This is a genomic window from Methanosarcina baikalica, assembly GCF_031461075.1.
In the GTDB taxonomy this organism is placed as follows: Archaea; Halobacteriota; Methanosarcinia; order Methanosarcinales; family Methanosarcinaceae; genus Methanosarcina; species Methanosarcina baikalica.
Genome location: NZ_JAVKPK010000004.1, coordinates 1 through 90,488, shown reverse-complemented (window position 1 = coordinate 90,488; position 90,488 = coordinate 1). Strand labels below are relative to the sequence as shown.

80 protein-coding genes, 1 tRNA gene and 1 pseudogene are annotated in these 90,488 nt (G+C 41.7%); 37 read left to right on the top strand and 45 right to left on the bottom strand.

The features are described from left to right. Window positions 1–1,774 (top strand): disaggregatase related repeat-containing protein (locus tag RG963_RS02090; protein ID WP_310574612.1); only part of this gene is annotated, 1,774 nt, incomplete at its 5' end. A gap of 1,165 nt (window positions 1,775–2,939) precedes the next feature. Further along, window positions 2,940–4,409 (top strand): flippase, encoded by a 1,470-nt coding sequence (locus RG963_RS02085; RefSeq protein WP_310574611.1) that lies wholly within the window; start codon window positions 2,940–2,942, stop codon window positions 4,407–4,409. A gap of 444 nt (window positions 4,410–4,853) precedes the next feature. On the opposite strand, the gene RG963_RS02080 is transcribed toward RG963_RS02085, so the two are convergent. Next, window positions 4,854–5,804, bottom strand: coding sequence for an NAD-dependent epimerase/dehydratase family protein (locus tag RG963_RS02080; RefSeq protein WP_310574610.1), 951 nt, complete (start codon window positions 5,802–5,804; stop codon window positions 4,854–4,856). Window positions 5,805–6,005: 201 nt separating this feature from the next. On the opposite strand from RG963_RS02080, the gene galU reads away from it, so the two are divergent. After that, window positions 6,006–6,893 carry a UTP--glucose-1-phosphate uridylyltransferase GalU gene (gene galU, locus RG963_RS02075; RefSeq protein ID WP_310574609.1) on the top strand — a complete coding sequence of 296 codons (888 nt, stop codon included), beginning with the start codon at window positions 6,006–6,008 and terminating at the stop codon, window positions 6,891–6,893. 83 nt (window positions 6,894–6,976) lie between these two features. Here the strand turns inward: galU and RG963_RS02070 are convergent, their stop codons facing one another. Then, a complete protein-coding gene (locus RG963_RS02070) occupies window positions 6,977–8,260 on the bottom strand; it encodes a UDP-glucose dehydrogenase family protein (RefSeq protein ID WP_310574608.1) in 1,284 nt (427 codons plus the stop codon). Window positions 8,261–8,500: 240 nt separating this feature from the next. On the opposite strand from RG963_RS02070, the gene RG963_RS02065 reads away from it, so the two are divergent. The 6 genes from RG963_RS02065 to RG963_RS02040 all read left to right on the top strand — a co-directional run bounded on the left by RG963_RS02065 (window position 8,501) and on the right by RG963_RS02040 (window position 14,756). Continuing rightward, window positions 8,501–8,773: a hypothetical protein gene (locus RG963_RS02065; RefSeq protein ID WP_310574607.1), complete on the top strand. Its 273-nt coding sequence runs from the start codon at window positions 8,501–8,503 to the stop codon at window positions 8,771–8,773. A gap of 581 nt (window positions 8,774–9,354) precedes the next feature. Further along, window positions 9,355–10,428: a DUF354 domain-containing protein gene (locus RG963_RS02060; RefSeq protein WP_310574621.1), complete on the top strand. Its 1,074-nt coding sequence runs from the start codon at window positions 9,355–9,357 to the stop codon at window positions 10,426–10,428. Next, entirely contained in the window at window positions 10,412–11,461 is a 1,050-nt protein-coding gene (locus tag RG963_RS02055; RefSeq protein WP_310574606.1) for a polysaccharide deacetylase family protein, read from the top strand. Before RG963_RS02060 ends, RG963_RS02055 begins: the two co-directional genes overlap by 17 nt. Before the next feature lie 16 nt (window positions 11,462–11,477). Next, the gene (locus RG963_RS02050; protein WP_310574620.1) at window positions 11,478–12,377 is read left to right on the top strand and encodes a glycosyltransferase family 2 protein; all 900 of its coding nucleotides are present in this window, start codon (window positions 11,478–11,480) and stop codon (window positions 12,375–12,377) included. Window positions 12,378–12,429: 52 nt separating this feature from the next. Then, on the top strand, window positions 12,430–13,644 hold the full coding sequence (locus RG963_RS02045) for a glycosyltransferase family 4 protein (protein ID WP_310574619.1): 1,215 nt from the start codon (window positions 12,430–12,432) through the stop codon (window positions 13,642–13,644). Window positions 13,645–13,748: 104 nt separating this feature from the next. Continuing rightward, a complete protein-coding gene (locus RG963_RS02040) occupies window positions 13,749–14,756 on the top strand; it encodes a GNAT family N-acetyltransferase (RefSeq protein ID WP_310574605.1) in 1,008 nt (335 codons plus the stop codon). Between the two features lie 471 nt (window positions 14,757–15,227). Here RG963_RS02040 and RG963_RS02035 read toward each other — a convergent pair whose 3' ends face one another. The 3 genes from RG963_RS02035 to RG963_RS02025 form a co-directional block, all read right to left on the bottom strand. Continuing rightward, window positions 15,228–16,700, bottom strand: coding sequence for a lipopolysaccharide biosynthesis protein (locus RG963_RS02035; RefSeq protein ID WP_310574604.1), 1,473 nt, complete (start codon window positions 16,698–16,700; stop codon window positions 15,228–15,230). A gap of 86 nt (window positions 16,701–16,786) precedes the next feature. Next, window positions 16,787–18,439 carry a hypothetical protein gene (locus tag RG963_RS02030; RefSeq protein WP_310574603.1) on the bottom strand — a complete coding sequence of 551 codons (1,653 nt, stop codon included), beginning with the start codon at window positions 18,437–18,439 and terminating at the stop codon, window positions 16,787–16,789. 526 nt (window positions 18,440–18,965) lie between these two features. After that, window positions 18,966–19,235, bottom strand: coding sequence for a hypothetical protein (locus RG963_RS02025; protein ID WP_310574602.1), 270 nt, complete (start codon window positions 19,233–19,235; stop codon window positions 18,966–18,968). A gap of 1,105 nt (window positions 19,236–20,340) precedes the next feature. On the opposite strand from RG963_RS02025, the gene RG963_RS02020 reads away from it, so the two are divergent. Then, a complete protein-coding gene (locus tag RG963_RS02020) occupies window positions 20,341–21,936 on the top strand; it encodes a glycosyltransferase family 2 protein (RefSeq protein WP_310574601.1) in 1,596 nt (531 codons plus the stop codon). A gap of 166 nt (window positions 21,937–22,102) precedes the next feature. On the opposite strand, the gene RG963_RS02015 is transcribed toward RG963_RS02020, so the two are convergent. Both RG963_RS02015 and RG963_RS02010 read right to left on the bottom strand, forming a co-directional pair. Next, window positions 22,103–22,291 carry a hypothetical protein gene (locus RG963_RS02015; protein WP_310574600.1) on the bottom strand — a complete coding sequence of 63 codons (189 nt, stop codon included), beginning with the start codon at window positions 22,289–22,291 and terminating at the stop codon, window positions 22,103–22,105. Window positions 22,292–22,607: 316 nt separating this feature from the next. Then, window positions 22,608–24,698: a disaggregatase related repeat-containing protein gene (locus RG963_RS02010; protein WP_310574599.1), complete on the bottom strand. Its 2,091-nt coding sequence runs from the start codon at window positions 24,696–24,698 to the stop codon at window positions 22,608–22,610. A 67-nt stretch (window positions 24,699–24,765) separates the two neighbouring features. Between RG963_RS02010 and RG963_RS02005 the strand changes: the two genes are divergently transcribed. Next, window positions 24,766–24,942, top strand: coding sequence for an LbetaH domain-containing protein (locus RG963_RS02005; RefSeq protein ID WP_310574598.1), 177 nt, complete (start codon window positions 24,766–24,768; stop codon window positions 24,940–24,942). 302 nt (window positions 24,943–25,244) lie between these two features. On the opposite strand, the gene RG963_RS02000 is transcribed toward RG963_RS02005, so the two are convergent. Continuing rightward, a complete protein-coding gene (locus tag RG963_RS02000; protein ID WP_310574597.1) occupies window positions 25,245–26,858 on the bottom strand; it encodes a right-handed parallel beta-helix repeat-containing protein in 1,614 nt (537 codons plus the stop codon). Between the two features lie 1,106 nt (window positions 26,859–27,964). Between RG963_RS02000 and RG963_RS01995 the strand changes: the two genes are divergently transcribed. The 3 genes from RG963_RS01995 (at window position 27,965) to RG963_RS01985 (ending at window position 31,442) form a co-directional block, all read left to right on the top strand. Continuing rightward, a complete protein-coding gene (locus RG963_RS01995; protein ID WP_310574596.1) occupies window positions 27,965–28,861 on the top strand; it encodes a polysaccharide deacetylase family protein in 897 nt (298 codons plus the stop codon). Between the two features lie 239 nt (window positions 28,862–29,100). Beyond that, complete coding sequence (locus tag RG963_RS01990) at window positions 29,101–29,226, top strand: hypothetical protein (RefSeq protein ID WP_310574595.1); 126 nt, start codon at window positions 29,101–29,103, stop codon at window positions 29,224–29,226. A gap of 434 nt (window positions 29,227–29,660) precedes the next feature. Further along, window positions 29,661–31,442, top strand: a complete 1,782-nt coding sequence (locus tag RG963_RS01985; RefSeq protein ID WP_310574594.1) for a hypothetical protein — start codon at window positions 29,661–29,663, stop codon at window positions 31,440–31,442. A 91-nt stretch (window positions 31,443–31,533) separates the two neighbouring features. On the opposite strand, the gene RG963_RS01980 is transcribed toward RG963_RS01985, so the two are convergent. Both RG963_RS01980 and RG963_RS01975 read right to left on the bottom strand, forming a co-directional pair. Then, the gene (locus RG963_RS01980; protein ID WP_310574593.1) at window positions 31,534–32,067 is read right to left on the bottom strand and encodes a metal-dependent hydrolase; all 534 of its coding nucleotides are present in this window, start codon (window positions 32,065–32,067) and stop codon (window positions 31,534–31,536) included. Window positions 32,068–32,169: 102 nt separating this feature from the next. Then, window positions 32,170–32,874, bottom strand: a complete 705-nt coding sequence (locus RG963_RS01975; RefSeq protein ID WP_310574592.1) for a (5-formylfuran-3-yl)methyl phosphate synthase — start codon at window positions 32,872–32,874, stop codon at window positions 32,170–32,172. 111 nt (window positions 32,875–32,985) lie between these two features. Between RG963_RS01975 and RG963_RS01970 the strand changes: the two genes are divergently transcribed. Together RG963_RS01970 and RG963_RS01965 are read left to right on the top strand one after the other, a co-directional pair. Beyond that, window positions 32,986–33,720: a HisA/HisF-related TIM barrel protein gene (locus tag RG963_RS01970; protein ID WP_310574591.1), complete on the top strand. Its 735-nt coding sequence runs from the start codon at window positions 32,986–32,988 to the stop codon at window positions 33,718–33,720. A gap of 120 nt (window positions 33,721–33,840) precedes the next feature. After that, window positions 33,841–34,101 (top strand): hypothetical protein, encoded by a 261-nt coding sequence (locus tag RG963_RS01965; protein ID WP_310574590.1) that lies wholly within the window; start codon window positions 33,841–33,843, stop codon window positions 34,099–34,101. Between the two features lie 54 nt (window positions 34,102–34,155). On the opposite strand, the gene tmk is transcribed toward RG963_RS01965, so the two are convergent. After that, window positions 34,156–34,773 carry a dTMP kinase gene (gene tmk / locus RG963_RS01960; protein WP_310574589.1) on the bottom strand — a complete coding sequence of 206 codons (618 nt, stop codon included), beginning with the start codon at window positions 34,771–34,773 and terminating at the stop codon, window positions 34,156–34,158. A gap of 150 nt (window positions 34,774–34,923) precedes the next feature. Between tmk and RG963_RS01955 the strand changes: the two genes are divergently transcribed. Beyond that, window positions 34,924–35,586: a DUF166 domain-containing protein gene (locus tag RG963_RS01955; protein ID WP_310574588.1), complete on the top strand. Its 663-nt coding sequence runs from the start codon at window positions 34,924–34,926 to the stop codon at window positions 35,584–35,586. Between the two features lie 72 nt (window positions 35,587–35,658). Beyond that, complete coding sequence (locus RG963_RS01950; RefSeq protein ID WP_310574587.1) at window positions 35,659–36,090, top strand: DUF2111 domain-containing protein; 432 nt, start codon at window positions 35,659–35,661, stop codon at window positions 36,088–36,090. A 150-nt stretch (window positions 36,091–36,240) separates the two neighbouring features. Here the strand turns inward: RG963_RS01950 and RG963_RS01945 are convergent, their stop codons facing one another. Next, complete coding sequence (locus tag RG963_RS01945) at window positions 36,241–37,071, bottom strand: F420-dependent methylenetetrahydromethanopterin dehydrogenase (RefSeq protein ID WP_310574618.1); 831 nt, start codon at window positions 37,069–37,071, stop codon at window positions 36,241–36,243. 417 nt (window positions 37,072–37,488) lie between these two features. Here RG963_RS01945 and serB point away from each other — a divergent pair, with 417 nt between their 5' ends. Then, window positions 37,489–38,181, top strand: coding sequence for a phosphoserine phosphatase SerB (serB, locus tag RG963_RS01940; protein ID WP_310574586.1), 693 nt, complete (start codon window positions 37,489–37,491; stop codon window positions 38,179–38,181). Between the two features lie 49 nt (window positions 38,182–38,230). Next, the gene (locus tag RG963_RS01935; protein ID WP_310574585.1) at window positions 38,231–39,088 is read left to right on the top strand and encodes a coiled-coil protein; all 858 of its coding nucleotides are present in this window, start codon (window positions 38,231–38,233) and stop codon (window positions 39,086–39,088) included. Window positions 39,089–39,536: 448 nt separating this feature from the next. On the opposite strand, the gene RG963_RS01930 is transcribed toward RG963_RS01935, so the two are convergent. The 5 genes from RG963_RS01930 to RG963_RS01910 all read right to left on the bottom strand — a co-directional run bounded on the left by RG963_RS01930 (window position 39,537) and on the right by RG963_RS01910 (window position 45,352). After that, window positions 39,537–40,676 (bottom strand): radical SAM protein, encoded by a 1,140-nt coding sequence (locus tag RG963_RS01930; RefSeq protein ID WP_310574584.1) that lies wholly within the window; start codon window positions 40,674–40,676, stop codon window positions 39,537–39,539. A gap of 78 nt (window positions 40,677–40,754) precedes the next feature. Next, on the bottom strand, window positions 40,755–41,912 hold the full coding sequence (locus RG963_RS01925) for an NAD(P)/FAD-dependent oxidoreductase (RefSeq protein WP_310574583.1): 1,158 nt from the start codon (window positions 41,910–41,912) through the stop codon (window positions 40,755–40,757). Between the two features lie 14 nt (window positions 41,913–41,926). Continuing rightward, complete coding sequence (locus RG963_RS01920) at window positions 41,927–42,898, bottom strand: UbiA prenyltransferase family protein (protein WP_310574582.1); 972 nt, start codon at window positions 42,896–42,898, stop codon at window positions 41,927–41,929. A 189-nt stretch (window positions 42,899–43,087) separates the two neighbouring features. Further along, window positions 43,088–44,560 (bottom strand): tRNA guanosine(15) transglycosylase TgtA, encoded by a 1,473-nt coding sequence (gene tgtA, locus RG963_RS01915; protein ID WP_310574581.1) that lies wholly within the window; start codon window positions 44,558–44,560, stop codon window positions 43,088–43,090. A gap of 204 nt (window positions 44,561–44,764) precedes the next feature. Continuing rightward, window positions 44,765–45,352 (bottom strand): pyruvate kinase alpha/beta domain-containing protein, encoded by a 588-nt coding sequence (locus tag RG963_RS01910; RefSeq protein WP_310574580.1) that lies wholly within the window; start codon window positions 45,350–45,352, stop codon window positions 44,765–44,767. A gap of 373 nt (window positions 45,353–45,725) precedes the next feature. Between RG963_RS01910 and RG963_RS01905 the strand changes: the two genes are divergently transcribed. Both RG963_RS01905 and RG963_RS01900 read left to right on the top strand, forming a co-directional pair. Further along, window positions 45,726–46,472 (top strand): proteasome assembly chaperone family protein, encoded by a 747-nt coding sequence (locus tag RG963_RS01905; RefSeq protein ID WP_310574579.1) that lies wholly within the window; start codon window positions 45,726–45,728, stop codon window positions 46,470–46,472. Between the two features lie 4 nt (window positions 46,473–46,476). Next, window positions 46,477–46,866, top strand: a complete 390-nt coding sequence (locus RG963_RS01900; protein ID WP_310574578.1) for a DUF473 domain-containing protein — start codon at window positions 46,477–46,479, stop codon at window positions 46,864–46,866. A gap of 265 nt (window positions 46,867–47,131) precedes the next feature. Here RG963_RS01900 and thsB read toward each other — a convergent pair whose 3' ends face one another. The 6 genes from thsB to RG963_RS01870 all read right to left on the bottom strand — a co-directional run bounded on the left by thsB (window position 47,132) and on the right by RG963_RS01870 (window position 55,516). Next, window positions 47,132–48,757, bottom strand: a complete 1,626-nt coding sequence (gene thsB, locus RG963_RS01895) for a thermosome subunit beta (RefSeq protein ID WP_310574577.1) — start codon at window positions 48,755–48,757, stop codon at window positions 47,132–47,134. Between the two features lie 404 nt (window positions 48,758–49,161). Further along, the gene (locus RG963_RS01890) at window positions 49,162–52,212 is read right to left on the bottom strand and encodes an FAD-binding and (Fe-S)-binding domain-containing protein (RefSeq protein WP_310574576.1); all 3,051 of its coding nucleotides are present in this window, start codon (window positions 52,210–52,212) and stop codon (window positions 49,162–49,164) included. 240 nt (window positions 52,213–52,452) lie between these two features. Further along, window positions 52,453–53,070, bottom strand: coding sequence for a 4Fe-4S binding protein (locus tag RG963_RS01885; RefSeq protein ID WP_310574575.1), 618 nt, complete (start codon window positions 53,068–53,070; stop codon window positions 52,453–52,455). Window positions 53,071–53,076: 6 nt separating this feature from the next. Continuing rightward, window positions 53,077–53,436 (bottom strand): MarR family transcriptional regulator, encoded by a 360-nt coding sequence (locus RG963_RS01880; protein WP_310574617.1) that lies wholly within the window; start codon window positions 53,434–53,436, stop codon window positions 53,077–53,079. A gap of 464 nt (window positions 53,437–53,900) precedes the next feature. Next, on the bottom strand, window positions 53,901–54,689 hold the full coding sequence (locus RG963_RS01875; protein WP_310574574.1) for a right-handed parallel beta-helix repeat-containing protein: 789 nt from the start codon (window positions 54,687–54,689) through the stop codon (window positions 53,901–53,903). Between the two features lie 753 nt (window positions 54,690–55,442). Then, window positions 55,443–55,516, bottom strand: a tRNA-Thr gene (locus RG963_RS01870). Window positions 55,517–55,695: 179 nt separating this feature from the next. Between RG963_RS01870 and RG963_RS01865 the strand changes: the two genes are divergently transcribed. From RG963_RS01865 to RG963_RS01850, 4 genes are all read left to right on the top strand, one after another. Beyond that, window positions 55,696–56,265: an aldolase gene (locus RG963_RS01865; RefSeq protein ID WP_310574573.1), complete on the top strand. Its 570-nt coding sequence runs from the start codon at window positions 55,696–55,698 to the stop codon at window positions 56,263–56,265. A 176-nt stretch (window positions 56,266–56,441) separates the two neighbouring features. Next, complete coding sequence (locus RG963_RS01860) at window positions 56,442–57,053, top strand: CDP-alcohol phosphatidyltransferase family protein (protein ID WP_310574572.1); 612 nt, start codon at window positions 56,442–56,444, stop codon at window positions 57,051–57,053. A 126-nt stretch (window positions 57,054–57,179) separates the two neighbouring features. Next, window positions 57,180–57,620 (top strand): archease, encoded by a 441-nt coding sequence (locus RG963_RS01855; protein WP_310574571.1) that lies wholly within the window; start codon window positions 57,180–57,182, stop codon window positions 57,618–57,620. A gap of 345 nt (window positions 57,621–57,965) precedes the next feature. Next, a complete protein-coding gene (locus RG963_RS01850; protein ID WP_396654680.1) occupies window positions 57,966–59,468 on the top strand; it encodes an RtcB family protein in 1,503 nt (500 codons plus the stop codon). 144 nt (window positions 59,469–59,612) lie between these two features. Here RG963_RS01850 and RG963_RS01845 read toward each other — a convergent pair whose 3' ends face one another. The 9 genes from RG963_RS01845 to mtrE form a co-directional block, all read right to left on the bottom strand. Then, entirely contained in the window at window positions 59,613–60,740 is a 1,128-nt protein-coding gene (locus RG963_RS01845) for a hypothetical protein (RefSeq protein WP_310574570.1), read from the bottom strand. Between the two features lie 1,029 nt (window positions 60,741–61,769). Further along, the gene (gene mtrH, locus RG963_RS01840) at window positions 61,770–62,720 is read right to left on the bottom strand and encodes a tetrahydromethanopterin S-methyltransferase subunit H (RefSeq protein ID WP_310574569.1); all 951 of its coding nucleotides are present in this window, start codon (window positions 62,718–62,720) and stop codon (window positions 61,770–61,772) included. A gap of 13 nt (window positions 62,721–62,733) precedes the next feature. After that, window positions 62,734–62,949 carry a tetrahydromethanopterin S-methyltransferase subunit MtrG gene (mtrG, locus tag RG963_RS01835; RefSeq protein ID WP_310574568.1) on the bottom strand — a complete coding sequence of 72 codons (216 nt, stop codon included), beginning with the start codon at window positions 62,947–62,949 and terminating at the stop codon, window positions 62,734–62,736. Window positions 62,950–62,967: 18 nt separating this feature from the next. Then, complete coding sequence (locus tag RG963_RS01830) at window positions 62,968–63,192, bottom strand: tetrahydromethanopterin S-methyltransferase subunit F (protein ID WP_310574567.1); 225 nt, start codon at window positions 63,190–63,192, stop codon at window positions 62,968–62,970. Beyond that, entirely contained in the window at window positions 63,192–63,914 is a 723-nt protein-coding gene (gene mtrA / locus RG963_RS01825; protein WP_310574566.1) for a tetrahydromethanopterin S-methyltransferase subunit A, read from the bottom strand. The genes RG963_RS01830 and mtrA overlap by 1 nt, the downstream gene beginning before the upstream one ends. Before the next feature lies 1 nt (window position 63,915). Beyond that, complete coding sequence (locus RG963_RS01820) at window positions 63,916–64,239, bottom strand: tetrahydromethanopterin S-methyltransferase subunit B (protein ID WP_310574565.1); 324 nt, start codon at window positions 64,237–64,239, stop codon at window positions 63,916–63,918. Next, the gene (mtrC, locus tag RG963_RS01815) at window positions 64,236–65,039 is read right to left on the bottom strand and encodes a tetrahydromethanopterin S-methyltransferase subunit MtrC (protein ID WP_310574564.1); all 804 of its coding nucleotides are present in this window, start codon (window positions 65,037–65,039) and stop codon (window positions 64,236–64,238) included. The genes RG963_RS01820 and mtrC overlap by 4 nt, the downstream gene beginning before the upstream one ends. A gap of 1 nt (window position 65,040) precedes the next feature. Beyond that, entirely contained in the window at window positions 65,041–65,793 is a 753-nt protein-coding gene (mtrD, locus tag RG963_RS01810) for a tetrahydromethanopterin S-methyltransferase subunit D (protein ID WP_310574563.1), read from the bottom strand. Further along, window positions 65,790–66,704, bottom strand: coding sequence for a tetrahydromethanopterin S-methyltransferase subunit E (gene mtrE / locus RG963_RS01805; protein ID WP_310574562.1), 915 nt, complete (start codon window positions 66,702–66,704; stop codon window positions 65,790–65,792). Before mtrE ends, mtrD begins: the two co-directional genes overlap by 4 nt. A gap of 982 nt (window positions 66,705–67,686) precedes the next feature. Here mtrE and RG963_RS01800 point away from each other — a divergent pair. Beyond that, window positions 67,687–68,496 (top strand): sugar phosphate isomerase/epimerase family protein, encoded by an 810-nt coding sequence (locus tag RG963_RS01800; protein WP_310574561.1) that lies wholly within the window; start codon window positions 67,687–67,689, stop codon window positions 68,494–68,496. Between the two features lie 62 nt (window positions 68,497–68,558). On the opposite strand, the gene RG963_RS01795 is transcribed toward RG963_RS01800, so the two are convergent. Beyond that, window positions 68,559–70,478, bottom strand: a complete 1,920-nt coding sequence (locus RG963_RS01795; RefSeq protein WP_310574560.1) for a sodium:solute symporter family protein — start codon at window positions 70,476–70,478, stop codon at window positions 68,559–68,561. 995 nt (window positions 70,479–71,473) lie between these two features. On the opposite strand from RG963_RS01795, the gene RG963_RS01790 reads away from it, so the two are divergent. The 3 genes and pseudogenes from RG963_RS01790 (at window position 71,474) to RG963_RS01780 (ending at window position 72,529) form a co-directional block, all read left to right on the top strand. After that, the gene (locus RG963_RS01790; protein WP_396654681.1) at window positions 71,474–71,647 is read left to right on the top strand and encodes an ATP-binding cassette domain-containing protein; all 174 of its coding nucleotides are present in this window, start codon (window positions 71,474–71,476) and stop codon (window positions 71,645–71,647) included. A gap of 57 nt (window positions 71,648–71,704) precedes the next feature. After that, window positions 71,705–71,929: pseudogene (locus RG963_RS01785) on the top strand (TOBE domain-containing protein); the annotation flags it as partial. 12 nt (window positions 71,930–71,941) lie between these two features. After that, window positions 71,942–72,529: a molybdenum-dependent transcriptional regulator gene (locus RG963_RS01780; RefSeq protein ID WP_310574558.1), complete on the top strand. Its 588-nt coding sequence runs from the start codon at window positions 71,942–71,944 to the stop codon at window positions 72,527–72,529. A 255-nt stretch (window positions 72,530–72,784) separates the two neighbouring features. On the opposite strand, the gene RG963_RS01775 is transcribed toward RG963_RS01780, so the two are convergent. The 4 genes from RG963_RS01775 to RG963_RS01760 all read right to left on the bottom strand — a co-directional run bounded on the left by RG963_RS01775 (window position 72,785) and on the right by RG963_RS01760 (window position 78,321). Beyond that, the gene (locus tag RG963_RS01775) at window positions 72,785–73,222 is read right to left on the bottom strand and encodes a universal stress protein (RefSeq protein ID WP_310574557.1); all 438 of its coding nucleotides are present in this window, start codon (window positions 73,220–73,222) and stop codon (window positions 72,785–72,787) included. A 545-nt stretch (window positions 73,223–73,767) separates the two neighbouring features. Next, window positions 73,768–74,823 (bottom strand): COG1361 S-layer family protein, encoded by a 1,056-nt coding sequence (locus RG963_RS01770; protein ID WP_310574556.1) that lies wholly within the window; start codon window positions 74,821–74,823, stop codon window positions 73,768–73,770. Further along, window positions 74,816–75,934: a COG1361 S-layer family protein gene (locus RG963_RS01765; protein WP_310574555.1), complete on the bottom strand. Its 1,119-nt coding sequence runs from the start codon at window positions 75,932–75,934 to the stop codon at window positions 74,816–74,818. The genes RG963_RS01770 and RG963_RS01765 overlap by 8 nt, the downstream gene beginning before the upstream one ends. A 32-nt stretch (window positions 75,935–75,966) precedes the next feature. Then, on the bottom strand, window positions 75,967–78,321 hold the full coding sequence (locus tag RG963_RS01760) for an RND family transporter (RefSeq protein ID WP_310574614.1): 2,355 nt from the start codon (window positions 78,319–78,321) through the stop codon (window positions 75,967–75,969). Window positions 78,322–78,547: 226 nt separating this feature from the next. Between RG963_RS01760 and RG963_RS01755 the strand changes: the two genes are divergently transcribed. The 3 genes from RG963_RS01755 to RG963_RS01745 all read left to right on the top strand — a co-directional run bounded on the left by RG963_RS01755 (window position 78,548) and on the right by RG963_RS01745 (window position 80,578). Then, a complete protein-coding gene (locus tag RG963_RS01755) occupies window positions 78,548–79,402 on the top strand; it encodes a TrmB family transcriptional regulator (RefSeq protein WP_310574554.1) in 855 nt (284 codons plus the stop codon). 121 nt (window positions 79,403–79,523) lie between these two features. Then, window positions 79,524–80,186 carry an MBL fold metallo-hydrolase gene (locus RG963_RS01750; RefSeq protein WP_310574553.1) on the top strand — a complete coding sequence of 221 codons (663 nt, stop codon included), beginning with the start codon at window positions 79,524–79,526 and terminating at the stop codon, window positions 80,184–80,186. Window positions 80,187–80,254: 68 nt separating this feature from the next. After that, on the top strand, window positions 80,255–80,578 hold the full coding sequence (locus tag RG963_RS01745) for a ribonuclease P protein component 4 (protein WP_310574552.1): 324 nt from the start codon (window positions 80,255–80,257) through the stop codon (window positions 80,576–80,578). Between the two features lie 125 nt (window positions 80,579–80,703). Here the strand turns inward: RG963_RS01745 and RG963_RS01740 are convergent, their stop codons facing one another. After that, window positions 80,704–81,009 carry a signal recognition particle protein Srp19 gene (locus tag RG963_RS01740; protein ID WP_310574613.1) on the bottom strand — a complete coding sequence of 102 codons (306 nt, stop codon included), beginning with the start codon at window positions 81,007–81,009 and terminating at the stop codon, window positions 80,704–80,706. A gap of 161 nt (window positions 81,010–81,170) precedes the next feature. Between RG963_RS01740 and RG963_RS01735 the strand changes: the two genes are divergently transcribed. From RG963_RS01735 to RG963_RS01720, 4 genes are all read left to right on the top strand, one after another. Then, entirely contained in the window at window positions 81,171–81,428 is a 258-nt protein-coding gene (locus RG963_RS01735; RefSeq protein WP_310574551.1) for a hypothetical protein, read from the top strand. Beyond that, window positions 81,418–81,657 (top strand): hypothetical protein, encoded by a 240-nt coding sequence (locus RG963_RS01730; RefSeq protein WP_310574550.1) that lies wholly within the window; start codon window positions 81,418–81,420, stop codon window positions 81,655–81,657. The genes RG963_RS01735 and RG963_RS01730 overlap by 11 nt, the downstream gene beginning before the upstream one ends. After that, window positions 81,641–82,504 (top strand): DUF5803 family protein, encoded by an 864-nt coding sequence (locus RG963_RS01725; protein ID WP_310574549.1) that lies wholly within the window; start codon window positions 81,641–81,643, stop codon window positions 82,502–82,504. Before RG963_RS01730 ends, RG963_RS01725 begins: the two co-directional genes overlap by 17 nt. Window positions 82,505–82,605: 101 nt before the next feature. Continuing rightward, complete coding sequence (locus RG963_RS01720) at window positions 82,606–83,286, top strand: type IV pilin N-terminal domain-containing protein (protein ID WP_310574548.1); 681 nt, start codon at window positions 82,606–82,608, stop codon at window positions 83,284–83,286. A gap of 236 nt (window positions 83,287–83,522) precedes the next feature. Here RG963_RS01720 and RG963_RS01715 read toward each other — a convergent pair whose 3' ends face one another. The 7 genes from RG963_RS01715 to RG963_RS01685 all read right to left on the bottom strand — a co-directional run bounded on the left by RG963_RS01715 (window position 83,523) and on the right by RG963_RS01685 (window position 90,267). Next, window positions 83,523–84,287: a class I SAM-dependent methyltransferase gene (locus tag RG963_RS01715; RefSeq protein ID WP_310574547.1), complete on the bottom strand. Its 765-nt coding sequence runs from the start codon at window positions 84,285–84,287 to the stop codon at window positions 83,523–83,525. Further along, window positions 84,284–84,991 carry an ABC transporter ATP-binding protein gene (locus RG963_RS01710; protein WP_310574546.1) on the bottom strand — a complete coding sequence of 236 codons (708 nt, stop codon included), beginning with the start codon at window positions 84,989–84,991 and terminating at the stop codon, window positions 84,284–84,286. The genes RG963_RS01715 and RG963_RS01710 overlap by 4 nt, the downstream gene beginning before the upstream one ends. Next, window positions 84,967–85,908: an ABC transporter ATP-binding protein gene (locus RG963_RS01705; RefSeq protein ID WP_310574545.1), complete on the bottom strand. Its 942-nt coding sequence runs from the start codon at window positions 85,906–85,908 to the stop codon at window positions 84,967–84,969. The genes RG963_RS01710 and RG963_RS01705 overlap by 25 nt, the downstream gene beginning before the upstream one ends. Further along, the gene (locus RG963_RS01700; RefSeq protein ID WP_310574544.1) at window positions 85,905–86,807 is read right to left on the bottom strand and encodes an ABC transporter permease; all 903 of its coding nucleotides are present in this window, start codon (window positions 86,805–86,807) and stop codon (window positions 85,905–85,907) included. Before RG963_RS01700 ends, RG963_RS01705 begins: the two co-directional genes overlap by 4 nt. Before the next feature lie 5 nt (window positions 86,808–86,812). Beyond that, the gene (locus RG963_RS01695) at window positions 86,813–87,754 is read right to left on the bottom strand and encodes an ABC transporter permease (RefSeq protein ID WP_310574543.1); all 942 of its coding nucleotides are present in this window, start codon (window positions 87,752–87,754) and stop codon (window positions 86,813–86,815) included. A gap of 119 nt (window positions 87,755–87,873) precedes the next feature. Next, window positions 87,874–89,460, bottom strand: a complete 1,587-nt coding sequence (locus RG963_RS01690) for an ABC transporter substrate-binding protein (protein ID WP_310574542.1) — start codon at window positions 89,458–89,460, stop codon at window positions 87,874–87,876. A 39-nt stretch (window positions 89,461–89,499) separates the two neighbouring features. Beyond that, window positions 89,500–90,267: a class I SAM-dependent methyltransferase gene (locus RG963_RS01685; RefSeq protein WP_310574541.1), complete on the bottom strand. Its 768-nt coding sequence runs from the start codon at window positions 90,265–90,267 to the stop codon at window positions 89,500–89,502. Window positions 90,268–90,488: the final 221 nt, after the last annotated feature.

Here is a 90,488-nt window from a genome sequence, read left to right as displayed (position 1 = left end):
TTACTTACCTTCAACACATAAATTTGTGCTTCAAAATAACTGTCTTTACAATAATTCAGCAGGCAACTATAAAAACTGCACATCGAAAGGCGATATTTACGTAAACCCACTATTTGCAGACCAGAAAAAACATGATTATCACCTGAAATCAACAAGTGGAAGATGGAATGGAAAAACCTGGGTTAAAGACAAAGTGAGTTCTCCTTGCATTGATGCAGGATATCCGTCCTCTGACTATTCTAATGAACCTGAAAATAATGGAAACAGGATCAACATAGGGAGATATGGGAACACAGTCTATGCATCAAAATCAGGGACCTCTAAACTGGATGATAATCAAGCTCCCGTAATTGAATCCATTTCCAATATTACCGTTAAGATCAGAGAAAATCTGAGCTTTACAGTGAAGGCTTCTGATGCAGATGGAGACAAACTTTCCTATTCATCACCATACCTTCCTTCTGGTGCAAACCTCAACGAGAATTCAGGATTTTTCAACTGGATTCCTGCAGGTGGGCAGGATGGGTCGTACAATATTCTCTTTAAAGCGAGCGATGGTAATCTCAATGACTCTGATACTACAAAAATAAATGTAATCGAAAAAGAACTCCCCTGGAATTTCTCTGGAAAGGCATACGATAACCGCCTCCGCGAGGTTTCTCCTGAAGATGTCTTTTCGGATAAATCGTTTCTTGATGTTGGAGGAATGAGCAACTTCGGTAGCTACAGGGATGTTATATGGTTTAACGTAAGCGAATACACCAATGCTACTGAAATTAGCAGCGTAACCCTTTCCCTCTTCTGGTATTATCCGCCCATTCCACGGCCAAATGACACTGTTATTGAAGTCTACAGGCCTATTGCATGGAATCCCAACTATGTGAGCTGGAATAAACAAAATAAAGGCGTTACCTGGGTTAATTCCGGAGGAGACTGGTATGACAAGAATGATGTTTTACAGGGCAGCGTTCCATATGCTACATTAACCCTGAAAACCAGCAGTTTACCCGATAACAGATACTGTGAGATCAACGTAACTGATCTTGTAAAAGATTATGTAAGCGGCAAATACTCAAACACAGGTTTCCTTATAAAAGCCCGCAATGAAAGTAACAATTATATTGCTTTCTACAGTTTCGAATGTGGAAACGTGAGCCATGTACCTAAGCTTACTATTACAAAAAGAGTACCTTTAAATGCAACTATTACTGGCTCAAAGGACAACCGCCTTCGTGAAGCTTCTCCTGAGGATGTCTTTTCGGATAAATCATTTATCGATGTTGGAGAAATGAGCGGTGTTGGCAGGTACAGAAGCGTTATGTTATTTAACCTGAGCGAATACCCCAGTGCCACGACGGTGAAAAATGCAACTCTTTCCCTTTTCTGGTATTATCCTCTCAGCTCACGTTCGAAAGATACTGTCATTGAGGTCTACAGGCCTGCCTCTGCCTGGAACTCCAGTTATGTGAGCTGGAATAAAAAAGACATCGGCACTGCCTGGAATAACGCAGGCGGGGACTGGTATGACAAGAAAGGTGTCTTACAGGGTAGCACTCCATATGCTACATTAACTCTGAGAGCCGACGACTTACCATATAATAGTTACTGTGAGCTCAATGTAACTGACCTTGTAAAAGAGTATGTTAGCGGCAAGTACGCAAACACTGGTTTCCTGATAAAAGTCAGCAATGAAAGTGATAATTATATCGCATTCTACAGTGCTGACTGCGGAAACGTGAGCCAGGTTCCAAAACTGAATCTAGCTTACAGCTAAAGTTTGTGTCCTTAAAGGAGATTTCCATGACTTCCGGTCCAGTGGTAAGTTTTTGAGTGCCGGATGGGAGACATCTCCTTTTACCAGGTAAAAAATATGAGTTTTAAGAATTCTCTAATAAGAAGAATCCTTTTGACCTGAGTTCCCAAATTTTAGGCGCATATGCCTAATTCCACCAGTCTGATAAGTCAGATAATGTGAGTTTGAAATTAGAAGCTGCAATTCCTGTGCTTATGTTTATGCATACAATTCGATATCATGAGAAGGTTATGCACCTAAAAAAGCGGAACTTAGTTTTTATGTGAAAACATATTAGTTTCTTGATTCCCTTTGGGGATTAATTTAATTTATTTCTGGATTTTAAGAGTGTTTTTTATTGGGGAACTCTGGTCATTATCTATTTCCTAAAATGAGCATTTTTATTCTCAGTTTACACGCTGATTTTGGAGAACCCTATAGTAAAAAGTAAACTTTTATAATCTTTTCAAGGCTAATTCGAAGACAGATTTATCTTTGCCTAAATTATATATAAGTATTTAGACGATCATTATAATAATCTGCAGCAAATGCGGCAGAGATATTTTCAAACTCTCCCGTTGTTGATCTCATATGTTTCATTATTTACCATCTTTCCTTGTCCAGAACCACCATGAAATTTACAGGCCTTGTTGGGACACGCAATATCAGTAAACTTTGGTTTTGCCTTCCTTTTCTCCATAAATCTAAATTATTGCTACATATATACTATCGACTGAATATTATAGAGACGACTACATGCCTCCAAACTTTTATAAAAATTTATCTAAACACAAAGGCTTTTATCTTTTATAGAAATCCCTTATTGGGTTCGTTGGAGTCTGGTTTTTGTTGAAAAGAATGCTGTCGAAATAAACTTAAAGTTAACGCTGAATATAAGTATGATATCTCCAACTTTCTGATTCGAAATTAAGGTATTTTGTATGAAAAAAACTTATTGTGCTATGGTTATAAATATAACTTCTACGGAGAGATTGGAACCTGAGAAATATAATCAGCGTCCAAAAGGATTTAAATATCAGGTTTTGAATAATGAGTTGGTCAAATCATAAGAGAAATCTTCGTTAAGACTATTTTCGTAACTTTCTTCAATCATAAATCGTTAAAAAAGGATTCCTTTTAAGGTGATATGTTGTCATATCAAAAGTTTGCAAAGGATGTTGGCTTTATCGGGACAGTTCAGATACTTACAAGCCTGGGCACTTTTTTCCTACTCCCGATAATCACAAAAACCCTTGGAACATATGACTACGGACTCTGGGCCCAGATCAATATCACAGTATCCCTTATCTCCCCACTTGCACTTATGGGTCTTTCTATGGGGCTTGTCAGGTTTTTATCTTCTGAAACAGAAACGAGAATAATAAAAGAAGCTGTCTACTCCATTCTTTTTTTCGTGACTATGTCTGGTCTTCTTGCCTCTTTTTTGCTGTATACGTTTGCAGAACCTCTTGCAACATTCGGTTTCAAGGATCCCGGGGCAACCTATTTCATCCAGGCAGGTTCTCTTTTGATTCTCTTGAATGTAATCGAGCCTGTATCTCTTTTTTATTTCAGGGTCTTCAGGCAGATCCAGAAATTTTCTTATCTTACCCTTTTTGAAACATTTGGGAAATTATTTTTTATTCTCGTTCTTCTCAAAATGGGGTATGGGCTTCTTGGTGTAATAGCGGCTACTTTATTGGTACAGGGTCTCATTTTCTTGATTGCTCTTCTAACTATAATATCTCAGATAGGATTCATTATCCCCCGGTTTACTTATATAAAGGAGTATCTGCAATTTTCTCTACCGCTAACTCCCAATGCGCTTATAAGATGGGTTACTGAATCAAGTGACAGATATCTGGTTACCTATTTTCTCGGTCTTAGAAGCGTGGGCGTATATTCGGCTGCCTGTTCAATCGGTAACCTTATACAACTTTTTGTAAGCCCTCTTCAACTCATTCTTCTTCCTGAACTATCAAAGCTATTTGATGAAAATAAAATGGATGAAGTACGAATTTACATGTCTCATTCTTTGAGATATTTCCTTCTTATTTCCATCCCTGCGGTCTTTGGGCTTTCAGCTCTTGCAAAACCTTTGCTTGGAATCCTTACCACTGAGGATTTTATTTCGGGCTGGGTTGTAATCCCGATTACCGCCCTTTCCGGTCTTCTGGCAGGAATCTTCCAGATCTTCGTCAATACAATGTTCCTTGTCAAAAAAACGAAAGCTACGACTTACATCAATATTATTGCAGCGGTTTCGAACGTATTGATCAACCTTCTTCTGATACCTTCTGTCGGGATTGTCGGTGCTTCACTCTCAACCTTAATTTCCTACTTTTTACTGGCTGTGCTTTGTATGCGTATCTCCTTAAAACATTTTAAACTCGATTTTTATTTTCATGACATTGCGAAAAGCATCTTGTCCTCTATGGCGATGTATATCTTTGTTTCCCATTTCGTTATCTCAAGCATTTTTGAGCTTTTTGAGATTGCAGGTATGGGTTTACTTATCTATCTGGTTGTGATGTTTTTGGTCGGCGGCTTCAGCGACCATGAGATCTATTTAATACGAAGATATTTATTTAGAGTCGAAAATGAAGCCAGGCAATAATTTACCTTTTATTCTCAAGATTTTAAGAATTTTTTTCCAGCAATTACTGTGTATATCTACCCTGCCCTTCAAAAACGATTTTATATTTTCTTCTATCGTAGACTGCAAAATCAATTCCACTGGGATCTCTAAGATTTATATAAAACTCCTTTGTTATTTCTCGTGACCTCTAATATTTGTGATTTCATTTTTCATCTACAGGGAGAATCTCAAAAAAAGGTATGCCGGCCGTAAAAGCCCTGATATCTCGATTTTTACGTTTGGCCAACAAAAACTTAATTTGGAAAAACTGGAATGGGAATCATTCCACTTAGAGCCTATCCGAAAAGTCATTAACGCATGTTGAAAAGTTACGATAGGCCTATAATATCGGCATCCTTTCCGGTTGTACATATTGTCAATTGTAAAAGTTACAGTAGGTAACAACACTTTTCGGATAGGCTCTTAGTTAACTCTAAGTAATGCCCTTGCCGTTTCCCTCACGCTTCTCTCCGATGTATATCCAGGCTTCCACCCCAAATTTTTCATTTTTTCGATCCCCAGCCTCATCCTTGGCACATCACCTTTCCAGCCGCGGCTTCCTCCAGTATATATAAATTCAACATCAGAAAACCCCATCTCTTCTGTAACAGCTTTTCCGATTTCTGTGGCACTGATGGTATCTTCGGAGCCAACATTGAAGATATTTACCTTTTCTTTACTTTCCTCTATTAAATACAATATCGCATCGACGCATTCCGATACATGAAGGTAGGACTTTTCCTGTTTGCCATCACCTAGGATCTCCAGTAGATTGGGGTTTTCCTGTAGCTTTCTTATAAAGTCAACAGTAATTCCATGTGTGCTGCGTGGACCAACAATATTTGCAAAACGAAAGATCCAGGCCTGCATGTCGAAAGTATGGGAGTATGAGGTAATAAGGGCCTCACAGGCCATTTTGGAAGCACCGTAAAGGGATATGGGGATAAGAGGGCCATAATCTTCCGGAGTGGGTATAATGTTCGCTTCCCCATAAACTGTAGATGTGGAAGTAAATGCAATTTTTTTAATATTGTTTTTCCTCATAGCTTCCAAAAGATTGTAGGTTGCCAGAATATTCTGATCTAAATGGACTTTAGTATTTGAAGCCCCGAGCCTGACATCAGGATTTGCAGCCACATGGCAAACGAGATCGATATCTTTACAGGCCTTTTCTATCGCTTCCTGGTTAAGAAGATCTCCTTTTATCAGAGTGAAGTCCTGGTTTTCAAGATGGTGCTCTATAAATTCCATTTTTCCTGAGCTCAGGTTATCAAACACGATAATCCGATTTCCTTTTTCTATAAGGCGGTCTACCAGGTGGCTCCCTATAAAGCCGGCTCCCCCTGTCACAAGTATTTTATTCTTTGCGGGCATGGAAAATCCTCCAAATAATCTTTCTTTCCCTATTAATATTTTGTACTTTGTTCAGGTAATCCGAAAACATTTTTACCTCATTCTCCCTATTAGGCTGTGTAAACGATGAGGGAAAAATTAAATATGTCATAGATAAAAAGTACTTAAACTCAACTGTAATAATAACCTTTTCACCGAATTTCCTTTACCGGAGAGTTTATTTTGACTGTAAAAAAAGCAATTATTCCGGCGGCCGGTCTTGGGACCCGCTTCCTGCCTGCCACCAAGTCAATGCCAAAAGAGATGCTTCCTATTATTGACACACCTGTAATCCAGTACGTTGTAGAGGAAGCTATTGCCTCAGGAATTGAAGACATTATCATTATCACAGGCCGGGGAAAACGGGCAATTGAGGATTATTTCGATGATTCTCCCGAACTTGAGATGCACCTTGCGAAGAAGCACAATACTGAACTTCTCAAGCTAGTCAGGGACGTTTCTTCCCTTGTGGATATTCATTATATCCGCCAGAAAGAGCCCAATGGGCTTGGAGATGCGGTCCTCAGGGCAGAAAAACACATTGGAAATGAGCCTTTTGCGGTCCTTCTCGGGGATGATATTATTGTGAATGATAAGCCCTGTACTGCCCAGCTCATTGAAAATTTTGAAAAATATGGAAGATCTACGCTTGCAGTGGAAGAAGTCCCTTATGAAAAATTAAGCAGCTACGGGATCATAAAGGGGAAACCTCTTAATGATTCTCTTTATGTACTGGAGGATATTGTCGAAAAACCATCGCCTGAAGCAGCTCCTTCAAACATGGGGGCGATTGGCCGTTACGTTTTCACCCCTGAAATCTTTGACTGCATAAGAGATGCAGGGGCAGGAATTGGAAGTGAAATCCAGCTTACTGATGGAATCAGGGCTCTGAACAGGACTCAGATGATATACGCCTGCAGATTCAAAGGAAAAAGGTTCGATACCGGGGACAGACTGGGGTACGTAAAATCAATCGTGGATTTTGCCCTTAAAAACGAAAACCTCAGGGAAGATATACTTGAATATATCGGAGAAATTTTGGCTGTGGAAAAGGATCTCGCAAAAAAGTAGACTCGATAATAAGGCGGTTAAGGAGCAGAAAATTTAAACTATATAAACTCTGAATAAAATTGGAAAATAATTTCTGCCGGTTTTTACCAGCAGAGCCCCTCATAATCTATACTTTTCGCTTTAATTACCCGTCTTCCGTCAATTACTACCTTTCCTTTCATGGCTGCGAATTCAGACTCCAGCTGCTTAAACTCGTCCCATTCTGTCATCACAAGACAGGCATCAGCACTCTCAAGAGCGTCTTTAGCTTTCCCAGAGTATTCAATTGTCGGAAAAATCCGTTTCATGTTCGCGGTTGCCATCGGGTCATAAGCCGAAACCTTTGCTCCAAGTCTGAGAAGTTCAGCAATGACAGGGATAGATCTGGATTCTCTTATATCGTCCGTCTCGTTTTTAAAGGCAAGGCCAAGGAGTGTAATTTTTTTGCCCTTAAGGTCTCCTATTTTTCTCTGGAGAATTTCTATCATCAGAAGCGGTTGTTTTTCGTTTACGCCAATTACGGATTCCAGAAGTATGGGTGAATATCCTATTTCTTTTGCTTTTCCTATAAGGGCTTTCACATCCTTTGGAAAGCAGGACCCTCCAAATCCTGCTCCTGAGTTTAAAAACTTCGGAGATATCCTTGAATCCTTTCCCACTGCTTCCATAACCTCGTATGTATCTACTCCTAGTTTTTTGCAGATATTTCCTATCTCATTGGCAAAGGATATCTTGGTTGCAAGGAGAGAGTTATTTGCGTATTTGATCATTTCCGCTGTTGACGGATTCGAGCGGGTGACTTTACATTCAAAGGTCCGGTAAAGTTCCGAGACCAGGTCTCCTGATTTCTGGTCAATTGCTCCAATAACTATTTTGTCAGGATGCATGAAGTCGTAAACTGCTTTCCCTTCCCTGAGGAATTCGGGGTTCATTGCGACTCCAAAATCTTTTCCGGCTATTTTTCCTGAAGTTTCTTCAAGAACAGGGAGTACAAACTTCTCAGTTGTTTCGGGTACAACTGTACTTTTTACAACTACTACATGGTACCTCTCTTTCTTTGCAAGGGCCGCCCCGATACTTGCTGTCGCCGCGCGGACGATTGAAAGGTCTATACTTCCATCTTCTGCTGAGGGAGTTCCTACGCAGATAAATGAAATATCTGTTTCTCTGATTGCAGATTCATAATCATTGGTTGCAATAAGTCTCTTTCCGGCATACTTTCTCAAAAGTTCTCCAAGCCCTTCCTCATAAATAGGGGGGATGCCTGCATTTATCTGCTCCATTTTTTTCTTGTCAATATCTACACAGACTACTTCATGCCCCACTTCTGCAAAGCATGCGGCGGTGACTGAACCCACGTACCCTGAACCTATAACGGAAATTTTCATGATTAAACCTCTTTATTGGAAATTGCAGAGGTGATCAATTCCAATTCTTATTTATTTTTTGATAGGCCACTCTCTGAATCTCCTCGGTAAATTGCCAGTCTATCAGGCTTTATATAATTAATGCTTTCGTCCCTATTCCTATATTTATATAGTTTAGATGTTTATACCTTCTATAGTTAGGATTTAGTACAGTTCTAACAATTTCTTTACAGAGACTTTGGGGGATTTATAATACTTTCAATGATTGGCATGGGTATGGAAGAGTTTATGACGGGAAGTTCTTTTCCTGATTTGGGCATCTGTTTTCTCTCAACGGATTTTGGAATCCCTGAATATTATAAGATAACGGTTGTGGGGCTCATTGTCCTTCTGGGTATGAAGGAAATGTTACTGGTTTCCGCTGAAGAAGATCATTTTTCGGTGGATTCCATGGATATGGGAATTTACCCTCTGATAATATGTTTTGTTGCTAGTTTCCTCTTTGCAGGCATGGAAATAATTTTTACAAAGTAATCTCTAAAAGTCCATCAATTTTTTTATTTATAACCTCTCTTTCCTTATTCTGGTAAGTGTACTTTCCTGTGAAATTATTAAAGGGATTATCACGCTTATTTTTAGATTTATAGGGGTAAAAATGCCCATAAATTCCTTCAGTAAAAATTTTAGTTATCTTAGTTCAGTAACTTTGTTTCCATAATTATTTATTCTTGAGTTATTTATCTTCTAATCATAATTTTGTTTGTTAGTAGTGTTATCTTATGTAAAAATTTAAGCTTTGTGAGGCTACTATTAGGGGTGCTCCAGCCGCTGGACCGAAATAGTTACTATCTGTTAAGGTAGAGCGAGATGCAAGGAGTTTATCTGACAGAAAAGTTCGAAACTAGGGTTGAGAAAAAACTAGGATTCGACTGCATGCCTTTCTATAAAGGGAGCAGGAAGATTTCCTGATTTGTTGATATTAATTTGTCTCATATGCTCTTATAATGTGTTTGAAACCAATTCTTTCACAATCTGGAAAGTACCCTTTGTACAGACAGACTGTTACCTCTCTTGGCGCATTATATAATAGTAAATATTAATTGGGGAGTGAAATGTTGAGAGTCCTTGTCGATATAGGGCATCCAGCCCATGTTCATTTTTTTAAAAATACTATCTGGAATCTTGAGAAAAAAGGGCATCAAGTAATGGTAGTCTCGCGGGATAAAGATGTGGTAATAGAGCTATTGAATGCCTACGGAATTCCGCATACGGTTCTAAGTAAAGTAAAACCAGGAAAGTCTAATTTGCTTGAAGAGTGGTTTATAAGAGAGTTTAAAACTTTTAAAATCACCAAGCAATTTGATCCTGACGTTCTCGTGGGTATCCTTTCGCCACCTATAGCTCATATAGCTTGGATGCAGCGGAAAAAATCCATCATTTTTAACGACACCGAACATGCATTAATAGCCCAGAAGCTGTCCTATCCTTTCTGTGATATAATCTGCACGCCATCATGCTATAACAAAGATGCAGGAAAAAAACAGATACGGTATAGTGGCTACCACGAACTGGCTTACCTTCACCCATTTTATTTTACTCCACGTCCTGAGGTTCTGAAAGACCTGGGGGTAGAGATGGGTGAGCCTTTCACAATCCTTCGCTTCGTTTCATGGGGAGCGCACCATGATGTCGGCCACCATGGAATCCAAAATAAAATAGCTCTTGTTCAGGAACTTGAAAGATTCGGCAAAGTGTTCATAACCTCAGAAGGGCCACTTGACAACGAATTTGAAAAATATAGAATCCGGGTCCCCCCCGAAAAAATTCATCATCTACTCTATTATGCCACACTGTATGTAGGTGAAGGGGCAACTATGGCTGTTGAAAGTGCAATCCTGGGAACTCCTTCAATCTATATTTCTACTCTTGCGGGAACTATGGGGAATTTTTCCGAACTCGAGAGGAAATACGGTTTGCTTTTTAACTACAGTGATTCGGAATCTGCCTTGGCAAAAACTATAGAACTTCTCAAGGATCCGGAACTTAAGAAAACCTGGAGTTTGAAAAGGGCTGCTCTTCTCAGGGATAAGATCAATGTAACCGAATTCATGGTCAAGCTCATAGAAAATCTTCCTGAACAAAAATCTGGAGTTTCTTTATCTTCAGTTTCGGATGAGACTTATGCATGAGTCACTGAAGCAAAACCAGGATATATGGGATCTTTTCACCCGAAAAGAAGAATACTCTCCCGAAAAGCTGGATGAGCACAGGCGTTTTCTTTTCTCTGAAAAAGATCTCAGAAATGCTTCTAAACCTGAGGTTTCCAGATATCTTATAGAACATGGAATGAAGGTTGAATTTCCTGAAAAGAAAACATTTGCCGTCTGTTTGACCCATGATGTGGATGATATTTATCCATCTTTTTCTCACAGCTTACTGTCCTCAGCTTATTGCCTTAAACAGTTGAATCTCAAGGATTCTATAGCTCAGTTACTGTGGAAATTGAGGGGTATGGACTACTCTCCTTACCTTAATTTTTCTGAAATTATGGACCTGGAAGCCAGTTTTGGAGCAAAATCTTCTTTTTATTTCATCGCTTCAGAAGCTGATCCCATACGATTCAGGTATAATATAGAGGACATAGAACATCATCTGGGAGAAATTTCAGATAGAGGGTGGGAAGTTGGTCTTCATGGGGGTTATTATTCATATAACAGTCCGGAAAAAATAATAAAAGAAAAAGAAAGACTTGAAACGATTCTGGGAAAAAAAGTTATAGGTTTTCGCAACCATTACCTTAGGTTTAAGACTCCCGACTCCTGGGAAATACTGGCGGATGCCGGTTTTAACTATGATTCCACTTTCGGACACAGGTATTCAGTTGGCTTTAGGAACGGAATGTGTCACCCTTTCAATCCATATAATCTTAACACAGAAAAAGAAATAAATATCCTCGAAATTCCGCTTGTCATAATGGATGTTGCTCTTTTTAATACTTCTAAATCTTTTGAAGAAGCATGGGAGCGCACAAAAAATCTGATTGATACTACAGCAAGTCTCAACGGTGTCATTACCCTGCTGTGGCATAATTTCGTTTTCGGTTGCAGTTTCCGAAAAGATTGGACGAGGCTGTATGAAAAGGTGCTGCAGTACTGCTCTGAAAAAAAGGCATGGATAACAAGCGGAGAAGAAATTTACAGGTGGTGGGAAGACGGATTCTGACTTAAAGGGAAAATACCTGCTTATTACGCCTGCAAGGAATGAAGAACAAAATCTGCCCGAAGTCTCGAAGTCCGTAACAGGACAGAAAGTAAAACCTGAGTTATGGATTATAGTCGATGATGGGAGTACGGATGATACAGCACATATTCTCGAAAACCTAAAGGCCAGCTACTACTGGATTCGGAGCATAAGGCTACCGCCGAGGCCAAGAGACATTACCTTCCACTACAGTTATGTCTGCAAACAGGGCTTTGATTATGCACTTGATTATTGCCGGGATAATAATCTCGAATTCGAATGTATAGGACTTCTTGATGCTGATACCGTTCTGGAGGACAACTATTTTGAAAAACTTTTGGTGGAATTTGAAAAAGATAATTCGCTCGGAATTGCAAGTGGAGGAGTGTATTACGATACTGGCGGGAAACTTTCTAGAGAAATAACTGATAAAAACCTCCCTCGTGGCACAGGAAGACTCTGGAGAAAAGAGTGCTTCGTCGAGACCGGTGGCTACCAGATTGAACCATCTCCGGATTCGATTTCCAATATAAAAGCTCTCCTGAGAGGCTGGAAGCTCATGCAATATGCTGATATTGTACAGATTCAGAAGCGTAAGACGAGTGCAGCGAACGGGCTCTGGCATGGATATGTCAAAAATGGGTGGATGGCTTATTACCTTGGAAAAAATCCTATTGTGGCCCTGCTAAACGTGTTTCTTTACTCAGTGAAATCTCCCTACTATACAGGCGCTGCATACTGCTGGGGGTATCTTGGTTCGGCAATCAGGAGGGAGAACAAAATCAAGGACCTTGAAGTAAGAGCTTACTACAAGAATCAAGGGCCTGCAAAACTGTTATCCCGAATTTCAGGAACTTTCAGCCGGAACTCAAGAGATGCACGGAAGGGGGAACAGTGAATGTCAGCAAATATTTTGAGAAAGCAGTCTATGTGCAGGTGATAATGTGAAGATGCTTTTTCTGGATATAGTAAAGCCCCTTTCTCTGGCTGATGGCTCGCTTATCCACAGGTACGAACTTGTGAGCAATCTTGCCCTACTGGACAATGAGATCCATATATTTACTACTGACACGAGCTCCCTTTCGACCACGGTTAACATTCACCGTCATTATGTCCCCGCTGGAAGTTTCTTTTCACTTGCTGTCAATTATTTTAGCAATTCCGTACACCTTCTGGGTTCCGAAACTTTTGATGTGCTGTATACCCGCAATCCTAATTTTGGCTTTCTTGCTGGACTCTTCTGTAAAAGCAGATGCAAAAAAATGGTTTACGAATTAAACGGTATTCCTGAGGACGAAAAGAGCCTATTCAGGGCAAAATATGAAGATGGTAAATTCTTACAGCCAGGAAAAAAGAGCAGTTTCTCAAATCAATATTTTTCTGCACATGCCAGACTCAAACTATTTATCCTCAAAAAAGCTCTAGGGTTTTCGGACAGAATAATTGCTGTGACTCCTGGAATAAAGGTAAATCTTGAGAAAGTTTATAATATCCCCGAAGAAAAAATAGTCGTGGTTTCCAATGGGGCAAATACTTCTCTGTTCAAACCACTGAAACAGGAAACCTGCAGAAAACAACTGGGCCTGGACCCCAAAATTCCCTATGTATGCTTTGTGGGCAATCTTGCTCCTTGGCAGGGGGTCGAGTATCTAGTAAAGGCAGCTCCTTCTATACTTTCTCGATCTCCGGAATGTCGCTTTCTTATTGTCGGAGACGGGGTCATGAAAGATGATCTTATCAAGCTCTGCAGAGAACTCGGAGTTGAAGACAGGTTTATTTTTACGGGTGTAGTTGCTTACGATCGCGTGCCTCTCTACATCAATGCAAGTGATACCTGTACCGCTCCCTTTATATTTGCAAGAAACGCAAAAATAGGCCTATCTCCTTTGAAATTATATGAGTACATGGCTTGCGGAAAGCCTGTAGTTGCAAGTAATATCAGTGGCGTCTCTGACGTGCTCGAAGCTTCCGAAGGTGGGCTTCCTATACTTCCCGAAAATCCGAGTGCTCTTGCAGAAGGTGTCTTAAAGTTGCTTGAAAATCCGGATTTGAGAACGAAATTGGGTTCAAAAGGTTTAAGTTATGTTACTGAAAATTACAGCTGGTACAGTGTTGCGAAAAAGGTTAATGGAGTCTGTAAATCAGGACTCGAGGCCGAGAATTAAAATCTCTAAATTTGCCTTATATTTTTTTTCCTATAATTTATTACAAATAATAATAATAATAATAATAATGATAATAATAATTATCTATTTGCACGGGGCTTAAAATGGACGAAATTGAAGTTAGAGAATTGGTGCCATCCGAATACAAAGAATGGGACCTGATTGTAGAAAAAGTTCAACCTGGTACACTCTTTCACACCAGCCAATGGCTGGAAATTTGCAGGGATGTTCTTGCCAAGGATCTCAGAATCTATGGTTGTTTCAGAAACGGTGAGCTTGTAGGAGGATGCCCTCTTTTTATTAAAAATATTAAGGGAATGTTGAAAGTGGCAACTTCGACCTGTGATATGACCAGCTACAGTGGGCCTCTTATAAAAGAGAGTGTCAGCTCCAAAGCAAGTAAACGGGTACAGGAGACTCATGAAATCCTTAATCCTCTCAGGGAATTTCTCTGCAAACAGGGATTTGACAGTATTCATCTTACTTTTTCTCCAGGTTTTGAGGATATAAGACCTTTTACGTGGAACGGATGGGATTCCACTGTGCATTATACTCATTATCTCAATCTAAAAGATAATGTGGATAATAATACTTCAAGAAAAATCCGGAGGGAACTTAAAACTGCAACTGAGGCAGGACTTAAAACCAGGGCATTGAATGATCCTGAAACATATTACCGCCTGCTTTCAATGGTCTACGAAAAACAGAATTTAGAACCTCCTTTGCCCAGAGAGTTTTTCGAAAGAGTATTTAAGCTGATTCAGGAAAAAGATATCGGTTACATGTTTGTCTCAGAGACTCCTGAAGGTGAGGCTGTTGCAGCTCATTTAAATCTGTATGGAAAGAAATGCATTGTAACCTGGACTTCAGCCCTGAACCCGGCTTTTGGTCGTTTGGGTCCCAATGCTCTTCTGTATTATCACGAGTTTCTTGACCTGCAATCCCGAAACTTCGAATACATGAACGTAATGGCAGCAAATATTCCTAAATTTGCGGATTTTATTATGGGCTTTTCTCCTGAGCTAATTCCCTACTATAGTGTGACTATGGAGAGCAAAAAATATTCAATCGCGAAAACCTTATACAAAACCACTCATAAGGAAAGTTATTGATAAAAATAACAAATTTCTTAAAAAATATACAAATCGGGATTTTCCCGAAATTACTTTTTTATCGTTTTCTTCTAATTGATTTTTTCCTGAATGAAACTCTGCTTTTCCTTATGAAGGCTGTATTTTTAGCTATATTCGGCAGCAAGTATCTCTCAACACATTTAAATTTTTGATTGAATTTTTGATGATAACTCTAAAAATCAGCTCACACAGGCCAAGTTTCTAACGTTATTTGTTATTCTCTCTCATTGACAATAAATATAAATCTATGAAGACGTTGTCAACATTTGAAAACATAAATATTCATATCATTTTAAAGTTCTTGATGAAATCGACGGCAGTAATAAAATAAAATAAAATAAAATAAAATAAAATAAAATAAAATGAATTTTTACGTTCAACTTCCGAAAAGCTCTGTGAGAGATTAGCTTTTCTTAAATTTGATTTTCCTGAAGAGGTTCTATTTCCTTTTCATGTTCTGTTTTTTACATTCACAAGAAAAGCCGAGAATATTTTCCGGAATGTTGGATCATCATGAAGGGTTAGGCCATAATAGATTGGCGTTATGATGCCAGCTGCAAGGAGGATAATATAAAAGTTAGCAGAGAACACTTCAAGCAGAATTAATGGGATCGAAACGACTATCCCGATTGTTGTATATTTAATAAGGATTTCTATGCTTTCCCTCTTATTAATCCCTGCCAGATTAAGCAAATATGCATTGTTCCATAGCCAGAATACAACTCCTGTAAGGCTGAACAGGCCAAGAGCAAACTCAGGACTCCCGTAAATCCCCCCTATAGCCAGCGCTACGACCCTGGAGATCAAAAGAGTTATGCTGAAGGTAAGCCAGACCTTCTGTTTATCGAATACGCTATAGAGGGTTGAAATTGGTGAGGAAAGGAAAACGAGGAATATCCAGGGCACAAGGATTTTTACATACGTGCCTGATATATGCCAGCTTTCTCCGAAAGCAAAGGTAAATATTTCTTCTCCCAGGATCAGCAGGAGTATCATCGGAAATACTCCTATTAAAATTAGCTTTTTGTAAACCTCACCAACTATAATTTTCATGTCTCCCTTCCCATTCCCGTTTTTCACCTCACTGATTTTCTGGAAAAAAACCTGTTGTATAGCTGTCCCGAGAAGTCCCATGGGCATATTTACTACCTGATTCGCAAGTGAAAAATATCCGACAACACTTGTACTATAAAAATATGCGAGCAAAAAGGTGGGTACCTGTGGCGAAATCGTGTTTGCAAGTGTAGACCAGGAACTAAATAAAGGGAAGTTTTTATACTGAATCGCCATCTCTTTCATCTTTTTTACTGAAACTTTCCTAAAGATCCCTAAGTCCTCTTTTATACCCTTAAGCATGAACAGGTCTGCAAATCCATATCCAATGACATATCCTGCAATCAGGCCTAAAGGAGATACATTCCAGATAGGGATAACTAACTGAAATGCTTTGGTTGATAAAGTGTTTAAAATTCTAGATCCTGCTACAACTCCAAAACGTATTTTTCTTGAAAGCCAGTAGTTTTGCACAAAAAAAATGCCGTTAAAGAATATTATTACTGGAATATATATTAAATATTTTGAAGTTCCCGGAGAATTGAAGATTTGTTCTAAAATGTATTCAATCTCCTTGGGAAAAATGATCACTGCTACAGCTGTGAGTAAAGATATAAAGGTAATTAATATCGCGCAGAGGAAAGCGACATTTGCAGAATCTTCCTCTGTTTTTGGTAACAGGATTGCAAACTGGTATGAAAAAGTAGAGAAAATTACCAGTATGCCTGATACTGCGAGAAATATCTGAAAAATTCCTAAATCGTCTGGGCTGTAAATTCTGGTGATTAAAGGTACAAGAAGTATACCAAGGATCTGTGCAGTAACACTTCCTGAAACGAGCTTTAATACATTGGCGATAAAGTTTGACATAATGTTTCCAACTTTGAAATATGAATCCCAGATGGTTATGGGCTTATTTTCATTTCTTAGTAAGTAAACGAAAGCTATTTGGGCTCTTACTTTCTGGTTCCTCTTCTTTCCTTTATGTAACCTGAAACCTCTTCGTTGTCATATACCAGAGCATAGTCTTGTGCTTCAAACCTGTTGAAGAACTCTTCTGGCAGCGTCTGGATAGAATTTACCCCATAGCGTTCAGGATCATTAATAGAGATAGGTTCTGTCAGAGTTGATTTTCTCAGCAAAACCATCGGATTGCCACCAATCTCTCCAGTCTGTATATGCTGAATGTTAAAATATGTTGCGTTACCGGAATCATATCCCCTGTCCCTGTAAAAAAGGCAGCTATCGTATGGAGAGTCCATTAGGATATTCCCTGAGTATTTCGCTGATATTGTTTTGATAGCCTGGATTTCGATATCTTTGAACTGATTTCTTACGGTCGTGTCCTTTGCCACAAGCGGATTGTCTTTATTTATGCCTGGCGTTGTAACCATCACAAATGAAAACAGTAGAACAATTATGAAGATTGTGGGAATCTTTGCTTTTTTTGAGTTAAAGAGGCTTACTAATTTTAGCATATATGATGCAGCTACAAGTACCAGAAACACCGATATCAGTGGGAACCATCTGCTTGTCAGGAAATTCCTCATTCCGAGTAAAGGAATTCCATAAGCAAGACTATACAGGATTACAACCACTATAGAAATAGAGAATTTATTGACTTTTTTGACATCTCCGCGAGAAAACCAGGCTAAAACCCCTCCGATTGCGAAAAACGGCAGAGCAAGGTAGCTTATGTGGAGTAAGAGTGTTTCCAGTGTTTCTTGATTATTTACGGAACCTAAAATAAGTTCCTGGCTTGAGTAGCTTGTTCCTACCTGAAGTACATCCATAAGAGGACTGAGAATCATTTCAAAAAACGAGGTGTTCGGGTTGACATACGTGAACATCCAGTATGTTTGTAAGCTAATTATAAAGAAGAGAATATAATTAAAACTGTTTGTTCTGATGGGAAGACTCTTGTACAGATGATTGTGCAGGTATTTGCCTACATAAATCGAAACTAAAGAGACAAATACTACAAAAGTTGTCAACTGGTGAGTCAGAACCATCAGAATAGTAATTAACAGGATAAATCCAGTATGTCTCAAGCTCTGCTTTTCGCTAAAAATCGCGTATATAATAAATATAAAGTAGCAGAGAACAAGAGAACCAGGAGTTATATTTGCAATGCCTGCAACGATATTATGATTATTCAAGTTTATTAGTAGGGTCGCCAGCAACCCCATCTGGGGGCCTTCAAGTTTCTTTCCTATTAGGTAAACACCAATTGTACTGAAAACACTGGCAAATCCTATGGAATAAAATATTGCGTCTTTAATATCTATTTTGCCCATTATCTGAGTAACTGAAATAAGAATATGAGCAAGCGGGTAATAGAAATACTTGCTGCTTATTTGAATCGGAGCAACAAATCCAGTGTCAGTAATTATCCGTGCCATACTTGCGTGAAAATAGGCATCGTAACCCATGAGGCTCGGGAAGTTGTAAAAAATCCCGACTCTTATGAGGAATGAAAGCAGGAATATTTGAAGTAATATAGAGATTACCCCGTCTCCCTTTCTAATATAAAGAATTTCAGAGGCGATAATGCCTGCAAGGATACATATAAGTATAAAGTAAGATACAGGTCTGTAGTATAGGTTCATACTGTATATCAAAACGCATGTGAGAAATGTTAGATAGAATAAAAAACTCAGTATGCTTTTTAATCTGTCTTCCCCAGAAGATATGGCTGCCTCAGTTTTGAATTTATTTCTAAAAAGGATATAAATCAAACAGGAAGAGAGAATAGCGATTCCAATATCTTTTTGGTTTAAATTGATTATGTAGTATAAAGAAACGATCAGTAACCCTAAACTAAATCCCATTAGACTGAGAATCACATCAAGATTTTTTGTAAATCTCTCCGCGTATCCTTTTACAGTTTCCATAAATCCCCACAATATACTAATTTTTATATATGAATCATTCTAAACTAAAATATTTTTTGCTTGGTAATTTTAGACGACTTTTTTTACAGATTACTTCTTATTTTTCAGCCATCTTTATTTTATACCTTAGCCCATATACAGTTTTAATATTTTTTTCAAGTTTCCTAATTTGTCTAAAATTCCACAAGGACTCCATGTTTTATTTATTTTTGAAAATGGAAGGCCCATGGCTTCTGCAAACTTATCCCCTTTGAGAGCTTTTACGGTTCTGGCTGCGGTATTCAGTACTCCAGAGCATACAAAATCGATAGGTAGGGCATGCAGCAAATTTTCTTCCTTCAGGATATTCGAAATTCAGCTCATTTTTGATCCGAAAGTTCGAGATTTCAGGCTCGAAAATATTTATTTTGCTGCTCAGGTAATAGGAAAATCTTCCGTATTTATTTAAAAGAATAGGGTCGCACTCTTCTTTTTTCATAAATAAGTCCCATAGCTCTCCATCTTGCTTCATTTTTTTAATCATTATATCCCTTTATTCCTACCTTTTGGATCTTCAACTTTATTAAATATTTGGTATAGTTTTGTTTTCTTCTTTCTGTAAAGCGCCTATTTCGATGAACTCGTCACATTAATCTTATCCCACTACAGCCCCCAATATACCTTTTTCATGAGTTCTCTTCTATTTTTCAGGTAGGAATCTGATAATCCGGATTTTATATTCTGTGAAAGTCATTCTGGCACTCTGGAACTCGGATATTACATGTAACTTTTCTTATCTTTAAAAGCAGTTCCCGGGCTTAATGTAGCGGTAATAAAACGGCCAAAAATACTTTGTACCCTCTTCAGGCAAGCCGAGGTATGAGTGCTTTCAGGGCAAAGGCTCTCAATTAACGCACATCTTTATTATCTGAGTTCACAATGCAATATTATCTTTTTCGTGTTATCCGATCACCAGTTAGGGCATTACTAACATATTTAATATCCACTCTTCGGAAGTTCATTCTTTAAGTCGCGGCTCCTTCCATATAGGGCACTTATAGTTTGCAAATACGGTATAGAATACCTGATGAACTGTAAATATAAGTTTTTCTAATACATTATTGCTTGTTTGGGCATCTGCTTCGTTTATCTCCAGCTTTAATGTTTCACGTTCAAATTATTCTTCTATTTCTTTTCTAAAGTCCATTTTCTCTCTGAAAATCCACTTTTCAAGGCAATAAAGAGTTATATTTCCAAAAACGGCTGTTTTATCTATTACAGTTAGTCTGTATCTTTGTGGTTAATTAAGCTGCTCAAATTGTAAATAAGCTCATTATTTGTCTAATATTTCAATTTATGAGTATTATAGGTTGTTTTTTCCAGTTTAATTTAATAAGAAGGCTTTAATAAGTTAATCCCGGTTTTTTGCCCTAATCACTTTCTTTTGTCCTACTCACAGAAATCTGTGGTAATAATATTTCAATCCATTAATATTTTTATAGACTTATCTATATCGTATGTTAACTTTATATATTTCTTAGTCTAATAATTTTTTACATGATATCCTTTAATAATTTTGCATTTATATACATAAAAGGGGTTATAGCATATGCAGAGGTATAGGGGGTGCGTTGGGTTTGTCTTCAACCCTTACACTTAGTCTTAATTCTCTAATTTCCAATCCTATCAGCATAGTATCTTCGCCATCTCAACTTACAGATAGGTTGCCCAGACATGAATTTACGGTCTTAATTCCAGCTAAGAACGAGGAAACTTCCATCGGAAGCAAAGTATTGATTGCAGCAAGTTACGCTGACCGGGTACTTGTCCTTGATGAGGGCTCCACCGATCGAACTATGGAAGTAGCGGCTTTAGGAGGAGCACGAGTTGTTCCTCTGGCAGGCGGAGAGGAGGCGTCACTCAATATACTTTACAGGGCATCTTTTGATTCGGAGCTTGTGGTCCTTATCTATCCTGAGTGCATGCAGGATATAGATTTGCTCTCCCATGTCCTTGAACCATTAAGGCAGGGGTTTGATTTATCTGTAGGTTCATGGCCCTGCCGCGTCTCCTGTGAGCAGGAAACAGTGATGCTGCTGAATGGAAAAAATACCTTTAAGGAAAAAATCGGTTTTCTTGCCATAACAGCTGATTCATTGCAGAAAATAAGTTCGGGCAAAGATCATCTATCTTTAAAATCCTTGCTCTCTGCAGCAAAGACCAAAGGACTTAAGGTAAACTATCTGAGCTTTGATGTGGATCCTATATTCAGGAAACTTGAAAGCACACGTATAGGAGTTGTCGTGCCTGCTTATAATGAAGAATTACTTATAGGCGAGACCCTCACTGGGATCCCTGAATATGTGGACAGGATATACGTAATCGATGACGGTAGTATAGACCATACAGGTAAGATTGTAAAAAATTTAGGAGATCCGAGGATCGTGTATTTGCGCCATGAAATAAATAAAGGAGTAGGCGCAGGAATAATTGACGGGTATAAACTTGCCCTAAAAGATGAAATGGATATTGTTGCCGTTATGGCTGGGGACAACCAGATGGACCCTGCCCAGCTTCCCAGGTTGATTTTCCCAATCATTGAGGGAAGAGCTGATTATACAAAGGGAAACAGGTTACTTACTGACGATTTTATGACCGGAATGAGTAAATGGAGATCTTTTGGAAACCTTCTTCTCAGCTTTATAACAAAAATAGGCAGTGGCTACTGGCAGGTTATGGATCCTCAGAACGGATATACAGCTATTTCCAGGCAGGCTCTCGAGGTTATTGATCTAGATTCAGTGTATCCTTATTATGGTTATTGTAACGATTTGTTAATCAAGCTTAATGCCTTTGGAATGAGAGTAATGGATGTGGTAATGCCCGCCCGTTACGGCAGGGAAAAATCGAAGATCCGGTACGGAAAGTTCATTCGCAAGGTAGCCCCCATGATCTTCAGGGGTTTCCTTTGGCGACTAAGAATCAAATATACGGTTCTGGATTTCCATCCTCTTGTGTTATTCTATTTCCTTGGAATGATTGCCCTGCCTATGGGTGTTCTTATAGGATTCTGGGGCCTTTTACAGATGTTGTTGCAAAACCCTCTTCCTTCCTACTACCCTCTGCTTGGCTTCCTCGTATTGGGCACGGGACTTCAGATGCTTCTTTTTGGAATGCTTTTTGACATGCAGGTTGAAAAAAAGAGGAATGAAAGGATAGGACTTGCTCGTTAAAACCCGGAAATATACTCTTCCGGATCTTTTTTCTTTAATTTTTTCTTTCAGTGTCCATTTATTCCATCAATTTTTTTTGCTTAGCCTTTTTTAACCAGTTTACAGCAAAAATGGCCACTATCCCGATCTCCATATTTCAGCGATGAAAGTTTGCGATAACTCAGACTCAAAAGATTTTTTGAGCATTCTTTATAAATATTCCAGTCCAGTATATTCCGTGGAATCTGTGGGAAAATTCAATCCGAGAAGCGGCCAGAAAAAAGTTGAAGGCCACGTACACATCTGATCTTCCAGAAGATGGAAAAAAGAGCCGAATCCAGAGCAAGTCTTCTGCTGTCTTTTCTTTTTTGTACACGTATACTCCTATCAGGGCGAGAAGAAGAACGAACAATAAGGTATGACCTATGATACGTCCGTTTGCAAGGGTAGAAAGATGACTTCCCCGACAGGTTTGTCTATCAAGTCAGGCAGGAGAGCTCCAATCGCCATATATCTTGGATCTATTACAACCCTCAGTTTGGGTATAAATATTCCAACCCTAATATACTCCCAGCGTAATCCCTGGATGTCCAAAAAGAAGCATCGAAAATTAAAGGGCCCTATATTTATCTCTAAACATTGCCTGCATCTTTATCAACCAAATTACATTTTCAGATCAATTTTATCGATATTCAGTTATACTCTATTGTGAGTTTAGGCCTCTGGTTTTTGTTTTGCCAGTTGGAGCTGTAGAAGGCAATATAATTATTGTCTTCCTCACGAGCCTTTATAAGGAAGCCTGTATTTTCGTACTTTCCGCCGACATATTCCTGCACAAGTTCCGTTACATTTAGTTCATAGTAGCGGTTGTCAGGCGTATCATCTCCGCTGATAGTTATCGTGGCATACGGACTGCTGCCCTGTAAGATACCGTTCTTGTCATACCAATCTCCTCCAACGTTTTTCCAGGGGGTATCAACCTCCATTTCCTCCCATGTAATGTGTTCTTCGCACCATTTTTCCGGCCTATATACTTCCAGTACGGTATCTTTCGGCCTTATTTGATTTTCTGGATAATACCAGAACAAAGAGAAGGATGCCTCTTTAATCTGGTTGGTCTGATTAAGTGAACTTAGCTCAAAGAGTATGACATCTCTGTATACGCCCCCATCTGATCTTTTTCCTACGTCGATATACTCTCTTTCACGAAAGGTCTTATTGGGAGTTTCTTCTTTCAATCCGTTGTCGGAAACGGTCAAAGGCAAATAAGTTTTAAAGTTTTCCGCTCCATCAGACTGTATCGAAAGGCTTGATAAAAGTCTTTTCAGGGATCTCAAAAACTCTGAAAATGCCCTTTTAAGGCTTGATCCGAAGCCTTCCTCTTGTCCCATCTGGATTCCGCTTTCATTTCTTTCGTAAGGCGTTTGCGGCCCAGCAGACATTGCTTCACTCCAGGGGAAATCTTCTCCTAAAGACTCATTTTTGCTCATCTTCCCCACAAGTTCAGGATCAGCCTCGACATCTGAGGTAGAACTTGCATACATATAATTTCCGCCGGCGTTATTCGAAAGGCAATTATTTTTAAGGATAAATGAATGAGTGTTTTTCAACATGTTGTATACAGCATATCCTCCTCCGGCTGCAGGACTGGACTGTGTATTAATTATTATATTATTTTTCACAATAGTTGTATATCCCGAATCAGGAGCTGAAAATTCATCCGTAACCTGTTTATGGGAAATAGCAGCACCATAGCATCCGTCGAATTTATTATTCTCTATTAAGGTATTTTGGAAGCCATTGAGCACTATACCCCCGGCCCAATCAGCACTCGGGTTAATACCAGTTTTATAAAATTTATTGTGGTGGATGTATATGTCTTTTGCAGATTCTTTGGAGTATCTGGATCCGTAACCTGTAATCCAGATACCTGCTGCATTGGTTTCATACAGCAGATTATTGCAGATTTCAATATCATCCATGATAGTTGACGGGCCGATTTTCTGGATTTCAATTCCTGCTCCTCCTTCCCCTTCGGAGTTGATGATATTGTTATAGAATTTTACATGATTCGTGTTGTAAATTCTCAAACCGCTGTTTGTTCTGCATGTTATTTTGTTGTTCCAGGCTTCCACATTTGAAGAATAGATTGTGTAGAGAGAGTCATGCCCTAGCTTATATACTCTGTTATTATAAAACTGAATGTTTGAACCTTTTACGACTTTAAGTCCGTCCCCGTGACTGTCGTGCATGTACAGATCATGAACCTGTATGTTTTCGCAATTGAGGAAATGGATCAGATTGTAATATCCTTTTCCTCTGTTTCTTTCATCGTTCTTATCATGGTTTCCGTCAATCTCGAACCCCCTTATGATAATATCATGGTTTCCGACGCTGTCCATTTGCGTAATTATAGGTTTTTCTACCGGCCAGCCTGCTTTATCTTCAAGTTTGATTACAGCTGTGGTGTCCCCTTCAAGAACTGTATTGCTTCCGATAAAAATACTGTCCGAGATGACGTATGTATTGGGCCCCTCCAGATGAACAGTTGTGAACTTCGGATTTTCTGCAACATATGCAAGAGCTTTGTTTATCTCTACCTGATCATTACTCCCATCACAGTTGAAATCTCCACTCCCATTGGTAGCAACATAAATTATTGTACCAGATTGCATAGCTGAGAGGATGAGGGTTATACTTGCGATTATAAAAATAAAAATTATGCTGAAAATTAATATTTTCTTTCGGTTTCCCCACTTATATAGTCGCTTTTTTTCGTTCATTTTGCATCCCCAATACATTAAACTATAATTCTTTAAGATTAAAAAAAGTTATCTTTGAAGGCTACAGATGGACTCCCCTGAAAAATCTCTGCCTTCTTTCTACTACTTGGATCTGAAGATCATAATTCTGAAAAGAATACATGCCCGTACCAATATAGGATCTAATAGAGACGATGTTTTGGCATCACAAATCGGAAACAATGTGTATATCGGGCCTGGCGCCAAGATTTTGGAGACATCATAATTGCTGATAATATTGCAATTGGGACAAATTCTGTCGTAAACAAATCTTTTTATAAAAAAAATATTTCAATTGCAGGAATCCTTGCTAAAAAAATAGATATAAAAGGATCAGGTGGAATTATAATCGAAGTTACGCAAATCCTTAAAGCGGTCTTGATTCTGCTAAATAACTATTTAGCAAACGGCTGTTAAATAATTGTTAGGATGCTTTTGCCGGCTAGTCCTGCTAAAGGATAATCTGAGCAAGCTTAACTCTAAGGAGGTACTTCCCTTCCTCGCTGTGAAGAAGCCGGAAAGGATAGTTCAGCATGTCATATTAAAGCAAAATAAGAAGAATATCCTCAAAATTAACCTGAATATTCTCCATTCTGGTGAAAATATCTGCTTCCACCACACAATGTACCCGGGCATAGTTCCTGAGATAGAAGCATATTCTGTATTTCCGTCCCATCCTATATTGACCCTGTCTCCATTGTTCTCAGGTTCCTTTGAATAGTCAGAGGACGAATAACCGGCATCAATACATGGAGAGCTTATAAGGTCCTTTACCCAGGTATTTCCATTCCACCTTCCACCTGTTGATTTCAGGTGATAATCATGGTTTTTCTGGTCTGCAAAGAGAGGATCTGCGTGAATATCGGTTGTTGATCTGAAATTTCTGTAGTCTCCTGCTGTATTATTGTAAAGGCAGTTATTTTGCAGCACAAAGGTATGTGTTTCAGGGAGGTAATTGATAATTCCATACCCTGTCCCGTTCGGATCTTTCGCACGCTGTTGAGTATTTATGATTATGTTATTGCGGACAATTGTTGTGTATCCCGTATCTTTGGGTGAAAGGTCTGTGGAGTAACCTTCAGGATACATATGGATAACGGCAGCATGGTATGTACCGTCAAATACGTTATTCTCAACAAGGGTATTGTAAAATCCACTTGTCACTATACCCCCTACCCAATCGATACTTGGGTTTGTACCGGTGCTGTAGAAGATATTGTGGTGAATATGTACGTCCTGTGCCTCTTCCCTGGGGTAAGAATGACCATAGCCTAACAGCCAGATTCCAGGTCCATAGGTATTATGGATAGTATTATTATACACCTCTATGTCGTTCATCACGCCTGTTGATTTCTGAATTTGAATACCCGGTCCACCTGCACTCCAGTGGTAGAAAGAATCGATTATATTATCATGAAATTTAACATGGTTTGAGTTCCATAATCTAAGAGCGCTGTTAGTTCTGCAGGTTATTGTGTTGTTCCAGGCCTCTACATTCTGGCAATCAATGGCATAAAGACCATCATGTCCTAACTTATACACTTTATTATTATAAAACTGAATATTAGAGCTTCTCTCTATTTTCAGCCCGTCTCCATGCCCATCATGCATGTAAATAGAGTAGATCTGTATGTTCCTAGAATTAAAGAAATAGATCTGATTGTAATATCCCTCTCCTCTCTTTTTTTCATCGTTCTTGTTATGGTTTCCGTCAATTTCAAATCCTTTTATAGTGATATTATGGTTTCCGGCACTGTCCATTTGCGTAATCAAAGGCTTATCTCTTGGCCAGTCCGCTCCGTCTTTAAGTTTAATTACGGCTGTGTGGTCTCCTTCCAGAACGGTGTCGTTTCCAATTAAAATACTGTCCGAAATGACGTATGTATTGGGACCCTTCAGATGAACGGTTGTGAACTGAGGGTTTTCTGCAACATATGCAAGAGCTTTGTTTATCTCTACCTGGTCATCACTTCCATCACAGTTGAGATTTCCCCTCCCATCGGCAGCAATATACACAGTGGTGCTGGGTGACGTAGTAGAAAGGGCGGTTGTTCCCAATGCAATCAAAAAAATTAAAATTGCAAAATAAACTCCTGTTTTTCTCCTGTTTTTCCAGCTGTATCTCATATCTTTTCCGTTCATTTTTTATCCCTTTACTTTTAGTTCTAAATCTCCAGGCGTGAAAATTATCTGCAGGGAGTTTGTCAGTTGGATTTTGGGATATATTAGCATTTTTTTAATTTAGTCGATTTCACTGTTGCCTTGCTGAGTAATCTTTTACTCATTTCCCTTTTTTAAAGTGTCTGCAAAACACAAAGAAGATATCCATTGATTCGGCAGTGTACAAAAAGTTTCTGTGATTAAAATTTCTTTAATTGAGTTGAGTGTCGTTAAAAAAGTTATGACTGTCGGAGTCCATTGTATCTTTTTAGAAGTCTCTGCTTCCATCTCCGGCAACATATACAATTAGTGCACCTTGGCCGTCTAAAGCAGCCACTGCGGTTGTCAAAATAAGGGATTCAACCAAAAATAGGGTTCCTAGCTTTCGTATTGTCATTGCATCACTTTGGATTGGACCTTATAGGAATTTTAAATGAAATCAAAATTTTATAAAGTAACGTCTCCTTTTCCTCAGATATTTTTCAAAGTTACTGGCCACAGGACGTTATCTTCCCGATCAATGCCCCTTGTTTTAATGGAAGGGATCAGCAGGGAGGCAAAATAAGTAAATAATATTATCTTTCCTATATATCTATTACACATTTCTATTAAGATGTTTCTATAATATCTCATATGATTTATTATCATAGTATTCGTCTGAGTACTATGGGAAAACTCAATGACTTTCGATTAATTTTACATTTTTAAAAGCTCTTTTGAGTAACTGCTTTAGATTTTGAGATCAGCCGTTCAGGCAATGCTTGGTTTCTCTCCTTTGATCCTGGAATTTCCTTTATATAGTCCAGATGGACGTTATGCTAGGGCTCCACGGTATTTATATCTATACATGTCTATCTATTATCAATTGAATTCTCACTGTTAATGATAAACTATTTCTGCTGATGTATCACACTTTTTTTATTTTAACTGAAATACTCAAAAATTTTTTATACTCTTATGCTCTTCAACTACTTAGTAATTTTTTTACGAAGTGTGATTTTGCATTGTTTTCATTCCCATATAACTTTCAGTATAACTCAAGGATTTATTACATGTTTATGAGTGCGTTTGGTAGCGCGGGGGATCTTATGAAAGAAAGTTTTTCGGTTACAGTGGATCTTGAGGATTGGTATCACATTCCGTCTGTCTGTAGCTCTCCTTATGCTGTTTACAAGAATGTAAATGAGTTCTTTGAAAAATGGCACGGTAGGTACGATTTCCTGACTGAGCCTACAAACAGGGTACTGGATATTCTTGATGAGTTCAACGTGACTGCTACTTTCTTTGTAGTTGCGGACACTGTAGAGCACTATCCTGGGCTTGTCGAGTCAATCGTGGAAAGGGGGCATGAGCTTGCTTGCCATGGGCTGCATCACGCCTGCAAAATCGATCCTGAGACGAAGACTCGATTAGTGAGTAATCAGGAATTTGAGCAGATGACATTGCTTGCAAAAAGGATCCTGGAAAAAATTAGCGGGGAGAAAGTGGTAGGGTATAGGGCACCAAATGCCCTGATAGGCGGCTGGATGGTGGATTTACTGGAACAGATCGGGTTCAAATATGATTCATCAGTATCCGTAAATTCTCTTTATAATAAAACTGATTCGCCCCTAAATAAAGTTTCATCTTTTCCCTACTATCCTGCAAAAAGTAGGCTTGAAGCAGGCAATGATAGAAACTTTATTGAGTTTCCCTGGGCCTATTATCAAAACGGATTGAAAATTCCGGCATCTGGAGGCCCAATCCTACGCTTTTTGGGAGCTCCTTTAGTCTTAAATGGGCTGATCCAGAGCCTGAAAAGAGGACATACGATATTCTATTTCCATCCGCTTGATATTTCATGTACCAGATTTCCTTCAATAGGGAAAAACAGACCCTTTTACTGGTGCATAAAAGGAAAGCTTGTAGAAAATAGAATCCGTCACATTCTGAAAAATCTGAATGAGGTTAAAAAAATATGCTTGAGGGATTACTCAGGAATATAATACTTGAGAATATTATTCAAAATTTTATAATCGGAACCGGCAAATAATGACAAGTGCGCCTATTGGACCCATTGCCCGACCTGCTTAAAAAGCCATCTAATAGTGGTTGAGGAGAGTTACTTTATATTGCATATATGAATGAGCTGTCTGCTTCTAATTTACTAGAAAACTCATCATCGTAAATTAGCCTTAATCTAGTCGATCAAGGATTGAATCTTCCCGTCTTCGGAATGCGATCTATGATCCAGATGGTTGCCCTGAGTCCTGCCTTCAGAGAAAAGCACTTCATTATTCTGATCATAATAATGCTTTTTCTTGGAGAAATATCCAGGGATCACCCCTTAGAGGCAGGAATCGGAAACTAACTGGATAGCTCAATCTTCACTCCAGGAAATTAAGATGGAATATAACTCCAATAGCAGCAAAATCCATTCAAGGAAAATATAACTTTATGCGGGAATTATTTCAGTAAAAATAGTGGAGTGAAGCATAATGCCCGAAAGCCTTTAATTGTTGGAAATTTTTAATCCATGAAAACATTAATTAGGTTGAGGCAGGTATATCAATCTGCATTTCGGGCACAACCATTAATTATTGGTTGGGCCGAATGGATATAGGAAAAAATGAGAACGAGGAGAAACGAATAACGAACTATAAACATCTTGAGAACGAAAGTTTTTGGGCCTGTATGTTGCCTGTTAAAGCAAAACCCTATAGGAGTGAAACCACTGTTTCTGGGATGGTTCATACCTAGGTGCGGAAACTGGACTCTGTAACTTTCTAAAAGGATGGGGACACATTGTCTAAAATCACCAATAACATATTAAATCTTATAACCTCGATTTCTCTCTTACTACTGGTTTACAGTCTCTTTATTCTTAGGGGGATCCCGTCAGAAGGGTATACAAGCAACATCTATGAGCAGCTTCCTTTTCACTTTTATCTGACCCTGCTACTTTGTTACCTTTCAGCCTGCGTTCTGCTCCTTGCATACAGAAAAATAAGTGCAGTTCTTATACTGCTGCTTGTTCACATTACGGTACTGATCATCCCTTATATCCTTGGCTATGTTTCAGTCGGCAGGGGTAAAGAATTTTCATATATCGGGCTTGCAGGACAGAGTGCACTTTCTGATTCTGCAGGTTTTTCCAGTCTTTCTCCTACGGGTCCTCTGCTTGTTTCAGCCATGTCTTTGATTTCAGGCCTTGAAACCTGGGTACTTTCCTATTTTTTGCCAGTTTTTTTTTCAATCATGTTTATTACCGGAATGTTCCTGTTTTACCGAATTTTTATGAGCAGGGAAAAACTGGTCTCAGTAGCTTTTCTCTCTTCGCTTATTCCTTATTTCGGGCATTTCCAGGCCTCAGCAGCTCCTTACTACCTGTGCTTCTGTCTGGTGCCTCTCTATCTTTTTGTGCTGAGAAGCGCGCTTTCTGATAAAAATAGGGCAATGGGCGTTTGCCTTCTTTTCATGTTGCCTTTGGTTCCGTTAGCCCATCCTTTCATTTTTGCATACTTGGCTTGTTTTTCCCTGTCCCTCATCTTTTCGAGCACAATATTGAAGTTCGGATTTCTCCGTAAAATTCGGAGTCTTAATTTTCTTTCCGGCTCTTCCCGGGGAAGGAAAGTCCCTATATTTATCTTTCTGTCTTTTGCCTCGGGAGGTTTCCTGTTCTATGCAAAATACGCTCCCCAGTTTCTTGATGTCTTCCTTTCGACTCTTGTCTTGCGCACCGAGACGTTAATGTCTACAGCCTTTTCCAGGGTGCCAGGAACGGAAAATGGCTTTTTCGAGTTCGTGCATCTTTTAAATCTCTATTACGGCAAGTACTATATTCCATTAATTTTTATTCTGATCAACTCAGTAATCGTATGGCAGAACCGTAAAAGATTTTGCCACCATTTTGTCCGCAGGTATCCCCGCTTTTTGATCCTTTATATCGCAACCTTTTTCCTGGAGCTTGCCTTCCTTTTAAATCCCTTTCTTCCTTACCCTCCAGATAGGTTTGCAAATCTTAGTTTCATTATTTTTGCCCAGATCCCTCTGCTGGGGTATTCCCTCTATGTTATTTTCCTGAGAAAAGGATATACCCTGGGTCTTGGCTCCGCAGTACTGGTCCTTTGCCTTCTCTGGACCCTGGGATTCTTTACCTGCTTCAGTTCTCCATATACCGGTGGAATTTCTGAAGTAGTCTCACAAAACGAGGTAGAAGGGATTCAGTGGTTATGCGGAGTAAAAGAAACTTATCCATATATGTCCTCTGGAAGTGAGGAAAGAAGCAACACCCTGCCAGGAACTTTTAGCGGCAATCTTAGCCGGTCTGCTGAATTTGCTGAGGTCTCTGCAAGACCTATTTATGCCTATAAAAGTGATTATGAAGGGATCATACCTTTAGATAAAGTGGAAAACGAACCTTTCTATCTAGTGGTAACCACCTTTTCGGAGGCTTTGAGCCTGAATAAACAAAAATCCGATGACGCGCCAGTTTCTATCGGAAACATCTCAAGAGCTCAGAATGATTACCTTGTGCACAAGATCTACGACTCTCTTAATATAGAGATTTATAAACACAAACCATGAACTGCTCCCCCCAGACATTTGCCTGATAGCTCCGGTTCTGAGGAAGGTGCCTTCACGCCTTAAAGTAAATTTCCTCTCTTTTTCTCTTTATTTATTTTACTACAGAATTTTCTTTCATTTTCAATTGAATATATTTGCCAGTAAGAAGGACAATTATAAGCAATCCTATTATTTCTGAGGTAAAAGTTACTTTAAATGCAGAGTCATATGATCTATTGAAAATTATCATCAGATACTCGATAAAGTTCCCGGAAATCGTATCTCTCGGGAATTCCCAGCCTAAAAGTGGCCATAAAAATATGTTAGGAGTATTCCACATTTGATCTTCAAGCAGATGACAAAAAGATGCTCCTGCAACAATCAGAAGTTTATCTTGCCCCTTATGGTAGAGATAGTAACCTACTAGACCAAGCAGAGCCCCGAACAATAGAGTATGGGCAAAGATTCGTCCGCTCCCTATGGTTTCAGCAAGGATTATTCTGCCAAGAGGTTTATCTATAATGTCTGGTAGGAGTGACCCAAATACAATGTATGGGACAGTTGCCAGGAAGCTATTTTTTGAAAATAAAGTGTTCAGCAAATAGAATATTCCCAGAGTAATCCCTATATGTCCAAAAATAAACATCAGACTAAAAATAGTTATTTGTTTATATTTATTTTGTGGCCGGCTTGCCTGAAAGACCTGCCGGCATAAACTTCCATTTTTACATTGAATAAGCAGAGTTTTTCAGGCCTGGCACTCAGCTACGAGCTTTTCTACCAGTTCCTGCCGGATCGCAGTTCTTCTGTCCCCTCCGCAGACCATGCCCCGGACACCAATAATGTCTGGCCCTATCCTTTCAAGTACCGGAAGATCCTCAAATTTCAGGGAACCGGCAATCGCGTTTTCAAGTCCGTATTCATGGGCAAGGTCAGTGAATTTTTTAAGTTCATTCTCATCCATGAACTCGAAGGTAGATTTTCCATCCTTGATTGCTGTATCAACCATCACTACATCTGCCCCAGCCTCTGCGGCAATTGATGGAAGCAATAACGGGGGAATTGAATTGATACGTTTGTAGTCCGAATATCCTGAGGCAACTACTTTTTTTGTTGAGTCGTAATCTTTTACAGCTCGTGTTATTTTTGTGAGAAGCTCAAGGGCCTGGGCTTCAGTCTGAATATCGTAAAGGCCCACCTTAATGTAATCCGCTCCTGCAACTGCTGCCCCAAATGCTGCAAGGGAAGCAGTTCCTGGTTTGTAATTAAAATCTCCTATGGTTGCGCTTATCGGCTGTCTGCCATCTACAGCCTCTTTTATTTCCCTTATTATCCACGGGAAATTCGCACCAAGGGAACCTTCTTTCGGGTTTTTGACATCCACAATGTCTGCGCCGCCTCTGGAAGCAATAATTGCTTCCTCTCTATTGATTGGACTTACAAGCAGTTTCATAAAAATCCTCTAACTAAATATGGAATTTGAATCCTATGATGAATATTATTGTTTTTATACAATAAACATTATTTTATATTTTTTATAGGATGATGCAACTATGTAATAAGTATGTTCCGAGTAGTTTTTGTGATGGATATATTTAACCGTAGCGTAGTTCTTGCAAAGGGCGGTGTCAGGGAAAAGTACCTTCACGTTTCAGATTCAAGTGCTGTATGTAGTAGTTCGGACCCTGTGAGCATAATCAAGCTCCTTCAGCCCAGGGAAGTCTATATTGCCGACCTTAATGTGCTGCAGGGCAAAGAACCTCTCGAAGCAAATGCCGAAATTATCCGGGAAGTAAGTTTAAGAGCAGACACGATGCTTGATTTCGGGATTTCATCTCCAGAAGGCGTGAATAAAGCTCTTTCCATTGCAGGGACTGCTGTGATAGGTACAGAAACCGGCACAATTTCAGCAATCAAAGACGCAGCTTTCGAAAATCCCGGAAGGATCAGTGTCAGCATTGATATGAAGCATGGAAAAGTCCTGAAAGAGGACCCTGAGATTCCTGAATCTCCTTTTGAAATCGTAAAAGTTCTAAATAATTTCCCCTTAAAAGACCTTATTTTTCTTGACCTTGACAGGGTTGGAACTGCCTCAGGCTTTGATCCAGAATTCCTTTGCAAACTGGTTGAATACTCCAGGCACAGTGTGCTGCTTGCAGGAGGAGTCAAGGATATGGAAGACCTTTTTACTCTCGATAGACTAGGGATAAAAGGGGCCCTGGTTGCAACTGCAGTTCACTCAGGGATGGTTTCTCCGGATGTGCTGAATTCAGGGCTTAAAGCGTATAACAAAAGGTGATCATGCATATCGGGAATATTTTTACTCCTACCTTATATGTTTGGTATACAATCTATCGAATATCTTTATATTCAAACAGCAGATTTCACTTTAAACACTAAGAATTGTGAGGTTTACAGTATGGTAAAGGAAAACATATCTGAAGAGAATGTTGAGGAAAATACTGAGGAGAGAAGCGGAGACGGGTATGTGGAGATCAAAATGGGGGGAGGCTGGTACATGACCATCTCCCTTGCTCACAGTGACCGTTTCGAAAAGGAATATGTCGAGCTCGCAAAGGAACGGGGTGGAGTAAAAAAATCAAGGTTCAACCTTAACCCTACACATGTCAGAATGTTAGGGGAAGCCCTGATCAAATTCGCGGATGATAACGGGCTCTAACGGGATATTTCTCTTTTTTCGAGTTTAATTTTTCCGGTTTAATTGTCTGTTTGGTCAGTTCCTGTTCAGGAACTCCAGAATTTTTTCTGCAACTTCCTTTTCTATGCTTTCAGGAGAAAGGGAAGCATCGATTACAATAAAACGTTCAGGATCTTCTGCCGCAAGCCTGAGGAAAGTCTCCCTGACTCCTCGTAAAAATTCTATTTTCTCGAACTTGCTTTGCTCTCCTCGCCTCCCGCAGCGCTCAACTGAGATTTCGGGCCTTATATCAAACAGAAAAGTCAGGTCCGGAACAATAGTCCAGCCTCTATGCAAATTCTTTACCCATTCAAGCGAATTTTCCAGGCGGGTTTTCAAGGTTATGCCCTGGTAAGCATATCGGCTGTCGGAATAGCGGTCAGAAATCACTGTTTTTCCACTTTCAAGCGCAGGCTTTACAAGCTTTGCCAGGTGTTCGGCATGGTCAGCTGTAAAAAGGAAAAGCTCGGCAAGCTGGTCGGTATCCGACTGGATGGCTTTTTCCACGGCATTTCCAGTAAGAGTGCCTCTTGTTGGTTCCCTGGTAAAAACAGGTTCAAAGGCTTTAATTTCGGGGTTTTCCTGAAGCTTTTTTGCAACCGTGCTTTTCCCTGAACCGTCAATGCCTTCAAGTGTGATCAGTTTGCCTTTCATAAGGACCATCTTTTTTCTTTAAAGGTTTTTATTGAAACGCACTATCTGTATTTATACTCTATAGGGACTTCCATATGTCTGGCTAGTCAGGGCAGGAGTTCCAGATAAAATAAGCATCTATTTATACAATATTAAAAATAACTTAGAGTAATGACTGTAATCGGAGTTATTACTCGAGGCAAATACGGGCACCGCCTGATTGAGACTGTCAGGGAACATAGCGATTTTACAGTTGTAACTGCTGACTTGCCTGAGTTCGTGCCTGTGTTCATTGAAGAGCCTGATGAATTCCTGGAAACTCTTAATTTCGATAGACGCGTTTTTTCTGCCGAAATCATAATTACTTATTCTTTGCATCCGGATCTTACGTCTTCAATTGCAAGGCTCGCGGCAGAGGCTGGTGTGCGTTCCTTAATTGTTCCGGGTGGGCCGTCCAGAGCTTCGATTCCCGAACTCCAAAAGATCTCAAAAGTTTCAGGCATGGACATCGAGGTAGATGAGATCTGCTGTAGTCTTAAATCCAATGCCTTCAACAAGCCATTTACGGATATCTTTGGATCTCCTGTTCTGAAAGTAAAAACAGAAGACGGAAAAATTGCCGACGTCGAGGTGATAAAAGGCGCTCCATGTGGGAGTACCTGGCATATGGCAAAAGAAATCGTCGGAACGTCAGTAAAAGACGCATCCCCTAGAGCTGGGCTGTTGATCCAGCATTACCCCTGCAGGGCTTCCCGTGGTGATCTTGGTGGAATCCATGAGTCTGGAGAACTGCACAAGCAGGCATTTATAAAAGCGCTTGAGACTAGGGAGTGAGTATATATTCTTTGAAAAAACATATTCCATATAGCTGGAAAGTGGGACCTAGCTTTTCAAAAATGAACAGCTTTGGCCTTTTATCCAATCCGGTATCCAGTAATCTACGGGGGTGAAAACATTATTTCCCTATCTCTCTCAGAAGACTCAGGGCCCGAAGACCTTGAGGCAATAGCAATCGCAGTGCATTCGGTCATTGGACTTCCTACGACCATTCGCAGTCTCAAGCGAAAAGGGCTTCGCCTGGAAAAAGGAAAAATCCTCGACAGGGACTACACAGGGCCTGTACTCGAAGAAGTATTAAAAACAAACAAAATTGCCCATGAAGTTCCCACAGAAGGTGTATATAGAGGAAAACATGTGGTTGTTGCTCCCATTCGCTCAAAAGACGGAAAAGTTTTTGCAGCTCTTGGGATTGTGGATCTGCTGGCTACTATAGATCTCCCCTCCGTTTTTCAGGAATACATGTCGGTAATGGAAGAAGTCGAGGACGCAAAGAAGTAAAATTCATAAATAATAACCCAAAACTCAGAGGATTAATCGAAAAGAAGTTGTTATTGGAGGATTTGTCCCCGCTTATTTTCCAGGGACATCATTTTATACTTTCCTCCAATTAAGGTTCCGGTTTCAAACTCTTAAATGGTTTTCCGGCATTTACTCTGGCTTTTCGTATAATTTTACTTTTTTCAGCAGGGTCCCATTCTTTGCGTGGGGTTGCCTGAATACTGTGTCATTGGATTTTTCAATTTCCCTTGCCTGAGTTGCAAGCTGGGCGGCAGCTCCCATTATTTCATGTCCGGCTGCGGCTGTCAGGCATACCTGGTCGATTTCCTTTAACATGAAACATGCAGGGAAGTTAACCTGTGCTACTTTTTCAGCCATGTGAAGGGCGGCAAGAGCCTTTGCCTTTGCGTAAGGATTTACAAAACCTGCATGCTCAACACATTTTTCTGGTTTTGCGAAAATGTGTGGAAGTTCCAGTTCTTTTCCTGATCTTCCGGAAGCAACCTGGTCGGTTACTTTATCCAATTCTTCCTGGATGAGTCTAACAACACCACAGACGGATAACACTTTCATTGCATCTGAGTTGAAGGATGCCATCTCCACCGAATCAAGAAACTCTCTCTTTGCTCCTATGAGAGGGTCTACCGGGAGAATGATATATCCGAAGCCTCCCTGCTCAAAAGCTTCTCTAGCTTCTTTTTTTGTTGGGCCATCTGAGACCACAATGCAGGGCACGTCCTTCCATACTTCACGGGCTGCAGTGGGGCCTGGAGCTGCTGCGTTAGGGCTGATAATTACCACAAAGTCTGCATTCCACTGCTTGAAACTTTCAGTATCTGCGGCCTCAGCAGGGCCCATCTTGGCACCTGTGCCAAATGCCCTTACTGTGATTCCCTCTCTTGCTGCAATTTCATCCTGGATCAGATTGATAACCTGGCTCATTCCCAGGTTGCCCATTTTTATAAAACCTATGTTGACCATTTTTCTCAAAATCCTGTGTTGACCATTTTCTTCAATAATGGAATTCCTAAAGGGTTTATAATTCTTTTGGCAATCTTCGTTCCCTATTACTCCTATTTTATAAATATATATCCTATTTATAATTATTATTCGGTATGTTTTCTTGTCCCTCCGAAAAGCTTAAAAAGGATGTGATTTATTTCACTCAAAAACGTTGACATCAATGCTGTTGTTTTGTGGTTTTGTTTCAGAACCCGTATTATAATTTGAAAACTCTATCCGTTGGTGGGCTTTTAATGTCAGGGCAAGTGTATTTTATACTAGGTTGCGGGGGTACCCCTGAGAAAGGTACACCGAGCAGCATGCCCTTTTTCGAGAAGTTATCCCGCTATATCTAATAGCTATTCAAGTCTAGGTTTTGATTGAGTGAACTGTCCTATGCATGATTCTACTGAAAACAAAATGATTGTTTTTGATATGGATAGTACCCTTATAGACGCTGAGACTATCGATGAGCTCGCCAGGGCTGCAGGTGTTGCAAGCAAAGTAGAGGAGATTACGAAGAAAGCGATGTATGGGGACCTTGATTTCGAGCAAGCGCTTTTAGAAAGGGTCAGGCTTCTCAAGGGGCTTCCCTTTGGAACTGCCCTGGAAGCGGTAAACCAGATCCATCTCATGCCGGGAGCAGCAGAACTTATTCTCTACGTTAAAACGAGGGGCTATAAGACTGCAATGATTTCCGGAGGATTTACCATTTCTGCCGATTCAATAGGTAAAGTGCTTGGCATTGATTTTGTTGTTTCCAACGAACTGCTTGTGGAAGACGGCTGCCTTACAGGCAAAGTTGTCGGCCCCATCACACAAAGCGACTCCAAAGCGAAAGTATTCGAGGAACTGGCCCAGCTTAACGGGGTCCGGCCAGAGCAATGTGTAGTTGTCGGAGACGGTGCAAATGATGCCTGTATCTTTGAAAAGGCAGGTTTTGCCATAGCTTTCAATCCCAAGCCTATCCTGAGGGAATATGCGGACGTGGTCATAACAAAAAAAGATCTTAAAGCCGTTATTCCTATTCTTGAATCTCTTTCTTATCAATGTTGTAATCAGGCACAGCATGTCGACATCGAACATTAGAACTACCAAAATGCCAGCTTTTTTGCTGGATCGGGAGGCACAATAAGAGATGCTAAAAGAACTACAGAAAAAAAGATCAGATCTGAAGGACATTTCTGAAGAATCCAAGGAAAAAAGGAACACTCTAAATGCAGAAGCCAGTGCTCTCGCTGCAAAGCGTAATGAGCTGAACAAGAAGACGAAAGATCTTATCAACGAGGCCCAGGAATTAAAAGTTCTCAGGGACGAAATTAATGAGAAGGTCAGCGAATACAAAAACAAGCGCGATGATACCAATTCCAGGGCAAATGATCTGTTTGCAAAAGCAGATTCGATCAGGAAGCAGAACAACCTGGGTGGCCCTTCTATCAAAGCCCTGAGAAAAGATATTGATCGTCTTGAATTTGCCCAGCAAACCGAGGTCCTGAGCACAAGTAAGGAAAGGGAACTTGTGGGCAAGATTACTCTGCTTCAAAAACAGTACCAGGTCAAAAAAGTCCAGCTCGAAAGCAACCTCGAACTGAAAAACATCCTGGACGAAGCTCAGCTAATAAGGGATGAAGCCTCAGAATTCCACAACGAGCTGGCAGAATATGCAAGGCAGGCTCAGGAATACCATGAGAAGATGATCACCGCTTTCAAAGAGGCTGACAGAACCAGGGCAGAATCTGACATTGCCCACAGGGAATTTGTAAAAGCCCAGGAAGCAGCTGACGAACAGCACAAGGTTTTCATCAACGCCCAGAAGGAAATTAGGGATCTTGATAAAGAAATCTTCAAACTCAAGAAAAAAGACAAAGATGGGAAGTCCCGTGTTGTCAAGTCCGAACTCCAGAAGGATGCCAAGTCCATCTTCGATAAGTTCAAAGGCGGAGCAAAACTCACCACCGAAGACCTGATGACTCTTCAGAGATCGGGTTTAGTCTAATTCATCTCACAAAAAAGAATACATATACAAAAAAATCAATTTGTTGCAGGGTGTAATAAACCTGCATCATATTTTTCTTTTCTAGCTTATCTGATACCTATATTTGACATGTTCAGCGCATGCTATTCATTATTCTACTTTCATTTCCATCGACTGCTTTTGTTCCTTACAACCCTACTTTGACAGATTTTACTAATTATTATAGTATTTTCATACAAAAAACATGTTGTATTGACACATCACAGTTTAGTAAAATTTCAAATATCAAAAATCAATAAACATATGATATAAATTTTAATTGTATGCAGAAAACAGAAGCATGAAGCCCATTTATACATTACAAAATGTATGCTCCTGTCAAAGTAGGGTTACAATTTATATTTTGCTAGCTTTAGCTTTTCATTTTGAAAATGGCATTAAAGAGCCGGATCTAATTTTTATCCCGGATTTACTCTAAAACTTTCAGGTACTTTTCCCTGAATTCAGGGTTCCTCATAAGACAGCACTTAGCGTTATATGCAGGGTCCTCTCTGATTCTTTTCCAGACGTCCTTTATGCTGTCTCTATGGACATTCCCATAAGGAATCGGGATACAGGCACAGGGAAGAATATTTCCTTCCGGGGTAATATGCAGCCACTTTCTACCTGCCATACAGCCTGTGGTTTTCATAACCTGCGGGATAGGAAACACTCTGGGACCTTCTTTCTCCCTGGCTCCGGACACAAAATTGTCGAATTTTCTCAGATCTTTCGGGGTCATGATTTCTGAAGCATGGTCCATCCACCTGCCCGTAGGAACTATTTCATAGAAGGAGAGTTCGTGGACTCCAAGCTCTGATGCAAGAGCATACAGGTCTTCAAGCTCGTTTACATTGTCCCTGGAAAGCACCACATATATATTTACAAGCAGCCCTGCCTTAAGTCCATTTTTTACTGCTTCAACCGCACTTTTAAAAACTCCTTTCCTGCCCCTTACATGATCGTGTTTATCTTCGTGCGCGCTGTCAAAACTGACAGTGAGAGAATAAAGGCCTGCCTCTTTAAGGCGGTTGGCTCGCTCTTCAGTCAGCCCTACTCCTGAGGTAAACATGCCTGTAATGGCTTTTTCAGAGTCCACATACCGGATCAGGTCTTCTAAATCCGGATAGGTTAGGGGCTCACCTCCGTCAAAGATCACGAAAGTTGTGCCCATTTCGAGCACCTGGTCTATTGTGGATTTTACTGTTTCCGGTGTAAGTTTCGCCCGGTTTTTTGTATCAGGAAGGGCACAGTGAATGCAGTTGTTCGGGCATTCTTCAGTAATGGAGATAGTGACCTGGTCTGGAATCTTTTTTCCCAGAATGGAAAAAAGCTGGCTTTTTACCAGGCGGTCAAAACCCGGGCTTGGGATCGGGGGCATCCAGGTTGAACAGATGAGCCTGCCTGCCTCCACTTTTGCAGGCTTTTCGCCTTCAAAAACTGAGAGGTTTTTCTCAAGATTTTTTTTCATAAGGATGGAAGCAGCCCCGCTGGTTTTCATCCTCATGTGTCCGTCTTCGATTTCCGTATACACTCTGAGAAGTGGGCTTTTATAAAAATCATACTGCATATTTTTTCCTGCACCTGATATTTGATGCTGATGTTTGTGTCAGTTCTGCTCTTTTTGCTTGCCTTTTAAATCTTAGGTTTACCTGTTCCTGAAGAGCGCTCTGTACTTCAAGACTGCAGAGGGTTTTTTCTTTAGAGTGAATGCAAAGACCTGCATCACCTGCTCAACTGAACTTCCACGAATGAATGAGAGGTCCTCCTTTTCAAAGACCTTTACCATCTCATCAATTTCTCTGTCCGTCATTTTCCTGAGGGTCTCAAGACCTATTCGACCCAGGTAGTGTTCTACCTTAAACTCCTTTTCCCAGGTTTTTCGGTACTCTAACAGGGCACTTTTTGAAACATCTCCTTTTCTTATGGCATCTGCAGCCACATCTCCACATATTTGGCCTGCCCTCATCGCATACCCTATCCCGGACTGACCGGCTGCTCCACCAGCGACCATTATTCCATCGGTTATGTATTCATTTGGAAGTGTCACTATAGGGTCTCCGCCTGAAAGTTTTCTTACAACTTCAAGCTCTTTGAGTCCTTTAAGTCTTTTGAAATTTTCAACCCAGGCATTGAGGTAAGGCGTTGCGTCCTTTCCGCATCTGCGCACATAGGCCCCGATTGCGGCATTGTCCCCTCCTCTAGGGGCGTATGTAGTCTTCCATCCAGGGGCATGGTTTCCTACATAATATTCAAACATTTTCGGTTTTCCAAGGTCAGGAGCCCTGACGTCCAGTTCAATTCCCCAGGCAATATCTTCCGGGTGTTTCATTGTTTTCAGGCCCAGAAGGGAAGCTATTTTTGAATTTATACCGTCGGAAATGACAACGAGTCTTGACGTGAACACCCCTGCCGAGGTGCTGACCGTAAATATCTCTCCGTCCCTGAGAATATTGTTCACTTCTACCCCTTTTCGAAGATCTACGCCGATTTTCATTATTTTCTTCGCATAAAATCGGTCGAATTCCGTCTTGTCAATAGCGTATCCGGGCGTCTCAACCTCCACCGTCCGCCCGGATGGGGAAATTATCTGCATGCCTTTGAGATAATGCACCACATAAGAAGGGTCTGCTTTCTCTCCGCATTTATCGAGCATTCCCTTAAAAAAAGAATTTGCAGGATGGGGTGGATTCCCGATTTCTTCTTTTTTTTCCAGCAAAAGGACTGACGACCCTTTTTCACAGGCGTTCCTGGCAGCCATCAGCCCCGCAGGAGATGCCCCTATTACAATAATATCCGCATCCATTTTTCTCTACCTTTTCACCAGAGAATAGAGGTGTAAGCCCCTGCATAAATACACAGCACCACATCAAGGATCATTGATCCGAACATAATTGCTCTGTAGTTTGAGCCATTAAGGAAGAGTGCGCCACCCCTTTCAGGGGTAGGGTGCCTGATAAAATCAAAACACTGGGAAAGCATCCAGAGACCTGAGGCAAGTGCTCCTGCAAAGTACACAGGCCCGAGCCGGGCTGACCAGCCTATGATTATCGAAGCAATAACTCCGACAATCCACCAGAAAGTAACGAATCTGGCAGTAAAGGGAATTCCAAAGGTCACGGGCATTGTAGGGGCACCTTTCAGTCTGTCCCCTTCAACGTCTCTGGCAACTCCTCCAAGGGTAAAGGCCCAATCTGTAACGCACATCATGAGCCCGAAACAGATGGCCGACAGGGGAAGAATTACCCCGTCGTTGCCTTTCAGGAGCCCCGCAGGGTCAAAGGCAAGCCAGATGCCCACAGGCACAAGCCCATAAGAGATACCCACTGGCAAAAAGCTAAGAAATGTATTCCTTTTTGCAAAGATTGAGTAAATAGTGATAGTTCCAGCCGCAATAACAAGGATCAGGAGAGATTCAGGGTTCAGGTAAGCGGCTGCTGCGCCTGCGATTACTAATAAGATGAGAGCATAAGTAAGAGCAGAACTCTTTGAAACTCTGGAAGAGGGCAGGGGACGACCAGGCAGGTTAATCGTATCAATATCAATATCACAGCAGTCATTAAAAACATATGAACTGGTAATGGCGGCAAAGCCGCCTATTAAGGCAATCAGGAAAGGAAGATATTCAGGAAGCCCTCCGGTAGCCAGGTAAGAAGCCAGGATTGCGCTCGAGGCAGGGAGGGTAAGGTCCATGTAGTAGAGTTCAGGTCTCAGCAACCGCAGATAAGGGCTGAGTTCCCCGATTCTTGCTGTAAGGGACAATAGTTTCACCTGTGCTTTTCTAATTTGCATGGGAATTTTTATATCAGGAACTTTATACTTCGGCTTTTTCCCTATTTAGAAGGTTCTTTGCAGGTAGCCCTATAAAGGTTTGCACCTCAAAAAAGTTTTCTTTTTATCTTTTCTGAGGTGGGGGTTTGTTTATGAGAAAGCCTGAATGACTTATAAAATGTTCAGCGCCTTTAACCAGCTCCTCAAAGCTTATTCTTTTTTCCAGTCTTCCCTGTATACCAGTTTTGCTTTTTTACTTATTTCTTCAATTAGCGGATGCCTGAACTCTTTTTCGCAGACAAAAGTAAATTCTGCTTGCGGGTTCAGCTCCATCAGTTTAATCGTATTCGAGAGAGCTGTACTGAGGGCTTCGTAGTCCGGATATTTCGAGACTTCGGCATTGAAAGGATAAACTTCCTCCATTTCGACAGGAAACGCCCCGAAAGGTGCTTTGAAAGTGAGAATCTGGTCGTAGCTTCCCTCTCCTTTTACCGGGCCTGTGCGAATAAGCACCGAGCCTTCCAGGCTGAACCTTTCCAGTCTTTTTCCAAACCGAAGGACTTCGGGGCGGGAAGCTGATTCTGGCCCGCAGTAGAAATAAGTGCCTTTTGTAGCCGGATCAAGCTGCTCAAGCCAGGAGGAGTGGGTATAGAATCTTTTCAGTCCGTCAAGAAGCTTCGGGTGAGCGCGGCAGCGCTGCTCCACAAGTTCGAGCAGCTTTCCGTCCTTTATGCACTGTTTTATCAGCCGGATTTCAGCAAAAGTAGCATAGAGGTTGTGCCTTCCCAGAAGTTCTTCCATGTTGTCCGCTTTCTTCAATTCTTCGGCTGTGTATTTCGAACAGATCGGACAGGAACAGGGCAGATAATTTAGTCTTTCCACATGGTAGGTCCCGGTTACAGTAATATAGCGCCCGTCCTTGGCGTAAAGGGCGTAGGCTGCCGAATCAAAAAGGTCGCAGCCCAGGGCTACTGCAAGGGCGAACATCATTGGGTGCCCGGCTCCAAAAAGGTGGACCGGCGAGGCTGGGGAAAGCCCCCTTTTGGATGCGGCAATCACATCAACAAGTTCTGCGTAACGGTAGGCCTCCATAAGTGGGACAACTGCTCCAAGGGGATATACTTCAAAATTGAGGTCTTTGAGATGGGAAGCAGCTTTTTCCCTCAGTTCGGGGTAGGTTGAGCCCTGGACAGGCCCTGCAAGGAGCTGCTCTCCCTGGATAAACCTGCGGGCAGTTTCCAGGCGTTCGGCCGTGACTGCAAGTTCCTCTTCGGCCCTCCTGTAGTGAACATCAGGGGGCGTCGGGATGTCCAGCGGGACAATAATGTCGCTTCCTATCTTTTGCTGGAACCCCAGGATTTCCTCATTTGTAACTTCCACGGACCCATAGACGGAAAGCTGGAAAGAACCCGAGTCAGTCATAATGGGTCCGTCAAATTCCAGGAGCTCATGCAGCCCTTTCTCAAGGGCAATGCTTCTCAGTTCTTCTTTTCTGTAGATAATATAGGAATTGGTAATTAGAATCTCTGCCCCGAAGCTTCGCATTTCTTTCGGGGAGATAAGCTGGATATTCGGATTTATTACAGGCATGACGGTAGGTGTCTCAACAATCCCGTGGGGGGTCCTGAGTTTTCCGATCCTGCCGCCTGCGTCCTTGTCGAGAATTTCAAATATTGCTGACATGCCGGGATTATAGATGTCTCTCAGATATATTTATCTTTGGGGCTGGGAGAAGCCAGGTTTAATTATTACGAATTACCTGAACCCCTATCGAGTTCCTCTTTTTCGTGCCCTCCATGTTTCCGGTGGTTATAATACCTGGAGCCAATCAACTGTAATATTTAGGTTCGAAACTCTAATTCCTTTTTCCGTAGTTTTTTTCGTACCTTAATCTTCTTTTACTCGCGGCATGGCAATAATTTCCCGGACCTGCAGGGAAAAGAAATCACTGCTATGGGCTGGCCTGAGAATAAGGGCAACATCTGCACCCGATCTTGTGCCTCCTATAGCTATAATCTCCGTATTATCGGAAACTGGGATATGGCCTGAATCAGCTGCCATAATTGCAACTTCAATAGCTACTTTGAAGCCTTTTCCGAAGAGGGATCTTAGAGCATCGGAAATCACTTCTGCTCTGGAATAGCCTCCAAATTTTTTTGTGATTGAGCGTTCTATTCCTGAGAACATATGGGACTGAGTGGTTATTACGGCTCCGAGAGCTTCAAGCTTCTTTTTATACTCATCTTCCACTTCCCATTCACCTTTTTCTTTCTGCCCGTACTGGTGACTTATTCCAATAACTTTTATGTTGCTGCCCTTTACCGCCTCTGCCATCTTTAGAGCGGTTTTTCCGCTGGTGCTCGCTACCACAATATGGAATATCCCAAGCTCTGCCGCCCTTTTTGCTGCCGCTTCAATAACTGCTTCCGTATTTGCCTCTCCTACACTGTCGAGGTAAAGAATAGATTTTTCCATGAATTAGTCTCCTCCTGTATTCGGATTTTGTCTTCTTTTGTGAGCTTTTTTACAGTTTCTTTTCCCTATTATGCTTTTCCGATCTCGTATAAAATAAGGCCTCTATCAACCTTTCAATAAAGTAGGCGAAACCTAAATTTATTATAAACTCTATTTATCTAAATTAATTTTCGCTGTCAGGAGAAAAGATATATATTAAAAAGATTCTCTTTTTATAAAAAGAGGGTTAGAGTATCAATAAACCCGGATCTATTGAATATTTTTTATTAACGTATGTGAGGGAAGTGAAGCAGATCCGGGCTGCTGAGAAACTTGTTTATCTAGGATTAGGTCAAATATTACCATAGGGGTTGTATTTCGTCGAGGTGGTTACTTGTCAACTACAGATTATGACAACAATGATGTAAAAATTATTACAAGACCCGTGAAGTCAAAAAATCCTGTTTTGATTGAGGGTTTTCCCGGAATCGGGCTTGTGGGGAATATTGCAAGTCAGCATATGATCGAAGAATTGAAAATGGAATATATCGGCTCTATTGAATCCAGGTATTTTCCCTCTATTGCAGTGCTTTATGAGGGGCTTATAAATATGCCTGTGAGAATTTACGAAAACGTGGAGCACAACCTGATTATTGTAATCTCCGATATTCCTATCAGCCACACTATCTCTTACGATGTTAGCAATGCTCTGGTGGACTGGGCTGAGTCCATTAATGTAAAAGAGGTCGCTTCTATTGCAGGGATTGCCATCATGGATGGGGGGCTCAAAGTCTTCGGGGCAGCCACCACTCCTGAGATGCTGGATAAGATCAAAGATAAGGTAGAGGTATTCCAGATGGGGACTATCTCCGGAATTTCGGGCAGCGTAATGGCTGAATGTCTGCTGCGTGAGATCCCTGCGTTTAGCTTGCTTGGTGCTACTCGAACTCAAAATCCTGATCCAAGGGCCGCTTCTGCTGTTATTGGGGTTTTAAACGAGCTATATGGGCTTTCAATAAATACAGACAGGCTTAAAGAGCAGGCTGAACGCATAGAATTCGAGCTCCAGAGGCTTGCTGAAGATGTTCAGACTACTGAACAGAAAGGAGAAGTGAAAAAGGAGTTCCCAATGTACGGGTGATCCCATGGAGTACATCGCGTTAACAGGAATTGCTGATTCTCTGATCGAGATCCTGAAGAAACATAATCTCAGGACTCTTGAGATTCGGAGTCCTCAAAATTTTGTAGGGGTACTCGGGCTAAGTGCAGGGGAGAACGTCCTCCTGACCTCTACAAGCCTTCAGGACCTAACGGATGGGACTCAAGGTCTCATAGCAAAGGTTGTACAGAAGCAGGTCTCGGTTCATTCTATTCTCAGTTCAAACGATCTCTATATTGAAGAGCGAGAAGCCATGTCGGCCCGTATCCAGCTTGAATGCAGGTGCATGGCACGGGTAAGAAATGTTGTTTCAAACGAACTCGGAAAACCGGTGAGAGTAGACGCCAGGGAAATTTCCTGCTACGAAGCCAGATGACTATTTTACCAATTACCGTGCAATTTAGTAACTACGCCTGCTTTAAAAACAGTTCTAAAACTTATTTTTCTTTAATTTTTCAATATTTTCGTTTGGAAATGCCTTTGTGTTGCCACACAAAAATAGACTTACGTACACATAAGGGCTTATAATTTGAGAAAAACTTCCTGAAAAAAAGGCTCTTTTTTGAAAATCAGAGCAAAAAAATAAGGTTCCGGAAATCTGAACTTTTTCCGGTAACCCTTAATTTATATTCTAAATTGTTTTACATATCTTCAGGCATTTCGCCGCCCGGACCGCCCGGACCTGCTCTTCCACCGCCGGCTGAGGCGATTACATCATCGATTCTGAGAATCATAATTGCAGCTTCTGTGGCTGCGTTGATTGCCTGGGTCTTGATCCTGAGAGGTTCGACAACATTGTTTTCGAACATGTCTTCAATCTTCCCGGTATAGACATTAAGCCCTGCTCGCTTGTTGCCCTTTTCATGCTGGGAGCGCATTTCCACAAGCATATCAATGGGGTCAAGCCCTGCATTTTCGGCAAGGGTCTGGGGAATGATCTCGAGGGACTCGGCGAACTTCATTACAGCAAGCTGTTCTCTGCCTTTAAGGGTTGCTGCATATTCTTTGAGCCTGAGGGCCAGTTCGATTTCAGGTGAGCCTCCGCCCACAACAATCTTCTGGTCTTCGAGGGCAACGCCCACGACTCTGAGGGCATCTTCGAGAGCTCTCTCAATTCCTTCAACTACATGCTCGGTACCACCGCGAAGGAGAATTGAGGTGGTCTTGCTGTCCTTGCAGCCTGTGACGAAGGTCATTCTGGAACCTGTAACGTCCTTTTCTTCTACAAGACCGGCATAGCCGAGGTCGGACTCCTCAATTTCATCCATGCTGGTGATAATCCGTGCATCTGTCGCGCGGGAGAGCTTGTCCATGTCACTTTTCTTGACCCTGCGCATGGCGAAGATCCCTGCTTTTGTCAGGTAATACTGGGCAAGGTCGTCGATTCCCTTCTGGCAGAAGACAACATTTGCGCCTGTCCTGATTACCTTTTCCACGATTTCCCTGAGCATGGCTTCTTCCTGATCTAAGAAGAGCTGCATCTGGTCAGGGGTAGTGATCTTTATTTCGGCTTTGGTTTCGGTCTTCTTGAGTTCGATGGGCACGCTCAAGAGCAGGACTTTTGCATCTTTCACGATTTCCGGCATTCCGGTGTGGACACGCTCTTTATCAACGATTACACCTTCGATAATCTCGGAGTCTCCGATGCTTCCACCGGGTCTCTTTTCGATCTTAATGTCCTCGATATCCACAGTGATCTTCCCATCTTCACTTACCTCAACAACTGACTTAACAGCCTGGACTGCAAGCTTGGAAAGGTGTTCCTTGTTAGCCTCTGCGCCTTTTCCTGTTATGGCTGTGGCTGCAAGTTTTTCGAGAGTTTCGGTATCTTCTGGAGATGCACTGATAGTGATGGTCTCCAGGATCTTTGTGGCCTGGTCTGCTGCAAGCCTGTAACCGCTTGCGATCACAGTGGGGTGAACGCCGCTTTCCAGCAGGTCTTCTGCCTTTGTCAGGAATTCCCCTGCAAGTACGGCTGCGGTGGTGGTTCCGTCGCCTACTTCGGCATCCTGGGTTTTGGCTACTTCTACGATCATCTTTGCACCTGGGTGCTCGATGTCCATTTCCTTGAGGATTGTTGCTCCGTCGTTGGTGATAACCACATCACCCATGGAGTCTACAAGCATCTTGTCCATACCCTTGGGCCCAAGAGTGGTCCTTACTGCTTCAGCAACCGCCTTTGCGGCCATAATATTGTTGTGCTGGGCATCGGAACCATGAGTTCTCTTGCTGCCCTCCCTTAAAATAAATATCGGTTGTGCTGCCAAGCTTCAATCTCCTTTTATGATATGAATTCATATGAATTTTAATTAGTTGTATTACTGAGCACGTTACCTTTGTGCGCAATTTTTCATATTCTTAATGCAAGCACTTCTATATAAGAATTCCTCTGGATCTCAGCTCCCAAATCTGAAAAAGGGGGCCTTCCGGATCTTTTAATGCCATTTCCGGGTTATTTTTGCAGGTGTATCAAGTCCAGAGCTTTCAGTCCCTTAATCTGGAATATCTGTTGTAAAATCATGAGCTGGCCCGGATAATGAGAAGACCCGGAGAATGAGAATATTCTAACTTAAGGAAAAAGGGTTTTACCAAGAGTTTTAAAAAAGTTAAGTCGAAAGAATCCTACTACTTTGCCTTCGACTTTTCTGCACAGGTTGTGTGCGAAGAACACTCAATGTGTTTTTATGTACTCAATCATCCGTGGAGTCAGCAGAGGAATAATCTCCGGAAGCATATTAGGCATCAGATTCTCCATAGCTTTTGGCATAAGATCAGGGAGCTGCTCTCGCATGTAATCGGGCATAGGAACTCTTCTTTCCACAGCTTTAAGCATGTCAGGCATGACTTTCGGCATAACCAATGGCATAAGCCTGGGCATCATAATTGGCATCATTGGTTTCATCAGAGCTTCCATGCCTGGTACATATTTGACCATTTTCATCATGGCAGAAAGAGGTGCCGGCATCGCTGCCATCATCTGGGGCAGGAGTTCAACCATCAGGTCAGTCATATTTTCGGGCTGCATGAGCGAAATCATCTTTTCGAAGGGAACCCACGACTCCAGGGTATAGGAAGTAGAGTCAGGGATATTATACCCAAGACTTCTCGCCACCAGAGCACCGAGGTCCTGGGCCTGGATGTCAAGGTTATTTTTCTCTGCTGCCACGCGGAACTGGAAGATACAGCATGGACAAAGTGCTGCAATGATATCGGCGTTAACATCAACAGCTTCCTGGAGTCTTATGTTCCCCAGTCTGTACGCAACAGGGGGTTCGGCAATCAGACTTACCACTGAACCGCAGCAATGGGCTCTTTCCCGGTTATGTTCCAGTTCTCTGAACTGGATTCCGGGGATGGACTTCAACAGTTCTCTCGGAGGCTCGTACACTTTGCCCCCTGCCCTTCCCAGGTGGCAGGAATCGTGCCAGGCGACAACTTTGTCCAGAGGCTGCTTGAACTTTGGCTTAAGGACATCGAGACGCTCTACGAGGACTTCGGAGTAGTGCTTTGTCTCAAGTCCATATTCAATCCCGAGCTTTTCCGCCCACTGGGGATAGACCGTATGCCACATGAGCCAGCAGGCAGGGCAGGAAGTGATTACGGTTTTTACGCCTTTCTTTTTCATGTTCGAGACGTTCATCCTCATTATCTTCTCAAATACGTCCCATTTTCCGGCAACAAGCATGGGAATTCCGCAGCAGGCTTCCTTATCAAAGAGTCCTGTAAACTCTATTCCCGCATCGTCGAGCATGCGGACAGCCCCTACAGCTACATCATTTTCCACAAATGACGCCGTACAGCCCGCAAAGTAAGCGTACTCAGCTTCATCCTTCATTTTTGCCCGGATCTCATCTGGAATCCATTTGTCCCTGTCTTTTCTGTAATTTGCCCAGATATTCCTTTCTTTCAGCAAACTTGCAGCCATGATCTCGAAGGGAGGGAAGGTCATCTTTTTCTCTTCTTCTACCAGCTTTCCGCGCATGGTCATCCAGGCATGTTCTATTGGCATGTCCAGTTCGCAGCGGGAATCGCACATCTGGCAGGTGGTGCAGGCAAGAAAGGTATTTGTTTGCCTCTGGTCAAGCTTTTCCCGGCCTGCCAGGTATTCCTTGATAAAAAACCATTTTCCACGAGGCGACTGGGATTCCCACCCCCGGCCGTAATACTGATCGCATTCGCTCACACAATACCCGCACTGGGAACAGGAGTAGGCAAGTTCTGCAACCTTTGCCGGGATGTTTTTTTCATCTTTGAAGGATACTTTGCCTATTCCCGACATGTTCCCCGCAAGCCTGCCCATGGGTTCGAAGGAAGATCCAAAGGATACTGCGGTGTTAAGAATCCCTTTTCCTTCCAGGGTTTCAGGGTTCATGATTCCGTTGGGATCGAATTCTTTTCTAAAGGTTTCAATTGCAGCAAGTCTATCTCCAAAGACACTTTTTTTCTTGGAAGCGAAAAAAAGCCCGGAAGAATAGGCTCTTCCACCGTTTTCTTCCGCAATCTTCAAAATGCTCAGGGAAAGAGCAAAGGCTGTATTAAAGAGTAAGGAACGCTCGGAGTGACGCATGAAACAGAGGAGTACGACGTTTCCGTCGCTGATAACCATCCCTTCTGTAAGTACCGGGAGCTTGATCTTCTTTTTAATTTCTTCAAAAGCACTGTCCATCTTCTCAAAAGGCACCAGGATCTCGGCGGGGATGAAGGAAGGACCTAGCCTTTTAACTTTCATTGATTTGAACCATTCTTCAGTCTCGTGCTTTGCAATTTCTTCCGAAAGGATCGTGCCGTCGGCGCTTTCGATTGCTTCTTTCAGGCCGGAGACGTCCCTGGAGGCAGGGTACATGAAGGTACAGACGTAAGCTATGGGCAGCACCGGTCTGTCTTTATCCATGATCTCTCCATAGTGGAGTTTCCTGGGCGCTTTATTCTTCATGTCCGCCCACTCAGGGTTCAGGAAGGAAATTGACCAGAGAGGAATGTTCTTTTTTCGGATGGTTTCGACCGCTTTTTTGAGAGCTGAAGCGTCGGAGAAACTGGCAGAAACAGCTTTTCTCTCTTCAAGCTTCTGGACCTTTAGCGTGATTTCGGTGATAATGCCAGTAGTCCCCATGGTTCCTATCAGTTTCTTGAGTTCGTGGCCTGAAAACTCCCGTATTTCTCCTGTGGGAAGGACAACCCTGGCTTTTTCCATACTCTCGTAGCCCCAGCCGAACTCATAACTTCCGTAACCGGCTCCGCTCTGGGCCAGCCAGCCTCCTACGGTCGAAGAAGGAGCACTTGAAGGGATTGTTCTTACCGAAAGCCCACTTTCTTTAAGTTTTCGTTCTAACTTTTCCCATATGATTCCACTCTGCACCACAACTTTTTGCCCTTCGGGATCAATACTTATGACCTTATTCAGTAAGGTGACATCGGCAACTATACCTCCCTTTGTAGGAATTACCCCGCCGTATCCGGAAGAAGCCCCCGCACGGGGGACAACCGGAATCTCATGCAGATTTGCAAATTCCAGAAGCTTTACGACGTCTTCTTCTGTCCGGATTTTTACAACAGCTGCAGGGTCAGTGTTCCCAATTACTTTCTTGACAAGCGGGGGAAGGGCTCCTATATCATGGTTATAATAGCGGCGTTCGCGTTTGTCAAGATTGACGCATTCCCCGAAGAGTTCGGAGAGTTCTGTTTTCTGGACTTCTGAAAGTTCCGGTACATTTTTTGTGGTCATATTTTTCTCCTCCTGGATCAGGCCTATTTGGATACTTTGCAGTGTGCGCAGATGGTCGTGCTAAGTCAGGTTCTGCAAATGTTTTTCTTACTCCCCTATAATTTATATTATATATTTCTAAAATAGAAATATTCTTTTTTATGGTACATTTATAAATTATTTTTATATATTCTATTTTTCTCTGTTTGTTTTCTCTATTTTTACTTTAACTAGATTTTTGTATACATGTACTGTATAAAATTAAAACTGAAGAGCGTCTTTAGGACATACAGCCACACAACGCCCGCATTTGATACAGTCAGGTTTTGTTTCGCTCTCGCGAATTTTAAGCTGCATAGGACAGATTTTATCGCATTTATTACAGTTAATGCATTTTTCCTTTGTGAATTTCAGGGGATACCTCTTTCCGCCAAGCAGGCGTTGAGCTGTTCCCATAGGGCAGAAGGAACACCAGGCCCTCGGGCTCAGGTAACTGCCCAGAAGGACTGCGATTGCAGTTGTCACCAAACACATGGTCACAAACACCATGCCGATTTTTTCGAAAGTGTTAAGGCTTCCAATAATGCCTGCTATTCTGTACCCCATAAAGCCCATTAGCAGGAAAAAGATCGGTAGGCGGACCCATAGACTCCGCAGGGTGACAGGTATCTTCTTTTTCTTTGAAATTTTACTGATCCAAAAGTCAACAAGGCTTCCTCTCGGGCAGAGATTTCCGCAGAACCATCTGCCTCTGAAAGGGCTGATCAGGAAAATTGCAGCAAAAATCAGCAGCATGAAGTACCCGAGTACCGGATACCAGAGCCCTCCGATGGAAACGATAAGGACGAGACCTCCCAGGTAAGGTGTTATTTTAAGCAAATTAAATCAAACTCCGTTTTCCCATTTTTCAAGTTCCTGTCCGAGCCTGCCAGCCCAGGAATTAACTACAGTCATTATAATATTTTTTATTTTAGCTCTTGAGTGAATTTTGTATTTGAAGACATAGCCCCCTCCGTCCAGGTTCTGCTGCGATCTCTGCAGAATTTCTTTTTCATGCAATTTTTTAACGGAGCGCTGGATTGTGGAGATATCCAGTTTCAGGCTTTTTGAAAGAAAGTCAGTGTCAACCCACTGCTCGGTTTCATTTAAAAAATACTTCATAACCTTGAGGTCTGCCTTTGTGAGATTAAGGGCACACTTGATCACGTCTTCGATTTTGAATTCTTTACAGGCAAAGTCTATCATTCCAATCCCTCTCAAACATTGCAGTACTGTAACATTGCCGCAGCTGTATATATACACTGGCAAGTACTGTATTCTCCTGCTAAAAATAAGAAGTACTCACTTTTTTAATACTGCCCTGTCATTTCCAGCATAGGACTTACGCGGTTGAACTGAAAAATCAATAACAATAAACCTTTAACTTTTTGAACTATAAATTGAAACTACGACGTTTTTTATATTTTCTGGGATCACTAAAATTTACTCTTAATTCCGCTGGCAATTGACTGCAATAAATCAAAAACCCCGAAAATAATAACGAAAATAATAAAAAGTCTCAAAAAATAGAAGGCACTTTGAAAATAGAGATTCTTTTAAAAGTGCCTGTTATTTACAATCTGTATAATCATTGTAATTCATATTACGTTTTTAAAACTTCGTAGTAAACCATTTTTATTACTAGAATTATGTACTTTTATTTGCGCAGGTTACTTAGAAGCAACTAGAGGCAGGTAATCTGAGTAGACGCTGTTTGTTATATTGTTATACGCATAATCGGAAATTCCATCCCAATCATTATCCATTGCGGTTTCGGAAAATCCTGTGCCATCAGGTTTTGCCCAGAAATTGCCTCCTATATACGGTCCGCCTACAATATTAGTACCTGCGGTTATCGTAGTGTTATAGACATTTTCGATTCCGTTTTTAATGGTCATATTGGTGTTATTGAAGTAATTGTTGAAAATGAGGTCCCTGTCGCTTCTGGGACAGATATAGAGACCGTAAACACTGTTGTTTCGAACAGTATTTCCTGAGAGTGTGTTGCTGTCAGAGTTTCCGATATGGACTCCCCTGCTATTGTTAGAAGCCGTATTTCCTGAGAGAGTATTGTTTGTGGAACTTCCGAGAACAATCCCGTATTCTCCATTGTTCGTAGCTGTATTATTTGAGATTGTATCCTCTTTGGAACTCAAGACATAGATTCCATACGAGTTGTCCGAAAGGTTGTTGTTATCAATTGTACAATTATTACATGAAGACAGACAGATTCCTGAGTAGCCGGATTCTGTGGCTCCGGTAATCTGAAACCCATTAATTGTTATATTGTCTGCTCGCAGGAGGAGCACATTGGCGCTCGGACTCCGGGCTTTAATTATTGTATCCTCAGGGTTTCCGGATTCTGACCTTATTGTAATACCATTTTTGGTTACTTTGATATTTTCGGTATAGGTCCCGGGTTTTATGGTAATTATGTCACCTGATGTCGAATTATCCACAGCGGTTTGAATCGAATTTTCCGGCTGGACTACAATCTCGGCCGCAGCTCCGATACCCGATATTAATACTAAAATTAGAAAAGTTACTAATAAAGTGGTTGTTTTTTTAATTCTAATGCCTCCGTCTATTAAAAAAAATTATGGGTAGAACTTTATTTAATTATAGTCAACTCAACAGTTAACTTCACTTCTCAAAGTGTTACTTAAAGCTATTGTTCTTGTTTATACGTGCAAATATTTTCTGCGTCGACTCTAAATGAATATTTACACCAAATGACCATGCGAATTCACACATGTAAACATATTGATTCAGGCAAAGATTTTTCTATTAATAGTAAATTCTTTTAGTAAATCATTTAAGAATCTTGTTTTACCGAAATAATTTTGCTTTTTAAATCTGTTTGTATCACAATTATATCAGGCATATGTGACCCATTATCATACTACAATTTTCAAATGTACCAAAGTCAAGCTGAAGTTGTACTGCAATACTTTTCAGGGTCGATATATACTTCAAAACCCAATGTTTACATAATCCTTCGGAAAACAGTAATCAACAAAATCAAAAATCAACTTCTTATAAATCAACTTCTTATAAATCAACTTCTTATAAATCAACTTCTTATATACGTCAGAAATTGGAGCAGCTCTTAACGACTCCAAAAGCCTCTGGACACTCATATTATTCTAAATGTGTATCCTCTCCAGATAATCTCTTCTGGAAGCAGGCTTTAAACAAAAAAGAATTTTCGAAGCCTCGTGCGTGATTCGAACACGCGACCTAGTGATTACAAGTCACTCGCTCTACCGGGCTGAGCCAACGAGGCAAATTGGAACTGACTGCAGACTTATCTAAATACAATACTTACAGATAAACTTTATGGCAGATTTCTTTCTCCGAAAGTCAACCGCCATGTTTTAACTGCTTTCTTTTCTCTTTTTTGCCCCTCTAATTTGATTATGGTACATAAGCCTTATGGCATTCTTTCTCTATATCTCGCTTAAGATGTGGCAGGAAATAGCAAAATACGGGCGCAAGCTGGTTGAACACGGGCTTGTTGAATCCAATTTCGGAAATATCAGTCTCAGGGCTGGTGATAAAATGCTTATTACCCGAACAGGGGCTGCTCTTGATGAAATCACCGAAAATAGTGTCATTGAGGTGGACATTCAGGACACTTCGTCCCTGGATATAATTGCATCTTCCGAAACCGTTGTACACAGGGAAATTTACAGGCAGACCTCTGCTCTTTCAATCATTCACGCTCATTGTCAATACGCAGTGGTTGAGTCCCTGCTTGCAGGTCCTGGAGGGAAAATTGCGCCTGTAGACAGCGAAGGGCAGTACTTTTTGGGGACCATTCCCGTGGTCGGAGGGGGGATAGGTAGCCGTGAGCTTGCAGGAAATCTTGCAAATACACTCTCGAGGCATAGAGGCGCTATAGTTTACAGTCATGGAACTTTTGCGATCGGAAGAACGCTTGGAGATGCATATATAGTGACCACACAGCTTGAGCATTCTTGTAAAGTTAAATACCTATATGAGCGTGCAGTTGCAGAAAAGGGAAATAAGTAAACTTATCTATTGAGTGTGTGGCTAACTATACAACCTTAAGTATAAATATAAAAAACAGGTAAACACAAAGACGATATAAATCAGCAGATCCAAACCGGCATACTGAGCAAGACAAGGTGCCTGTTTGGCAGCTTTCTATCACGGATATATATCTAAAAGAAGAATCATCGAGTACCATGACGTTTAATACCCTGAGACCTTTTGCCTCAAAAGTTATCGAACCGCTGGCAGACTTTTTAATCAGATTTGAGGTCTCACCTGATACAGTTTCCATAGCTTCCCTTGTCTGTGCCTTTTTTGCAGGGCTCAGTTTTTACTATTCTCCGGTAGCTAAGGAACTCATCCTGCTTGCGGGCATCCTGGTAATCTCTAACTCGCTTCTTGATGCTCTTGATGGGGTAATTGCACGGAAATCCAACAGGGCCACTCTCAGGGGTGATTTTCTGGATCACGTTATCGACCGCTATTCGGACGTTTTCATTATATGCAGTATCTTTTTTGCAGGTTATGTTCCCTGGCAGATAGGAGTTGCGGCAATAGTCGGTGTGCTTCTTACCAGCTACCTCGGAACTCAAGCTCAAGCCCTCAATCTTGGAAGATACTATGGAGGGATCATGGGCAGGGCTGATCGTCTTGTAGTTATAATTCTTGCCGCTTTCCTCAATTTTGTCTTTTCAACATCTATTGCAGGTTTTTCAATTCTTGGATGGGCTATCATCCTGATTGCTGTAACCAGCCATATAACTGCAATCCAGAGGATTTTCTATATCTGGAAGAACCTGGACTGATGGCATCCTTTTTTAATCATTTTCTAAAATTTAATTTTTATCTCAATTCGTGGAAGTTTCCATCACTTTTGAATGCAGGCTTCTGTAGCGGATAAGTTAATGTAACACAAAACCCAATACTTGACTATGCCGTCTCAACGAAAACAGTATGAGTACCTGGAACACACTGCAGATGCGAAATTCCGGGCTTATGGGAGCACGCTGGAAGAGGTATTCGAAAATGCAGCACTTGCTATGTTCAATGTGATGATTGACACAGAGAAAGTCTCAGTGAAGACGGCAAAGGATATCTGTCTTAATTCTCCTGATCTCGAATCTCTGCTTGTAGACTGGCTCTCCGAACTTCTGTACACCTTTGAAGTGGATGAGGTTGTTTTTCGGAAATTCCGGGTTGAGGGGATAAGGGAAGTTAATGGCGAGTACTCGATAAAAGCCCAGGCTTTCGGGGAAAGATTTGAACGTGGAAGCCATCCTTTCGAAACCGATATCAAAGCCGTTACTTACAATCAGCTCGAAGTTTCAAAGACCGAAGAAGGCTGGGAAGCCCAGGTTGTTGTTGATATTTAAGGACAACGAGTTTCAAAATAAGGGGACTCGCTTGCGTATTGTCTGTTAATTTCTTTTTTATCAAGTTTGCAGGCTATCTATATTCACTTCTGTGAATTATTTCGGTGGGTAATTCTCCTGGGCGGCATCATTATATCTGAAATTGAATTTTATTTAGATCCCGATTGGATCTCATTATATCTCAAATTGAACTTCTTTACATAATATTCAGGATTCCTTTATCAGATACTCATGCGGCCCAAAGGCTCTTATCTCAATATTATTCAATCCATTAGACCTTTAAGGAAACAGCAAATAAACAAGTAATTTCAATTTATATAGGCAAATTAACACTGGAGCATAGATATGAAAGAGAGTGAGGAGACAGGTACTGAGGAAATAAATACGGAAAATGTTCCGGGGGCAGCGCGTGGAATGGTCAGGAAGCTTTCTGATAACAGCTGGGAAATCCCAATAGGGCGCACGCCGGGAATGAGGGTCCCTGGACGCCTTTTTGTGTCGGAAAGTTTGCTTGAAGGTATCGATCCGGGAACTATTGACCAGATTGCAAATGTGGCGACTCTTCCCGGTATTCAGAAGTATTCCATGGCAATGCCTGATGCCCATCTGGGCTACGGTTTTGCAATCGGTGGGGTTGCGGCTTTTGACAGGGAAGAAGGAATTCTCAGCCCTGGAGGGGTGGGTTTTGATATCAACTGCGGGGTCAGGCTAATTCGCACTAACCTGCAGAAAGAGGAAGTGGTTCCTCATATTGAGGCGCTTACTGAGGCCCTTTTCCATAATGTTCCTTCAGGAGTCGGCTCAAAAAGCCGTATCAGGGCTTCTGACCGGGAGCTTGATGATGCTTTTCTTCACGGGGCAAGGTGGGCTGTGGAGGCCGGGTATGGAGTTGAGGCAGACACTGAACACTGTGAGGCAGATGGTTTCCTGGATGGCGCCGATCCTTCTCACGTGAGCACGAAAGCCAGAACTCGGGGAAAGCCCCAGTTTGGAACTCTTGGAAGCGGAAACCATTTCCTTGAAGTCCAGTACGTAGATGAGATCTACGACAGGGACGTGGCTTCGGCTTTCGGGCTTGTGGAAGGGCAGGTAACAGTGATGATCCACTGCGGTTCGCGGGGTGCAGGGCATCAGATCTGCACGGATCATCTCAGGGAACTTTCCCAGGCTGTAAAGAAGTATGGGATCCAGATTCCGGACAAACAGCTTGCCTGTGCTCCGGCTCAGTCAAGGGAGGCACAGAACTACTTCAAAGCCATGCTCTGTGCTGCAAACTACGCCTGGGCTAACCGTCAGGTGATAACTCACTGGACAAGAGAAACATTTGAAAAAATCTTTGGCAGGGATGCTGACGATCTGGGTATGGACCTCCTTTATGACGTTGCTCATAACGTGGCAAAACTTGAAGAACACAGGGTGGATGGCAAGAAAAAAGAGGTGTATGTGCATAGGAAAGGGGCTACAAGAGCATTTCCCCCTGAGCATCCTGAAGTTCCGGCGGCTTACCGGGCCGTAGGACAACCGGTTTTGATTCCGGGGAGTATGGGAACCCCTTCCTTTATCCTTTGTGGCACAAAAGAAGCAATGGATATCTCTTTTGGTAGTGCCTGTCATGGGGCTGGGAGGATCATGAGCAGGGCCCATGCAAAGACAGAATTCCGTGGACAGACTATAAAAGAAAACCTTGAGGCTCAAGGCATTACCGTAAGAGCTACGCATCCTTCAGTAATTGCAGAGGAAGCTCCGGGTGTATACAAATCCAGTAGCGAAGTGGTAAATGTCGTGCATGAGCTCGGCATTGCGCGTAAGGTTGCAAGAGTTATTCCTTTAGGGGTTGCAAAGGGTTAAGTTAAGATCTGATGGGGAAAAACAGATTCAGGTTATGAAGAAAAATAGGTTCAGATCCTGAAATGAGTAAACATCGAAAGTTTCGGGAAAACTTTGATATGCAGAATGAAAGTTTTAACCTCATTTTTTTCTTTACTATTTTCTTTATTCTTTTGCAGGATATCCGAGCTCTTTCATATCTTCCATTAAGTACGAATCGGAACTATCGAGTTTTGATTCCTGATGGAAGCTGAATACGATCATGCTTGAGTATGAGGATGTCTGGAAGGGTGTGCTGTTTTCCCTGAATATTTTCGAAAAGTACTCAACAAGGTTGTTGATAACTCTTTTATCTTTGAAGTCATGGAAAATGGTTACGGACTCGTCCCCTGGCTCAAGGCAGATATCTATATTCTTGACAAGCTGAGTTGCCAGGTACATTCTCCTGAAATGGACAAGTAAATCCGGAAGAGTCATATCACTTAGCGACTGTTTGCACAGGCGTTCAAAGATTTTTTTCGGGTTCGGAACTTCTCCGGCTGCAAAAATTTCAAACTGGCTCCGATGTAGAGTTACGAGATTGAACCTCTCAATATTATAAGTATACATGAGCTGAGTCCAGAACTCTGTATTGTCGTCCAGTTCCTTACATAAAATATCAAGGTACCCGAAGTGTTTCCTGATTCCTGGCATAATCTCAGTCGAAGATGTAGATGGATTCTTTTTGAAAGAAATCTGGGTCGAGTTTGCTCTCCTGAAAACGTGCTCAACATCGAGCTGTCTCCATCTGGAAAGGAAATGAGCCACCAGCTGGGCAAAAAAGTCCCTACTATTAACAGTAGCGTTGGAGATAAGTACGAGTGCGGACTCGGGATTATATATATCTTCACATTTTATCGAGGTTCGGATTTCCCATTGATAGTTTCTGGAAATGCGGTTCAGATGGTCTTCAAGTTGTTTCATATCTTCAATCTCGAACGGATTGATAAGTTCATTAACAAGCTCCTCATCCGTGAGCCTGCCTCTTGTATATCTGAACAACCACTCGAGTATCGTTTTATTTATAACGATATTTTCTCCGCTCTGAATTGTATCATTTAACTCTTCTTTTGCAGGAGTTTCTTTTAAAAACCAGATTACTTCGTCAATACTTTTATGATAGGTAAGAGCTGTATCCGCAACTTCAATGGTATCCCTGACTGCAGCACTCAAGTTTCCATTATTGGCATCCAGAAGGGGCTGTAACTTTTTAAGGTATTTATCATCCAGGGATATGTTCTTTCTGATCAGCATATTTCCACCCGATATAGTCCGGTTTTCTGGCTCTTTATGCTATGATCCGTTATTAGTGCCATTAAAATAAGGGCTCTTTTATGGATTCCGATTTAAAAATTGAGAAAATTCTTTTTTTATAAATATATACTCTGCAAGTTCTCAAAATTTTTACTTATAACCCTATTTTATGGTACTGGTAAGTGCTACCGAATATTAAATCTTTCTGTTTTGTACTATTTCTTGATAACTTCAATTAATATATAATTCCTCAGGTTTGTCAACTAATTTCCCAATTTTATACAATATTGTGATATTTACAAACTCTGGCGACGTGTTCAGATGCATATTTTTGTCTAATGTCTTATTTTCGAATTAAAATTTAATTTTTCTTTTGATGTCAGTGAAAAAAGTGATAAATGACCATAATCATATGACACCGATTCACAACTCTTTATATATATATGTTAAGACAGTGTACAATATGTAATTTGCAAAAGTTGAAATGTGAATAGGACTGGTACAACCTGGAAGATCACGTTATCGGTTTCATCCTGTCCTTAGTTTGTCTAACCTTTGATTGTCTACTCTAATCTCGATAGCATCGGTTGACACGTTTTAAAAGCTGTGAGTTTGGGAGTAGATTGTACAGTTCCTGCCTGAGTGCGGGGTTAAATACTCATCAGGTTCTTACAATTTCCTGATAACTCATGATCTTCAGAGGTAATAGCAGTCCCAAAAAGTGAGTTTGGGAGTGGATTCATAAGTACCTGGCAGGTTCAGATGGAATTATTCAGCCAGCCAGGCACTTTTCTCCTAAAAATGTAAAATCTTTTAATATCCATATTTTTTCTACTAAATGGTAATATAAGGATAAAATTTGTCCGAAAATAGTAGATAATATTAAGAATAAATATTTGTTAGAAAATAGCAGATAATAAGATAAAATTTGCCAAAAAAGTCACAGTGATTCAAAAATAGGAAGAAAAGCAAAGGAGATTTCCTCTGCTTTCAAGCCTTAAAATGCTTTTCAATTTTTTTTCGTTCCGTTTATGTCAGCTTGGTAACAGGGTGGTTTGCCAGATCTGCGATCTCGACGCCAAGTTCCTTTGCAGTTTCTCCAAGCATGATATCGACCATTGCAACAGCCGGGAAAATCTGGTTGACGTTTTCGATAGGGCCGTAGAGCAGGAAGTCAGAACCTGCAATCTGGGCTACCAGGTTGGTACCAATGTCTGTAGGCATGTAGATTGCTTTTGGGTCAGGCTGAGTTTTCTTAAATTTCCGAAGCCAGTCCCAGGCCGAGGCCATGTTGTGGTATCCGCCGCCAACAGGCAGGCCGAGCTTTGCTTTGATTGTCGGAACTGTGCGGATTGTTGCGCCTGCGCCTGCACCGAGAGGCATGGCTGCAACATCGATAAGGGGAATCTTTATTCCGCATTCCTTGGCGACCTGGAGCATACCCTTGGTCTGTCCGGAACCACCGACTTCAAGGATGTCCATCTTTCCTTTTACGGTAGGGTCGGTAGCGTTGAAGGCAAGGACGATTGCAGCTTCCACATCGCTTTCCTTGAGCACGTCCATTTCTGCCTGCTCGATACTTGCGTTGATTGAGTTGTGGATTGCCCTGTTTGCAACACCTATTTCAGTACAGTATTTGGCTGCGGCTGCACGCACTTCTCCGGCTGAGGAGTCGACCAGGAAGGGAGTCTTGTTGTCGATCTCAATGAACCAGTCAATATAACGCTTGATTGCTTCGGGGGTTTCTCCCACAATCTGGTTTACGTAGGGGTTTCCTGTGGCGTCGCTCATTGATACCTGGGTATTCCAGAGGGTTTCCGCAGCAGCCCTGTCGAAGAGACCCTTATCCTCATCAGTCACGATTTTGTGCCTTGCATAGAACATGGTACTGACTAACACGGTTGGGTATTCACCCGGCTGTCCGCCGAACTTAACTCCTCCGATTTCAAAAACTTCCTGTTTCTTGTCAAACTTGAACATTTTGATCCCTCACTTACATGAACATTGATGATACTGAGACATAGATCAGGAAGAGCAGAATACCAAAAACTCCGCCGTATAGAATTCCTATATCTCTTCCTACTTTCTTTCCGATTCTCTGTGCAACTTCACTGTTGACAAACTCTATCCTTTCATCGATCTTATCGAGCCTTTTCATTACTTCGTTAAACTCACCTGGCTCTACAAATGCTGCTGGTGCTTTTGCCATATCATTCACCTCTTAAGCTCATAGACCGACGGCTAGTGGGAGTATAATTACCATCACCAGTGAAAAGAGGAAACCAGCCACAAAGCCGATCATTCCGGTAGCCATGACTCCGGAGTCCAGCTTCTGGTTCCTCGCAATCAGCTGTGCTCTGTACCGAATGCTTTCAACAGTAGCGTCAATTGCACCCATCTGGGGGGCAAGCACCATTGGGACCCCTTGTCCGTATTCTTCTGCCATTTTCATTACCTCCCGAGCAGTAACATTCCAAGCAGGGATATGGTTACAGCCAATCCGATCATTGCACCTTCAACCTTTCCTGCGTGAACTCCTGAGTGGAACTTGTTCCAGTTTCCTATGTCAAGCATGCGGGATTCAATACCCTTCAGCCTGGCGCGGATAACTGCAATTTCACCGGAAACCGGCCTGACAACAGCGCCCTCTTCTTCGTCTCCGCCTTCTTCACTGATCTCCACGACCAGTGGGTCTGCATCAAAGGCCCCAGGGTCTTTTGAGGCAAGTTCCCTCACTTTGGCGGTGATGGCACCCATGTCTTCGGTATCAAGCAGATTGACGACCTGAACCTGTTCCTGGAAACGGGCAACTGCAGCTGGATTAAGGTTTTCCACATACGGAATTGCACCCAATGCTCCTGCGATCCTGTTGTCTTTTACCCCGTTTGCATGGAGGCTCATCATCGACTGTCCGGTAATGTGCCCCTTAACCTCAGAGCCGGTTACAAGCAGGTACCTGATGTTCGGGTTTGAGATAATGTGGGCAACGACCTTTTCAATACCGAGGTTTTCGGTTTTACATGATCCGGTAACTGCTGCACCTGCATCAAGAACAGGCTTCCCTGCAAGGTGTGATCCGCAGGTAATTACCAGTACGCAGTTCTTGACATCGCCAACCTCGTATTCGCCTTTCAGAATTGGCCATCCCGGTGCAGGCTCTCTTTTATTCACCATTTTACACTCCTCCCATTATTCTACTTATGGTTATGGCAAGAGCCAGCAGTCCGCAGAAGGCAAGACCTACAACGACTCCAAAGAAGGAGTTGCTGTAGAATCCAGCCATGTAGGATGTATTTTCACGACCGGGCCATGAGTTAAGGAGTGGCATACTTGGAGCAAGGGAATTTACGAGATCCTCCGCGATTGCATCAAGCTTGTCCAGCCTCTCAAAGACAGGTTCCATGGAATACTCAATCGAGTCTTCCCTTTCTTCCGCCACAGTTGCGGTGTCCGGGTCAAGGACCAGATGTAGTTCCGGAGCTATTCTAATCATGCTCATTGTAGTTCCTCCGCACTGGGCAGCAGACCGGTTCCGACCACCTGATATGCATCTCTCTTAATAAATGCATAATACTTGCTGAAAGCAATATACCAGATGATGAATCCCACAAGCATGTTTAAGCTAGCCGCCATCAACCCTTCATGGAGTGAAGACGCAAAGCCTGTAATTATTAATGCAATAGCTCCCTTTTCAACAGCGAGAGTCAGAGTTCTGTCCTGACTCTCATCAGGGCCCAGGCTAGCATTGAAGGGGTGAAGGATTCCCATGCCGCCTATTATAAAGATCAGTGCAATGTATCCATTTGCGACTACGTTTTGAACAACTGCAGCATAATCGAAAGATCCTGCAATAACGACGCTCAGCCCGAGAATTACAAGAGTACCTGCACATGAAATCTCTACCATCGCCTGTTCCATTATGGGGATACCCATGCCGATTACCTTGTTTGAAAGGGCGCCAATGACGCCGCCTATAATTGCTGCTACAACGATGGCTACTATGGGCCCTGCAATACCTCCTACTGAAAGTCCGAAGAGGGCTGCCAGAATACCCATACCAAGAGCGAGCATACCAATTGATGGGACACCTGTACCAAGCCCGTAGCTTGCAACACGGCGAACTGCGTCAGCACCCCAGACTGTTGCACAGATTGCTCCAATACCTCCGAAGAAGGAATATGCTGGAGGCATGAAGTGACCAAGGTAAATCCCGACAAGGCCGCCGATTATACCTAAAGCCATTATTGTTTGTGGAGGATACGCACCTTTGGCTCCTCCTCCTGCTCCACCTGCAGACATTTTAGATACCTCCAAGCTGTGAAATTGCAACTACTGCCACAATAGCACACAATAGTGTTGCCACGAGGGAAGAAATTACCGCTTTCGGCCATTTTTTGAATTTCGGATCGTGGAACCCTTCAATCGTACCTCCTATGTTATAGGAAGGAATTACAGCGTTTACGAAGAAAATACCTATTGCAAACATTGCTGCAACTGCTACAAGCGAATTTCCTGTAACAGAATTGGTGACTCCACTACCCTGCAGACCCGCTTTCAGACCCACTTCTATCAGTGCGTAGTAAACAAGGGCTCCTCCTATTCCACCAAGGCCGCCGCCTATAACTCCGCTCACAAAACTGACTGTTGGAAGCCCGTGTCCTTCAGTACCCTGAGATACATAGAGATCCTGCCTGTATTTTGTGATAGGGTCAACCTTTACTTTTGCTGAAGAGGGGACACAACCCACACCATAAACATAGACCCACGTTCCAACAATCATGGTTACAGCTATCATGATCATTGCTCCCACTGCGCCTGAAGCGAGAATAAGGGGAAGGTCTTTTGTTACGTTCATCATGAACCCTGCACTGACGAGCCCTGTGAGGCCTGCTCCGGCCGCCAGCTGCACGGTACCTGTTCCAATACCAGTTGCCTGAGCCATAGCTGCAGGTGCACCGCCCACAGGCACGAAGTGAACGCTCCAGGATATCAGAGCGCCGCCGACTACAATAAAGACTATCCAGATGATGTTTGCCATCAGAGCTTCAATCATGCTGAAGCCTCCTCAGCCTTGTCTTCTTTGTAAGGCCCAAATGATTTACGGGCAGCGACTTCCATCTTCCAGTTCCAGATAATTAAAATAAAGACAATAACAACACCTGCAACAGCGGAAAGCCATCCCATAGTCAAGCCTTTTGCAGGATCAAAAATAGTGGTTATCCAGCTTCCCAGAAACACGGTCATACCAAAAGCAAGCCCGGTGACAGGACCTCCAAACTTGGCACAGAACCAGGAGTTGTCGTATCCATTCCTGAGCCCGGATTCAGCATATCTCACAATATTTCCTGAGTTCGAAGCATTTAATCCTGAACCAAATTCAAACTGCTGGAACTCACGTTCTGCACCGTAGTGGACGTCGCCTGTGGACGATCCGATTGCACCTACTGTGATACCCCAGATAAAAGCCAGCATAGTTAGCGGGAAGGGGTGTCCAAGTACAACGGTCATCAAATATGATACCACTAGAACACAGAAAGTTGTTATGAACGCATATCCCATAATTGCTGGGGTGTGACTTCTTATCATATCCAGATAAATCGGCTGCTTGAACCGACTCTGACTGGCACATCTGCCCATTGTGGCAGTTACCGCAAAGGTAGCATGTACGCATGCTGCAATAAGGGAACCAAATACCAGTGCAAAAAGTGGGGATACAGTGAATTCACTTATTAGTACTGTTGCAATGGCTGCACCAATCGAACACATTAACGCATTGGATGGTGGTTCACCGGAAATGGCTTTATTATAGATTCTATGTGGATACGCCATCTGGGGAGCTAATTGCACCTGAGAGTTGGGGTTACTCTGCGAGCCTATATCAGATTCCAGGTCCTCTGAGGCACCTGCAATGGTCGCAGCCACTCCGATAAGTGCAAGCACTCCCATGCTTATGAGTGGTTCCATTCATCTTCCTCCTTTGTTTATTACATGTAATAAGGTGGATTCAAAAAAACGCTGTACATTTTTTTAATATCGTCTGCCATATCATCACAAAGAAATATGATTATGACGCGCGTTAATTTTTGGATTAGAGAGGATCATTCATAAACCTTTCGAAATATACAGGCTTTTAAAATATTATTATACAATTATATAATATATAATCAATTTTATAAGAGGCCGGAGGGGGGTTAAAATAAACAAAATCCTATATATATATATAAAAATAAATTTTACTTTTTTCAATATCATATAAAGATTCCGATTCTTATTAATGATTTTGTTTGTTTTCTCTTAAAAAATATATTTCTTATTTTTATATTAATGAGTTTTCCTGAGCTGGTTTTTATATTAATAAAAATTATATATTGTATGTAATGCTAATTCTTTTATCTCTTCAGGGGATTAAAAAGAACATGGATTCCTTATCTAAAGTGCAAAATTATTTTAGAATATGTAGCCATCTGGTGAAAATATATTCTTCACATAAAACTATATTCTTTTTTTAACAACTATCTATAACTTTCTTTCGGCAGTTTCTCTGGTAACACTTATTTATATATAAATATGTTGGCTAATTTTATCGCTTATAGCGAGGTTATCAAATTAGCTCTAAAAAATCCAGATCTAATTTGACAATGGTTTTTTATGAAGATCTCCGATGTGTATTCTTATCTCCAACCAGTTCTATGCTATCTTATTAGCAATCCAATCTAAGAAAATAGATACGTCCACGGATAATGAAAAAGAAGATAAGTTTTTAAATCAAAATTCTAATTTGAGAGCCTCATAGCAGCGTAAAATTATTGAGGCTTGATTTGAGAAGACTCCATATATTTTTTTCGTTTACATCTCTTAAAGGCTTAATTATTGTTTAATGTTTATCACATCTGATTCCTATGAGGCTCACACAAGAATTTTTATATTTAGTTTCCTTGCTTAATGCGTGATTTTCGGAGCTTCATCCTTTGCCGGTCCTCTTGCGGATTTAAAAGGGCACGTTGGGTCCATAGAACTGTATATTCCCAAGATGGGTATCTACAACGATTCCGTACTTGAAAAGGAAAAGCTTGACAGGATACTTGACGAAGTATCGATCTATGATTTTGCGAGCACAGTCCACGCTCCTTACTCTGCAGCAGACTCCAAATATCCTTCAGCCCTTCAGGTAGACACCGCACGGATGGGCAAGAGAGAGTTTGCCCTTATGGGAGAATCCGTTGCGCTTGCAAATCATGTAGGAGCTAAGATAGTTGTTCTGCATCCGGGAAGGGTTGGGCCTGATAGGGAGAAATCTTTTCTCTCTATGGTCAAAAACCTCTGCACTCTTTCTTCTGTAGCTGAAGATTACGGAGTCACTCTGGCCCTTGAAAATAAAGAAGGTACAGACCCTTCCAATTTTTGCTGCGAGGCCGAAGAGCTTTTCCGGACCATCGAAACTGTAAATTCCGGGTATCTGAAGGCCACTTTTGACATAGGACATGCAAACCTTACCTGCGGAGGCGATCCTGAAAAGCTCGGAAATTTTGTCCGAACCCTCCACAATCATATTATCCATCTCCACCTGCATGACAATAGCGGGCAGTGGACAGACAAATACGATGGAGATGAGCATATGGCTCCCGGAAAAGGCTGTGCGGATTTTTCAGTCCTGAAATTACTCTCAGGCTACAGGGGCGTCTATAACCTTGAAGTATTTTCCCTCGAAGATCTTCTTTTCGGAAAAAAGGCCCTTCAGAGCGCCTTTGGGCTTTAAAGAACAGTTAATGTTCTGAAAAAGAGATAAAGCTAGGGTTCGATTGAGAACCTCAGCTTTTTTTAATTGAAGTCCAGATTTACACCTTTCTTGTCAAGTACCTTTTTTAATTCTTCGTAAGCCGTGAAAAGCTCTTTTTTCTGCCTGCCGACGGTTTCAAGCCTGGGCTCGGCCTTAAGCCAGATATCCCTTTCACCGGTCCCTCGTGTGACCGCAACACAGGCAAGCATATCCCCATGGGTCAGCCTGTATACTGAGTCAAGTCCTGTAGGGGTGACCCAGGCAGGAGAACCGACTTTAAGTTTTTCTATAAGTTCATGCCAGCTGAGATTTCCGGAAGCCAGAAGGTTGAGCTGGAGGTGAGTACGTTCTCCTGCGACTTTCTCATCAACGTTTTTGAGGAAAGCACTGTACTCAGGATCTTTCTCGTTGATCTCTCTTGCTTCATAACGGGAAAGTTCTTCGGCTTCCTCTTCGAAGAAAGGCGCAAGATTAACTCTGCTTGAAGGTTTTGTCATCAGGGAAACTCCGAAGAAAGCGATTGCACTAAGCGACATTCCTACAATAACCCCATGACTCATGAGAATAGGGTGAATGCTTTCCAGATAACTAGGAGCCAGAGGTGGCGTCTTTATAAGGTCCAAAACCACAAGGGCTACCTGAACTGTAAATCCTACTACCATGCCTGTAAAGGCTCCTTCCTTGGTAGCTCGCTTCCAGTAAAGGCCTCCCATGAGTGGGAAGAAGTAGGAGGAACTTGCAATGAAAGTTGCGATATGAATTGCATCTATAATATTGGGGATTACAAATGAGCCTGCAGTTGCAGCGAGTATGATAAACAGTACACTGACCCTGTTTACCAACATCATTTCTTTCATTGTAGCATCTGGCTTTATGTACCTCTGGTAAATATCCCTTGAGATACAGGAAGCTCCTGATGTTGAAAAAGTGTCCGTACAGGACATGGAAGCTGCTGCAAGCCCTATTGCACTGAAGGCTATTACCACAGGTGCAGAGGCGAAACGTTCACTGACAAAGGTCAGGAGTGCGGGCTCTGCAAGGGCCATGCCTGCAGGAAAACCCATTTTTGCTATCTCGGGGTATATTGAGTTGAGGGCTATTGCAATAACAGCACAGGCTGCAAAGACCACGGTGATCATAAGAGAGCCAATTATCATTCCGAGAGTGGCAGATTTTCCATCTCTTGCAGCCCAGACTTTCTGCCAGGGGTCCTGCTCGGTAATCCAGCCCGGAATTATGGCAAGACAAAAAATCAGGACCATGGGAAGCCCGATTGAGAAGGGATTCCACCAGTCGCCAGGCACGTTTCCGAAAAGCACTGAAGCGCTTATCGCAGAAGTGCTAAGGCCTCCGTCAGCGACTGTTCCTACTGTGGCGAAAGCCATTCCTATTGCAAAGATAGCAAGGAAAGCGAACTGGATAGTATCTGTCCAGATAACCGCATACAGCCCTCCGAGAGTTACGTAAAGGGAAACCGCGATTGCAACAATGGCTGCAGCATAGAAAGGATCAAGGCCATAAAAGACCTGCAGCACAAGGGAAAGCCCTGTAATGTCGGCTACTGAAAAAAGAATCATTACGACCGTGATGATAAGGGCAATTGGCCATCTGACTATACTGCCATAACGCTGTTCCAGGAGTTCAGGCTGGGTGATTGCAGGCAGGTTCTTGATTTTCTTCACAAGCACAGCAAGGAAAAGGAGGGCGAGGATATTCGGAGCCACGAATCCCCATATAGAGCCCATTCCTTGAAGCATATAATATCCTACAACCGCAAGAATTCCGCCTGCTGTCAGCCAGGACGCTGCGGCTGAAAACCCCAGAGCTGAAGGTCCTATCCTGCGGCCAGCAAGCCAGAAATCTGTAACGGATTTCTGTCTATTGTTAAAATACCAGCCAATAGCTACAAGTCCGGCTATATAAACTGCAAGCATTACAAGGAAAATACTGTAACCATCCATATGTAAACCTTCAAAAAGATTAATTCATGTTTATGAGTCTACTTCTTTTATCGAAACTTGGGATATTATTACCATTTCTAAAATATATTACCGTTTATATATTCTCGTTGTATTACCATACAAATAAATAAACTTTTACTTTGATTTATACTGTTTATCTCTGGTCTTACTGGCAGAAGACATCTTTTATTTATCTCCGCGCAAGTTAACTTGAATTAATATGACCTTTGACTTCTATATTGCCTTCTGATTGATGCATACTTAATGTTTTCAGAATCAAATTTTCACTGTAGCTTTTATTTGTGTTTTTCAACAACTGATTCTCTAAATTCAATTTCTTAACTTCTTTAATTCCGTTTTAAATTCTCAATTAGTACTTACAATTGAAGTATCCTAAATTAGTACTTACAATTTAACTGAAAAATCAACAACATTAAACCTTCAACTGTCCTGATCATAAATTTTATAATTAAGCCTCATATATGTGATTTTGTACCTTAAATTCTTAATAAAAAAAATATAATAAATGTAAAAAGTACTTTATAAAGGGACTACTCTATCTTTATTTTTAGTAAATATTGCGAATGCTCTGATCTCAAGCGAAGAGACTTTTTTGCAGTCAACTGTCAGCAAAATCAGTGCTAGATTTTAAAGGACTCACAGTACTTAAAAAATGTAAGAATAATGATAAATAAAAGAGGAGGATAAAAGAGGAGGATAAATGATAACTAGCCAAAAAGTGTATTTAGTAGCCTTAGCGTCAGTAGACATAATTTTATTTTTTGGCTGAGAATGATGAAAAAAGCGTTATTATGCCTTTAATATTCCTTTCTTCTCAAATATTACTTATTTAATGTAAAAAAACAGTTATTTCTCCTCAAAAAGTTTATATCTGTCATATTAAAGAACACATAACCATGGATGTTAAAACCAGAATTTTTAAGTTAATTTCAGTTCTCTTAATTCTGGTTGTATTTGCCGGTCGCGGATGAAAAATAAAGTCACAGGAGAAGCTCCTTGAAATTGCTAAAGACTTGAAGATCACTCACCTCCTTGATCGTCATCTCCTTACGCTTTCAGGAGAAGAACAACAGAGAGTTGCCCTTGCGAGAGCCTTGGTGACCGATCCTAAAATTCTGCTTCTTGACAGTAGGAGAAATGGTTATTGACGCTTCCGGAGATCTGGGGAGGTAGGGAGCCAGGCATATGCCTTCCTCAGGCCTGAAAACATAGTTTTAAGTAAGACGCCCACACAATCCAGCATCAGAAACTCTCTGCAAGACAGGGTTATCGACGTCTGGACATTGGGAGCTCTTGTGCGGGTAAAAGTTGACTGCGGAGTCATTCTTAATTCTCTAATAAGCAGGCAGTCGGCAGAGGAACTGGGTATTTTTCCGGGAGTTCCGGTCTACACTCAGTTCAAGGCAAGTTCTGTCCATGTGCTCCGCTAAAAGGTGAAGATTGTGAAAGCAAAAACAAAGCTCTGGTTTACAGAAGATGGGAAAACCGTCATGGGCGCCGGAAGGGCGGAGTTACTGAAGACAATTGACAAAGAACGCTCCCTTCGAAAAGCCTGCCAAATTCTTGATATTTCATACAAACACGCCTGGATTATGCTTAAAAAAATGAATGAAGCTCTTGAAGAACCCGCAGTAATCACAGTACGTGGAGGAAAGGATCAAGGCACTTTCCTGACCGATCTTGGAAGGAAACTCCTGGCTGAGTATGAGACAAACAAGCATATTCTCAATGAAACAATTGGAGATGAAACCTCGTGGGAAAACGTAGGCTTCAAGTTATCAGCCCGAAACCAGTTACCTGGTAAAGTACTCACAGTGGAAAAAAGCGGACTTGTTTGTAAAATCACAATTGAAATGGAACCCTCAATTATCACTTCAGTAGTCACTGAAGAAGCCGTAGAGAAGCTGGACATAAAGCCCGGAGATCTTATTTATGCGGTCATCAAATCGACTGAAGTAATGGTTGCCAAAGCTGCCATTGAAAAAGGACACATGAAAACAGATTTGAAAGAAACGAATCGCTCCGACTGAAAATTATAACCCGAATTTGACAGAAGCATACATTTTCGTATTTATAAATGGGCTTATGTCTCTGTTTTCTTTATACAATTTAAGATTTTCTATTCTGTTTTTGGATTTTTGACATTCTTCATTTTTGTGAATGATTCTGTGCTGATTCAATGAAGATGTTTTTTGGCATGCAATTTAAACCCTTGAGTCCTTTGAATCCTGATTTCTTTCTTTTTCCAAAAGGCTTCCAGTTTACAGAAAGTTTCAGATTTACTCTTATCCCCGGACGACCATGACCGGAACTTTTGAACCTCTTACTACTTTTTCTGCAACGCTTCCCATTAAAAACCTCTCAATTCCGATTTTTCCGAGGGTACCCATTACTATCAAGTCAATATTATTATTTTCTGCGAAATCGATAATTTCATTACTCGGGTACCCGTCTAAAACAACCTCTTTTACCTCGACCCCTGAGGCCTCTCCAATTTTCTTAATTTTAGATACTACTTTATCTCCATCATTTCTCATAATTTTGTAGATTGTTTCTTTGCCAGCAGTCCAATTTTCAGAGATTGTAGAGGGTGTATCTACTACGTAAAGGGCGTGGACAGTGGCTCCGCTAAGTTTTGCAATTTCAATACCGTAAGAAATGGCCCTCTGAACATTCTCAGATCCGTCTGTCGCAATCACTATATTTCGGTAAAACTCCTTCATGTTCTGTTCTCCATTTTTACGCAGAAGTATCGATATGACATAAAAGAATAATTCATATACTCTTCAAATTGTATGGGAGAAAGTAAATTTCATATAACTGCTGAAAATTTAAGAATTTGATTAAGTCTGAAAAACACACTTAAAAAACACATTCAACTTCATAACTGTGTGACATAATTACTTTATATTTTCCGAGTTGGAAAATTCTCCTTTGAGTTTGAAGAGGATACATTAATTCACTTATTTCAAAAAATAAAGAGTTGTAGCCTTTTAAAAAGGCTACTTGAATATTTCCTTAGATGTGCTGCCAACTCAAACCTTTTCGATTCTTTACTTGATGGCCTTCGCACGGACATTTTGTGTGCCATAACTCTGCTGAGACTGTACTAGCCATGCGCTGAGCATTATGCGTGTGAGTGCCGGTTTGAGCTGTGGTGTTTCCAGTTGCATTTTCAGTAGCTTTATGTCAACTCATATAAATTTGCGAAAATTTTATACGATTTATTCATGACTACGGTCTCTACCTTCTCACTTCGCTTTTCACTTCAATCCTGTTTCTTCCTTCTAGATATGATAAAACAGGCTGCAAGGGCCATTGTGATACCTGTCACAATCTGATATCCCGGAAGTGACTTTTCTGCTTCCTGGACTTTCGTATTAATCTTGACACTGTCTGAGACCTGATCATGCCCATCGGCATCTTCATAGAGAATCTCGCTAGTGAGGGAATAAGGTTTAGGAGTTGCAGTGTCATCTACAGTTAATTTAAAAGCAGCAACAGCGCTTTCCCCTGGGTTCAGAGTACCGAGATAAGCCTGATCGTCGGTGGTACTAAAGGGATCAGCTGCACTGACTCTAACAGTTGCATCTTTTGCAGGTTCTTCTCCGATATTTTTGTATGTGACGTAAAGCATCCCGCTTTTATCAGGGTAAAGGTCACCCGTTACATTTGTGGCCTCAAAGTAAGGTTCTTTTTTGACTTTTACCTCTATAGTCTGGGTCTGAGTCTTGTTTTCGTACCAGATGCCTACATCCTTGTTTGTCACAAGGCCTGTAGTACTATCAAAATCATCTCCTCCTACCTGAACATTGTTCTGGTACTGGTAGGAAAGTTCGAGATTTAAGGGATAGGTACCTGCAGAGGTACTTTTGTTAATCTCAATCGTAAACTTTGTGGGGCTTGAACTCTGTTTTCCCTGTTTGAGAGTACCTGCCTGCTGCGGTTCTGATTTGACCTTAATATTCGGATTGTCGGATTTGAGGGTTGCAAGGATGCCTACTGCTGTTACAGCCTGAGCTTCATACTGCATTTCTGACTGCTGAAGCATCTCATCCACGTAATTCCCCATATCTATCTCATTTTCAGACTTAAAGCCGGAAATTGTACCCTTATTCATCATCTCTAAATTAAGGGTTACAGTATCTCCTCTGGAATACTCATTGTCTCCAATGAGCGTTGCATTAAGGTCAGGCCCTCCATATACTGTGTAGTAGTTCTCACTAATATCGAAATTTTCTGGTAGAGCTGCCTGTGCTGGCAGGACTAAAGAGCAAAGGATTAGAAGGGTTGTAACAGTAGTAAAAAATCCATTTTTATTCATTCTCATCACCTGATGCGTTCTCATTATTCTGGTTTTTTTTCCGGTGTACATTTACTATCTGGTAAAGGGCGATAAGGATAATCAGTATGATTGCTATGCCTGTTGTGCTGAATTTCTTTTCTGTGACTTCAAGGGGCACATTCACTTTCATGTTTTCTGAAAAGGAAGTTTCCCCCTCTTCATCAATATATTTTATTTCGCTGTTAATGCCATAGGTCTTTACAACAGCATCAGAATCTGCCGAAATATCAAATTTGGCAGTCTTTTCTTCCCCAGGTCCTATATCTCCAATTTTTACTATAGATTTCTCAGTGCTCAAGGGACTCATGACAATTATCCGGGCCATGGCATCTTTTGCTATGCTTTCTCTGGTGTTTTTATAGGTTACTTCAATGACCTTACTCTCTCCCTGCACCAGGGTTCCGGATACATTTGTTACTTCTAATCTAGGTTCGTTTTTTATGGAAATAGGTACTCTGAGAGTCTCATTTCTCATTTTATACTCTCTTGTGTATTCCGTATCCGTAAGTCCCAGGTTTACTACATCAGCAGTTGCAGTTCGGACGTTTGCCTGGTATTGATAGTTCACAGGTAGGAGTAGTTCATAATTTCCGGCAGGTGTGTCACTATCGATTTTTATTGTATAACTGAGGGTTGCCGTATGTCCGGTTTCAAGTTCTTCCGCACTCTGGACACTGGTTGTGGGCTCGACTTCAATGTACTTCGTTCCCGATTGAAGGGTTGCTTCGATGTCTTTTGCTGTTGTACATTCTTTTTCTTCTTCTATCTCTTTCAGTGCAATCGTTTCCTCAAGGGAATCGTTTATTTTTTTCTGGTTTACGTACAGCCTCTGAAAACCATCTATAACTCCGGCATTCGCAATTTTTACCTGCAGGTCTGCAGTTTCTCCCCTTTTAAACTCGGGATCTCCTGTTAGTGACGCCTGTAGGGTTGGCTCCCCGTAGCTCCTGTAATAGTCTACGGTGTACCCATGGTCTGGAATGAGGAAGTTTGTTTCTTCATCGTCACCGTTATCGTTCGCGAGGGCTGGAAGTGCAGTCACTAATACTATTACTAGAATTAACGCAAATGTAGCAACTTTTTTATTCATTTTTTGCCGTAATTTTTTTATGGGCACTTGTATCATATCTCAGCCCCCTTAATTTGTTCATTTGTCTCTTTCTCTGCCGTCCTGAGTTCTTTTCTTTTATCTCGCCAGGTATCAAGGATGATAATAAGCGGCGGGAAGACTACAAAGGTTGCAAGGAGAGCTAGCAAGACATCGATAACCGTAACCATACCGAAGTCAGCTATCATGGGGAAAGGAGAAGCCAGCAAGGCCATGAACCCGAATACTGTAGTCGCTCCTGAAGCAACGATTGCACTTCCTATTTTGGAACTGGCCATATGGATCGCTTCCATAGGACTTTGTCCTTTATCCTTTTCTTCAAAGTAACGTTCCATCATCAGAATCGCATACTCGGACCCTACTCCTAGAATCAGAGCTCCCAGAGTTGCTGTCAGAGGAGTGTAGCTGATGTTAAGGTAGCTCATGACTCCTCCTGACCAGCCGATAACTATAACCATCGGGATCACTGGGACCAGTGCTTTCACCCAGTCTCTGTAGACAACAAAAAGCCCTGCGAGCACGAGGACAAGGCCAAGGAAAGTCATTGCTACTCTTCCGCTGGTAAGAGCGGTAATGACCTCTATATAGATGACTGAGCTTCCTGTAATCGTAACTGCAGTTCCTGGAGGGGCTGGCATCCACTGCATATCCTGCTTGACAATGTTTGTAAGTTCTTTAATTCCTGTTACCTTGATATCTGAAACCGCATTTCCTATGTTGAAGTTCAGGAGAAGCATGTTCTTCCCATACATATAGCGGTCCTTCTGTGCTTCAGGAATTCCGGAATAAATATTCTCTATCTCCTGGCTGGTATCGGGAATTACACCCCCATTCCTTTCCTTTACGAGAGATACAATACTCGAAGCGCTGTGAATATGGCTACTGGTTGCCACTTCATGTTCGGAAAACTTGTCAATCCATTTCAGGACATCCGGATTGGCGGTATCCTCAACCTTGATGATCAGATTTAATTCATCGCTTCCCCCCATGATATCTCCCATGTGTTTTAGGTCCAAAAGGGAAGGCATCTCCTGGGGTACAAAGGTTTGAACATCAGTTTGAATAGGTACGGACTGATCGAGGTAGAGGCCGCCAAAACAGAGTAAGCATGCGACTCCTAGTACGACAACATCGTATTTTATTGTCAGAGCTGTAGTTTTCTGAAGGGCCCTTCCTATGAGACGGTCGCTTCCGTTCTCTTCCCCAGGCTTTTTCTTCTTTCCGGAATCTGCAGGTTTTATCTTATTTGTTATCTTCCTCAAGGGATTTTTATCTGCATAGCTGTCAAATAGTGAAAGCGTTACAACACCTACGAATATGGAGGAGAGATAACACATAACAATACCTATCATGAGCAGTTTTCCAAAGTCCTGGATCATTGGCACCGTGGATGTGAAAAGGGAGAAAAAACCAAGAGCTGTCATTGCCAGAGCGATGAGGACTGCAGGTCCTGTGTGTTTTATGGTTTCTATAACTGCTCTCGTTTTGTTCCCTTTATCCTGCAGTTCTTCTTCTAGCCTATTATGGAACTGGATGGCATAGTCGATCCCTACGCCTATGAGAATCGGGAATGCAGACATTGAAACCATGGACATGGGAATTCCGACATAACCCATAGCTCCGAAGGTGTAAACAATGCCAAGAAGAACTACTGGCAGAGGAAGAAGACACCAGCGGACATGCCTGAAAACAAGGAGAAGTACTATAACCATGAAAACAGCGGAAAGCCCTAGAAGTATGCCCATACTGGAATTCATTTCCTTGTTCATGGAGATGCTGAATGCCGGGTCACCTGTAACGATAATATTGTACGAAGGTGGAAATTCCGCAAATGGGACCGCATCTTCAGTAGCAGTAAGGATATCTTGCTGAGTTTTGTCACTGGCTGAGCCAGGAATGACTACAGAAATCAGCATGTGGTTATTGTCAGGAATAATCTGGCTGAAAATAGCCGGATTCCCGTCTATGATAGTTTTGATTTCCTCATCGGTTTTGGGAAGTTCATACCTCCCTGTTATCTTTTGGTTGACCGTTTTAATAAGGGAGGCAGGGCTTGTAGTTTCAATCACTCCATCCGTTGCCTGGAGCTGATGTTCTAACCTATCCACTGCTTCCATCAGGTCAGCACTCTTCACATCGTTGCCCTCTACCATTACAACAATAGACTGTGTCTGAAAAATATTTTGATAAAGGTGATCGAAGTCCTGGTAGAGAGGAGAGCTTTTTCCGACAAACGTCTCCGTTCCTGATTTCATCTCGATTAGCTGTGCTCCCTGCGTTGCTATGATTATGCACAGGAAAGCTATCAGGAGTACGGAAAAACGGTTATTCTGAATAAAAAACCCCAGTTTTTCAAAAGATTTTTTAATAGTTAATTCCTCTCATAGTTTTTATTACAAAGTGCAATTTAGGAACCTTGATCTTCATCTGCAACCTGCCGTTTTTTTCTTTGGGCTGGAGGTTCACCATTCAAGGTTTGTTAATCTCAAATTTTAATTCTTTTTTATTTTGCGGTTAGTTTTTTAGTAACTCAGATTTGCTGACGTATTAATATATAGAAAAGATTTAAATCTATTGTTACTTTAGGGGTAACAAATGTTTTCGCAAATTAATCCTCAGCTAATTAGCAACCTTGAAAAGCTTGGGCTGACCGAAAACGAGGCCAAAGCCTATGTGGGGCTTGTCTGTTTGAGAGAAGCTACAGCCCGCGAAATCCATGAACTTACAACTGTGCCGAGAGCCAAAATATATGAGATCCTTAAAGTGCTTGCGAAAAAAGGCTATCTTGAATTCAGGCAGGGATCTCCAACTTATTTTCGGGCAGTTGATCCCAAGCAGGTAATCGGGAAGATAAAGGACGAATTTCTCAATTGTACAACCCAGACACTTGACCAGCTTAAAGAACTGAGTTATGAACTTCCAAAGACTTCTCCTGTCTGGTGCATCCAGAGTGAATGGGGAATAAAGAACAGGATCCGTGAAATCCTTGACGGAGTAAGGGAAGAATTGATCATTTTCTCATCCAGCCCTGAATTCTTACAGGAGTTTGAAGCGGAACTGAAAAATCTGGAGAAAACATGCAGGTTAATTCTTATTGTGGACGAGCTTGACAAATTCAGATCGCTGCCTTTTGAATTCAGAGAAACGACAGAAGAATTTAAGGATTTCATAAATAATATTGTAATTGACGGCGCTCAGTATAATGAAGAACTTTTCATGATTGCTGACGGGAAAGAATCAATTGGAGTTCATAGTGCAGGAAATAAAAGGGAAGCAGTAGTTATCAGACTTCCAATTGTCTGTTATCTTCAGAAGATGATCTATAACAGAGTGCTCGAGCCAGAGTTTATCAAAAAGACAGGTAGTCAGCCTCGGCCAGAATTCTCCACCTCTTCTCAAGCTTCAGAGTGCTTATCTAAAGATTCTTTAAAGCCAGAAGTTTTCCCGTAATTTTAAGATTCTTTTTTTCTTTTAATAATAGAGTCAGCGCTATCGGATACTATTAATATAATCCCGAAACAATCTTTCTATAAGTTTTACTCAAAAGCTACGGAGTCCGCAGGTGTATGAAATGGACAGTGTAAAGATTGGGAATGTTACTATTCAGTGGTTGGGTCACTCTGGTTTTTTGCTTGAAGGAGATGGCAAAAAAATCTATATAGACCCTTTTGAAATCAGTGAAGAGCCGGCTTTCGATGATAAGGCAGATATCCTGTTGATCACTCATGAGCACTTTGACCATTGCAGCCCTGAGGATATCAGAAAGGTCAGACGGTCTGATTCAACCACACTGATTCCTGAGAGCTGTTCCCTGCAATTCAGGGGGGACGCAAGGCGAGTTTCTGAGGGAGATATCCTGGCGGACGGGCTTGAAATCAAAGGGATTCGGATTGAGGTAGTTCCAGCCTATAATATCAATAAACCTTATCATCCCCGTGGGTCCGGAGTTGGGTACATCGTAGAGATTGGAGGAATCAGGATCTACCATGCAGGAGACTGTGACTTCTTCCCCGAAATGGAGAATATCAGGGCCGATATCGCCCTTTTGCCTATTGAGGGCACGTATACAATGAACGAGGAAGAGGCTGCTAATGCCGTTGCAGTCCTGGCCCCAAAGGTCGTAATTCCAATGCACTACGAGAGATCAGGAAATAAGGACGGAAACCCCGAAAAGTTTAAGGCTCTTGTACACGGCAAGAATCCTGAAATTAATGTGACTATTCTTGACTCCTGATTTCTCTTTTTAATGACGATTAAGGAATCGGATTTTGAGCCGAGATAAACCGCAGGATCGGTCTACCCATGTCTAAAATGGCAAGAAAACAACAGAAAAATCTGATTCAAGTCGTTGCAGTCCAGCGTATGTGGCGACTTTTTGAGCTTGCGAAAAAGGAGTTTGCAGAACATCCTGAACGCAGCGAGCGCTACGTGCAAATCATCCGGAATATTTCTATGAGAAACAGGATGAGTATTCCACGGGAAATAAAAAGTAGGATCTGTAAACATTGCTATGCTTTCCTGATCCCTGGAAACAATGCCCGCTACAGACTGAAAGAGGGGTATATTGTTGTCTCCTGCCAGCGCTGCGGAAAAGAAATGAGGTATCCCTATAAAAGGTTAAAATAAAGGCCAACTGGATTTTATAGGGGCTTCCTTAAAGTTCAGATCAGGAACTTCTTAACTTGTGTGGAACTTCTCAACTCGTCTCTTTTTCCTATCAAAAAACAAAATGTAATTTTAGGTTCTGATCTTTAAGTTCTGGCAGGACTCTCCTGGCCTCTCATCCTCTTTATGGATGAAGCTATCTGTTTTGCAATGACGGATTTCGGACCTTTGTCGTCCACAAGCACTCTCCCGCTTATTTCCCACCATGTCTTAGGGTAGGCTTTTTCTGGCTCTATTTCAGGGCTCAGCCCAAGTTGTCTTGCTGCTTCTTTTATCTCATTGAGATGAGGCTCCTTTATCGCATTTTTCCGGGAGATTATTCTGCCCCTGCTCCTTGACTTCGTCTGGTCGATGTATGCGGGCCAGATTACAAGTTTTCCCTTATCTTTCATCATCATAATATCTTCGCTCTAAATTGCTTTCATTCAATTTAAAACTGCCCAGAAAGCTTCTTCAGTACAGGTCTCCTTTCTTACCTGTAGAGTTTTTCATTATTCTTGAATTGTAACCTGTAATTATTTATCTTTCCCGGACAACTCTGCGTGGTGTTAATATGATTCCGTCCTTTACAATTGATGAAAAGGTGAGAGTTTATATAAGAAAGAGCGGGCAGGATTTCAGGCTTTCCACATCTTCTGAGGGTCCTGTACTTTTTCCTCTCGGTATAGTCTCTCCCAAACCTTCCGACATTAAGATACTCATTGGTAGCAATGTTCTTTATATTTCCAAGCTTCAGGCAAAATACATAAAGAAAGTTGAGTGGACTATGGTGGAAAGGTTCTTGAATTCTTCCGGAGAGTTTGAAATCTGAATTTTTGTTACCCTCCGGCCTTACTCCTTTTATTCGAGAAACCGGGGCTTTGTCATATTTCTTTGGAAGTCTATCCGTCTTGTTTATTAAGAAGAGGGAGCATAGGATAAATGTTGACCTGTTCCGGATCCTGCACGGGCTTCATCTCAGGAGAGAGGAAAATTGCCACATGCTGAAAAGAGATCGCTTCAAGCTCAAGGGAGAATTTGTCTGTGAAACTGAGAACTAAAACCGTGTTTATGCTCCTTGCCCTGATGGTGATCTTCGTATCGGGCTGTGTGGGTGAAAAAAAGGAAATTGTCCTGAATAACCCTGGTAATATCTCTAATTATGAATATGAGGTTTTTCTGAACGAATCGGACGTTCAGATGCCTGCAAATACCACCACTTATTATCTTCTGGAAAACAAAACAAAAGTGCAGGTTGTAAATATTGTAATAAACACTAGCAAGCTTGAGATTTATCCTCCCGATACCCTGAGCAGCAGTTCAGAGGACAATCCGATTGAAAACTTTGTACTGCTTGCGGACCCTGCAAACAAGACCACAGCAAGCCTGCAGACTTTTAAAGAGCTTTCCACCAGAAATGAAACCTCGGCTATTAACTATACCCTGACTCAGGAAATTAGCCGGAACATGAAAGTTATAAACCTGGAGTTCAAAGAGCCCGTGACAGGCTTTATTGCATATACTCTTGAGATTCCGGCAACCCAGAGTTTTGCATTCCTTAAACCTGATTCCGAATTCACCCGCGTGGTCCTTCCCGAGGGGTATGTGACTGGCAACAGGGTGTTCGGGATAGCAAGGCCAGAGCCTTCGTATGTAACTTCTGATGAAAAAGGAAGGCAGACTCTCGTATGGGTTTCTTCGAAGTCGGAAGATCGGGAAGAGGTTATTCAGGTGAAATATTATACCCGATCGGCACCCCTATTTTTCTCAGCCGCAATTATAGCGCTGCTCTCTGGAGTTGGCCTTGTGCTTTTGCATTATGCCAGGAGCAAAAAAGAACTTGAAGCTGTTCGAGGAATTTTCGAGTTCGAAAAGGAATATGAGGAAGAACGGCGAAAAAGAAAGTAATCCTGCGAGGATATTTTTCCTCCGGATTTTGTTTCTTAGTAATGACTTTTTTTTAGAAACTCATAAAATATTTATTATAGTTTTACCTTATTTCCTCATTGATGAAAGCCTGGGGAAAGATCCTATCTAAACGTTTCTTTTCATCTAAACCAACATCTGAAGCCGTAACTCCTGTTGTAGGTTCCATTATTATGTTACTTATTTTGTTTGCACTCGCAGGTGTAGCTACTGTCAATTTCTTTAATAGTGCGGAGGGCGGCGCAACACTTCAATCTCCTGTGGTAAGGATTTCTCTTGAATCCTGCGAAGGAGGGCTTCGTTACGCACCACAAGGTGAAAACTCAACTTTTGAGAACAATACGATCGTGCTCATACACGAAGGAGGCAGTCCTCTTCCCCTTGATGCTACCTGCATAAAAATTTTAGGAAACGGAAATGCATTCCAGGGAGATGTTGGAAAGGGCGGAATTTTTCTCACCGGAAGCACAGAAACTATTTACCAAAATCTGAGTCCGATCGAAAAAAGTTCCAGATATAATTCTCAAAACAAAGAAGTCCTTAACGATAATTTTTGGGGCGTTGGGGAGAAACTAACACTCCATGGAGACGACAGTGCTATAGGTTCTATTGTTTCCAGTGTTAAAGTAAGTGTAAATGGAGACAGTAATACATCCGATAATTACGGTTTTAAAGCAGGCTCTGAAATTACAATAAAAGTTATTGACATTAAAAACAATAATGTCATAGCTGAACAAAAGGATATTGTCAAGACCGTAAAGTGACAAAACAAAGAATTAATGCTTAATTGATAGAACTAGATTATTTTTATTAGGACTTACGCAGTTGAAGTACAAAATCAAGCATATACAACATTACGGATATTTTTGTATTTTGAACAGTTGAAGGTTAATGCTATTGATTTCTCAGTTCAACCGCGTAAATCCTACTAATATTTAATTGTCAGGAATCCTGCGAGTAAGAACAAGTTTCTTCTTTTGAGAACAAGATTCTGTAATCTTCAATTTTTCTCTCCATATATCAAATGATATTGGTATTTGAAGGCTATTCGTTTCCGGAACGACATTCTCGTTTTCTGAAGTTCCGTGATATCTTTTAGGTCCAGGTCCTTGATATTTTTGAATTTAGCAGCCTTGAAATATTCGAGCATTTTTTCAGGAGGGACTCCGTGTCGGTTGGGAAGTTCGCTGTCGAGTTCTCTGGAGTAATACCCTTTTCGGGGGTTCCTTCTCTCAGCAATCAAAGTACAAAAATCACTTACAAGCCTTCTTGCCTGTGTTTCGAGGGAACCGTCATTCCAAACTCCATCTATAACAATAAGTGCTCCTTCTTTCTTAAGCACTTTTTTCCAGTTCTTAACCGCGACATCAGGGTGTGGAAGAGTCCAGAGAAGATGGCGGTTGACAACAATATCGAAAGTTCCCGTCTCAAAAGGAGGGGCTTCTGCGTCTCCTTTCCTGAAGGTACTATCAAATCCTTTCTTTGACGCCTTTTCCCCGGCTTTTGCAAGCATTTTATCTGAGAGGTCAAGGCCTGTAACATGATGCCCCATTTCTGCAAACAGAAGCCCGATTTCACAGGTCCCGCAGCCGACATCGAGTACTTCCAGCCTGCCCGAAGGAAGCAGGCTTTTGAATATGTTTTTCCAGGCTTCCCTTTCGATTTCACTCTGGATTCCATGCCCTTCCTGGCTGTCGTAGGTCTCGGAGGAGACGTCCCAGATGCGGGCAATATTCTGTTTTATTTTATTTTCCTGAATGGTCATGTATTAATGCCTCTGTTTATGTTTTCAATTGAGGTAATAGTCCCGTTTTTGAGGTAGGCAATCCTGTGACAGACTTTTCTTAACACTTCGATGTCATGAGAGATCAGCAGGTAGGAGACTCCAGTTTCCTTCTGGAGTTTTTGCATAAGGCGCAGAATCTGAGCTTGGACTGAGACATCAAGCATGGACGTGGGCTCGTCAGCGACTATAAAATCAGGGGATAACGCCATGATCCTGGCGAGCACTATCCTCTGGATCTCACCTCCGCTGAGGTGGCTCGGATAGCGGGCAAGATGTTCTGGGAGGAGACCTGTAAGCTCTGCCAGTTTTTCTCCTCTTTTAAGAAGTGCATCTTTTTTGAGTCCAGAATGGAGTTTCAGGGGTTCTATGAGGTTTTCAAAAGCTTTCATGCGGGGGTCAAGGGAAGTTTCAGGGTGCTGGAAAACCATCTGGACTTTCGGGCGCAGTTTTCGAAACTCCTTTTTGCTCATGCTCAGGATATCTTTTCCCTTAACCCGGATTTCCCCACCTGTGGGTTTTTCAAGTCCTACAATACACCTTCCAATTGTGGTCTTTCCTGATCCGCTTTTTCCGAAAAGCCCAAGAGTTTCGCCGGGAGCTACTGAGAAACTGACGTTTTTGAACACCTCGGAAGTCCCGAACTTCATTGCCAGTTCATTTACTGCAAGGACTGGAAATGACACCTGATCCACCCTCCTTTATGATTTTTCATCTCGGGGTGCTTCCTAGAACACTCAATTCCCGAGTACCTGCACCTTTGATGGAATAAACAGCCATCTGAAAGCCTTATCCTGCTCGGGCTCTGTCCGATAAGAGGAACAAGCCCGTTTCGAGGTTGAGCCCGTATAAGCCCTTTTGTATAGGGATGCATGGGTGTGCTCAGAACTTTCGAAGCCTCATCCAGTTCCACAATCTCTCCTGCATACATCACAGCTATTCGGTCGCAGACCTCAAGAGCAAGGTCTAGATCATGGGTGATCAGGAGCATCGTCTTACCATAATCTTTTTTTATTTTAGTGAAGAGCTCCACTGCTCCTGTCTTTGCCTCAGGGTCGAGCCCTTTTGTGGGTTCATCCGCAATCAAAAGCTTGGGCTCAAAAGAAAGAGACATGCAAGCTATCAGTCTCTGCCTCATACCACCGGACAGCTGGTGGGGATAGAGGTCGCAAAGTTTTTTGGGATCTTTCAAAAGGAGTTTTTTCATAAGCCCCAGGGATTTTTTCATTCCCTGTTTTTTATCAACCCCTCTTTCCTCGAAGACCTCCTCTATCTGAAGTCCGTTTTTCAGGATAGGGTTCAGGGCTCCAGCCGGGTTCTGGGGCATGAGTGAAATCTTCTTTCCCCTGATCTTCCGGAGTTCTGAAGGTTTAAGGAAAAAAAGATCCTGTTCTTGAAAATAAATTTCTCCTGATATCCTTGCATTTGCCGGGAGAAGTCTAAGTAGGGCAAGCCCGATAACGGATTTCCCGGATCCGCTTTCTCCAATAAGTCCGAAGGTTTCCCCTTCTCTTACATCAAAGGAGACATGGGAAACTGCTTTTACACTGTTTTCTCCTGCAGGGAATTCAACAGAAAGGTCTCTTACTTCAAGCAGGCTCAATAGATTTCACCTCCTTCATGATTCGGGTCAAGGATATCTCTCATGCCGTCTCCCAGGATGCTGAAGATGACTACAAAGGAGGTGATGGCAAGCCCTGGGAAAATCGTCTGGTTAGGAGCTGTTCTCATGAATTCTTTTCCTGCGGAAAGCATCGCTCCCCATTCAGGAACATCGGCAGGAAGCCCGATACCTAGAAAACTCAGTGTGGCAATGGAGAGAATTACATGCCCGAAGTCGATTGTGGCAAGTACAAGGAGAGGAGCAATTGCATTGGGTACTATGTGCTTGAGAATAATATGAAAATCATCTGCTCCGCTTGTAACAGCGGAAAGGACAAACTCCTGTTTTTTAAGGGAGAGAACCTGCCCTCTCATGACTCTTGCGTATTTTGCCCATTGGACAATCGACAGAGCAAAAATCAGGTTGAAAACCCCGCTGCCAAGCACTCCCATAATAGCGAGAGCAAAAATAATTCCGGGAAAGGAAAGGAAGATGTCTATAACCCTTGAGATACTTTCATCCACAATCCCTCCATAGTAACCTGCTACACATCCCAGGGCAGTTCCGATAAGTAGAGAAATAAGAACCACCCCGAAGGCGATTGAAAGAGAAGTCCGGGCACCTATGAGAATCCGGCTTAAAAGGTCTCTTCCAAGGTAGTCCGTACCCAGAAGATGCTCTCCTGAAGGGCTGAGGTTCTTGTTTCCGAGGTCAATGGCATTTGGGTCGTAAGGGGAAATCAGGGGGGCAAAAAGGGCAGTCCCGGAAAAAAGCAAAAGTGCTATCAGAGCAAAAAGCATATCTTTTCTTTGAAAGACTTTTTTTGTAAATTCGCCTCCATAAGCCTCTGGCATCAAGAGATTTTCTTTTCTTAACCTATCAGCAAATGCATTATCCATAAGTATCAACCGTACCTTATTCGTGGGTCCAGACGTGTATAGAGTATATCCACAAGGAAATTCACAAGGAGGAACATGGTAACAATAGCAAGTACGCATCCCTGTACCATGGGCAGATCTCTGGCTGAGATCGAATCTACAAGGAGGCTGCCTATTCCCGGCCAGGCAAAGATCTTTTCAATCACAACTGTTCCCCCAAGCAGGCTTCCCATTTGGAAACCAATAACAGTAACAACTGGAAGCATGGCGTTTTTAAAGGCGTGCCGGCTTATGATTCTCCATATAGAAAGCCCTTTGGCTTTTGCAAACCTGATGTATTCCTGTCCTAAGGTTTCAAGCATGCTTGTCCTGGTGACCCTCATAACTGCAGCAGCGGAATGAAGGGAAAGGGCTGCTGCTGGCAAAAGCAGGTTTTCCAGGCTTCCGTAGCCTAATACAGGGACAAGTTTCAGCTTGAGGGAAAATATCAGGATAAGAATCAGGGCTACCCAAAATCCGGGCATCGAAACCCCAAAAAGCGTTACAATTCTGAGAATATGGTCCGAAGTTCTGTTTTCCTGAAGAGCCGAATAAATTCCCAGGCTTACTCCTGCAACCGCTGCGAGGGCCATACTTGTTCCGGCTAGCTGGATCGTTGCCGGTAGGCGTAAAGCAAGGAGATAAAGGACTGGCTTTTTAAAGACGTAGGAAGTCCCTATATCCCCTGTTACAAAGGCTTCTCTAATCCACCTGAAAAACTGCATATAAAGAGGATCGTCAAGGTTGTACCTGCTTGATATCTGGCTAAGCTGTTCTTCGGTAACGCTTTCTTCCAGGCCCACGAAAGTATGCTTGAGAATCAGCTCAGCCGTTCCCCCTGGAATCACGTTCATAAGGAAAAAGGTCAGGGCACAAACCGCAAAAAGCGTAAGTGCCATGAAGCCCGTTCTTTTTATGAAATATTTCATGCTTCCTCCTCAAATCGGACAGAAGGCAAGAATACCGAGCTGTCCGCTTTACTTCGAGTGAAAGGAAACTCAAGGGTACGGACCTAAAATCCGTATCTCTCAAGACTCCCTTTTCAGTTTTACTTTTCGAGATACATCTCTGCATTTATGCGGTAGTCGTGGGCTGTCGGGTCGAAAACGTATCCTTTTACAGAGTCTTTTTTTACGATTGCACAGCCATAGTAAGCCACTATGATCATGGGCTGTTCGTCGTAAACGATAGCTTCTACATCATTGAACTTTTTATAGCGTTCTTTCAGGTCCGTGATTTTTCTGGCTTCCGTTATCAGAGAGTCTACTTTCGGATTGGAATACCCCGGTGTATTGTCAGTCCCGTTTGTCGTATACCAGTTCGTAAGAATATATTCTGGATCAGGAACCATTGCAATATTGTAAGCGGCAAGGTAAAGGTCCCAGTTGCCTTTTTCTTTTCTGTCATCTATCGACCCCATCTCCATCACCTCGGTTTCAACATCTATGCCTGCTTCTTTCAATTGGGCAGCCATAGCTTCAGCCATTGGAGGAAGTCCAGGCCTTGCCGAATAAGTCATAAAGTTGAGCTTGAGGGGTTTTCCGTCCTTATCCCTTATTCCATCCCCGTCAGTGTCCACCCAGCCTGCGGCTGTTAGGAGCTCATTAGCTTTCTCAAGGTTCTGGTTGTAGGGCTTCAGGCTTTTATTTGCCCAGACCATCGTGGGCAGGAAGGGACCTGCAGCAGCTTCTCCTACATTGTATAGTACATTTTCTGCGATTTCAGACCTGTTAATGGCATAGGACATAGCCTGTCTTACTCTAACATCTTCAAGGGGTTCATGCTTTAGATTCAGATCAAGTTTGTAGACTCTGGGAGTTTTGAACTTCTCTACGTTAATGCCATCCAGGGCGTCAATCCTATCAGTTTCACTATAGGGTACATCGACGGTAAAGTCAACTTCTCCATTTTCGATTGCCATTGCTCTTGTGTTCGGGTCAGGTATCCCTTTAATGATCATTTTATCAAGCCCAACTTTTCCTCCCCACCAATTTTCGTTTTTCACGACTGTAAGAGTCCTGGTCTGATCATCGAAGGATTCAAATTTATAAGGGCCTGTTCCAACAGGTTTTACGAATTCTCCTTTTTCATTATAAGTAGAGGGGCTTATTATCGCAGTATCCGGATAATGAAGAACTCCAGGAAGGATGGGGTTAATTTCTTTGGTTTTGATTTTAAGAGTATAGTTGTCAACTACTTCTATAGAATCTACCTTTAGCATGGAAGCAACTTTCGAGTTTTCCGAGATGACTTTTTCCAGAGTGAATTTTACTTCTTTTGCAGTCATTTTGCTTCCGTCATGGAAAGTAACGTTATTTCTTAACTTGAATTCCCAGGTGTTTTCATCAAGCTGTTTCCAGGAAGTCGCAAGTCCGGGATTAAGCGAGAAATCTTCACTGGCACCAACAAGAGTTTCGGTTATTGCAGCTTTCTCGCAGATCAGGGTACCGTCCCCATTAATTGGATTAATCGATTCGATATCCCACATTTCTCCAAGTACAAGTGTGTTATTCGGTTCAGAAACTACTTCTCCAGTTTCATTTCCTTTCGTGCTGCTGCATCCTGAAGTCACTAACATAGCATAGCTCAGCAGGGTAACTAGCAGTATAAGCAAGGGGTAGTTTTTCTTTTTCATTCAGGAATCTCCTTTCGCTTTCTCTTTTCTGATTTTCTTTTATTTCTGACCGCAGATGAGATAGTACTGATAGCTGCGCACAATCCGTTCACTCAATGGCATTTTTTCTTCTTGGGCTTCCCTTACGTCTTTCAGATCAAAAGTCTGAATTTTCTCAAAACCCGTACTTAACAGGTATTTCTTAACTTTTTCAAGCGGAGCCCCTCCAAAGTTCGGAAGATTAGATTTGAGTTCCTCAGAATATCTGGAGTGTCCTTTTCTGGGATCTTTCCTTTCAACAACAAGTTTCAGAAAATCGCTAGCAATCAGGCGAACCTTTGATTTCAGACTCCCGTTGTCCCAAACTCCATCAATAATTACAACCTTCCCACCGTTTCGCAGCACTTTTCTCCAGTTTTCCACGGCTAATTTTGGATTTGGAAGGGTCCATAGCAGGTGTCGATTGAAAACAATGTCAAAGGAAGCGGCATCATAATATGGATTTTCAGCATCTCCCTCTTCGAAAATTATGTCAGTTTTAAAGGCTTTGGCCTTTGTTTTTGCTACTTTTAACATCTTCTGAGAAATGTCAATTCCAGTAACCTCATGTCCCATTTCCGAAAACAGTATGCTTAGCTCTCCTGTACCGCACCCTACATCAAGAATTTTCAAGCCTTTCTCCGGGAACACTTCCTTAAAAGTATGTTTCCAGGCATTTCGTTCTTTTTTACTCTGGATCCCATGTCCTGGGTGAGTGTCAAAAGTATCGGATGCAAGATCCCATTTATGAGCTACAAGCTCTTTAATCTGAAGTTCTGGCGCAGACATTAACGAGTACTTGTCTATTTTGTATTAATAATTTTCTATTTTGTATTATTAATTCTCAATAAACTTCTATTTTGTAAGATTATGATGCGGTTTATGTAGAACATCCATTAAAAAAGAGTACAAATTATTGTGTATGTCATACTTAAAGTTCTGATCAAAATGGACCATTACCTCTTCATTTTTTTACAAGGAAAATCTGTCAGTTATTAGATATTTAATGT

Bases quoted from the DNA above. Each gene is read 5' to 3' on its own strand.
- RG963_RS02085 (WP_310574611.1), top strand. From the start codon at position 2,940: ATGTTGTCATATCAAAAGTTTGCAAAGGATGTTGGCTTTATCGGGACA.
- RG963_RS02080 (WP_310574610.1), bottom strand. From the start codon at position 5,804: ATGCCCGCAAAGAATAAAATACTTGTGACAGGGGGAGCCGGCTTTATA.
- RG963_RS02070 (WP_310574608.1), bottom strand. From the start codon at position 8,260: ATGAAAATTTCCGTTATAGGTTCAGGGTACGTGGGTTCAGTCACCGCC.
- RG963_RS02065 (WP_310574607.1), top strand. From the start codon at position 8,501: ATGATTGGCATGGGTATGGAAGAGTTTATGACGGGAAGTTCTTTTCCT.
- RG963_RS02055 (WP_310574606.1), top strand. From the start codon at position 10,412: ATGAGACTTATGCATGAGTCACTGAAGCAAAACCAGGATATATGGGAT.
- RG963_RS02045 (WP_310574619.1), top strand. From the start codon at position 12,430: ATGCTTTTTCTGGATATAGTAAAGCCCCTTTCTCTGGCTGATGGCTCG.
- RG963_RS02040 (WP_310574605.1), top strand. From the start codon at position 13,749: ATGGACGAAATTGAAGTTAGAGAATTGGTGCCATCCGAATACAAAGAA.
- RG963_RS02035 (WP_310574604.1), bottom strand. From the start codon at position 16,700: ATGTCAAACTTTATCGCCAATGTATTAAAGCTCGTTTCAGGAAGTGTT.
- RG963_RS02030 (WP_310574603.1), bottom strand. From the start codon at position 18,439: ATGAACCTATACTACAGACCTGTATCTTACTTTATACTTATATGTATC.
- RG963_RS02025 (WP_310574602.1), bottom strand. From the start codon at position 19,235: ATGAAGCAAGATGGAGAGCTATGGGACTTATTTATGAAAAAAGAAGAG.
- RG963_RS02010 (WP_310574599.1), bottom strand. From the start codon at position 24,698: ATGAACGAAAAAAAGCGACTATATAAGTGGGGAAACCGAAAGAAAATA.
- RG963_RS02005 (WP_310574598.1), top strand. From the start codon at position 24,766: ATGGACTCCCCTGAAAAATCTCTGCCTTCTTTCTACTACTTGGATCTG.
- RG963_RS02000 (WP_310574597.1), bottom strand. From the start codon at position 26,858: ATGAACGGAAAAGATATGAGATACAGCTGGAAAAACAGGAGAAAAACA.
- RG963_RS01995 (WP_310574596.1), top strand. From the start codon at position 27,965: ATGAAAGAAAGTTTTTCGGTTACAGTGGATCTTGAGGATTGGTATCAC.
- RG963_RS01990 (WP_310574595.1), top strand. From the start codon at position 29,101: ATGATCCAGATGGTTGCCCTGAGTCCTGCCTTCAGAGAAAAGCACTTC.
- RG963_RS01980 (WP_310574593.1), bottom strand. From the start codon at position 32,067: ATGTTTATTTTTGGACATATAGGGATTACTCTGGGAATATTCTATTTG.
- RG963_RS01975 (WP_310574592.1), bottom strand. From the start codon at position 32,874: ATGAAACTGCTTGTAAGTCCAATCAATAGAGAGGAAGCAATTATTGCT.
- RG963_RS01970 (WP_310574591.1), top strand. From the start codon at position 32,986: ATGTTCCGAGTAGTTTTTGTGATGGATATATTTAACCGTAGCGTAGTT.
- RG963_RS01965 (WP_310574590.1), top strand. From the start codon at position 33,841: ATGGTAAAGGAAAACATATCTGAAGAGAATGTTGAGGAAAATACTGAG.
- tmk (WP_310574589.1), bottom strand. From the start codon at position 34,773: ATGAAAGGCAAACTGATCACACTTGAAGGCATTGACGGTTCAGGGAAA.
- RG963_RS01955 (WP_310574588.1), top strand. From the start codon at position 34,924: ATGACTGTAATCGGAGTTATTACTCGAGGCAAATACGGGCACCGCCTG.
- RG963_RS01945 (WP_310574618.1), bottom strand. From the start codon at position 37,071: ATGGTCAACATAGGTTTTATAAAAATGGGCAACCTGGGAATGAGCCAG.
- serB (WP_310574586.1), top strand. From the start codon at position 37,489: ATGCATGATTCTACTGAAAACAAAATGATTGTTTTTGATATGGATAGT.
- RG963_RS01935 (WP_310574585.1), top strand. From the start codon at position 38,231: ATGCTAAAAGAACTACAGAAAAAAAGATCAGATCTGAAGGACATTTCT.
- RG963_RS01930 (WP_310574584.1), bottom strand. From the start codon at position 40,676: ATGCAGTATGATTTTTATAAAAGCCCACTTCTCAGAGTGTATACGGAA.
- RG963_RS01925 (WP_310574583.1), bottom strand. From the start codon at position 41,912: ATGGATGCGGATATTATTGTAATAGGGGCATCTCCTGCGGGGCTGATG.
- RG963_RS01920 (WP_310574582.1), bottom strand. From the start codon at position 42,898: ATGCAAATTAGAAAAGCACAGGTGAAACTATTGTCCCTTACAGCAAGA.
- tgtA (WP_310574581.1), bottom strand. From the start codon at position 44,560: ATGTCAGCAATATTTGAAATTCTCGACAAGGACGCAGGCGGCAGGATC.
- RG963_RS01910 (WP_310574580.1), bottom strand. From the start codon at position 45,352: ATGGAAAAATCTATTCTTTACCTCGACAGTGTAGGAGAGGCAAATACG.
- RG963_RS01900 (WP_310574578.1), top strand. From the start codon at position 46,477: ATGGAGTACATCGCGTTAACAGGAATTGCTGATTCTCTGATCGAGATC.
- RG963_RS01890 (WP_310574576.1), bottom strand. From the start codon at position 52,212: ATGACCACAAAAAATGTACCGGAACTTTCAGAAGTCCAGAAAACAGAA.
- RG963_RS01880 (WP_310574617.1), bottom strand. From the start codon at position 53,436: ATGATAGACTTTGCCTGTAAAGAATTCAAAATCGAAGACGTGATCAAG.
- RG963_RS01865 (WP_310574573.1), top strand. From the start codon at position 55,696: ATGTGGCAGGAAATAGCAAAATACGGGCGCAAGCTGGTTGAACACGGG.
- RG963_RS01860 (WP_310574572.1), top strand. From the start codon at position 56,442: ATGACGTTTAATACCCTGAGACCTTTTGCCTCAAAAGTTATCGAACCG.
- RG963_RS01855 (WP_310574571.1), top strand. From the start codon at position 57,180: ATGCCGTCTCAACGAAAACAGTATGAGTACCTGGAACACACTGCAGAT.
- RG963_RS01850 (WP_396654680.1), top strand. From the start codon at position 57,966: ATGAAAGAGAGTGAGGAGACAGGTACTGAGGAAATAAATACGGAAAAT.
- RG963_RS01845 (WP_310574570.1), bottom strand. From the start codon at position 60,740: ATGCTGATCAGAAAGAACATATCCCTGGATGATAAATACCTTAAAAAG.
- mtrH (WP_310574569.1), bottom strand. From the start codon at position 62,720: ATGTTCAAGTTTGACAAGAAACAGGAAGTTTTTGAAATCGGAGGAGTT.
- mtrG (WP_310574568.1), bottom strand. From the start codon at position 62,949: ATGGCAAAAGCACCAGCAGCATTTGTAGAGCCAGGTGAGTTTAACGAA.
- RG963_RS01830 (WP_310574567.1), bottom strand. From the start codon at position 63,192: ATGAAAATGGCAGAAGAATACGGACAAGGGGTCCCAATGGTGCTTGCC.
- mtrA (WP_310574566.1), bottom strand. From the start codon at position 63,914: ATGGTGAATAAAAGAGAGCCTGCACCGGGATGGCCAATTCTGAAAGGC.
- RG963_RS01820 (WP_310574565.1), bottom strand. From the start codon at position 64,239: ATGAGCATGATTAGAATAGCTCCGGAACTACATCTGGTCCTTGACCCG.
- mtrC (WP_310574564.1), bottom strand. From the start codon at position 65,039: ATGTCTGCAGGTGGAGCAGGAGGAGGAGCCAAAGGTGCGTATCCTCCA.
- mtrD (WP_310574563.1), bottom strand. From the start codon at position 65,793: ATGATTGAAGCTCTGATGGCAAACATCATCTGGATAGTCTTTATTGTA.
- mtrE (WP_310574562.1), bottom strand. From the start codon at position 66,704: ATGGAACCACTCATAAGCATGGGAGTGCTTGCACTTATCGGAGTGGCT.
- RG963_RS01795 (WP_310574560.1), bottom strand. From the start codon at position 70,478: ATGGATGGTTACAGTATTTTCCTTGTAATGCTTGCAGTTTATATAGCC.
- RG963_RS01775 (WP_310574557.1), bottom strand. From the start codon at position 73,222: ATGAAGGAGTTTTACCGAAATATAGTGATTGCGACAGACGGATCTGAG.
- RG963_RS01770 (WP_310574556.1), bottom strand. From the start codon at position 74,823: ATGAATAAAAATGGATTTTTTACTACTGTTACAACCCTTCTAATCCTT.
- RG963_RS01765 (WP_310574555.1), bottom strand. From the start codon at position 75,934: ATGAATAAAAAAGTTGCTACATTTGCGTTAATTCTAGTAATAGTATTA.
- RG963_RS01755 (WP_310574554.1), top strand. From the start codon at position 78,548: ATGTTTTCGCAAATTAATCCTCAGCTAATTAGCAACCTTGAAAAGCTT.
- RG963_RS01750 (WP_310574553.1), top strand. From the start codon at position 79,524: ATGGACAGTGTAAAGATTGGGAATGTTACTATTCAGTGGTTGGGTCAC.
- RG963_RS01745 (WP_310574552.1), top strand. From the start codon at position 80,255: ATGTCTAAAATGGCAAGAAAACAACAGAAAAATCTGATTCAAGTCGTT.
- RG963_RS01740 (WP_310574613.1), bottom strand. From the start codon at position 81,009: ATGAAAGATAAGGGAAAACTTGTAATCTGGCCCGCATACATCGACCAG.
- RG963_RS01735 (WP_310574551.1), top strand. From the start codon at position 81,171: ATGATTCCGTCCTTTACAATTGATGAAAAGGTGAGAGTTTATATAAGA.
- RG963_RS01720 (WP_310574548.1), top strand. From the start codon at position 82,606: ATGAAAGCCTGGGGAAAGATCCTATCTAAACGTTTCTTTTCATCTAAA.
- RG963_RS01715 (WP_310574547.1), bottom strand. From the start codon at position 84,287: ATGACCATTCAGGAAAATAAAATAAAACAGAATATTGCCCGCATCTGG.
- RG963_RS01700 (WP_310574544.1), bottom strand. From the start codon at position 86,807: ATGGATAATGCATTTGCTGATAGGTTAAGAAAAGAAAATCTCTTGATG.
- RG963_RS01695 (WP_310574543.1), bottom strand. From the start codon at position 87,754: ATGAAATATTTCATAAAAAGAACGGGCTTCATGGCACTTACGCTTTTT.
- RG963_RS01690 (WP_310574542.1), bottom strand. From the start codon at position 89,460: ATGAAAAAGAAAAACTACCCCTTGCTTATACTGCTAGTTACCCTGCTG.
- RG963_RS01685 (WP_310574541.1), bottom strand. From the start codon at position 90,267: ATGTCTGCGCCAGAACTTCAGATTAAAGAGCTTGTAGCTCATAAATGG.